The organism is Micromonospora sp. NPDC048909 (assembly GCF_040649635.1).
Classification (GTDB): Bacteria; Actinomycetota; Actinomycetes; order Mycobacteriales; family Micromonosporaceae; genus Micromonospora.
This window is the reverse complement of record NZ_JBEZFU010000007.1, coordinates 1-115,343: the sequence shown is the minus strand read 5'-3', so window position 1 is coordinate 115,343 and position 115,343 is coordinate 1. Positions and strand designations below refer to the sequence as shown.

Sequence of the window (115,343 nt, the reverse complement as noted above, 5' to 3'; positions counted from 1 at the left end):
CTCGGCGGCGATGGCGTCTCGTGCGTCCCGCCAGCGTCGACGTTGGCGGTCTGGCAGGCGGTGAGTGTCGGCGATGCGCAGGGCCCGGTCCAGAGCGAGCCAGCCCATGAGCTTCGAATGTACGTGTTGGGCAGGTTGGCGGACCTCCCAGATGCCGGCGTCGGGCTCCTGCCAGCAACGGGCGACCACGTCGGCGAAACCGCGCACCGCCCGCCACGTCTCGCTGTAGAGGCCCTGCCCAGCCTGCACGAACGCCCAGGCGGCGTCGATCACCCAGCCGTAACCGTCGAGTTGGTGTTGCCCGGCGGCCGCATTGCCGATCCGTACCGGGACGCTGCCGAGATAGCCGGGCCAGCCGGGCAGTTCCCGTTCCGCTGGTACGTGGCGGCCGTGCAGGGTGAGCAGTGCCGGCAGGCGTGGCCGCTGCAGCCGGCTGGCGTGCAGCAGCCAGGCGAGGAAGCCGCGGGCCTCGTCGGGTTTGCCGACACTGAGGAACGCGCTGACGCCGATGCTGGCGTCGCGAGGCCAGACATAGCGGTAGTCCCAGTTCCGTACCCCGCCGGGATCTTCGGGCAGAGACGTCGTGGGTGCGGCCACCGGGGCCCGCGACGGCGAGTAGGTCAGCAGCCGCAGCGTCAGCAGGCTTCGTACGACGTGTTCCCGGAACGGCAGTGACTCGTCGATCTCGGCGGTCCAGGCCCGCCAGCGGTCCTCGTCCTCGGTGAGCAGGTCCCAGGCCCACGCCGGATCGACGTGGATCAGCGGTTCGCGGTAGGCCACGGCCAGCACGAGGGTGACCGGCCGGCCCGGCCTGACCCTGACCAGGGCGGGCCGACCTGGCTCGATGGCGAGATCGGGTGCGCTGCCCAGAGAGACCGCGAGCGACCCCCACTGACACACCAAGGCCCGGCGCCGTTGGTGGACCCGGGGCCGGCGGTGCCGTACGCCGAGGCGGGGATCGAACTCGACGACGGCGTCCGCCTCCGCATCCTCGGTCGACAGCCGCCGCACGATCAGGGTCGTGGGCAGCAGGCGGCCGCTGACCTCGGCCACCATGGCCTCGGTGAGGGTGAGCCGGCCGCTGCCCACCGCCCATGTCGTCTCCAGAGTGGCGGTGTACTGCCGGTAGCGCCGTTCGACGACCGCGGCCGGTCGGGCCGGGCCGACCCGGAACGTTCCCGCGTCAGGGCCCCCGATCAGCCGGCCGAACAGGGGCTCGCCGTCGAAGCGGGGCACGCAGAGCCAGTCGATCCCGCCGTCACTTGCCACGAGGGCAGCGGTGCGGGTGTCACCCAGCAGCCCGTAGTCGCTGATCGGCGCTGGAGGCCGGGGACACGTCGTGTCGGACCCACCGGTCATGGAGATCGCTTTCTGACGGGTCGTGGGACGCGGGTCAACGGGCTTGAAGGAGCATTCCGAGGACCACCCCGTAGATGACGTGGACGACAGCCACGACTGCGGGGGTCTGGATGCCGTAGTTGACGGCGAACAGGCCGGGCGGCTCCAGCACGGCGGTGCTGGCCAGGCCCGCCCGCTGGGAGGCCATGCGCGGGTGGACACCCGGAAGCAGCGGCAGAAGCACCGTCAGCGCGATCCCGACGTGGACGGTCCCGAGCAGTGCCCCGGTCCACCAGGTGGCGCGGTTCAGCAGAGCAAACGTGGCCGCGTAGCCGAGGGCGAAACCCTGACCGGCGCAGAGGTGAATGAAGAACCCGACGACCCGGGCCCGATCGGGATCCTCGGTGACGAGGGTCCCGAGCACCAGGGCAAAGTCGAGGCGAGTGAGGCCGGCCAGTTGAGCAGTGATCAGCGCCGCGGTGAGCGCCGCGGTGGCGACCAACCCGAACAATGCCCATCCGGCCCAGTCCATCTCAACAGTGGTGGACGCCGCGCGCGTTGTCAGTCGGTGATGTTCGCTCGGTCATCGGTCCGTCCTTCGCCTGAAAAACATGAAGGCTGGCGGCCCTGATCGGGACGCCCTCGTCGTACCTCGACGACAGTGGCCGCGCCGGTTTTTCACCCTAAGCCCTGGGGCTGTGAGATGCGGCCTGCTCGCCGACATACAACCGGCGCTGGGACGACGCCCACCAAGCGGATGATCGCCGACCGGGTGGGGGAGTCGGCTGCCTTCTGCAGGCATCAGCTGGAGCGGCGGCCCCGGCGGTTGGTGGCATCGGTGCCGGTCATGGCGGCGATGAGGTCGTTGCGGGCGCGGGTGACCCGGGAGCGGACGGTGCCGATGGGGCCGTTGAGGTCGTCGGCCTCGTCCGGTCCCGCGAGGTGGGTGACGCGAATGAGTGCCGCTGCGGCGGCATGGTCACCGTGGCCAGCAGCTAGGGCCAGCCGGGTCGCCGGTTGATCTGACGTCGAGAGAGAAGTTTCATGTCCGTCGTTCAAATGTTGATGTGCTCGGCTGAGGATCGGGCGTGATGCCCGGTCGGTCCGGCCAGGTGACGCGGCCGTGGGCGTCGCAGACGCGGTGGGGGCCAGGCGGATCGCCCGACCCCCACCGGTCGGATCTGGCTGTCAGCCCAGGTACTTCTCCCACGGGCCGGTGATGGCCAGGGTGAGGCCGGGGTCCTGCATGTTGACGAAGAGCACCTTGCCGTCGGCGCTGAAGGTCGGCCCGCAGAACTCTGAGTCGTTGAGCTGGTTGCGGGCGATCGCGTAGGTGGGGCCGCCCGGGAACGCGCTCAGCACGTGGGAGGCGCCCGAGCCGTCCTCGGCGAGCACGAGGCTTCCCCACGGGGTGACGGTCACGTTGTCCGGGCCGTCGAAGGTGAGGTCGTTGTACTTCACCGGCGTACCCTCCTCCGACGCGGTCTGGTGCGGGAAGTACGTCACCAGCTGGATGGTCTGGGCCCGGTAGTCGTAGAACCAGACCATGCCGTCGTGCGGAGCCGCGTCCGCCGGGAGGTCACCGTCGTCCCACGCGTAGGAGTTGACCACGTAGACGCCCTCGTCGGTGCCCCACACGCCCTCGAACTTGCGTCCTCGAGTGACCTGGCCATCGGCGAACTGCTCGCGCACAGCCGTGGTCCGCGCGTCGCGCTCAGGCACCTCGATCCACCGGACGGGGAAGGGGCGGCCCAGCTGAGCGGAGGTCAGGTAGGCGACGTCCGGCAGCACCGAGCCGTCGTCCATGATGATCTGCATCGCGGCGAGGACGCCGGCGTCCGGAGCGAGGCGGGTCAGCACGCCGGGACCGAGCTTGACGCCGCGGGGTGCGGTCCAGCGGTAGAAGAGGCCGTTGGGTCCGTCGGCGTCCTCGGAGAGGTAGACCTTGGTGCGGTCCTTGTCGATCGCCAGGGCCTCGTGGGCGTAGCGGCCCAGGCACTTGATCGGCCTCGGGTCCGCGCTGCCGTCGGCCCAGACCTCGAAGACGTACCCGTGGTCCTTCTGGAAGACGCCGGACCGGCCGTCCTCCGCCCAGTCGTCCCCGGCCCGGTCCTCGGTCTCCTCGCAGGTCAGCCACGTGCCCCAGGGGGTGGGACCGCCCGCACAGTTGCCGACGGTGCCGGAGAGGGCGACGAACTCACCGAGGTTGCGACCAGCGCGGTCGGTCCGGATCACGGTGCAGCCGCCGGCGTCGACGGCACCCGGGTCGTAGACGGTGCCCTTGACGTGCGGTACGCCGAATTCGGCGCCGGGGTCGATCTCGTGGTTCTGGATCAGGGTGTAGCGGCCGTGGCCGGCGTCGTAGACGGCCATGCCGTCGTGGTCGGCCGGGGTCACGCCCTGGCCGCGGTCGAGACGGGTGACGCCGGCCCGGGTCACCACCGTGTAGCTGAAGCCCTCGGGCAGGGCCAGGACGCCCTTGGGGTCGTCCACGAGCGGCGGGAAGGGCACGTGGCCGGCCCCGGCCGGCGGGCGGGGCCGGCTCGGGTGGGCCTGGGCCAGGGACGGGAAGCCGCCGGCGACGGCAAGCCCCACGCCGGCGGCGGCACCGCCGGCGAGGAAGGTACGACGAGAGGAAGGCACGTGGATCAGCTCCTGGTCAGGACAAGTGTGACGGTGTCTGACAGCCAACTCCTGCGGTCAGAAACCGACGCGTCACTCATGGGATCGATCGGTGACATCCAAGTGAAGAGTCAATGGCGGGCATGTGGTCGAGGGTGAGGGGAGCCGTGCGTGGACTGGCAGGAGCTGACGGACCTGACGGGCGGGCAGCCGTTCGTGGTCGAGCGGGTCCGCCTCGCCGGCAGCGGCGTCGTGGTCGAGGGTCAGTTCGAGCCGCCGCAACTGGCTCAGCTCAGCGTCGACGACCGCGAGTGACACGGCGCCACTGCCGGACGCTCGCTCGAGCCACGGGGTCGGGCGGCCGTCCGGCCGCGGCGTCCCTTCGAGCGGGGTGCCGTTGCGGATTGCCTATCCGTGGTCTGCGCTCGGTTGGGTGGTGTCGTTTGAGGCCGCTGCGGGTCTGGTGTGGAGGACGTCGCGGGCCTGTTCGGCGGCGCGGGTGATGCTTTCGCTGATGAAGTCGAGGAAGCGAGCGATGTTCTCCAGGCGGGTCGCGGCGGGGGTGTGCGGGCCGAGGACGGCGACGCCTCGGCGCGCGGTTTCGACGAGCTGGTCGTTGGATCGGGCGCTGGCGATCGTCGCCTGGTAGAAGAGTTCGTCGTCGACGACGTAGCGGTCGCGGCGGCGTTCGTCGCGTTCACGGCGGACGAGGCTCTGGCCCTCCAGGAAGGCGATCGCTTTGGAGATGGACGCCGGGCTGACCTGGAGGCGCTGGGCGAGTTGAGACGCGGTGAGGCTGCCCGCGTCGGTGGTGAACAGGCAGGTCAGCACCCGGGCTGTCATCTTGGTCAGGCCCGAAGCCATCAGGACGGTCGTGAGCGTCTCCTCGTACTCGGCCACGGCCTCGGCGTTGCGTCCGTGCGGCTGGGGGAGGGACTCCGGACCTCGGGACGAGGCGGGCCGGCGCCGGTGAGCGCGACGCTCGGTGGCGCGGTGGGCCAGGTCGGCGCGGTAGGCGGTGGGGCCACCGTTGCGCATGACCTCACGGGTGATCGTCGAGGTCGGACGGTCGAGGCGTCGGGCGATCTCGGCGTAGGGGAGGCTGTCGGCCAGCCCCAGCGCGATCTGCTGGCGTTCCTGCTGGGTGAGTCTGCCTCCCGGCATCGCGATCTCCTTGGTGATCCTTCTGGTGGTCCCTGACCCTCCGACTATAGCGTTCACCTCTCGGCTATTGCAACGCTCAGACGGTCGGCGTTGCGTTGCGTCTAGACCGGTTGCAACAGTTTCTGCACCGTGACCTGCTGGAATGCCGAACCAGCGCAACGAAGTTGTTGCCAGCTTTTGGAAAGCAACGTAGCTTTTCCGGTATCAGAAACAACGAACGAGCACGGGAGAGCACGATGCAGAACTTCGCCACCCCCGCCCCGATCTCCGCCGTCCTGGACATCCCCGCCGGACGCATCCAGTTCATCGCCGCCGACCGGGCCGACACCACCGTCGAGGTCCTGCCCGCCAACCCCGGCAAGAGCCGCGACGTCAAGACCGCCGAGCAGACCACCGTTGCCTACGCCGACGGCGTGCTGCGGATCCGTACCCCCCAGAACCAGCTCTTCGGCCCCTCCGGATCCCTGGAGGTCACCGTCCAGCTGCCCGCCGGCTCCCGCGTCGAGGCCAAGACCGCCGCCTCCGAGCTCCGCGGCGTCGGCCGCCTTGGCGACGTCACGTTCGAGGGCGCGTACCGCCAGATCAAGATCGACGAGGCGGCGAGCGTCCACCTCACGGCGATCGACGGCGACGTCGAGGTCGGCCGGCTCAACGGCCCGGCGGAGATCAGCACCACGAGGGGCGACATCCGGATCACCGAGGCAGTGCGCGGCACGGTCGTGCTCAGCACCCAGTCCGGCGACATCTCGATCGTCGCCGCCGCCGGTGTCTCGGCCGCCCTGGACGCCGGCACCGGCTACGGCCGCGTCAGCAACGCCCTCAAGAACGATGGCACCGCTGAACTCGACATCCGCGCCACCACCTCCCACGGCGACATCAGCGCCCGCAGCCTCTGACGAGGCAGGACCAGGACCATCGGGCCGGGCCCACCGCGATCGAGATCCAGTCGGTCGTCACCGACGACGCGGCCGTCCGTCCCGATGGCCCTGCGATCCACGTGCAGGGCCCGGAGAAGTCGTACCAGACCGCCCAACCCGACCAGGTGGAGAAAATGACGAAGAACAGCACTTCCTCGACCAGTTCGAAGTGGACCGGCATGGTGCCGGTCGACGACACGGCCCTGGCCGTCACCGACACCGGCGGTCCCGGTATCCCGGTGGTCTACCTCAACGGCCAGTTCGCCACCCAGGGGTACTGGCGGCGGGTCATCGCCGAGCTGGGGACGGGGTGGCGGCACATCACTTACGACGAGCGGGCTCGCGGCAAGTCGAAGCGTTCGGCGGACTACTCCTTCGAGGCCGCCGTCCGGGATGTCGATGCCGTTCTCGCGGCCCGGGGCGTGGACCGGGCGCTGCTGGTGGGCTGGTCCTACGGAGCGTTCGTCGCGTCACACTGGGCGAGCCGCAATCCGGACCGTACCGTGGGCGCGGTCCTGGTCGACGGCGCGTTCCCGCACGACTGGCTCGACGAGGCGATGGAGCAGCGGATCCGGAAGCTGTTCCGGCGGTTGGGCTGGTTCCTGCCGCTGCTGCGTCCGACGGGCCTGACCCCGCGGATGACCGCCGAACAGCAGGCGAACAGCAACATCGAGATCGGCGTGATCTCCCGCGAGCGCGAGCTGGGACCCGTGCTGGACAACATCACCGTCCCGGTGCGGTATGTGGTCGCTTCGGGGACGTCGTTCGGAAGCCGCGGTGATGAGCAGGAACGGATACGCGCCAGCCTCGACACGGTGACCGCCCGCAACCCCAACATCAAGATCAGCGCGAAGCTCGCCAGCAACCACGGTGCGATCCTGCGCAAGGGCTTCGCGGCCATCGCCGAGGCCGTACGAGAGGTCGCCGCCCTCGACCGCGAGGCGGCGCGGAAGACACGACCAGCGGACTGACGACAACCAGACATCCTCGCCACCATCGTCCAGCTCAACCGCGTCCGGGTCGCGTCAGGGCAGCAGCCCTTGGCGCGAGCCGGACGCGGTGAAGCTGTAGCGGTCGAGCCCGTCGAGATCGGGTTTCATCGGTGGATCAGGGTTTTGATGTCGTCGAAAAGTCGGTCGTGAGCGGCGGCCGCCGCTGGGGAGGTCAAATCCATGTCCTGGATGAAGCCGTGCGCCAGTCCGGGCTCCTCCCGGTGGATCACACGTACCCCGGCGTGCGCCAGTCGCTGCCCATAGGCGTTGCCCTCATCGCGCAACGCGTCGTGTTCGGCGGTCACGATGAGGGCGTCCGGCATGCCGCGCAGGTCCGCCACCAGCAGCGGGCTGCCGAGCGTCCGGTCGGCGGGATCGGGTGTCCACTGCGAGATCGCCCAGGTCAGGAAGTCGGCGTCCAGCGTGTAGCCGGACCCCTTCTCCGCGATGCTGGGCTGCGAGAGCGTCAGGTCGGTGTTGGGGCAGATCAGGACCTGGACGGCGGGCAGGACATCACCCGCGTCTCGTAGCCGCAGGCAGGCCATGGTGGCCAGGTAGCCGCCCGCGCTGTCTCCGGCCACCGCGAAGGGCCGGGCCCAGCGCAGCACCGCCGCCACATCCTCGATGGCGATGGGGTGGCGATACTCGGGCGAGCGCCGGTAGTCCACGGCCAGCACCTCGACATCGCAGGCATCGGCGATACGGCGGCAGGTCCGGTCATGGGTGTCCAGGTCACCGAGGACGAAGGCGCCGCCGTGTGCGAACACCATCAGCGGCCGCGCCTGCTCGCAGGGCCGGTAGTGGCGTAACAGGAGCCCGTTCGGACCGGCGAGATCTTCCACGTGGGTCATCACGGGCCCTCGGGGTCGGTCTGCGGCTCGCCGACGTGAGCCTTCGCGCAGTTCCGACACCTCGGGCAGGCTCACGGTGCGGCATCTCGTTTCCGGGGCTCCAGGACCACCACCGCGGTCTCGGACGACCGCAGCGCCGCGAAGGCGTCGAGGTTCGTGTCGATCTCGCGCCAGCGGGCCCACAGCCGCGACCGCTCGTCGCCTGTTGCGGCGCGTCCACGTACCAGCCGCTGCCCGCCGACCATGTCGACGGTCGCATCCGGATGCGTCTGCAGGTTGAGCCACCAGGCCGGCTCACCCTCGCCCCAGCCATTCATGGCCAGGGTGAACAGATTCGGCCCGTCGTCCAGGTACGCGATGATGACGCTGCGCTGCTGGCCGCTGCGGCGCCCGGTGGTGGTCAGCCGCAGGGTGCCCCAGCGGTCGGCGCGGGGCCGCCAGAGTCCGACCCGGCCGCCGGAGACCCGGTACAGGCGCCGGTGCACCCACCAGGCCGACCGGATGAACCAGCGCGGCGGAAGCTTCGGCTTTTCCGCCCGATTTTCGTCCGACATGACGACCTCCCACACCTACCAGGCGATGGTACGAACAGGGTGCCAGCCGCTGGAACCCCCTGGTGCGCTTCGCGTCCCCCGCGCCGTACCGGAAGTCTGGCCGATGAGCGCGCAGTCTGTACGCACCCGTCAGCTGTAGTACTTCACGAGGCAGAACTCGTGGTCCTCCGGATCGGCCATGATGACGACCACGCCCTCGGCATAGTCGTGCCGTTCACCGGTGAACCTGCCACCGAGATCGATGACCAGCGTCATGGCCTCGTCGATGTCGTCGACGGAGACGTCGAGGTGGATGCGCACCTTACCTGTTTGAGGCTCCGGCACTGGCTGGAACACCAGCCGCGGCTGAGCGTCACCCCGCTCGCCCAGGTAGACCCAACCCTCCTGCGACGGCCCGGGCTCGCGGCCGAGCAGGCCGCTCCAGAATCGGGCTACCCGCTCGGGCTCAAGGCAATCGATCGTCACACCGGACCAGACGTTCGCCATGTACTGATCCTGACAGTGCTCCGGTGGTTGGGTCGGATCGCGGAGCCAGCGGGTTAGCATCGGTAGATGGCCTCGTCCCTGGACGCGCTTCCGAAGATCGGTGCGCCGGCGACTCGAGCCCTGCACGCCGCCGGATACACCACCCTGCGGCAGCTCGCGGGCATTCCCCGATCGGACCTCGCTGGACTGCACGGCATGGGACCGAAAGCGCTCGGGATCCTCCAGGCCGCCCTTGAGCAGCACGGCCTCAGCCTCGGCTGAGATTCGCACGCCCAAGCACAGTGGCGGCTCGCCCGCCGCTCATCGGGTTTCGGCGTACCCAGGAGGTCAGGAGTCGGCCTGCCGGCCTGCCCCGCTGAGCAGTCGGTCGCCGAGTTCGGTCCGCGAGTAGAGCACCTGCCGGCCGGCCCGGCGCGAGGCGAGCAGCCCGGCGGCGCGCAGCGCCTGGAGATGCACGCTGAGCGTCGGCGCGGAGAGCGCCATCTGGGTGGCGGCCTGGCTGGTCGACATCGGCAGGTCCAGCTGGGCCAGCAGGGCGGCCCGGGTCTGCCCGAGGACGCCGGCGAGCGCCGAGCCGGTCTGCGCGGGGTGCTCCTGCTCCTCCCAGAGCCGGCCGAGGCCCCGCGGGGAGTAGGAGACGCTGGGGGAGTCCGGCTGCGCGGTCCGCACCAGGACGTCCGGCCAGGCGAAGGCGCACGGCACGAGGAGCAGGCCGCGCCCGCCGCAGTCGGCGTGCCCCTCGTAGTACTTGACGATCGTCAGCGTCTGGCCGGCGAACAGGACCGACGGGTGCAGGTTGCTCATCATCCGGTCGACGCCGCCGTCGGCGAGGGCATCGAGCCGGTAGGCGATGTCGTCGTTGAGCAACGCGTCGATCCGCGGCCAGTCCGGGGCGATCGCGACCCGGTGGTACGCCTCGAGTGCCTCGGTGACGGGCCCGATGCCCGCGTCGGGCCGCTGCAGCAGCGCCTGGAGCAGGGCTTGCCGCCCTTCGCGGCCGGACCCCTGCTGGGCGACCCGGTGGCCCGCCAGGTGCGCCAACTCCTGCGCCACGACCTCCGGATCGGCGTCGGCGATCCGCGTGAGCGCGTCCGCGAAGGTCGAGGACCGGCGATCCGGCGGCGGCACCAGGAAATCGGGGATGTAGCCCTCCGGACGCACCAGCGCCCGCAGTAGCTCGAGGTCGCGCTTGCGCAGCCGGCCCGATCGCTCGGCGAACCTGTCGATCCAGGGCCGGTGCAGGTGCCGGCCCTGCCCGCCGGCGGCGAGCGCACGAAGGCTGGCGACGGTCTCCGTGAGCGGCGAGGCGGCGAAGCGTACGCGGGTCAGGTCGGCCGCCGTGAAGTGCAGGTGGATCACGCAGCCGCTCCTTCCGATTAGGTCTGAGCCTAATCGTGGCCGTCCGGACGACACCACCGAAGACTGAGGACATCCACTTGGACCACACGGATGGGACATCAAAGATGCGTACGTTGATCTACACCGCCTTCGTCTCGCTGGACGGCGTCGTCGACTCTCCCGGCGGCGGTAGCCGATCCGAGGACCACCGCAGCGGCGGCTGGACCTTCAAGGACATCGAGTTCCGGCCCGAGGCGTACGAGATCAAGGGTCGGGAGACCGAGGAGGCCACCGCGCTGATGTTCGGCCGGACCAGCTACGAGGCGTTCTCGCCGTTGTGGCCGGACATGGAGGAATTCGCCGCCCTCAAGGAGCTGCCGAAGTACGTCGTCTCGACCACCCTCGGCGAGGACGCCCTCGTCGACAACTGGGGTGACATCACGATCCTGCGTTCCCTCGAGGACGTCGCGAAGCTCAAGGAGACCGACGGCGGCCCGATCTTCATTCACGGCAGCGCAACCCTCGCCCGCAACCTCGCCGACGCCGGCCTGATCGACCGCTACCACCTGCTGCTCTACCCGGTGCTGCTCGGTGCCGGCAAGCGGATGTTCAGCGACACCGACAAGGAGAAGCAGATGCTGAAGCTGGTCGAGTCCGAGACGTACGCCAACGGCATCACCAAGCTCGTCTACGACGTCGCCCACTGAGGTGGTCGCCATGCCCCGCGGACCGATGACGGAGGCCCTACCCGCAGCGTACGAACGGCTGCATGCGTACGGGCCAGAGTTCGGCGGCGACGAGGAGGGTAACCACGGGATGACCAACCACGGCCCGATGGCCGTGGAGGTCATGGTCCGGCGGGGACTCGACATCGACGTCGAGGGCTGGCTCGACCGCTACGTACGCCGTTTGGCGGGGCTGCCGGGCACGAGCGCGGCCATCCGACCCGGCGAATGGGGCGCGGCGCTGGGCCAGGCGCGACGGCTGCCCGACTGGGCCGCATACTTCCGGCACGAGCTGACCGAGCGGCCGTGGTCGGAGGTGCTCGTCGAGTGGTGGCCGCGGCTGCTCCCGGGAATCGTGGCCGGCTCGACCCACGGTGTGATCCGGGTCAGTCACGCGGTGCGTACGCTGCGCGGCAGCGTTCAGGCCCCGGCCCAGCAGACCCTCGACGAACTGGCCCACGGGCTGGCGTTCTGGGCGGCGCGCTACCGCGAACTGGCCGGGGTGGTTCCGCCGGCGGGCACCCTAACACCGCGACAGGCCCTGCCAGCCGTCACCCGGCTCAAGGACCAGAGCGGCTTCATCGCCCACCGGCTCGAACGACTCGAACGCAGCCCGGGCTGGACCGCGAGCCTGCGCGCGCTGGAACCCGCCGCCTCCGCCGAGGAGGTCCCAGCGCGGCTTGACTCGCTCGTCGACAGCGCCGTCAAGACGTACCTCGGGCTCGGCCACGGCTCGCCGGTCCTGCTGGTGCACGCCGCCACCGCGCCCAACGCCGTGCGGCACGTGCTCCCGGTCCTGCCACCCGAGCAGTGGCTACCGAGCCTGACCGCGGTCTGGGCGGCAGTGGCGGCGGTCATCGCGGCGTACGCCCCGGCCCGGCCGGCCCCGCGCGCGGAGATCGTCCGGCGCTATCCCGAGCTGACCCGCGAGGATGCGCTCCAGCGGGCGGCGGAGCACGGCGACGAGCACGTCCTGAAGTTCGCCGACACGGCTGTCGAGTCGTACGACCGCGTTGGCGACCCCGAACTGCTGGCCGCGACCCTGCGCGTCGGCGACCTGATCGACCGTCCCTGATACCTCAGAAGGGTCAAATGCTCACGACCTTGGCGCGGGCGGCCGGGCAGCGAATCCCCTACCTGGCGGAGATCCCCATCTGACTCAGCCTGGATGGGCCCGATACGATTCGAGGTGATGCCCGGCTTCACTGACCCTCCCTTGGTCTTCCTCGATGTGGATGGAACGTTGATTCCGTTCAAAGTCCGGCACCCCGGCCGGGAGCCTGCCTTGGGCGGCGTCGCTCAGCCAGTGAACGAAACTGGTAATCCTCTGCTTGACAGGCTCGACCCGGACGACGGTCGCCGGCTGTTGGCGTTGGGATGCCAGCTGGCCTGGGCAACGACATGGATGATCGAGGCGAACGAGGTCATCTCGCCGCGACTCGGGCTTCCGGATCTGCCCGTCGTCGAATGGCCGGACGGCGACGGCGATCCACCGCACGGTCTGCACTGGAAGACCATCGTCCTGACGCGGTGGGCGGCCGGACGACCCTTCGTGTGGCTTGATGACGAGATAACTGTTACTGACCGGCGGTGGATCGCAACGCATCATCCGGGGCGGGCGCTGCTGCAGCGTGTCGACCCATACGTCGGCCTGACCGACGCGGATTTCTCAGCAGTACGCGAATGGCTCGAGTCGGGCGACGGCGACTGATCACACAAGCTCACGTGCCGCAGACTGCTCTGATGAAGCCTTGTCGGATGAGGAGGATGCATGAGACTGGGACGAGTGCTGGTGATCGGTCTCGATCCCGTCAGGATCCCGGGCTGGGATCCTGAGCCAGTCCTGGCGGCGATCGCACGCGGTCAGGCTCGGTTCGACGATCATGGCATCGAGGCCGACATGTGCTTGGTGGCACTCGACGAGAACGCCGAGGGCACGATCGTCGAGGCGTTGACCCGGAACGACTACGCCTGTGTGGTGGTCGGGGGTGGCATCCGCAAGCATGAGCCGTTGCTCGAGTTCTTCGAGAAGGTGGTCAACCTCGTCCGGCGCCATGCTCCCGGCGCGGCGATCGCCTTCAACAGCAGCCCCGAGGACACTGCCGACGCCGCTCTGCGCTGGCTGCGGTAGGTCAGCCTGGGCGCGGCGTCCGGCCCACCACCGACGCCCGAGAAGTCAGCTCAGCGTGGCCGCCTTGCGCAGCAGCACCGAGCGTTCGCGCTGGTTGGCGCACAGCCGGGCCGCCAGCTCCAGCTCGGCGCGCGCTTCCGGTCGCCGTCCGAGCCGGGCCAGCAGCTCACCGCGTACGGTCGGAACCAAATGCGAACCGGGGAGCCGATCCAAGGCGATCAGCTCGTCCACCATGGCCAGGGCTTGCGCCGGACCCGAGGCCATGGCCACGGCGACGGCCCGGTTGAGCTCGACCACCGGCGAGGGCGCGACCCGGCCGAGCGCCTCGTAGAGCACCACGATCCGGTCCCAGTCGGTCGCCTCGACCGAGGGCGCCGACGCGTGGATGGCGGCGATCGCGGCCTGCAGGCCGTAGGGGCCGAGGCCGCGAGTCGACGCCTTGGCCAGCGCGGCCAGCCCACGGCGGATCGCCGAGAAGTCCCACCGCCGCCGGTCCTGATCCTCGAGCAGGATCGGGGAGCCGTCCGGGCCGGTCCGCGCCGGGAAGCGCGCGGCCGTCAGCTCGCACAACGCGAGCAGGCCGTGCACCTCCGGCTCGTCCGGCTGCAGCGCGGCCAGCGTGCGGGCCAGCCGGATCGCTTCGTACGCGACGTCGGGGCGCAGCAGCCGGTCGCCCGACGTGGCCGTCGACCCCTCGGTGAAGATCACGTAGAGGACGCTGAGCACGCCGCCCAGCCGCTCCCGGCGCTCGGCGGCCGGCGGCAGCTCGAACGGCACCCCGGCCGCCGCGATCGTCTTCTTGGCCCGGGTGATGCGGGCCTGCACGGTCGGCACGGGTACGAGGAACGCGCGGGCGATCTCCTCGCTGGACAGGCCGCCGACCACGCGCAGGGTCAGCGCCACCCGGGCCTCGGGGGAGAGCACCGGGTGGCAGCTGACGAACATCAGCGCCAGCACGTCGTCATCGATCTTGTCGGGGTCGATTTCTTCGTCGACCACCGGGTCGGCCGCCAGCAGGGCGTATCGGTCCTGGAGGGCGGTCCGGCGGCGGATCGCGTCGATCGCCCGCCGTCGGGCCGTGGCCATCAGCCAGCCGGCCGGATTGGCCGGAGAGGCGAGCGGCCACGACACCAGCGCCTCGGCCACCGCCTCCTGGGCCGCGTCCTCGGCCAGCCCGAAATCGCCGGTGAACCGGGTCAGCGCGGCGACGATCCGCGCCGACTCGATCCGCCAGACGGCCTCGACCTCGGCCGTACCCATCAGATCTGGCCGCTGGTCTCGCGCCCGGCCCGTTCCTTGACGATCCGCTCGTTGCCCTGCGGGACCTCGTCGCTCCCGGCCACCCGGCGGACCTCGATCTTGGACCCGGGGACCGCCGGCACCCGCTTGGCCCACTCGACCGCCTCCTGTTTCGAGGCGACATCGAGCAGGAAGTAGCCCCCGAACAGTTCCTTGGTCTCTCCGTACGGCCCGTCAGTGACCACCGGGGCCTCGCCGCTGAAGTCGACCACGACGCCCCGGCCCGGATCGTCCAGCCCTTCGGCCGCGAGGAGAACACCGGCCTTGATCATCTCCTCGATGAACCGACCGGTCGCGGCCATCGCCTCGTCGATCGAAGCCATCATGGCCGCGTTCGTCTCGTCGGTGCCCCGCATGATCAGCATGTACTTCGGCATCGCGTTCTCCTCATCCGGCGGGGCCGCCGCTCGACCCTCGCAGCCACACGTCGAACGGGCGGCCCGCGGATCGACAGGGTCCGGGAGAAATCTCTCGCCGCGACGCAGCCGATCCCTCCGACCCGCGTTTCGTCCGTCAGACCGGCCCGTGAGCGATGGCTGGCGCGGTCGCCATGCTGATCAAAAAGCTTAACGTCGCAGCTTTGGAAGGCAACGCTCACGGAACTGGGAAAGCATTCGCTGACGGATGACCATCGGGTGATCCAGGTTCGGGCCGGTGTGCTGTCTGCCATGCTCGGCACGCCAGGCGGGACGTCGGGACCACTGTTCAACGCTTCACCTGGCTGCCCGGCAGGAGGCCGAATGGTGGATGCGGCGGAGCGGTTCGACCTCTTGGTGGTCGGCGTGGAACGGCCGTATTACAACGTTGTAGAACGGGCGCAAGAGACCGCGGAAGCGGGCTGGCCGCCCAGATGGATCCGGTACACATCCGAGGTGCAGGTCGCTTCCGCGCACGGGGCCGCCGTTCGGGTCGTCGCCCCGGCCTCGCCGCGGTGTCCTCAGGCCAGGAGACGTTCCCGCATCGTCGCGCCCAGGTTGATCACCCCTACGGCCCGAGGGCCGGCCGGATCGTGCACGGCGAGGGTGTTGTTGCGGCGCATCAGCTCGCGGACCGCGGGTGGCAGCCGGGGCGGGTCGTCCATGGCCGCGAGGACCTGCGCGGCGCTCGAGATCAGCCGATCGGCCAGGCCGGCGGCGTCGGTGTCGACCCGCACCCGGCCGTACTCCCAGCCGGCGGTGGTGAGGTCGAGCACCTCGAACATACGGGTCACGAGCGGGTTCGGATCGGTCACCCGGTCGAGCCGGGACGCCTGGCCGCCGATCACCGCGACCGCTGCCGGCACCTGGGCGTACGGGTGGAAGCCGCTCGGCAACGCGAACAATGGCCACCGCAGGGCCGGGCCGGCCTCCTTCCACAGCGGCCGGTAGTTCCGGCGGTGCACCAGGAGTCGCCGGCCCGTCCGTCGGTGTATCTCGTGGGCCTGGGCCTGCAGGTCCGCGTGGGCCTCGTCGGCGACCTGGCTGACGATTTGGGCCGCCACCATCAGGCCGTCATCGCTGTTCAGCAGCCCGGTGACGGCCTCGACCTGCTCGGAGAACCGGATCTGCGCACGTGCGCCGTACCGGTGCTGGACGTCCCGTAGCAGCGCCTGCTGCCGCCCCGCATCGAGCTGGACCCGCCCGCCGCCGCCCAGCAACCGCCGGAGCCAACGCATTTCGCCTCGTTTCAGCAGAGCCGTCCCGGACCGCGGCAATGCTAGTGCGTCGGGCCTACCTCGACGGTGATGGGGTGGCTGAGCGATCTCCGACCTGGGAGCGGAACACCTCGGCTGCCGGCATGGCGCGTCCCGTTGACAGCACGAAGCCCTGGTCGGATCGAGGTCCGACCAGGGCTTCGCGGCTGTTCTGCTGATTCGATCGTGTCAGGCGACGAAGCGGGTACGGCGACGGCGCGCCACCACGAACAGGGCGGCGCCTGCGGCCAGCAGTGCGGCGGCGCCGCCGCCCAGCAGGATGCCGGACTGGCCGGTGATCGGCAGCGACGGGCCGTCCCCGTCCCCGCCGCCCGCACCGCCGGCCGGGTTCACGACCAGCTTCGCCACGTCGTTGTCCGACGTCACGTCAGAGGTCGAGGACTTCGCCGTGACGGTACCGGTGAGTTTCCCGGCGGCGTCGACCCGCAGCCCGAAGCCCCACGTGACGGCCTGGTCCACCGCGAGCGGGTGGATGGCCGTGCGGCAGACGTAGCCGGTGTCCGCCTTCGTGCAGCCGGCGGGCACCGTCGTCACGGTGGTGCCCGCCGGCGGCGTGAAGGCGACGGTCGCGGCCGGCTCGGTGATACCGGAGGCGTACGCGGGACCGAGATTCTTGACGCCGACCTTCGCGGTGGCCGTGGCGCCCACGGCGGCGCGGACCTCCCCGCCGACGGCGCTCACGTCGGAGCGGTTGGTGCCGTCGACGGTGACGATCACGTGCTGCGTGTCCAGGAAGAACGAGTCCTCGGTCTGGGCGCCCTCGGCACGCAGCCCCGCGGGCTTCCGGACGAGGCGGAGGGTGCCCTGCGTGCCGCGGGTCGGCTTGGTGGCCCGGACCATGTCGAGGTTGTCGCGCCCGTCGATCGGGGTCGACCAGGTGAAGCTCGCACCGGCAACGCCCGGCGCCGGCACCTGTGGCCGCAACTGGAGCGGCAACTCCTCGGAGAGCACGTACTCCTGCCCCGCAGCCAGCGTCGCGTCGAAGTGGCAGTACGCGGCGAAGCTGCCGTATTCGCAGTTGTCGTAGCGCTTCGGCACGGTGAACATGGCCTCGTAGAAGAAGAACAGATCCACGCCGGTGATCGCGTTGTCCCCGGTGTTTCGCACCGTGAGCGGGTTCGTGATGGTGTCGCCCGGCTTGGCCTTCTTGGTGATGATCGGCCCAACCTCCAGGGCGACCTTCTCGCTGATGGTCACCTTCGAGGTCCTGGTGAATGTCTGGTCCCGGCTGGTGACCTTCACGCTCACCTCGCCCTCGTCGCCGATCTGCGCTGCTTCCTCGGGCCGGAAGGTGAGCGTGGTGATACCCGCGAAGAGGCTCTCCGCCGCGATGCGTTCAGGTAGGGGCGCAGGCGGCCCTGGTACGACACAGAGCTGCCGGATGGTCCAGCGGGTGAGGTGCTTGCGGCCATGCCGATGAGCGCCGCCGCGCGCTCGATTTCACGCTGCGGACGAGCCCGGGGAGCCCGTGCCGTCGACGCACGGTTCCCCTGCGGGTCGCCGAGGTGCTCTACGGTGCGGCGACGCAGAAGTGGCCTAACGTCTACCCGGGGGCGCGCCCGCTCAGACCACGATAAGGAGTCCCGCCCATGATCGGACTGGCTGACATCCGTGGCTATGCGATGGCGCTGCCTGACGTCGTGGAAAAGCCGCACTTTCGCCTGCCCGGCTTCCGGGTCGCGGACAAGCTCCTCGTTCATCTGGAGAAGGGCGACGCGCACGCGATCGTGTGTGTCGGGCAGACGGAGGCCAAGGTGGCGGCCGCGGACCGCCCGGACGTCTATGAGGAGGTGTGGCGGAACGGCCGGATCTTCGTCGGCCTCCGCGTCGACCTGGCCAAGGTCACCGAAAAGCGTGTGCAGGAACTGATCGAGCAGGCCTGGCGCAACCGGGCGCCGAAGCGCCTCGTCGCCGAGTACGACAGCCGCTGACGCTCCGACCGCGGCGTGGGATTGGCACGGATCACGGCCGACCGGCAGGCGCAGGGCAGCGTTGAGGACTGTTCTGATTGCGCGGGTGTCACACCTAGAACTACTATGCATTGCAGATCTAGGTATAGGCGGTCACATGCACATCACCAAGGACCTCGTCGCGGCCTCGGCGACGCCACTCGTGCTGGGGATCCTCGCCGAGGGTGAGAGCTACGGCTACGCGATCCTCAAGCAGGTCAACGACCTGTCAGGCGGGCAACTGGAGTGGACCGACGGCCTGCTCTACCCACTGCTGCACCGCTTGGAGCGGCTCGGCCACGTCGAGTCGGCCTGGGAGACCCCACCCGGGGGACGGCGCCGGAAGTACTACCGCATCACCGACCAGGGCCGAGCCGAGCTCGCCGAGCAGCGCCGCCAGTGGGCGGCTGTCGTCGACGCCCTGAGGGGTGTCTGGAGCACGACGCAGTCCATCAAGCCGATCACGGCACCGGCATGGGGGGCGGGACTATGACCGTCGACAACGAGCTGGAGGGCCAGATCGCCGAGTGGCGGGCCTACATGCACCGCCGCCGGGAGCTGCGACACACCGATGCCGAGGAGCTGGAGGACCACCTTCGCAGCCGGATCAGCGAGCTGACCGAAGCGGGCCTGCGAGCCGACGAGTCTTTCCTCATCGCTGTGAAACGCATGGGCAGCCTCGACGAACTGTCGCGAGAGTTCGCGCGCGAGCACTCCGAGCGGCTGTGGAAACAACTCGTGCTCCCCGGGGAGCCGGACGCGCCGACCGCCGCCCGTTCCCGTCGCGAGTTGCCCGTCATGGTGCTCTGCGCCGCTGTCGCGGCGCTCGCGATCAAGGTGCCGTCGTTGTTCGGGCTCGACCTGGCAGAAGGCGACGGTAGCTTCTACGCGCGAAATGCCAGCCTCTTCGCGCTACCGGCGCTGGCGGCCTACTTCGCCTGGCAACGCCGCGTCGGTCTTCGCGTCGTCGGGGTGCTCGCGTTGCTGTTCGTTGTCGGCGCGGTCGCCGTGAACGCGTATCCGCTGGCCGACGACTCGCAGACCCTGGTGCTGACCGCGATCCACCTGCCGATAGCGCTGTGGCTGGTCGTCGGCGTCGCCTACGCGGGCGGCGACTGGCGTTCGGACCGGCGGCGAATGGACTTCATCCGGTTCACCGGGGAGTGGCTGATCTACTTCGTCCTCATCGGACTCGGCGGCGGCGTGCTCACGGCCTTCACGGCGGGCACCTTCAACGCCATCGGCCTGAACGCCGAGGGGTTCATCCAATCGTGGTTGGTGCCCTGCGGGGCCACGGCCGCGGTCATCGTGGCGGCCTGGCTGGTCGAGGCCAAGCAGAGCGTCATCGAGAACATGGCACCGGTGCTGACCCGGGTCTTCACGCCGCTCTTCGCGGCCACCCTGCTGGCCTTCCTGATCGCCGTCATCTGGACCGCCAACGGCATCGACGTCGAGCGCGATGCGCTCATCCTCTTCGACCTGCTGCTCGTCATCGTGCTGGGCATGCTGCTGTACGCCATCTCCGCCCGTGACCTCACGGCCCTGCCCGGTCTCTTCGACCGCTTACAGCTCGCGCTCATCATCAGCGCTTTGATCATTGACGTCCTGGTGCTGGCGGCGATCACCGGCCGGATCACCGAATGGGGCTTCAGTCCCAACAAGACCGCCGCATTGGGTGAAAACCTCATCCTGCTCACCAACCTGGCGTGGTCGGCATGGCTGTACCTCGGCTTCGTGCGTGGCCGGATGCCCTTCGCCCGTCTGGAACGCTGGCAGACCCGTTACGTGGTCGGATATGCCGCCTGGGCCTGGACGGTCGTGCTCGCCTTCCCGCCCCTGTTCGGCTTCGCGTGAGCCGCGCGTGCGGTTGCGGCCCTCTGCGGCGGCAGCCGAACGGGTCCCCTGATCGTGTTGCTCCGGTGGATCAGGCGACAGGCACGATCGGAGCGCGTCCTCAGGGGGCGAGACGGACGCCCGACTGGGTTCTCGTTGCCTCGACCTCCCACCGCTTGCCGAAGGCGGACACGTTGCTGAACTGGATCCGCCCGATCTCGGGCGGGATCTCGGGGTCGAGGGTGAGTTGGCCGTCCCTGGGCTCCAGACCGAGCATGGTGCGCATGAAGAGGATGGGCGCCGCGCTGGCCCAGGCTTGTGGGTTGCAGGCGGTCGGGTAGGGGACGGGGGCGCGGCCGAAGGACCGGTCGTAGCCGGAGAAGGCCTCGGGAAGGCGGTGTTCGGAGAACTCCGCGGCGTCGAGCATCGCCATGATGATCCGGTTGGCCTCCTGGCGGAATCCGTAGCGGGCGAGGCCGTGCGCGATGATCGAGTTGTCGTGGGGCCAGACGGTGCCTCGGTGGTAGCCGATGGGGTTGTAGGCCCGATCGGCCGTGGAGGTCGTCCGGACGCCCCAGCCGGAAAAGAGGTGTTCGGACATCAGGTGGCCGGCGATGATGGCGGCCCGCTCGGTGGGGACGATGCCGCTCCAGAGCAGGTGGCCCATGTTGGAGGTCATCACGTCGATCTGCCGGTTGTCGCCGTCGAGACCGAGCGCGTAGTAGCCGCCGCGGTCGTCGATCCAGAAGTCCCGGTTGAAACGGTCGCGGAGGTCGGCGGCCTCCGCGCGGAGCCGGGTGGCGAGTGGGGCGTCGGCGAGCGGGCCGTCGGCGAACTCGGCGAAGCGGAGTTTGGCGTCGTAGGTGTAGCCCTGGATCTCGCAGGTGGCGATGGGGAGGAAGGGCATGGCGCCGGTGGAGAACAGGACGCCGTCCCAGGAGTCGCGCCAGCACTGGTTGCCGAGCCCCTGGGGTGAGCGGGTGGCGTACTCGACGTAGCCGTCGTTGTTGCGGTCGCCGTGTTCCTCGACCCAGCCCAGCGCGGCGTAGGCGTTGTCGCGCAGGTCGCGCACGAACTGGTCGTCGCCGGTCCAGCGCCAGTACTCGGAGAGAAGGATCAGCCACAGTTGGGTGGCATCGGCGCTGCCGTAGTAGGGGTTGTGCGGTTTGAGGCCGAGCCTGGTCAGCTCACCGGATCGGTACTCGTGCAGGATCTTGCCGGGCTCCTGGTCGGTGAAGTCGTCGAACTCGGTGGCCTGGTAGAGGGCGAGCGCGAGCAGTGCGCCCTGCGCCAGGTCCGGGCCGCCGCCCATCGTCTGGTAGGCGGTGATCAGCATGTCCCGTCCGAATACGGTGAGGAACCACGGCAGCCCCGCCGACAGCAGAACGACGGGCTCGTCCTTCAGCCGTATCTCGTTTCGTAGGGCGGTCAGATCCACGGTGGACTTGTGGTACATGGCGCTCAGCACGGCCGAATCCGTGTGCAGGATCGGTTTGGCGTTCTGCCAGCGAGCCAGGGGATCGTCGTGCTCGACGTCGAAGGCCTCGCCGAAGCCGCGGTTGGTCGGTGCGGTCTCCGTCTCGCCGTAGTCCAGTGGGACGCGCAGGTCGCACCGCCACTCCTGGTTGGGTGCCAGGTGTAGGTCCCACACCATCTCGTCGCCCGCTGTCTCGCTCGCCGGGGGATCCGCCAGCACCTCGGTGCGGGCCTCGAAGGTGTGGTTGCGGTAGGTGAAGTCCAGCCGCGAGCCGTCGGTGGCATGTGCGCGGGTGATCTGGTGGGAACGATCCCGGACGGTCTCCTTGATCTCGAACAGGTCGGCGAAGTCCGTGCCCACCGCCAACCGGACCTGGATCGACACCGCCTTCTCGGCGTACGACTGCAGCTCGATGCGTTCGTGCATGCCGTCGCCGATGAACCGCTGCCGGCGTACCCCGATGGCGTTGGCGTGCAGGCCGGGGAGTTCGGGGTTGGCCAGGAAGAACGCCGCCGAGTAGTCCTCCACCGTGCCCGAGCGCAGGACGAGCAGCGGCGACCCGCAGATCGTGAGTTGCCACCGGTTCAGAAAGCGGGTGTCGTCGTGCACCAGCCCGCCGATCGAGCCCGGAGGCACGTCGCCGGCCGCGTCGGAGAACATGAACGTCCGCCGCTCGAGCACACCGACCGCGTCCGGTCCCAACTCGGGTGGGAGATTCCGGACCGTCTCGCTGGGGATGTCACTCGGACGCGTCACATCGGGCATCGGATCGGCCGGGGTGGGTCGGCGAGCGGTGTTCGTCACGGCGCACCTTCCGACGAGCAGAGAACGACCAGACGCGAGATGCCTTCATCGCTCAACGTAACCGCAGGCCGCGGCTGGTTCGTCGGAATCCGGCGGCCGGCGGCATCTCCGGAGGCGGCGCAGCCGGCAGCCACCGGCAGGTCGGCCCGCCAGAATCCGGGTCTCGGCGGTACGGTGTCTGATATCGCTGGGTTTCGCCGTTTCGGTGAGCTCCCATCGGGTTAAGACCGACGATAAACTTGAACTATTCCAGAAGAGTGGACTATGTTCGGCAGGTGACGTCCGACTTCGAGGCGCAGCTGCGGGCTGTCTCGTTGCGGGTGACCCGGCCTCGGTTGGCGGTGCTCGCCGCGCTACGAGAGCATCGCCACGTCGATACCGACACCGTGATCCGGCTGGTACGGGCCGATCTCCCCACGGTCTCCCACCAGGCGGTCTACGACGTCCTGCGGGCGCTCACCGATGCCGGTCTGGTGCGGCGCATCCAGCCCGCCGGCGCCACCGCCCGCTACGAAGCGCGGGTGGCGGACAACCACCACCACGTCGTGTGCCGTTCCTGCGGCGCGATCGCCGACGTCGACTGCGCCGTCGGCCACGCCCCCTGTCTCACCGCCTCGGACGACCACGGCTTCGTGGTCGACGAGGCGGAGGTCGTCTACTGGGGCACCTGCCCCGACTGCGCGACCGAACGCACCGCCCAGTGATCCGCCAGTTCGGAAGGAAGTAGATGAGCGACACCCAGGACCAGGCCCCCGCCAGCGCGCAGGGCGTGGACAAGAAGGAGGCGGCCGGCTGCCCGGTCGCGCACGACTCCGTGACTTCGCAGGGCAGCGAGAGCGAGAACCCGGGGATTCCCTCGCCGACCCCGAAGACCGGTGGGCGTCCGCGCACCAACCGGGACTGGTGGCCCAACCAGCTCGACCTGTCGGTGCTGCACGCCCACTCCTCGAAGGGCAACCCGCTGGGCGAGAGCTTCAGCTACGCCAAGGAGTTCGCCAAGCTCGACGTCGAGGCGCTCAAGCGGGACATCGTGCAGGTGCTCACCACCTCGCAGGACTGGTGGCCGGCCGACTTCGGCCACTACGGCGGTCTGATGATCCGGATGAGCTGGCACTCCGCGGGCACGTACCGGATCCACGACGGTCGCGGCGGCGCCGGTGACGGCGGGCAGCGTTTTGCTCCGCTCAACAGCTGGCCCGACAACGCCAACCTCGACAAGGCGCGCCGCCTGCTGTGGCCGGTGAAGCAGAAGTACGGCCAGAAGATCTCCTGGGCCGACCTGCTGGTGCTCGCCGGCAACGTGTCCCTGGAGTCGATGGGCTTCAAGACGTTCGGCTTCGCCTTCGGCCGGGAGGACGTCTGGGAGCCCGAGGAGATCTTCTGGGGTCCCGAGGACACCTGGCTGGGTGACGAGCGCTACGTCGGCGAGGCCGAGATGGCGCCCGAGGTCGGCGCGACCGAGATGGGCCTCATCTACGTCAACCCGGAGGGCCCGAACGGCAACGCGGACCCGCGGGCGGCGGCGTACTTCATCCGGGAGACCTTCGGCCGGATGGCGATGAACGACGAGGAGACGGTCGCGCTGATCGCCGGCGGCCACACCTTCGGCAAGGCCCACGGTGCGGCCCCCGCCGAGAACCACGTGGGCCCGGAGCCCGAGGGTGCCTCGCTGGAGGCGCAGGGCCTGGGCTGGCTGAGCAGCCACGGCAGCGGCAAGGGCCGGGACACGATCACCAGCGGCCTCGAGGTGACGTGGACCGACGTGCCGACGCAGTGGAGCAACCGCTTCTTCGAGATCCTCTTCGGCTTCGAGTGGGAGCTCACCACGAGCCCCGCCGGCGCGAAGCAGTGGGTCGCCAAGGACGCCCCGGAGATCATCCCGGACCCGTTCGACGCGTCGAAGAAGTACAAGCCGACGATGCTCACGACGGACCTGGCGCTGCGTTTCGACCCGGCGTACGAGAAGATCTCGCGCCGCTTCCTGGAGAACCCGGACGAGTTCGCGCTGGCCTTCGCCAAGGCCTGGTACAAGCTGCTGCACCGCGACATGGGTCCGGTCAGCCGCTTTCTCGGCCCGTGGGTCGCCGAGCCCCAGCTGTGGCAGGACCCGGTGCCGACCGTCGACCACGAGCTCGTGGGTGACGCCGACGTCGCCGCCCTCAAGGCGAAGGTCCTGGAGTCCGGCCTCACGACCGCCCAGCTGGTCTCCACCGCCTGGGCGTCCGCCGCGAGCTACCGCTCCACCGACAAGCGCGGTGGCGCCAACGGCGCCAGGATCCGTCTCGAGCCGCAGCGCAGCTGGGAGGTCAACCAGCCCGAGCAGCTCGCCACGGTCCTGGAGACCCTGGAGGGCATCCAGCGGGAGTTCAACCAGGCCGGCGGCGCGAAGATATCGCTCGCGGACCTGATCGTGCTGGCCGGCTCGGCAGCGGTCGAGAAGGCGGCGCGCGACGCCGGCGTCGAGGTGACCGTGCCGTTCCGTCCGGGCCGCACCGACGCCACGCTGGAGCAGACCGACGTCGAGTCCTTCCGGGTCCTCGAGCCGCGCGCCGACGGGTTCCGCAACTACCTGCGTCCCGGCGAGAAGACTCAGCCGGAGGTGCTGCTCATCGACCGTGCCTACATGCTCAACCTGACCGCGCCCGAGATGACCGTCCTCGTCGGCGGCCTGCGCGCCCTCGGGAACAACGTCGGCGGCGCGCAGCACGGCGTCCTCACCGACCGGCCGGGCGTGCTCACCAACGACTTCTTCGCCAACCTGCTCTCCCCGGGCACCCGGTGGAAGGCGTCGGAGTCCGACGAGCACGTGTACGAGATCCGGGACCTGGCCACCGACGAGGTGAAGTGGACCGCCACCGCGGTCGACCTCATCTTCGGCTCCAACTCCCAGCTGCGGGCCCTCGCCGAGGTCTACGCCAGCCAGGACGCCCGCGAGAAGTTCGTGGCCGACTTCGTCGGCGCCTGGACCAAGGTCATGGAACTCGACCGGTTCGACGCCGCCTGATCCTGCTCCAACCGACGAGCCCCGGTCGATTCGCCAACGATCGACCGGGGCTCGTCCACCATCGGATTCGGGCCGGTCGGGCCCGGCATCCTTGGCCTCGTACGTGAACCATCACCGCCGGTGCGCGCTGAGATCCGTCTCAGCGCGCACCGTTCGTGTGCGGGGGACGGTCGGCAGGGGCAGCCCATCGCCAACATCGCCGTCATCTACCGAGACGACCAGGGCAAGGTCCAGCACCTGGTCATGAATCACCGGCCCCTGCCGGCCGTACTGCTCTTCTCCCGTCTCATGGGCGAGCAGTTCCGGGGAACGGCCTACGCCGAATTCTTCGCCACTCCCGAGTGAACCCGAGGAGGACCGGACGTCCGACAACGCCACACTGCGCTACGACGTGCTCGTCTCCGGCCTCGCACCGGTACAGGACGATGTGCTGCCCAACGGGGAGCGACCGCACTGGTCGCCCCTGGCGCACACGCTGATCCACGGACCCCGCGAAGCCGTGGTCGTGGATCCGCCCATCACCGTGGCCCAGACGGACGCCCCTCGCCGACTGGATCGAATCCTTCGGCAAGCGGCTGACCCACATCTACATCACCCACTGGCACGCCGACCACTGGCTCGGTACCGGGCGGCTGGTCCGGCGATTCCCCGGCACGGTCGCGTACGCCGGCCCGCGGACGGTCGACCGCATCGTGCGCAGCACCCCGGACGGTGTGCCGGCGGTCCTGTGGAGCGATCTGTTCCCGGGGCAGCTCGGTGGCCCGCCGATCGAGATTCCGATCGAGCCGGCCCCGATCCGGCGGCTTCACCGTCAATGGGGAGCAACTGCTGGCCCCCTGACCGCATCCGGTCGGTGCGAGGCGCTCGACAGCACTGCGCACAGCCATGCCGGCCGAGGGGGTCATCGCACCACCGAGCCGAGGACCCTCCGCCGATCGGACGTCGGATCGAGGGTCGCGGCCGTATTGTGCGGCAACGCCGCAATCTGCTGCTCCGACGTGATACGAAGTCTGGGCAGGATTGTCCGGAGGAACGGGGGCGGTGGCGCAGGCGCGGTCGGGGTGGATTCTGCGCGGTCAGGACACTCCCCGCCGGATCTCCTACCTGGAACTCCTCTTCGACCTTGGCCTCATCGTCGCACTCATGCGGCTGTCCGACCGGCTGACCGGCGACCTCGGCTGGAATCACGCGCTGGAAACAGTGGTCCTGCTCGCCGCGATCTGGTGGGTCTGGACGGTCACCGCGTACACCACCGACTGGTACGACCCCAGTCTGCCGATCGTCCAGTTGATCGTCCTCGGCGTGCTGTTCGGCGGACTGCTGATGTCGCTGGCCATCAGCAGTGCGTTCGAGGGGGTCAACGGCATCGTCTTCGCCGGGGCGTACGTGGGCCTGCACCTCTGTCGCGGGTTCATCCTCATCACCGCCCTGCGCGGTCACGCGCTGCAGAAGCGGCCCATGCGGGTGCTCATCTGGTTCTGCCTCACCGGCGTGCTGTGGGTGGTCGGCGCGTTCCTGCCCAGCCCGATCCGGCTGGTGCTCTGGGCGGTGGCTGTCGCGACGGACTACGCGGTCGGCCTCTTCGGTTATCCGCTGCCCCGGCTCGGCCGTTCCGGCCCGGAGGAACTCCGGGTGGGAGGCGAGCACCTGGCCGAGCGCTACCGGCAGATGTTCATCGTCACCCTCGGCGAGATCATCCTCATCGGCGTGCGGCTGTACGGCGACCCCCCGTTCGTGTCGCTGCAGACGGCGGGCGTGATCCTGCTCTTCGCCCTGACGGTGACGATGTGGCGGATCTACATCGTCTACGTCGCCGACCATCTCGCCACCGGGATCGACCACGCCAACAATCCCGGTCGGATCGCGCTGGTCGCGGCGTACGCGCATCTGGTCATGGTGGCCGGTGTGGTGTTGGTCGCCGCCGGTGGTGACATCGTCGCCAGAGACCCTGTCGGCGAGACCAGCCCCACGAAGCTGGCCATCGTGGTCGCCGGCCCCGTGGTGTTCCTCGCCGGCCGCACCGTGTACGCGCTGGTGGTGTTCCGCGCGATGCTGTGGCGGCTGCCTATCGGCGTGGTCGTCCTGTCGCTGGTGTCGCCGATGACGCAGGCGCTGCCACCGATCGCGATCGCCGCCCTCATGACCATTGGAATGATGGCGATCGCCTTCCTCCCGCACTGGGGGCAACCGGTGTACCGCACCCGCTGGCACATCCGTACCCGCTGGTGACCCGGCCGCGACGCCCGCGCTCTCGGTCTTTGTGACCCAGGTCACTTTCGATGAACTTTCACCTGCCGGTCACGTCCGGAGCAGCCGGATACCTCTCGCGTTCATCTAGGGAGAATGATGCGGTCAGTTCGTACGTTATCGGCGCTGGCGCTGCTGGTGCTGGGCGTCTCGGCGGTGGCCCCGGGCGGTGCGCCGGCGTCGGCGCAGCCCCGGGCCGCGAAGCCGGCGACCACACCCGCGGTCGCGTCCAAGCCCCGGACGGTCACTCTGCTCACCGGCGACACCGTCCACGTCGGCACCGTGAACGGCCAGACGGCTGTCGACGTCGTGCCGGGCAAGGGACGGGAACGGATCCCGTTCATCACCCACAGCGCCGGCGAGGACGTGCGGGTCATCCCCGCCGACGCCGTCGGCCTGCTCAACCGGGGCAAGCTCGACTCCCGGCTCTTCGACGTCTCGATGCTGGTCGACTTCGGCTACGACGACACCCGGGCCACCCTGCCGCTCATCGTCCAGCACGGCAGCACCGCACCCGCCGGCCTCGCCGGCGCCCGGACCACCCGGGCGCTCTCCGGGGCGAGCGCCGTCGCGGAGAGCCGCGCGGACGCGGTGTCCTTCTGGAACAGCGTCACGTCCGCCGCGAACGGCACCGAGCGGCAACTGCGGGCCGGGTTCGACAAGATCTGGCTCGACGGGCTGCGCCACCCCACCCTCGACGTCAGCGTCCCGCTGACCGGCGCGCCGGAGGCCTGGAAGGCCGGCTGGACGGGTACGGGGGTGAAGGTCGGCGTGATCGACACCGGCGTCGACCAGACCCACCCCGACCTGGTCGGCCGCGTCGCCGCCGCGGAGAACTTCACCGCCGACCCGGACACCCTCGACCGGGTCGGCCACGGCACCCACGTCGCCTCCACCATCGCCGGCACCGCGGCCGCGTCGCAGGGCCGCTACAAGGGCATGGCGCCCGGCGCGACCCTCTACAGCGCCAAGGTCTGTGTCGAGGAGGGCTGCCCGGAGTCGGCGATCCTGGCCGGCATGACCTGGGCGGCACAGCAGGGCGTCAAGGTCGCCAACATGAGCCTCGGCGGCCCGGACAGCCCGGAGACCGACCCGATCGAGGCGGCGGTGGCCGACCTCACCCACCGCTACGGCGTGCTCTTCGTCGTCGCCGCGGGCAACAGCGGCGAGGCCGGTGAGTCCACGGTGGATTCGCCCGGCAGCGTGACCGAGGCCCTGACCGTGGGCGCCGTGACCAAGACGGGCGAGCTGGCCGAGTTCTCCGGACGGGGTCCGCGTGCGGGCGACGCCGGCATCAAGCCGGACGTCACCGCGCCCGGCGTCGGTATCCTCGCCGCCCGCAGCTCGACCTCCGACCTGTGGCCGGACGACGCGAACCCGCAGTACACCAGCATGAACGGCACCTCGATGGCGACTCCGCACGTGGCCGGCGCGGCAGCGATCCTGAGCCAGCAGCACCCGGACTGGACGCCCGAGCGGATCAAGTCCACGCTGATGGCGGCCGCGAAGCCGAGCGCCACGATCGGGGTCTACGAGCAGGGCGCCGGCTTCCTCGACGTCGCCCGGGCCATCCAGCAGACGGTCACGGCGAGCCCGGTCAGCGTCGCCTTCGAGCGGGGCACCGCGGCGCAGACGCGCACGGTCACGTACGCGAACAGCGGCTCGTCCCCCCGCACCCTGGCTGTCTCCCTCGACGCCAAGGACGCCGACGGCGTCCCGGCGCCGGCCGGCCTGTTCAGTCTCAGCGCCTCCTCGGTGACCGTCCCGGCCGGCGGCACGGCCACCGTGACCGTCAACGTGCGGGCCAGCGCCGACCTGCCCGACCGCTACTTCGGCGGTGAGGTGACCGCCACCGGCGGCGGCTCGCAGGTGCAGACCCCGGTCGCGCTCGACATCGCCCGCCACCAGCTGAACCTCAAGCTCGTCGGGCCGGACGGCGGCGCGCCCACGCCCGATCAGGGCTGGGTGACCGTCCTGACCGACCTGGACCGGCAGACCCTCCTGGTGCTCGGCGACCCGTCGGCCACCACGTACCGGATCCGCGCCGGCCGTTACCTGGTCCAGACCTACCTGCAGAGCGGCGACCCGTACTTTCCCCAGATCACCTCCCTGGTGCGCCCGAGCCTCGATCTGACCCGGGACCAGGCCCTCACCATGGACACCCGACTGGCGAAGCCGATCGCGGTGTCGGTGCCGAACCCGAAGGCCACCGCGATCTTCCAGGAGTCCGGCTGGACGATCCGCACCGAACAGCCGCAGATCTGGGGCAGCAACGACCCGTACGGCACGCTGATGAACGTTCCCTTCGACCACGTCCGGACCGCGCAGATCGGGGCCGGCAAGACCCCGGGCTTCGTCTCGTACGTCCACGGAATGTGGGGCCAGGTGGCCCAGGACGGCAGCCTGCACAACAGCCCGTACGTCTACCGGGTCTACCTCTACGAGCCGGAGAAGATGATGACCGGGCTGACCCGCAAGCTGCGCGCGGGTGACTTCGCCACGGTCCGCTCCCAGATCAGCGCTGACGTGGCCGACGTGCCGGTGTCGCGTACCGCGGTCGCGCACGCGCCCGGCAACTCACCGGTCTACCGCGACGAGCGCACGATCCCGCCGAGCTTCACCTACGACGTGCCGAGCACCATCACCGAGTACTACAACCAGGACAAGAAGGCGGTGTGGCAGTCGACCTCGGCCCAGCAGGGGTACACCTACTACCAGTCGCCGTGGACCAGCTTCAAGCCCGGGCGCACGTACACGGTGAAGTGGGCCAACGCGGTGGCCGGGCCGGTCTTCCCGGAGCCGAACTTCGGCCAGCAGTACGCCACCCGCTACTGGGGCGACACGATCGGCGGGCCGGGCCCGCTGCACGGCGACGGCGCCGGGCACATGGGCTTCCGGCACGTCGTCGGTGGCAGCGTGCAGGTGGACCTCTACCGCAACGGCGTCAAGATCGGCGACGCCAACCAGGCACCCTGGACGTGGGACGTGCCCGCGGCGAAGGGTGACTACCGGCTGGCCGCGACCTTCCGCAGCGACCCGGCGTTCACCCTGTCGACGCTGGTCGACGCGGAGTGGACTTTCAAGTCCGCGCACGTGGGCGACGGCGACCTGGTGAAGCTGCCGATGACGGCGATCCGGTACACCCCGGAGCTCGACATCGACAACCGGGCGCCGGCCGGCCGGCTCTTCGCGATCCCGATCTCGCTCGACCGCCAGGTCGGTGCGGCGCCGGGCCGGACCAGGTCCCTGACCGTCGAGGCGTCCTTCGACGACGGGAAGACCTGGCGGAAGTTGTCCGTGCAGCGTTCCGGCGAGGAGGCGGTCGCCTGGGTGCGCAACCCGGTCGGCACCGGCTTCGTCTCGCTGCGGGCCGCCGCGGCGGACACCAGCGGTAACACGGTCAAGCAGACCGTCATCCGCGCCTACCGGTACTGAGCGTGGCACCCGGACGCGGCGCCCACCGACGCCGCGTCCGGGTCACCGGTGCCGCAGCAACCGGTCGCGGATCCCGCGCGCCATCGGCGAGTCCGTCCCGTCGAGCTCGGCGAGGGCCTCGTTCCACGCCTGCCGGGCCAGGGCCGGGTCGCCGTTGGCGGAATGGAAGTCGCCGACGGAGACCAGCACCTCCGCGGTGTGATGGGTGGCCCGAACGCCGCGGAAGGTGTCGATCGCCTGCTGCCAGCTCGCCATCGCGTGCGGCAGGTTGTCGATCATCGAGTACGTGTGCGCCAGCCAGGCCTGGGTGGTGCCCACCCCGTGCAGGTCGCCGAGGGCCTCGAACTGCCGCCGCGCCTCGACGAACCTGCCCAGCGCCTCGGCGTGCCGGCCGAGCCCGCCCTGTGCCCGCCCGATGGCCAGCAGGGCAGTGGTGGCGCCCCGCACATTTCCGTCGGCCTGAAAGAGCGCCCGCGCGGCCTCGGAGTGCCGTATCGCCTCCTGGTAGCGCCGCTGGTCCAGCCGGATCTCGGCGATGTTGTTCTCCACGTGACCCTGCTCGGTACGCCGCCCGAGCCGCTCGAAGAGCGTCCGGGCGTGCTGCAGGTGCGACAGCCCGCCGTCCAGATCCGCCAGGAAGTAGCAGGCGCCGGCGAGGCTGCGGTGCAGCAGGGCCTGCGCGGCGGGGTCGTCCCCGGTCGCGGCGAGGGCGCTGCCCACCACTGCCGCCCACTGCTTGAACTGCGCGGTGTCCTGGAAGAAGTTCTGCAGGGCCAACGCGACCTGCCAGGCGGTACGAGGCCGCCCGCGCTCCTTGGCCCGCGCGATGATGTCGGTCAGTACCCGCTGCTCGGCGGCGAACCAGGCCATGGCGTCGGCCCGGCCGGTGAAGCCCCGGCCGGTGACCCCGCGCTCGGACGGCTCCGGCTCCGGCAGCGGCACCTGGGGCAGCAGGGGCAGCTGCGCCGCGTACGCACTGAGCTGGTAGTAGTCGTAGACCCGCTCGACGGCGGCGGCCCGCTCGGCCGGGTCGTCGTGCTCCTCCCCGAGTTCCATGGCGTAGGCGCGCAGCAGATCGTGCATCCGCCACCGGCCGTCGCCGGGCTGGACCAGCAGCTGCCCCCCGAGCTCGGTGAGCAGGCCGCGGACGGAGCGCAGGGACAGCCCGCCCAGGGCGGCCGCCGCTTCCATGCTCAGGTCCCCGGTCGGGTGCAGGGGAAGCAGCCGGAAGAGTCGGGCTGCCTCGGGAGTCAGGGCCCGGTAGGACCAGGAGAAGACGGCTTCCAGGTCGGCGTGCGAGTCTCCGAAGCCGGCCAGCCGGCCGTCGGCCTCGGCCAGCTCACCGGCGACCGCGGGCAGGCTGAGCCCGGGCCGGCCGACGCTGCGGGTGGCGACCAGCGCCAGGGCCAGTGGCAGCCGGCCGCACCGCGCGATGATCTCGCCGACGGCGGCCGGGTCGGCGGCCGCCGCGTCGCCGAGCCGGCGGGTGAGCATCTCGCGGGCCTCGGCGTCGCTCAGCAGGTCGAGGTGCAGTGGGTGAGCGCCCGCCGGGCCGGCGACGCCGGTGATCCGTCGGCGGCTCGTGGCGATGACGAGACTGTCGCCGCTGCCGGGCAGCAGGTGCCGGATCTGGTCCCAGTCGCGGCAGTTGTCGAGCAGGATCAGCATCCGACGCTCGGCCAGGATGCTGCGGTAGAGGCCGGCCTGGGCGTGCAGCTCGGCCGGGATGGCGGCCGGCGCGACCCCGAGGGACCACAGGAAGCCGCGCAACGCCTCCGCCGGTGTCATCACCGAGTCGCCGGAGTCGAAACCGCGCAGGTCCGCGTGCAACTGCCCATCGGGGTAGCGGGCGGCCAGCCGGTGGGCCAGATGCACCGCGAGGGCGGTCTTCCCGACGCCGGGCATTCCGTCGATGACCAACGCGGTGGTCCGCTGGTCTGCCCTCAGCAGCCTTTCCGCGGCGGCCAGGACGCCGCGGCGGCCGGTGAAGTAGGGGTGGTCGGCCGGCAACTGCGCCGGCGGCCCCGCCCTGCCCGGCGCCGGGGCGTCGTGGTCGAGCAGACTGTCCCGGGCCGCGCGCAGGTCGACGCCGGGCTGGATGCCGAGCTCGTCGGCGAGCCGGTGCTCGATGTCGGCGTACGCCGCGAGAGCTTCGGCCCGCCGGCCGTCGGCGGCGAGGGCGCGCAGCAGCCGCGCCTGCAGAGCCTCGTCCAGCGGCTCGTGTTCGGCGGCCAGCCGGATCGTGGGCAGCACCGCGTGGACGCGTCCGGCCCGCAGGGCGGCATCGGTCGCAGCCCGGACGGCCGCGAACCACTCGCCGTCGACCGCGACGAACTCCGGGTGGGCCCGTCCGCCGGCCTGCAGGCCCGCGGCGCACCGGTCGCGCCACAGCGCCAGCGCCTCCCGGTAAAGCTCGACGGCCGGCTCGCCGGAGCTGTCAGCGGCCTCGGCGACCAGGCGCCGGAAACGCAGCAGGTCGAGCGACTCTCCGTCGATCCGCAGCTGGTATTCGGCGCCGTCGCGGATCAGCACCGTGCCGGTTGCCCGCGTCGGCAGGCCCGGCTCGAAGCGCCGCCGGAGCATCCCGACGTGCCGGTGCACCACGTTGACCGCGCTGCGTGGGGGATCGGACTCCCAGAGCAGGTCGACGAGCTCGGCGACGCTGACCGCGCAGCCGGCCCGGACGAGGAGCAACGCCAGGATAAGCCGCTGCTGCCGGGTGCCCAGGTCGATGTCGGACTGGCCGCGCCAGGCCCGTACCGGGCCGAGAACGGCGAAAGAGAGCGGGTCGGTCATCGTGATGCGATCCGGTGGGGGCGGGTTGCCACGTCGTCCGAAGCCTGGCAGGGCCCCAGCCGTGAGCCGGGCGCACGTTGCGGCACTGTGAGCTGCGACTCAGCGCAGGATCTCCGGCCGGGTGGGAATCGTCCCTGATCAGGCCGCTTCGAGGCCGGTGCGTAGGGCCCGCAGCGCGTAGTGGGTCCGGGACTTCACCGTGCCGATCGGGACTCCCAGCCGGCCCGCGACCTCTTCCGGTGACCGCCCGACCAGGTAGACCTCGGAGAGCAGACTGCGCTGCGCCGGGGTCAGCCGGCCGAGCGCTCGCCGGATGGCGTGCGACGCCAGGGCGGTTCCGGTCGTGTCGTCCCCGGCGGGAATCCAGCTCATGTCGACGAGATGGACCTCGGCCGGGCGGCCCCGCCGCAGCCGGACGCCGTCGATGACGAGCCGCCGGGCGACGGTGAAGAGCCACCGGCGGGCGGCGTCGGGCTCGGCCGGCACCGAGTCGAGGTGCCGCCAGGCCCGCAGCATCGTCTCCTGGAGCAGATCCTCGGCGCTCTGCCGCTGGCCGTGGGTCAGCACGAGCAGGAGTCGCAGCACGGCGCGCGCGTGCTCCGCATGCAGCGCGGTCAGGCGCTCGGCCGGGCCGGCCGGTGATTCGTCGGATGCCTGCAGCACGGCATGTCCCCCACACGCAGGAGCAACGGTGACTGAGGCAGGAGCCTAGGGACGATCCATGCGAATGGACTGACGCGGAAGTGCGGATCGAGTGCCGTCGCCGTCCGCGTTCGGTCACGAACCGGACGTGACCGCCGCGAGCAGGCCGGCCAGCCGCCGGCCGGTCGGGGTCTGTGCGTACGGGATCAGGGCCAGCGCCTCCTGCCACGCCCGCACCGCGGCGTCCTGCTTGCCGGTGGCGGCGAGGGCGTCGCCGAGCATCGCCAGCACCTCCGCGGCCGGCGCCGGCGCCGAGGCCTCCTGGTAGGCGACGGCCGCCTCGCGCCAGCAGTCGACGGCCGCACCGAGCTCCCGGCGAGCGGAATGCGCCTGGCCGAGCACCTCCCACGCCTCGGCGATGCCCAGCCTGTACCGCGCTGCGCGCGACAGCGCCATCGCCTGCTCGGCGCAGCGCACGGCCTCTTCCGCCCGGCCCAGCTCGGCGTTGCTCGCGGCCATGATCACCAGGGTGTCTGCGAGCAGTTTGTCGTCTCCGACCGCCCGGGCCGGCCCCAGCGCCGCGGCAAGCGTCCGGAGGACCTCCTCGTGTCGCCCCTGGGCGCCCAGGATCATCGCCCGGTTGATCCTGGCCCGGGGCTCGTCGGGCAGGCCGAGCCGGGCGAGCAGCTCGACCGCCCGATCGAGATGCCCGACCGCGGTCTCGTGCTCCTGCCGGAAGTACGCCGCCCCGGCCAGGCTGCGGTGCATCCGGGCCTGCCCGACCAGGTCGCCGCCCGCCTGGGCGGCCTCGAGGGCCACCTGGCCGGTCGTCGTCCATTCGGCCCACCGGCCGCTGCGGTCGAAGAAGTGCTGCATGCCCAGGGCGAGCTGCCAGGCCTCGGTGTGCCGGCCCTGGCGGGCGGCCCGACCGACCAGCGCGATCAGGACCTGCCGCTCGGCGGCGAACCAGCGCATGGCGTCGCTGTGGCCGGCGAAACGCAAATGGGTCTCGCCCGGCCCCGGCTCGATCATCGGATGGTCCTCGGAGGTCAGCAGCCGTCGGTCCGCCTGATAGCAGGTGGCCCGGTAGAACTGCAGGCAACGCAGCTCCGCGGCGGCGCGCTCGGCCGGGCTGTCAATTTCCTCGCCGAGCTCCCTGGCGTAGGCCAGCAGCAGGTCGTGGGTGCGGTAGCGGGCCGGCAGTTCCTCGCTGATCAGGTGCGCTCGGCTCAGCTCGCCGATCAGCGCCCGCCCACTGCGCACCGGGACGCCGGCCAGGCCCGCCGCCCCGGCGATCGAGATGTCGGGGCCGGGATGGATCGGCAGCAGCCGGAAGAGCCGGGCGGCCGGGGCGGAGAGTGCCTGGTAGGACCAGGAGAAGACGGCACGCAGGCCGTTCTGCGGGTCGTCGCCGTCGAATCCGTCCAGGCTCGAGGGCGCGTGGGCCAGCTCGGCGGCGATCTGCGCCGGTGGCGTCCGCGGCAGGCTCGCTGCGCGGGCGGCCACCACGGCCAGCGCGAGCGGCAGCCGCCCGCAGCTGGCGATGATGGCGTCGATCGCGGCCGGGTCCGCCGCGGCGGGGCCGGCGCCGAGGGGCCCGAGGAGCGCCGCGCGGGCCTCGTCGAGGCTCGGCAGGCCGACCGGCAGCGGGTGGGCGCCGGTCGTGGTCAACAGCGTACTGAGCCGGCTGCGGCTGGTGACGATCACCAGACAGTCGGGGCTGCCGGGCAGCAGGTGCCGGATCTGCTCGGCGTCGCGGCAGTTGTCGAGCACGATCAGCAGGCGCCGGCCGGCAAGGCTGCTGCGGTACATGCCCGCCAGGGCGTGCAACTCGGCGGGAATGCCCTGCTGGGGCACCCCGAGCGAGCCGAGGAAGCCGCGCAGGGCCTCGGCCGGGCTCATCGCCGGGTCCCGCCCGTCGTATCCGCGCAGGTCGACATAGAGCTGCCCGTCCGGGTAGTCGACGGCGAACTCGTGAGCGAGGTGGACGGCGAGGGCGGTCTTACCGACCCCGGGCATGCCGTCGATCGCGAGCACCGCCGGCCCGCCCGGGCGCGCGACCGCCGCGCGGGCCTGGGCGATGAGGTCGTCCCGGCCGCTGAAGAAGGGTAGGTCCGGCGGCAGCTGCGCGGGCCGGGGCAGAGGCGACGGTGACTCGGTGCGCGCCGGCCCGGTGCGTTGGTGCAGCAGCCGGTCGTACGCCTCCCGCAGCTCCTCGCCCGGATCGATGCCCAGGTCGTCGGCGAGTCGGCGGCGCACCACCCGGTACATCTCGACCGCTTCCGCCTGGCGGCCGTCGGCGGCGAGCGCGAGCAGCAACCGGCTCTGCAGCGACTCGTCGAGCGGGTGCTGTTCGGCCGCCTGCCGCAACGGCGCCAGCACCGCGCTCAGCCGGCCGCAGCGCTCGGCGGCGTCGGCGGCTTCGCGTACCGCCTGGGCGCGTTCGGCCTCCACGGCGAGGAACGCGGGATGCAGGCGCGACGCCGGTTCCAGGCCCGCTGCGCACCGGCCGCGCCACAGCCGCAGTCCGTCGAGGGAGTGCCGCAGCGCCGACTCCGGGTCGCCGTCCTGCAGGCTCCGGCCGGCCAGTCGGCTCAGCGACCGGAACTTCAGCAGGTCGAGGGACTCCTCGTCGGCGCGCAGCCGATAGCCCGAGAGCTCCCGGAGGATGTGCCGGCCCGTCGAGCGGGTGGGCAGGCCCGGCTCGATCAGCCGCCGGAGCACCCCGACGTGCCGGTGCACGACGTTCGCGGCGCTGGCGGGGGCCTCCTCGTCCCAGAGCAGGTCGACCAGCTCGGTCAGGGTGACCGGTGAAGCGGCCCGGGCCAGCAGCAACGCGAGGACCAGGCGCTGCTGGCGGGCGCCGAGATGCAGCTCGGCGCCGGCGCGGACGACCCTGATCGAGCCGAGCACCGAGAACCTGATCGTCTCGTCCGACTCCGCCCGCACGCCGGCAACCGTAACCGGCCTATCCGCCGCCTTGACGACCGCAGGCCCGGGGGCGGGATGACCACCAAGCGCCAACTTTTATTCTCACATGCAAAAGTTTCGTTGTATCGATCTAAAGTGATAGTGTCTGCGATCAATCTTTCGTTCGCGAGATCCGTACCGACCGGTCCTCGGGAGGACGTGGCACGGCTCCCTCCAGGCCGGGACCGCACCCACAGGAGGAACCATGACCGCACCGAACCGGTGGCGCTGGCGCCGCCGATCCGTGCTCGTGGCCGCAGGGGCCGCTCTGGCGACCGTGCTCGCCGCGGCCCCCTTCGCCCCGGCGACGGCCGCACCCGTCGCCGCCGACGTCCCGCCCCAGGAACCCGGCGTCACCCTGCGCTCGTACGACATGGGAACCGCGCTGTCGGCGCTGTGCACCCTGAAGCCGGCGCAGACGCCGAACGTCGACAAGCTCATGCCGCAGATCAACTGGACCAGCACGGACGAGTTCGGGCTCTCCGACCGGTTCATCAGCCACGTCATCGCCAACCTCGCCGCACCCGTCGACGGCGACTACACCTTCCGGCTCACCAGCGACGACGGATCACGGCTGACGATCGGCGATCAGTTGATCGTCGACCACGACGGGCTGCACGGCGAAACGGCCAAGGAAGGGTCGGCCACCCTCAGCGCCGGCCTGCACCCATTGCGCCTCGAGTTCTTCGACAACGGCGGCGGCCAGGTGTTGCGCCTCGAATGGCGCCGCCCTGGGGCGGCCGACTTCGAGCTCGTGCCGAACTCCGCGTTGAGCACCGACGCCGGCGTCGTACGCGTCACGGCCCCGGGATGGAAGTACTGCGAGGGGGCGACCGACTCGGCCGGCGACGGCCTGCCGCTCGACCGGGTGCACCCGGGCTACACCCTCACCGACCTGCGCCCCGAAGGGCTCCAGCCGCAGGTCACCGGCATGGCGTTCCGGCCCGACGGCGACCTGGTGATGTCCACCTGGGGCGGCACCGACAACGCGACCGGCGAGATCTACGTGGTCGAGGGCGTCACCGGCCAGACCAGCCCCGAGCAGGTGACCTACCGCAAGTTCGCGGACGGGCTGCGCGAGCCCCAGGGCGTCGCGGTGGTCGACGGTGTCGTCTACGTCAGCCAGAAGCACGAGCTGACGGCCCTGCGCGACACCGACGGCGACGGCCTCGCCGACGACCGTCGCACGGTCGCCACCTGGCCCTGGGGCGGCAACTTCCACGAGTTCGCGTTCGGCCTGTTGCACCGGGACGGGTACTTCTACCTCAATCTCTCCGTCGCCATCAACCAGGGTGGCGCCACCACCGTGCCCCAGCCCGCGCCGAACCGCGGAACCTCGATCAAGGTGAACGCCAGGACCGGCGAGATCACCTACGTCGCCGGGGGGCTGCGCACCCCGAACGGGATCGGGTGGGGCCCCCGCGGCGAGGTCCTGGTCACCGACAACCAGGGCGGCTGGCTGCCCGCCTCGAAGCTGGTCCAGATCCAGCAGGGAGCGTTCTACAACCACTACACGACGCCCGAAGGTCCGTTCGACGACAAGCCCGTGACGCGTCCCATCGTCTGGATTCCGCAGAACGAGATCGGCAACTCACCGTCCACCCCGGTGCTGTTGAAGCAGGGGCCGTACGCGGGGCAACTGGTCGTCGGCGACGTGACCTACGGCGGCCTGCAGCGGGTCTTCCTCGAGAAGATCGAGGGGCAGTACCAGGGAGCGGTGTTCCGGCACACGCAGGGCCTGGAGGCCGGCGTCAACGAGGTCACCCTCGGCCCCGACGGCGCGCTCTACACCGGTGGCCTGGGCGCCGGTGGCAACTGGGGTCAGGAGGGCAAGCTCACCTACGGCCTGCAGAAGCTCACGCCCAACGGCACCTCGGTCTTCGAGGTCAAGCAGATGCGCGCGTCGCATGTCGGGTTCGAGCTGGAGTACACCAAGCCGCTGTCGGCCGAGACCGCGCGGGACCTTGCCGACGCGTACCAGGTGACGCAGTGGCGCTACGGTGCGACGAGCCAGTACGGCGGTCCCAAGCTCGAGCTGGAGACGCTCAAGGTGGCCAGGGCCGAGCTGTCGGCCGACGGCCGCACCGTCAAGCTCAAGATCCCGGGCCTGAAGGAGAACCGCGTCGTGCACGTGCGCTCTCCGCGTCCGTTCTCGTCCGCCGGCGGCGAGGAGCTGTGGAACACTGAGGCCTGGTACACGCTCAACGAGATCCCGGGCCGGGTGGTGCAGCCGCAGACCTTCTTCGAGGCCGAGGAGGGCCGTACGGTCGGCGTCGGCATGGCGACCGACCACGCCGCCTACTCCGGCGCCGGCTTCGCGGCCGGGTTCGCGGGCGACGGCGCGTCGACCCGCATGTCCGTCGATGTTCGTGAGGCCGGGACGTACGACCTGGCGATGCGCTACAGCAACGGCCCGAACCCCTACTCCGGCGAGAAGCAGCTGAGCCTGTACGTCAACGGGAAACGGGTCGAGCAGACGGTCTTCCCCTCCACGGTGACCTGGGAGGAGTGGGGCACCGTCAACACCACGGTGCGCCTGAACAAGGGCCGCAACCTGGTCGAGTACCGCAAGGAGGCCGCGGATTCCGGACACGTGAACCTCGACGTGCTCGCCGTCCGGCCGCACGGCAAGCGCATCACGCTGTTCAACGGCGGCGAGCTGACCGAGTGGCAGCACACCGACGGGCGCGAGCCCGAGTGGGCGGTCGCGGACGGTGCCATGACGGTGCGCAACGGGGACCTGCGCACGGTGCAGGCCTTCGGCGACTTCCGCCTGCACGTGGAGTTCAACCTGCCCCTCTACCCGCCGGACGTGACCGGCCAGGCGCGTGCCAACAGCGGCGTCTACCTGCAGGACCGCTACGAGATCCAGGTGCTGGACTCGTTCGGTGTCGACCCGCCGCAGACGAACGACGCCGCTGCCATCTACACCCAGAAGGCCCCCGACGTGAACGCGGCGCTGCCGCCCGAGACCTGGCAGACGTACGACATCGACTACCGCCAGGCCCGCTACGACGCGGCCGGCAACAAGGTGGCGAACCCGCGCGTCACCGTCGTGTGGAACGGCGTCACGGTGCACGACGACGTCGAGATCCTCGGCCCGACCGGTGGCAGCCGGCCCGAGGGTCCGGCCACGGGTGCCGTCCGGCTGCAGGATCACGGCAACCCGGTCCAGTACCGCAACATCTGGATCGAGCCGCTCGACGGCTAGTTTCGCCGGCGGCCAGCACGCGGGCGGCCGGGACCGGTTAGCCGGCCCGGCCGTCCGCAGGGCAGCGTCCTCGCCACGTCGTCCCGTCACCAGCCGCCGTTTCGGTCGGTTCTCGGTAGGGAATCACCTACCGAGAACCGGCAGAGACGAGAGGTGACGATGAGCGACCATGCGGCTCGCACGAAGACCCTCGTCCGGCGAGCGCGCGTGCTGCCGCTGGTCATCGCCCTGATGCTTCCCGCCGGGTGCGGCGCCGGCGAGGATGCGGCCGATCCGGCTCCGTCGCTCACCGCGGCGCCGACCGCAACGGCACCATCGAGCCCGGCCGACCGCCCGTCACCCACCGCGGACGCGCAGGTCGTCATCCCCACATCCGCCTTCATCGAGCTGCCAGTGGACATGCGGAAGGTGCCCCGAAGGTCGACGCCCACCGAGCAGGCCCTGCCGAAGCTGTGCGGCAACGAATTCGGTACGGGCGGCCGACAGGTGAGTGCGAGCGCCTCGATGACCGTCACCTACAAGCGGCCCGGCGATCCCGCCAGTAACGTCCCGCAGGGCATGCTCCACCAGACGATCTTCACGTTCGACGGGACGGGCGCCGCGGACTACCTGCGACGGGTTCGCGACGCCGTGGAGGCGTGTCCGTCCTACGCCGAGGCGGGATACACCGTCACCGTCGAGAGCCGGCCACTGCCCGGCGTCGGTGACGAGGCGATCCTGCTGACCCGGACCTGGCCGCAGACGAGCCTGAACGGGGAGCGCACCGGCGGCGACGCGAGCGGCCAGATCGCGGTGATCCGCGTCGACGCGGTGGCGACCGTCCTCGACGACCGGGGTTGGGAGGGCACCAGCGGCAGTCCCGATGTCATGGACCGGGCGGTGCGCGAGGCCGTCCGCGCGGTCGAGGCCTGGCGGGGCTAGGCCGCATCGACTTACGGCCTGAACGGCGCCGGCGAACGGGGGCGCGAGTTCGGTACGTGCGGGCACCCCCTGTCCCTTCCACTTCTTCTGGCAAATACCCCTGAGGGGGTTCAACCTCTCGATCCGGACGAAGAGGCCTGTCCTTGAGGTACCTCCTCCGAGGCGGCCCAGCGCCGGCTGGGGACGAGCGAGCTCGCCGCGGTCTGCGAGATGGCGCTCAGCGGGATGAGCCGCGTGGTGGGCCGGTTGGAGAGCGAAGGACTCGTCCGCAGAAGAAACTCCGGCCGATGGGCGCGGAGTCGTCCGTCCTGCTCAACGTTCACGTCGCTTCGAGGCGGGTAACGGCAGCAGATGGCGCAGTACACGAATCCGGAGCTCAGACAGCAGATCAAAGAGGAGATAAAGGCCTCCGACAAAGGCGGGCGGCAGGGGCAGTGGTCGGCGCGCAAGTCGCAGCTGCTCACCAAGGAGTACGAGAAGCGCGGTGGGGGCTACCGGGGGCCAAGGGACGAGCGGCAGAAGTCACTGCAGCGGTGGGGCGCCGAAAAGTGGCAGACGAAGGAGGGGTCCACCCGTGCCCGCCGCAACGGTGAGACGAGTCGGTACCTGCCCAAGCAGGCGTGGCAGGAACTCTCCGAGGAGCAACGGCGCGCCGACGACGCCAAGAAGCGGCGGGCGTCCCGGACCGGCAAGCAGTACGTCTCCAACACGGGGGCGGCCAAACAGGCACGTAAGGACGCCTCGTCGGCCGAGCAGTTGTCAGGCCTGCCGGTCACCGAGGCGGTCAAGCTCGTCCGTGGCCTCGACACCCGCCAGCTCAAGGCGGCGCTGCGACGCGAGCGCGACGGCAAGGCCCGCAAGACGCTGATGAGTCGGATGGAGTCGGAACTCGACCGGCGCTGACCGCGGAAACGGCACAGGGGACGCCTGCCATCGATCACTTCTTCGGTAACCCGTGCCAGGAGTGCCACAGGGCGGCGTAGGCGCCACCGGCGTGAGCGAGGTCGTCGTGGCTGCCGAGTTCGGTGATCCGACCGTCCTCGAGCACAGCCACCCGATCGGCGTCGTGCGCGGTGTTGAGACGGTGCGCGATGGCGATGACGGTACGCCCGGCGATGACGGCGGCGAGTGCGCGCTCGGTGCGCCGGGCGGTTGTCGGATCGAGCGCGGCCGTCGCCTCGTCGAGGATCAGCATGTGCGGGTCGGCGAGTACGAGCCGTGCCAGCGCGAGTTGCTGGGCGTCGGCGGCGGCGAGTTCGCGGGCGCCGTCGCCGAGTTGCGTGTCGAGGCCGTCGGCCAGGTCGGCATACCAGTCGGCGCCGACGGCGAGCAGTGCGGAGTGCATCTGTGCGTCGGACGCGTCGGGCGCGGCGAAGGCGAGGTTGTCGCGCAGCGAGCCGATGAAGACGTGGTGCTCCTGGGTGACGAGGGCGATCCGGCGGCGCCGCTCGGCCGGGCTCAGGTCGGTGACCGGGTGGCCGCCGAGGCTCACCACGCCCTCGCGCGGCGCGTCGATTCCGGCGAGCAGCCGGGCGAGGGTGGACTTCCCGGCGCCCGAAGGGCCCACGATGGCGAGACGTTCGCCAGGGCGCACCTCGAGGTCGATCCCGTGCAGCACGTCGTGGCCGTCGGCGTACGAAAATCGCACGCCGCGCACGACGAGTCGCTGCGCGGACGGGGCGGATGCCGTGTTGCGCGGTTCCGGTATTCCGGCGCGGGTCGCGGCGGCCGTGTCGGAGCGCGGCCCGTTCTCCGGTTCGGTCCTCCCGCCGACGCCCAGCACGCGGGCGAACGAGGCGAGGCCGCGTTGCGCCTGCTCCATCCACTGCAGCAGCCGGTCCAGGGGATCGACCGCCTGTTGGAGATAGAGCGCGGCGGCGACCACCTCACCGAGCGACACCATCCCGTTGGTCAGGAAGTATCCGCCGATGAGCAGCACCGCGGCGATCGGAAGCGCATAGCTCGCCTCCACGACCGGGAAGAACACGGACCGCAGGGCCAGGGTTGCCCGGCGGGTGGCCCACACCTGGCCGATGCGCTGCGTGCCGTACGCGATGCGGTCGGCGCCGAGGCCGAGCGCCTCGACGGTGCGGGCACCCTCCGCGGTCGTGGTCAGCGCCTCGGTCAGCTCGGCGGTCGCGGCCCCCTCAGCCAGGTACGCCGGCCTGGCCCGACGCAGATACCAGCGGGTGACCGCGAAGATCGACGGTAGTCCGGTCAGGGCGACCAGACCGAGCAGCGGGTGCAGCAGGAAGATCGCGCCGAAGAGGAGCGACAGTTGTGCCGAGGCGATGACGATGACAGGCACCACGTCGCGAACGGTGGTGCCGACGGTCGTCACGTCAACGGAGCTGCGGGTGGCAAGGTCGCCGGTGCCGGCGCGCTCGACGACGGAGATGGGCAGGTCGAGCGTCCGCGAGACGAAGTCCTCGCGCAGCCGGGCGACGGCGCGCTCGCCGAACCGGTGGCCGGCGTACTGGGCGTACCTGGTGAGCAGCCCCTGGGCGAGCACGCATCCACCGATCGCGAGCGCCAGGCGGTCCACCGCGCTTGCGCCGGCACCGGCGGCGACCTCGTCCACGATCCGGCCCAGCAGCCACGGTGCGGCCAGCCCGGTGACAGCGGCGGCGCCGTGTAGAAGCAGCACGATCGCGACCGCGCGGCGGTCCCGGGCGATGAGGTCCCGCGCGGCGCGGCGGACCGTGGTCCGGTCCGCGACGGGGAGCCCGTTCACCGCAGCGCCCCGTCGATGTCGGAGGAGTCGCTGTCCCGGGACACCAGCGCCCGGTAGCCCGGGTCCTGCTCCAGCAGCTCCGAGTGGGTACCGACGGCAGCAATCCGGCCTTCGCGCAGGTGCGCGATGCTGTCGGCGCAGCCGAGCAGCAACGGCGAGGTGGTCAGCACGATCGTGGTTCGCCCGGCCCGCGCGGCGCGGAGCCGCTGCGCGATGCGCGCCTCGGTGTGCGCGTCCACGGCCGACGTCGGGTCGATGAGGATCAGCACGTCCGGTTCGGCGAGCAGGGCACGGGCGAGGCGTACCCGTTGTCGCTGACCGCCGGAGAGGGTACGGGCGCGCGAGCCGATCGGCGTGGCGAGCCCGTTCGGCAGAGCGTCGACGACGTCCTGAGCGGACGCCGCACGCAGGGCCGCACCGACGTCGGCGTCGCCGATGCCCGCCCGGGTGCACAACATCTCGCGCAGCGTTCCGGCGAAGAGGTAGGAGTCATGGTCGGCGACGAGGATCCGGGCCCGTACCTCGTCGAGCGCGATCCCGGCCAGCGGTACCCCGCCCCAGGTCACGTCGCTGGCAACGAACCTTCCGAGGCGATCGGCCAGCCCGACAGCCTCGGCCGGGTCGGCGGCGGCGATGGCGAGCAGCCGGCCGGGGGGCACCGTCAGCCCGGTGGCGGGGTCGTGCAGTTCGGCGGGTCGGTCCGGTGCGGCCAGGACATCCGTTCCGCCGGCCTGCGACGGAGGCGCGGCGTCATCCGGAGTCAGGTTGAGCAGGGCGACGATGCGCCGGGCCGCGACCCGGCCCCGGATCAGCTGGTAGCCGCCCTCCAGCAGGAACCAGACCGGCACGATGAGGACCGCCACGTACCCGTACACGGCCACCATCTGCCCGATGGTGATGTCGCCGGCCGCGGCCATCCGCGCCGCCAACCACACCACGGCGGCCAGGAAGAGACCCGGGATGACGATCGTCAGCGCTTCGATCCAGCTGTTCACGGCGCCGACCCGGTATCCCTCGGTCAGCAGATTCTGGGAGCGGGCCGCGTACCGGCGGGCGAAGAGACCACGGCCACCGACCCCGGCGAGTACGCGCAGCCCGGCCACGATGTCCCCGGCGCGGGTGGTGAGGATGCCCTGCTGGTGCCGGTAGACCGACTCGACCCGTTCGAGGCGGCGCAGCAGGGGCCCGACGACCATCACCACCGCGGGTACGCCGAGCAGCACGAACAGCGCGAGGATCGGGGAAACCGACCACAGCACGACGGCGACGAACGCGTACGCGAGGACCGCGCCGACGCCCGGCCCGGTCATGGTCAGCACCGCCGACGTGTGCGTGACATCGGTGCCGCCGACGGTGGCGACCTCCCCGACGGCGAGCTTGCGCGGCAGCACGGCGCCGATCCGGGACAGGTGACGCAGCAGGACGGCCGCGGAGCGGGCCGACGCGTCCTCCCGGACGAACGTCATCGTGCGGTGCCGCATGATGCCCAGGTAGGCCAGGCCCATGCCCGCGACGACGATCGCGGCCACCCACCACAACAGCGCCCGATGATCGTGTGCGCGCAGCCCGTCGTCGATGGCCCGGGCGACGAGGTAGGGCCGGACCGACAACCCGAGCATCCAGGCGGTACCGATCAGGCTGCCGCGCAGCACCCGCCAGGGCTGGCAGCGGACCAGCCACCAGATGTACCACGTCGGCCCCCTCGTGTCCGGTGAGCCGGGCTCGGGATGAGGGAGCTGCGGGGGCACCCGCTCAGGCTACCGATCAGCTCGCCGGCTCGCGGTTGAGGCTGGGTCAACGGGCGGGGGCGGGGGGCGTCCCCCCGCCACCGCCACGTCGCGCCTCTTGTGCTTCGCTTACGGCACATGGAACCGGGCCCTCGCGGACGTACGAGCAGGTGTCACACCCGCCGGGCACCCGGCTTGCCGTTGTCGGTGACGAGCGTGGTGAGGGTGTACATCGGTGCGTCGGGGTTCAGGACGGTGTCGGAGACCCGGAAGTCGACCCGCCACTGGTCCGGCGTGACGTCGACCTGCATGTAGCCGCGCTGGTTGTTCGAGAACACCATGTGCGGGTTGTCCGCGGTGGGGCCGTAGATGGTCGAAATCGGACCGTCCCCTCCGCTGCTGATCGAGGTGCCAAGGTATTCGGTGGCCAGCGTCTCGGAGTTCGGGTCGCTGAAGTCGGCCTTGAGGTTGAACACCCAGTTGCGGTGCGCGTCGCCGGTGATGACGATCGGGTTGGACGGCCGATGGCTGGAGATGAACTGAAGCAGTTGGTCGCGGTCGGCGACGTATCCCTCACCCCAGCTGTCCACCGAGTCGAAGGTCACGCCCGAACCGGCCTTGTGGTCGAACGGCGCAAATTTGGTCTGGTTTCCGATGACATTCCATCGGCTGGTCGAAGCCGCCAGACCTTCCTGGAGCCATTGCTCCTGCGCGTCGCCCAGAATCGTCCGATTCGGGTCGAGGGCGCCGGGGGAATAACCCTTGACGGCTTGGGCGGCGCTCCACTTGGCCTGACGGGACCGGTACTGCCTGGTGTCGAGCAGGTGGAACTGGGCAAGGTCACCGAAGCGCACACGCCGGTAGAGCTGCATGTCCGGGCCGTTCGGCAGGGACGACCGCCGCAGCGGCATGTTCTCGTAGTACGCCTGATAGGCAGCCGCGCGGCGAGCGAGGAACACCTCGCCTTCAGCGCCGCCGCCCGCGTCGTCGGCGTAATTGTTGGTCACCTCGTGGTCATCGGGAATGACTATGAAGGGCGCCGAGCTGTGGGCGGCCTGCAGGTGCGGGTCGGTCTTGTACTGTGCGTGCCGGATCCGGTACTCGGCCAAGGTCATGATTTCGACGTCGGGCACGTGGGGGCGGTTGATCGCGGGGTTGCCAGCGGAAGGCCCTTGGTAGATGTAGTCGCCCAGGTGTACGACCAGGTCCAGGTCCTGGGTGGCGATGTCGCGGTAGCCGACGAAGTAGCCGGCCGGATAGTTCTGGCAGCTTGTCACGGCAAGCCGCAGCCGCGAGACGGACGCGTGGAAGGCCGGAGCGGTCTTCGTCCGGCCTACCGGGCTGATCACCGGGCCGAAGCGGAACCGATAGAAGTACTCCCGTGCTGGTTCCATCCCGGAAAGCTCGACGTGTACCGAGTGACCGAGCTCCGGTGTTGCCTCGACCGCCCCGCGGCGGACGATCCGAGCGAACCTCTCGTCCTCGGCTACCTCGTAGCGAACCCCGAACGTTTCCCGAGGCATACCGCCGTTGCCGTCCAAGGCGAGTGGGTCGGGGGCGAGCCGGGTCCAGAGGACGACGCCGTCGGGCAGGGGATCGCCGGACGCCACGCCCAGGCTGAACGGGTGGTCGAAGAAGGGCGGCCCGGCTACTGCCCGCCCAGGGGTGGTGACCGCGCCGCCGACAACTGCGGCAGCTGTTCCGAGTCCTCCCAGGGCCAGCAGCTTTCGCCGGCTCAGACCAGACGTCGTGGGGTGTGCGGCGTCGGGGTGGTCCATATTGATCGGTTGTCCTTCCGTCCTGGTCCAGCGGCCCAGCTCATCCTGAGAAGTTGGCCGCGATCAGCCAGGGCGGCGTCGTCGGTCAGCCTTGTTCGGCGGCACGGGTTTGGCCTGGATCCCACCGGGCCTGGGCCGCAGCGGCGGTATGCCACCCACGACCGGCCCGAATTCCGCGTTCGACCGTCGCAGCTGGCGGTACAGAGCCGATCAACGGGACACCACCGGCAGGGAAACACTGGCTTGCTAGATGATCTTTCCAGCTGCAGCCACCGAGAGATCTGACGCCGGATCATCGGTGCCCAGGCTCCGGGCACGCCGGCGGCAGAGTGCCTGAGCGACCAACGTCCCGACCCCTCGGGGTTCCCTGTCTGCCCAAGGCGACAGCGACGAGGGTTCGCAATCGTCTCGCGTTTGAGGGAGCGTGAGTGGGGCGGCCCGCCGGGCCGCCCCACTCACCGCGTCAGCCCTGCGCGACCAGGTAGACCTCCTGAGTGCGGTCCCGTTGGGTACGCATCGCACGCCGGTCGCTGGTGAAGACCACCGCTCCCTTGTCGACAGCCGGCCAGGTGCCGTTGCCGAGGGTGCTCACCTGGACCGGAGGGGTCCAGCCCGAGGCCGTCCGGCGGGAGGTGAAGACCTTCCAGCGCCAATCGGCGGAGCGGGAGTCGTACCAGACGGCCCGGAGGGTTCCGTCGCGGTCGGCGGCGATCCGGGGCCGTTGGCTCATCGCGTTCGGGTCGAGCGCGACCGCCTCCGACGGCGACCACGTCACGCCGTCGACGGACCGGCTCGCGCGCAGCATGAGGTTCACCCCGGCGGCCGAGAGGGCCTTGGTCTCCCAGATGACGACGTAGCCGCCGTCCCGGTCCACCGCCACGCTCGGGTGCCGGTCGGCCGCGTCGTCGTTGGCACTGACCCGGACCGGGGCACCCCAGACGCTGCTCGTGCCCGGCCGCACAGCGGCCAGGATCTCCCAGTTGTCGGGGTTGGTGCCGCCGCTGGCCGGCTGGCCGGCCGGCGGGGTGTGGCCGGTCCAACCCGCGTCCGGGTCGAACCGGTTGTCCTGCCAGGTCACGACGATTCGCCGGTCCTCGGTCACCGCGACCGAGGGGAAGAGCGAGGCCGGGTGGATCGGCGAACGGGCGTCGGCGGGCGTACCGGGGGCGATGACCTTGCCAGTGGCGGAGACGTTCACCGGCGCCCGATCGACACCGACGACCTGGACCTGGACGTCGAACGCCCCGCCGCTGTTCTCCGCCCACGCCACGACCGGGTGTTCGCCGTTGAGGAGGGCGAGCGCCGGGTGCTCGGCCCGGCCCTGCCCGGTGCTCAGCTTCACCGCGGACGCGAAGCTTCGGCCGCCGTTGCGGCTGTGACGCAACCAGATGCCCGGACGGTGCGGTTGCTCCTGGCCCTGGGCGTCCTGCCAGACCACCCATACGTCGTCGCCGGCGGCCACCACCCGGGGCGCGCGGGCGGTGCCGGAGTGCCCGGACAGGACGACCGCCTTGTCGGCGTGCGTCTCCCGCTGCCCGTCGAGCCGGCGGTAGACCACCGACGTCCGGTGGTCCTCGTGGACCTCGGCGACGACGTGGGTGACGCGACCGTCCACGGCGACGTCGGCGAACCCAGCGAAGCCGTCGCGTTCGCCCACCACCAGGTCGGCCCGGTCGTCCGTGCCGGCTGGCGCCGGTAGCGCGATCTCGGGGGCCGGCACAGCGGGCCGCCGCACCGACAGGAAGAGCGGCGACGTGGCACCGCGCAACTGGTCGGGCAGGTTCTGGTCCGCCTCGCGTCCGGACAGCTCGCCCGGGGCGCGGACCTCCACCCGGTACCAGGTGTGGTCACCGGCCACCCTGAGCGGAAGCAGGTAGGTTTGGTCGTCCCTCTCCGGGACGTACGTGGCGACCGGTCCCGCCGAGCGGCCCGGGGCGGCGTAGACGAGCACGTTCATACCGGCGGCCCGCTTGACCCGTACCCGCAGCGCCGCACGCTTCGGCAGGCGCTGGTCGTCCAGGGTCACCTCGTCGCCGCCCATCGCCTCGAACCGACCGTCACCGTCGACGTCGGCCTCGATGGTGGCGAACGGCCCGTCCGTACCGAACGACAAAGTAGTGCGGCCGGCCTTCAGCGCGTCGAGGATCGCGCGGACCGAGCGCTCGGCGGCGAAGACCCAAGTGGTGGGTCGGCCGGGGGCGCTGGCCGGGCGCAGCTCCTTGAAGTGACTGTCGCTCGCCGCGACCGCGCCGAAGCGGAAACCGTGGTTCCAGCGGTTCTCGGCGTACTCGATCTCGACGTCGGGGTTGCTGCTGGCATTCCACAGCTCGACGGCGTCGATGCCCTGCGCGCTCGCGTTGGCGTTCGGCCCGGCGGCCGGGGTGTACTCGCCGTCGTCCGGGTGCGCGACCGACCAGAACGCGTCCTGGGCGTGCGCGTCCCAGATCGACTGCTGGACGTGCCGGAAGGTGGCCGAGCCGGGCGGGTTGGCGCCGTCCACCACGGTGTCGACTGCGCCGAGCACCACGGCGTGCGGCGAGCCGTTCACCTCCTCGCCGGTGAGCAGCAGCAGCTTGCCCGACCGCCACAGCGGGTCCCAGTGCTGGTCGAACGTGCGGTGGTCGGTCAGCGGCAGGAACGCCAGGCCGACCGATTCCGCGTAGCTGATCTGGTCGCTGACCGGGAGGTTCCCCGGATCCCGCTGGTTCGACAGCTGCCGCGGCGCGCTGCCGTCGGACGAGTGATCGTCATGGACGTGGGTGTCACCCGGCAGCCACATGCCGTCCGGCTCGCCTCGCCCACCGGGCTTACGCTCCTTGTCGGGGTCCGCCTGGGCGGCGGTGGCGGGCAGCAGGCCCGCCGCGGCGACGGCGGCGCCACCCATGGCGATGAACTGTCTGCGGTCTAGCTCCATGCGGCCCTCATCTCGTGCGAACCCCCCGGCGTACATGTCCTGGTGGGGCGGCCGTCGGCGGGCTCGATTGATCATGCGGAGGCAACGCTAGCCGGCCGGATGCGCAGGTCCCGTGAATCGTCGGTGAAGACCGAATGACGACGGACGGAGCTACGGCACAGGGCCCGGCCGCCCGCAACGACCAACACGAAATGGACATACAGCGCAGCAGGTGCCTGTTTCGCCGTTCCCCCCGGTCCCGGCCGCCGATTGCGCCATGATGGCCGCGGAGCCGCCCCCGCCAGACCTTCGTGTCGACAACGGGAGAGCGCAAACGTGAACGTACGGAATGTGTCGGTCGAGCCGGCGGTCGCCGAAGCGCGACTGGCCGGTCTGGCCGACATGGTGTGGGACAACGCGCGGACGGATCCCGACGAGGTGCAGTTCCTGCGCCCGGACCCGATCCCTCGATCGTGGCCGGCCTTCCGGACGCTGCGCGACGGACCGTCGCCGGTGACCTGTGGGCAGTTCCGCGACGACGTGCTGACCCTCGCCCGCGGGTTCGTCGCGGCCGGGGTGAATCGGGGTGATCGCGTCGGGTTGATGAGCAGCACCCGCTACGAGTGGACCCTCATCGACTACGCCCTGTGGTCGATCGGCGCGGTCACCGTCCCGGTGTACGACAACTCCAGCGTCGAGCAGACGCAGTGGATTCTGGCCGACTCGGGCGCGGTCGGCTGTGTGGTCGAGACCGCCGAGCACGAGGCGCTGGTGCACGACGTACGCCGGGACCTGCCCGGGCTGCGCCAGGTGTGGCGAATCGACGGGGGCGACCTGATCGCGCTGGCCGGGCAGGGCCGCACCGTCGACGACGCGGAGGTCGAGCGTCGTCGACGGGCGGTCAGCGGCGGGGACGTCGCGTCGATCGTCTACACCAGCGGCACCACCGGGCGGCCGAAGGGCTGTGTGCTGACGCACCGCGGCATCCACTGCGACGTCCTCGCTGCCACGGAGGCGCTGAAGGAACTGCTGCACCCGGGTGCGTCGACGCTGTTGTTCCTGCCGCTGGCCCACGCCTTCGCGCGGCTGATCCAGGTCGGCATGGTGTACCGGCGAGCGACGATGGTGCACTGCGCCGACCTGGCCGCGGTGCCGGCGCAGCTGCGGAGGTACCGCCCGACGTTCCTGCTCACCGTGCCCCGGATGTTGGAGAAGGCGCACGACAAGGCTCGGCGGCGGGCCGACGACGGGCACCGGGGGCGGCTGTTCGGGCTTGCCGAGCGCGTGGCGGTCCGCTACAGCCGGGCCCTGGACCGGCGCCGGGGGCCGGGACTGCTGCTGCTGCGACCGGCGCACGCGGTGTTCGAGGTTCTGGTGTATCGCAAGGTGCGTGCCGCCTTCGGTGGCCGCTGCCGGATGGCCATCGTCGGCGGGGCGCCGCTGGGGGAGCGGCTGGGGCATTTCTTCCGCGGCGCGGGTCTGACCGTGCTGGAAGGGTACGGGCTGACCGAGACGTCCCCGGCACTGACGACCAACACGCCGTCCGCGATGCGGGTCGGCACCGCCGGCCGTCCCCTGGCCGGCGTCCAGATCCGGGTCGCCGACGACGGCGAGGTCCTCGCCCGCGGGCCGGTCGTGTTCCGGGGCTACTGGAACAACCCCGAGGCCACCCGGGAGACGTTCACCGGCGACGGCTGGCTGCGCACCGGTGACCTGGGCAGCGTTGACGCCGACGGGTACCTGCGTATCACCGGCCGCAAGAAGGAGATCATGGTGACGGCGGCGGGTCAGACCCTCGCGCCGGCTCAGATCGAGGAGCGGATCCGCGAGCACCCGCTGATCAGTCAGGTCATGCTGGTCGGCGATCGCCGCCCGTACGTCGCCGCGCTGGTCACCATCGACGAGCAGGCGTGGCCGCGGTGGCGGGCCGCGCACGGGCTGCCTGCCGTGTCGGTCGGGCAGCTGCGGCGCAGCCCGGAGCTACGCGGCGAGATCCAGGCCGCCGTCGAGCGGGCCAACGCGACGGTGTCGCACGCGGAACAGGTCAAGACCTTCGACATCCTGCCCCGGGACTTCACCGAGGACACCGGCGAACTCACCCCCACGCTGAAGATCAAGCGGGAGTCCGTACAGGCGCACTACGGGGCGGACATCGACGCCCTCTACCGCGGCCACTGACGACTAGCCCAGCTGCGCGGCGAGATCCCGCAACGCGTCCCGGAACGCCTTCTGGTTGTGGTACGGCTGATGTCCCTCGATCGGCGGCGGCACGGTGTCGTCCGGCTCGGGAACGAGGTTCTGCGGGTCGCGGATCCGGATGTCGACGGCGACGGCGGCGTCGGGGCGGTGGGATGATCCGAAGACGGGACCACCGACGCTGTCGGTGTCCCGCCAGAGGTTGCGCCACCGCCAGTCGAGGCGATCGCCCAGGTCGCGCAGGACGTGCTCGCCGAGGTACGCCGGACACACTCGGGCGTAGAGGCGCTGCAACGGGCAGCCGTGGGTGAGCAGCGCGACGTGCCCCAGGGCCTCCGGTGGGAGCCGGAGCACGGCGGCGGCGGCGAGTACCGAGCCATGGCTGTGGCCGGAGATGACGACCCCGGTCCGGCGGGTCAACGCGGTCACCCGCCGGGCCAGTTCAGGCACGGCCCGCTTGCCGTACGAGGGCGGCGCGAACGGATGGATCGTCCTGGGCCAGAACGTGCCGAGGTCCCACAGGGCCGCCAACGTCCCCCGCTTGTCCGGCGAGCGGTAGACCGTGACGCTGAAAACCACCAGACCGACGACGACCGCGCCGATCAGGTAGATCCCGGCGTCGGTCAGATAGGCCGCGACGCGCGCCGCCTGACTCTTGTCGTTGCTGAGCTCAGCCGCGAGCTGGGTCGGCCCGGTGCCGATCAGGTCGAGGACGATCGTGCCCAGCCCCACCGAGGAGATCAGGAGCAGGGCGATGAGCGTGGGACCGAACACCTCGGTGGCCTGGGACCGGGCGATCGCCAGCTCGACGGTCACCAGCCGGGAACGGGCCTCGGGCGGCACCTGGGGAAAGTCCCGCCGCACGATGCGCTCCGCGTCGCGCCGCCGGCGCCTCCTGGTCAGCAGAAGCGATGAGGCCATCGCCGCGGCGGCGATCAGCAGGCCGACGACGGCCGCCGTGGCAGCCCACCAGTCGGCCGCGGGCGGCGCCAGCGGCGGGGCGCCCGGCAGCGGCGCCCGCACCGGGTTGGGGATCGCGCCCCGGTCGAGCAGGTCGGCCGCGCGGTACACGAACGTGGCGGAGTACGCCGCGGCGACGATCACCGCCGCCGCGGCGAGCGCCGGCGTGCCCATGCCGAGCAGGATCGGGGGCGTCTCGGTCCTGGTCCGGCGCCGGTATCGCACGGTCAGGGCGGCCAGTCCCAGCAGCAGCAGGCCCTGGCTGGTCGCCAGCGCGGCCGTGGCGCCGTCGATGCCGGGCATGTTCCCGCGCGGCGGCGGAGCGACTCTCGGCACGAGCGCGTAGCTGAGCGTCAGGACGGTCAGCGCGATGCTCGCCAGCCGCAGCGCCCGCACCAGCCGGCGGGTGGCCGCGTGGTGCAGACGGCCCCAGATCAACAGTGCCGTGCAGGACAGCAGCAGCAGGCCACAAGCGGCCAGCAGCAGCAGTGCGGCATTGTCCGGGGACGGCGACATGGTGCCGGCGACCAGTCCGGCATCGATGATCGCCGTGGCGATGGCGAAGTGGATCCACCGCAGCCGGCCGGCGAGGTGATCGTCGTCCCAGAACAACGGGTCGGCGAGCCCCTCGGCGGCCCTGGCGTCCGCGGTGGGCTGGTGGATGTCGCCCACGTTGCGCGCCCGCCGGGAGCCGATCCACCAGATCAGTCGGATCGCGAGGAAAGGCAGCGCCGCCAGCAGGACGAGACGCACGCCGTGCGGCAGCGACCCGAGCCAGGACAGCAGCGGTCGGTCGGACGTGCAGTAGGTCCGGGCCGCGCACTGGTACCCGACGAGGTCCATGGCGACACTGACCATGGACAGCGCGTACGCCGCGGTCAACGTGCCGGCGAGCAGCCGACACATGGCCGTCAGCACGCCGTGGCGGCTTGGTCCAGCCGGGCGCATCCACACCGCCACGTTGGACAACATGAACGGAAGCAGGAGCAGGGTCAGCAGCTTCAGCAGCGGGGCGCCGCCGGTGAGGTCACCCCAGCGGTACGCCTCGACGGTGATTCCGGGGACGTCCTTGCGGCCTTCCAACCCGGGCCGGATCCGGTAGAAGCCGGCCCGGCGGTCGCCCGCGACCCGCACCACGACCGGATGGTCGAGGATGGTCTCCGCACGGGCGCCAGCCACGCCGTGTACCCGTACCTCGACCTTCTCCGTCACCAGTAGAGATTCCCAAACCGCCGCCCCGGCTTTCTGGATTCCCCGGAATCCCCGACAATGGCAGACGTGCCGGGCGGCGGTCGTCGGCCGGCCGCGCCGGACGTGCGGTCAGGGCGGCCGGGCCAGCCGCGCCGCTCCCCGTCAGGGGTGCTATCACCTGCAGCCTCTTCCGGGCCGTGCCCGTCGATCGCCCTTCAGTCAGGCGCGGGCGGCCGGAGACCGGCCGCCCGCGCGACGCGCGGCGTCAGAGCCGGCCGAGCACCGCGAACGGGTCGACGTCGGCGCCGATGTCGACGGCCACTACCCGCCGCCGCAGCACGTACGTCTCGCCCGGCGCGATGACCACCTCGCGGCGGCTCATCATCCAGCTCCCCATGCCGTACGCCTCGAAGGCCGAGTCCTCGTAGATCAGCCCGTAGGTCTGTCGATCCGAGCCGGTCTGCCCGATCCACGGCCCGGTGGGCGCGTAGGCCTTTGCCGTACCGCTGGTGATGATGCCGTGACCTGGGACACCACTGCGTTGGCCGGCGCCGTCGTGATCGAGCGCGTCGCCAACCCAGACGGTCCGAGAAGCCGTCCCGTGGTTGGTGAAGGCGCTGTCTGCGGTCACCCATGGCTCGCCGGGCTGCAGCGTGTAGGTGGTGACGACCTCGAGATCAGGTACGGCGGTGCTCACGCCGACGGCGCGGACAACGGCCGCCGGGCCGGTGGCGCACACCACCTCGACCGCGGTGGACCTGACCGTGAGCTGCGCCCATGCCATGGGCTCGACGGGCTTCGTCGCGGAGGCATAGGGCAGGTTCATCCAGTCGAGCTGGTCAAGGTGGCCCACCGCGGCCAGGTCCAGAGGCTTGCCGACGGTGAACCCGGCCAGTTGCGGATTGTCCGTGCCGGCCGAGACGGCCAGCGCCACCAGCTCGTTGCCGAGGACGACATCGGACGTGCCGGCCCGCGACTGCGGCCCGGGCACGATGCGGCCGGTCCCGGCCCGGGTTGCCGCAGGGTTCAGCCCCAGGTCGAGGTTGACGGATTTGCCTGCCACGATTGCCACCAATTGGCTGACGGGCTCGTAGCCGACCGCATCCACGGTGAGGGTGTAGCTGCCGGGCGGCGCGAACGCGAGAACCTCACCGGCCGAGTCGGTGGTGGCCACCAGCCGGTCGCCGTCCGGCGTGGTCACTGTCAGTTGGGCGTTCGGCAGCCGCGCGCCGGTCGCCGCGTCGGTGATCTGACCGACGATGCCGTCGCCGCCGTCGATACGACGGGCGCCCGGTACGCCGTCACGGACCTCGAACGCCGCGATGGTGTACGCCGGCGAGGCGGGGTCACGGGCGTCCAGCACAATGCGCAGGTCGGCCAGCCAGCGCTTCTCCGTGACGTCGCAGATCACGTACCCGCGGTAGGTGCCGTTGTAGAACTTGACGTGTGGGTTGGCGACCAGGCCGGCCCGAACGTCGGCGTCCCAGCCCGCGCCGGAGGAGATCGACGTGCCGACAAACTCAGTGGCGACGGTCTTCGACCGCGGGTCGTTGAAATCGGTCTTGAGGTCGTTGACCCAGTGGGTGTGCCAGTCTCCACTGAGGACGACCGGGTTGTCGATCCGGTGCTGCGCGATGAAGTCGAGGATGCGGGAACGAGCTGGAGGGTAGCCGTCCCACTGGTCGAGGTTGACGACGGTCGCCGGCCCGAGGTCATAGTCGAACTGAGCCATGATGGTCTGCTGCGCGATGACATTCCAACGCGCCTTTGAACGGCGCAGCCCGTCGAGCAGCCAGCGTTCCTGCTCCGGGCCCGTGAGCGTACGGGCCGGGTCGAAGACCTCGCCGGTCTGTTCCTTACGCCCGTCGCCGAGCGCCTGGTCACTGCGGTACTGACGCGTGTCAAGCACACTGAACTGCGCCAACCGCCCAAAGTCGACCCGACGGTACATAAGCATGTCGGGGCCGTTCGGGCGCTGCTCGGGACGCAGCGGCAGGTGCTCATAGTAGGCCTGGTAACCGTTGGCCCGGCGCTCCAGGAAGGGCCGGCCATCGGCCGGGCCGGGTGGGATGGCGCCGGCGTAGTTGTTCTGTACCTCGTGGTCGTCCCAGGTGAAAATGAACGGAAACCGGGCGTGCACGGCGCGCAGGTCGGGCGAGGTCTTGTAGAGCGCGTGCAGCCGCCGGAACTCGCTCAGGCTGCCGTTGGTGGTCTCGTAGATGTAGTCGCCGAGGTGCACGACGAAGTCGAGTTCCTGGCCGGCCATGTCCCGGTAGGCGGGGTAGGCGCCGCCCACCCAGTTCTGGCAGGAGGCGAAGGCGAACCGCATGTGGTCGGCCTTAGCGCCGGGTGGCGGCATGGTCCGGGTACGCCCCGTGCGGCTGACGACGCCGTTAGCCCTGAAGCGGTACCAGTACCAGCGGCCCGGCGCCAGGCCGCAGACCATCACGTGGACGCTGTGCGCCGACTCTGGCCCGGCCGTCACCGTGCCCGACTGGACCACGTCCCGGAAGCTCTGGTCGCGGGCCACCTCCCAGCTCACCCCGACCGGCTCCGGCGGCATGCCGCCGTCGGCCTCGTTCAGCGGGTCCGCCACCAGCCTCGTCCAGAGCACGACGCTGTCGTGGTCGGGCTCGCCCGAGGCGACCCCGAGAGTAAACGGTGCCGGGTCCAGTTCGTCCGCGTACGCCGCGGGGAGCTCCGCAATCAGCTGACTCACGGCGACCGCGCCCGCGGTCCCACCGGCGAGAGCCAGGAATCGCCGCCTGCTGATGGGGGAGACTTCCGCCATTGCCACACCTACCTCTGTCGAAACGAATTCGTCCCGACAGCCTGGACAATCCGGCAGCCCTCCTCCTGAAGATGATGTTAAGTCCCGTCGTACGGCACGTGGCGAAGCCGCTGGCCAGCTCAGGTCGCTCAGCACCCGAGCCGAACGGGGGCCGAGGCATGCCGCAGTCCGTGGTCAGCCTGGTCCGCGCAGGCATGGCAGTGACGCTTGTGTTGCGGCGCCGGCTGCCGGCGTTGGTGCCGGCCGTCGTGGCGGTTCTGTTCCTCGGCTACCACATGCTCCGGTACCCCGGTGATGCTCCCGCCGTCCCGGTGTGCGGACCGCTCTCTATTCGGTCGCGGTCGCGCCGCGCCGCCGTGTCGGTCTGGCGTTGGCCGCCCTGCACATCGTTGCGGACGTGCAGAGCCGGATGGCCGTCGCTGGGGTGGGGCCGCTGGGCGCGGCGCTGTACTGCTCGACGGTGGTCTTCGTGGTGGCGCGGGTGGCGTGGACCGCCTTGGAGAGCGCGAACCTTCGTGATCAAGCGCCGCGTGGAAGCCGGACACACCTCCTCGGTTTCAGCTACGCGGCCGGGAGGTGTTTGTTGATCAGGCCGTCGAGGATCTTTCCGTCAGGGCCGACCGGCCCCGGACGGCTGGCTGTTCGACCGACGCCGGACGGTCTCCGAGCTCGGTCGCGGGTTTCCGTCGTCTCACCGGGGCCTGCCGCGCTCGCGACGCTGATCGTTGCTCGGTGGCCTCCTCCACCGCGTCGGTGGCCGCGACGGGTGGTGTGGTGCGGCTCGCCGCGGTGTTCACCAGATCCGGCAGGTCCCGCCCGGCCACCAGGGGTAGCTCTCGCGTGACTTCCGCGGTCGGGCCCGGCTCGCCCGCCAGGTCGGCGGCTCGGGCGACACCTGCCCGTCCTGTCGCGGTTCGCGGCATCGGTGCCGCGCGGCGGGTCGTTGCCGGCGGCGCGGTGTCGGCCGGCTCCGCGACGGAGCCTGGCGCGTCCGTGGTCGACGGCGATTCCGCCCGGCTGGTGGCCGACCGGCCTGCTGTGTTGCGCGGCGTTCGGCGCGGTGGGGCCGCCGGCAGGAGCGGGGCGAGTTCCGCGTGCAGCGCCGCCCAGTCGGAGGCGGGGGGCGGGTCGGGCTGATCCGTGGTCGAGGTGAGCTGGCCCGTGCTGTCGGACCGTTCCAACCGCCGGTCGGTACGGTCCGACGTCACTGCCCGGGACTGCTCCGATCCCGGTCGCTCGTCACCGTCTCCCGCCTGCTGAACGGCGTCCCCGGCCGACTCTGGCCGCGCGGAGCCGACGGAGGCCCCGTCCGCCGCAGGTGCTATGGGGGCCGCGTCCATGAGCGGCTCGGGGGCGTGGGCGAACAGCCGCTCCGGGGCGTCGGCGAGCAACCGCGCGGCCGAGGCTAGTGCGACGGGGTCGGGGTGGCCGGCGCGACGCCACCGCCGGCCGCGGCCGCTGGCCGGCAGGTTACCGGCCAGCACACGCGCAGGTGCCAGATCGGCGGCGATCAGCTCGGTGAGCCCGTCGTAGTCCGCCTGCTCGGCCAGCCGCCGGGCGATCTCGTCGAGGTCGTACACCGCCACGGCGATGTCCGCGGTGGTGGCGTCCAATGCTCGGCTGATCTTGCGGCGCAACACCCTGCTGAGCGCCGCCTGCCGCCGCTCGGCGCGAATCTGCGCGCGGGCCGCGTCGAGCGAACCGTACAGCCCGAGGCCGGGATCGGTTTTGGCCAACGAGCGGGCGCGGCGGGTCAGCCACGGGTGTCGCAACCAGTGCCCGACCGGTTCGTACCCCGGCGTCGTGGGTGGCAGCTGCTGCCTGGCGCGCAGCCGGTCCCGCCGCTGATTCTCGCTGCTCATCAGCCACACCAGATAACCGAGCAGCGACATGCCCGCGTAGAAACCGCCTTCGAGGTGGTTACTGTGAGCCAGCCAGTTGAAGGCGACCGCGGCGGTGGCGATGCCGGCCGACAGCACCCGGGACAGCATCGCCCCTTCGCCTAGTCGACGGCGTACGTCAGCGTTCGCCAGCACCACGACGCCGCCCAGCTCCAACGCCCCCACTGCGGGAAGGGCGACGTACCACGGCATGCCGAGCCCTTCCATCGCCCCGGACACCTGGCCACCGAGCGCGATCAGCAGCACGACAACGTAGAACCCGGTGCGCAGCACGGCAACGTGCCGCATCGCCTTGGCCAGCTCCGCGTCCCACGCCTGCGGCGGCCGGGCGCCTGACGCCCCGCCCCTGGCGCCTGACGCCCCGCCAATTGAGTTTCCGCCGGTCATCCGAATCTGGTCCGGTTCCTGGAACACGCCGAGCAGGTTCCTCTCTCACCCCGGCCCCGGCCTGACCGGTGCCGCGGCCGCCCGACCCGGCGGTGCCGCCCGTCGAGTCGTACCAGAGCCGCGCTCCGGCTGCCGGCCGTCGTCCGCCGCATGCTACAAGGTTGCGGGCCGAATTGGAGATGTCAGATACCACGCCGGGTGCGTCGGGTCGCCCCTCCCGCACCGCACCTATGGCGACCGGAGCGGGCACCAGGTGACGCTGCACCCAGGCTGCCGCCCCGACATCGGGGTGACCATGGGCGGCCGTCTGCACCACATTCTCGGACGGCATCACGCGAAGCTCGCCGTCGGCGCTGTTCGGTCGCACCCGCCGCGACCCGCAACGCACCGGAAGCGCGGAAGCGGAATCTTCTCCCATTTCGGCACGCAGCGGGTGCTCGCCACATAACGTCGTCGACATGAGCATCGCGCTGGGCGCCGCGTGCGGCGACGCCGGGTCATGAAGGCGGTCGTCTACCACGGGCCGCGCAACGTCAGCGTCGACACGGTGGAGGATCCCCGCATAGAGGACGCGACCGACGTGATCGTAAAGATCACCTCCACCGCGATCTGCGGTTCGGACCTCCACATGTACGAGGGCCGCACGAAGGCGGAGCCCGGGCTGGTCTTCGGCCACGAGAACATGGGCACGGTCGTGGAGGTCGGGCCCGGCGTCGTGTCGGTGAAGGAGGGTGACCGTGTGTCGATGCCCTTCAACGTCGCCTGCGGGTTCTGCAAGAACTGCCTCGCCGGCTACACCGCGTATTGCCTCACGGTCAACCCGGGCTTCGGCGGCGGGGCGTACGGCTACGTGGCGATGGGGCCATACCGCGGCGGACAGGCCGAGTACCTGCGCGTACCGTTCGCCGACTTCAACTGCCTCCAGTTACCGAAGGACGGTGAGCACGAGAACGACTTCGCGATGCTTGCCGACATCTTCCCGACCGGCTACCACGGCGTAGCGATGACGAATCTGCGTCCCGGCGAGACGATCACGGTCATGGGCGCCGGGCCCGTGGGACTGATGGCCGCATACTCCGCGATGATCATGGGTGCGGCGAAGGTGTTCGTGGTCGACCGGGTGCCGTCGCGCCTGCAGATCGCCGAGTCCATCGGCGCACTCCCGATCGACTACTCGAAGGCCGACCCGGTTGAGCAGATCCGCGACCAAACCGGCGGCGACGGAACCGACAAGGGCGTGGACGCCGTCGGCTACCAGGCCAGCGCGCCCAGCGGCGAGGAACAGCCGGCGAGCGTGCTCAACAGCCTGGTCGAGATCGTCCGGGCCACCGGCGTGATCGGTGCCGTCGGGCTGTACGTCACGCACGACCCGGGCGCGCCCGACCCGCACTCGGCGAACGGTGAACTGCTGTTTCGGGTCGGCAAGCTCTTCGAGAAGGGCCAGCGGATCGGGACCGGGCAGGCCAACGTCAAGGCCTACAACCGGTACCTGCGCGACCTGATCATCGCCGGCCGCGCACGGCCCAGCTTCGTGGTTAGTAAGCAGATCCCCCTCGACGACGCGCCCGACGCGTACGCGCGATTCGACCGGCGCGAAGAGGGCTACTCCAAGGTCGTCCTCAAGCCTGCCGCCTGAGCCCACAAGCTACACACTCACCCACATGGAGCACACATGGCGACCGTCAACCTCGCCGACGCCCGCCGGATCATCGAGGCCGCGGAGGCGCGAGCCGTCGAGATCGGTCAGCCGATGAACATCGCCGTGGTCGACGAGGGCGGCAACCTCGTCGCCCACGTACGCATGGACGGCGCCTGGATGGGCAGCATCGACATCAGCGTCAACAAGGCGTGGACGTCGCGGGCGTTCGACATCGCGACCAAGGAACTCGGCGCGAACTCCCAACCGGGGCAGCAGTTCTACGGCATCCATGCCAGCAACCACGGCCGCGTGATGATCTTTGCGGGCGGCATCCCGCTGCGCCGCGGCGGCGAGGTGGTCGGCGCGGTCGGCGTCAGCGGCGGTACCGGCGAGCAGGACCAGACCGTCGCCGAGGCGGGCGCGGGCGTCCTCTGAGGCCAGCTAACGCCATTTCCACCAAGGCCACCGGGTCGGCCGGCCTCCGGGCGAGCGGGCGGCCGGCAACGGCGAACCTCAAGTAAGGCTCAAGATGTTGTAGCGGTGTCTGGCGGGCTGTCGGCGTGATCATGACAGGCGGAATCCCGCAGTCACGGCCCTCTCTGTCGTCGCGTGCCAGCTGGCTGCGCGCCCGAACCTCACGCAGAGCGGGTGCGCATCGGCAGAGCGTTCATCGGATCACCACAGGGGTCGTCGGTGCTACATCGGTCAGGCCGACCAGAGCACCGGGTTGAGGGGTCCGGCGGCGACGCTGCCGACTGGACGGTCGCCGAGGAAGGCGGCGAGGTCTGCCTTCTGGTAGCGGTTGGTCGGCCGCGTCACCTCGATCGCGGCGTCCATGTAGATGACTGTCATCACCCGGCGGGGCGTGGCGCCCGAGTTCGCGGGCGCCCGGTGCATGGTCCAGCCGGCGTGGAAGCTGAGGTCGCCAATCGCGTACGGCGAGTCGTCGACGCGGTAGCCGGACTCGGTCACGAACCCGTCGAGGAGCGCCTGCGACTCGTCGCCAATCGCGAGTTCGCGACCGTATTCCGAGCGGTGGCTACCGGCGGCGAAGGTCAGCGGGCCGAGCTCTTTCGGGGTGTCCTGCAACGGCACCCAGACGGTAACGGTGCGGTCGCTCGACAGCGGCCAGTAGTGCTGGTCGACGTGCCACGGTGTGATGCCGCCGCCGGCCTCCTTGTAGAGCGCCTGGTCGTGGTAGAGCCGGACGGCCGGCACCCCGAGCAGCTGGGCGGCGATCCCCGCCAACCGGCGGGAGAAGGCGAACTCGCGGACCGTGTCGTTATGCCGCCACAAATTCATGACCTGAAGAAACGCGCGGCTGTAGGTGTCACGTTCGGACAGTGACAGGTGCTGAGTGTTGAGCCGGATGACCTGCTCGGTGATCTCCGGCTCGTAGCGAGCGACAACGTCGGGGCTGAGCGCGGCGCGCAGCTTCACGAAGCCGTCGTCGGCGTAGCGGGCGACGTCTTCCGCGCTGACCGGATAGTGCTGGTCGAGTTCGGTGGCGGTGGTTGTCATCAAAGCCTCCTTGGGTCGCCACCCGAGTGTGTGAGGGACCGGGACTGGGCCACCACGCCGTGGGCGGCCAGCACCAGTACTGTGCCGGCCGATTCGCACCGGTCACTGTCATCGGGTGGTCGGCAGGGTACCGTTCGGGGCATGCGTCCGTCGTTGGAGCGCGTGCCATCCTCGCCCTACCTCTCGTGGCACCACGGGGTGCGCGCCGAGCCGCGGTTCGCGTTCGATTGGCATTACCACCCCGAATACGAGCTGACACTCATCGTCGCCGGCTCGGGCCGGCGTTACGTGGGTGACCGGGTCGACGACTACGAGCCCGGCGACCTCGTTCTGGTGGGCGCGCTGACGCCGCACACCTGGGAGTCGGGCCCGGCGGGCTGGCATGAGGCCGTCACGTTGCAGTTCCAGCACGATGCGTTCGGCGCCGGGTTCTTCGGCCGGCCCGAGTTCCAGGGCGTCGAACGGCTGCTTGCGCGCGCCGGGCACGGGCTGCGCTTCAGTGGCCCGGGTGCCGACGCCGCAGCGGCCGGGGTGGTCGGGATCGGCGGCCTCGACCCGGCCCGGCGGTCGCTACGGCTACTCGACGTCCTGGTGACGCTTGCCGAGCTTCCCGCCGAGACGCTCTCCACGCGCTCTCTGGTGACCGATGTCGACGCCTCCGCCCGACGCCGGATCGACCTGGTGATCGGGCTGGTTCGTCGCGACTATCCCGAGGAGGTCACGGTGGCGCGGGCGGCCTCGCTGGTGGCCATGACGCCCGACGCATTCAGCCGCTTCTTCCGGCGCCACACCGGGCGCACCTTTACCGACTACGTCAATGACGTGCGGCTGGCCGAGGCGTGCCGGCGGATCGTCGAGACCGACGCGCCGATCAGCGAGATAGCGGCCGCGTGCGGCTATCAGAACCTGTCCCATTTCAACCGCCGGTTCCGGGCGCAGACGGGGATGAGTCCCCGCGAGTTCCGCCGCCACTTCCGGGCGGAGGGCCGGGCGGCACAGTGAGCGCTCCGCGCATGGGGGCGACGTCCATTCACCGTCCATAGTGACTCTGCCCATTGGGGCGGCACTCGACATCGATCGTGCGTCCCGAAACCGCAGGGCGCGCAGCGCGATTGTGCCCGTGGCGGTGCGCGATGACGGGGCGCCCGTCCCGGCCTGATGGCGCTTCGGCCGGCATCGGCCGGGCCGGAGACTGGACAAGCTGAGCGAGGGCCGGGTCCGTGAAGACCCGGCCCCCGGTGTGTCAGGGGATCGGCTGTACGCCGACCGTCATTCCTCCCACGTGGCCTTGCCGCCGCGGTTGAGGCGGCTCGCCGGGACCGGCATCGCGGAGCGGGGGTTGACCCGGCCGGCGCCGACGACGGCCGCGGTGAGGTCGACGATGATGTGCGCGGTCACGCTGGAGTAGACGTTGATCAGGTCGGTGGCGTAGTGGCTGCTGTCATTGTCACTACCTACTCCGCAGACGAATGCGTTGGAGAGGATCTGGTTCGGCGCGAAGTTGATCGACGAAAAGTCGGTCGGCCGGGTGATGCCGAACGGGTAGACCTGAGCGAAGCCGGCGAGCGTCGGCTGCACCACGGTCACTGTCCCGAAGACCGCGTCGGCGTACAGCAGGTGATCCGTCAGCCGGAGGCTGATCGTCCGGCCGGCGAGCAGCCGGCCGCTGGAGTCGAGGTAGCCAGTTTCGCGGACCAGCCCTCGAGAGCTGGCGTACCGGGTGTCGAGTACCCGCTGCGGCACCAGCGGCACGATCCGGTTGCTGTTGGCGGTGGTGTGCACGACGTGCATATGTTCGCTGCCACCGGGATACCCGGTCATGACCCAGATGTTGCCGTCGACGGCCATGCTGATCGAGCCGGCCTCGGCGAGGTGGGAGATGGTCGTCCCGCTCGGCTTGATCTGCAATGCCGGCTCGGCGTAAACCCTTCCATCTGGAACGGGTCCGTAGGTCTTGTCGTTCGCCAGCCGTAGGGCCGCCCGAACACCGGTGTTCCGTAGGGTGGTGGCGGTTTCGACGACGTTGTCCACACCCTGGATCACCGGATCGCCTGCGGCGGCCTGTGCCGGAGTGGCGCTGGCAGCGCCCGCCACGCCCGCGCCGGCCATCCCGGCCGCGACCGCGCCCGCGCGGCGAAGCAACCGTCGCCGGCCGATGCTCTTCTCCTCGTCCTGCTTCCTCAACATCCTCTTAGCCCCCGTAGCTCTGGTGACGAACAAGCCAGGCGATCATGCCGCATCGGGAATCGCCGGACAACACCTGTTGATGTCATCCCGAGCCTCGTGAGCGCAGTCCGGCGAGTGCCAGTTGGGACACCGTCAAGACAAGGAGCTGCCCGCGGCCGGTCCAGCCGCGGGCAGCTCATCGATGGGACGGGCGACCACGGCAGCGGTCGTCCCATCGGTCGGCCTACTTGACCATGACGACGTCGGTCGGGCGCTTCACCTTCACCTCAACCCCGTAGTCGAACAGTTCGAGCGTGGACGCGAACGTGCCCTTGTCGAGCCGGCCCTTCGCGGTCGTCTGCCAGGTGCCGGTGATCGCCACCTTCGCGATCCGACCGTCGCCGTCGAGCGTGACGTCACCGCGGGTGGTGGTCGAACCCTTCTCCGCCGAGGTCGCGTACTCGAAGTGCAGAGTGCCGTCCGGGTTCTCGGTGATGGTCGCGTTCGCGCTCTTCAGTGCCGCGAACAGCGCTGCCGGGTCGGGCGCCGCGGCACCGAGGACGTTGCTCCCGTCGGCGTAGAGGGACAGCCGGTCGTACGTGCCGGGGTACTCGCCGTACCGGCCGTACGTCTCGCCCGGGCCCTTGTCGGTGGGCAGTGGGCCGCGCGGTCGTTCCCCGCCCTCGTACCGGGTGCCGCCGATCAGCAGCTCGGTCATGATCGAGTCGTCCAGGGCCACCCGGACGTACCCGGTGGCGGTCCTCGGGTCGAACGCCCCGTCGTACCGTAGCCCGTCCGGCCCGGAGTTGGTCAGCCGCATCCGGTAGCTGATGTTCTCGCTGGCGCTGACGGCCGAGACCAGTTCCATCGACGGCGAGGCCGGCCGGGCCGGTGGCGACCCCTCGGCGGTGACGCCGACCCGGCCGGACGTCGGCATCGTCACGACGGTCGCCGCCGTGGCGGCACCCAGCGCCAGCAGCGCGCACGTCGCGCTGACCATCGTGGTCGTCCGGCGCCGCCGGGCACGCCGGCCGCGTTCGAGCAGTGCGCCCGTCGGGGGTACGGAGTCCGGCTCGCCGTCGACGATGTCGTGCAGCCGGTGAGCGAGTTGCTCATCAAGGGTGTTCATGACGTGTCACCTGCTTAGCGTGTAGGAGGGTTCATCGAGAAGGTGGCGGAGCTTGTCCAGCGCGCGTGCGTTCTGGCTCTTGACCGTGCCCACCGAGCAGCCGAGCACCCGAGCGACCTCGCGCTCGGTCAGGTCCTCGTAGTGGCGGAGTACCACGACCGCGCGCTGCTTCGCCGGCAGCGACATCAGCGCGCGGCGCACGACGACGGCGTCGGGGCCGAGGTCGCCCGCCGGAGCGACCCGGTCGGGGACGTCCGCGACGAGACTCTCCCGCCGCCGACGCCGCCAACTGGACGTGTGGTTGTTGACCAGCGCTCGGCGCAGGTAGGCGTGCAGGTCGTCGAGCCGCGACAGTCGTCGCCACCGCTCGTACACCTTGACGAGGCTGTCCTGGAGCAGCTCCTCGGCCCGCCACCGGTCGCCGGTCAGCAGCATGGCCAGCCGGATGTGGCGCTGCCAGGCCACTTCAACGAATGCCACGTACGACTCGTCCGCCGTCGAGAGTGGCTTGGTTTGGTCCGTCACGCCCCTACCACGCGGCTGCACCCCAGAAGGTTGCCTCGGGGCGGCTGGCCGGTGCCGACGACACCACGGCGGCCCAGCTCGCCCTGATCAGACGCGGACTCAGCCTGCCAACGGGTGGTGCGTGTCGAGTGCCTGGCCCATGCGGGTGACGGCTTCGGTGAGGATCGCGGGTGAGGTGGCGAAGTTGAGTCGCACGAAGCCGGCTCCGCCGGTGCCGAAGACGTGCCCGGAGCTGAGGGCGACCCGTGCGCGGTCGAGGAACATCTGCGCGGGCCCGGCGAGATCGCTGGCCGCGCCGGGTTCGCCGGCCGGCTGCGCGGTCGCGACGCCGAGCGCCGTGCAGTCCAACCAGGCGAGGTAGGTGCCCTCAGGACGGTGGTACGTCACGGACGGAAGGTGCTTCGCGAGCAGCGCCGCCAGGAGCGAGCGGTTGGCGTCGAGGCCGTCGAGGAGGAGATCGAGCCACGGCCCGCCGGCGCGGAAGGCGGCGGTGTGCGCGATGACGCCGAGGTGACTGGGTCCGTGGCTGACCTCTTCGGGCATCTGGTCGAGGTCCGCGGCGGCCTGCGGCCCGGCGACCACGAGCGCCGCCTTGAGACCGGCGAGGTTCCATGCCTTCGAGGCCGAAGTCAGGGCGAACGCATTCTCCGCGCCGGCCACGGTGAGGTACGGGGTGAAGTGCGCCCCGGGGAGCACCAGGGGCGCGTGGATCTCGTCGGAGATCACCCGTACGCCGTGCCGGGCGGCCAGTTCCGCAACATCCTCCAGCTCGTCCCGGCGATGGACGACGCCGGTCGGGTTGTGCGGATTGCACATCAGGAACGCCGGCCGACGGCCGCAGGCTCGGGCCCGGCGGAAGGCCTCGTCGAGAGCGGCGGGGGCCATGCGCAGGTCGGCTCCGAGCGGGGCCTCGATCACCTGCCGGCCGGCGTGGCTGACGAAGGCGTAGAAGGGCTGGTAAACGGGGGAGCAGACCACCACCGCGTCCGCGGGGTCGGTCACGAGCCGCAGTACCTCGACGATGCCCATCATCACGTCGGGTACGACCGCGGTGTGGCCCACGCGGAAGTCGTGCCAGCCCCAGCGCCGGGCGGCGAAGTCGCCGAGCGCCTCGGCGTACGCCGTCCCGTGCGGGTAGCCGGTGTCACCGAGGTCGATCGCGCGGTGTAGCGCGTCGGCCACCGGGGGAGCGAGGGGTACGTCCAGCTCCGCGACCCAGAGGGGGAGCACATCGGGCGGGTGCATGCGCCACTTCACGCTGCTGCGCTGCCGAAGTTCGTCGAGCGTGAGCAGGGTCAGCGGATTTTCAGCCGTCGAACCGTCGGAGGCGGGGGCGGGGCTTCCCATGCCGCCCACCCTAGGCGCGCTACGGCGGATTCCGAAGGCGTCAGCGATCGACGAGGACGCCGGGGTTGAGGATCCAGGACGGGTCGAGCGTGCTCTTGGCGGCGCTCAGTGCGAGCGCGATCGGGTCCGGACGCTGCCGGTCGTACCACGGTCGGTGGTCGCGGCCGACGGCGTGGTGGTGGGTGATGGTGCCGCCGGCGGCGAGCAGCGCGTCGGAGACGGCATGCTTGATCTGGTCCCACTGGGCGAGGGTCGCGCCCCAGCGGCCGGTGGCGTAGACGCCGAAGTAGGGGGCGGGGCCGTCCGGGTAGACGTGTGTGAAGCGGCAGGTGACCACACCGGTCGCGGCGACGGCGCGGAGTGCGTCGCCGGCCGCGCCGAGCACGGCCGCTCGCAAGGCGGGGAATCGGTCCCAGGTGCAGGCGGTCTCGAACGTTTCCACGATCATCGACCGGGCGGCGAGCGCGTCGCGCTGGTACGGCATCCGCAGGAACGCCGACCGCCAGGTGTCGGCGACGGTCCGCTGCCCTGGGCCGGACGAGTCGTCGCTGCGGGCCGACTCCGGCAGGGTCCCTCCGTGGTCGCGGCACAGCTCGATGGCGCGGTCCAGCCACGGTGCGACCGGATGGTCCGCAGACTCGAATCCCAGGACCAGCACGCCGCCGGTGGTGGCGGCGCCGGCGTTGAGCATCGCCTCCGCCGGGTCGAGCAGCCGGCAGTTGCTCGGGTGCAGCCCGGACTGGGCGATGGCCCGGGTGGCGGTGACCGCCTCGTCGTAGTCGGAGAAGTGCACCGAGGCGCCCGCCCGCCAGCGTGGCCGGACCTGCAGGCGCATCCACGCCTCGGTGATGACGCCGAGCACGCCCTCCGAGCCGAGGAACAGCCGGTCCGGGGACGGCCCGGCGCCGGAGCCGGGCAGCCGGCGCGACTGGCTGATGCCCGCCGGGGTGACGACCCGCATCGACTCCACCAGGTCGTCGATGTGCGTCAGGACGGTGGCGTAGTGACCGCCGGCGCGGGTGGCCAACCAGCCGCCCAGGGTGGAGAACTCGAACGACTGCGGGAAGTGCCGCAGGGTGAGGTCGTGCCGACGGAGCTGGTCCTCCAGCGCCGGGCCGAACACGCCGGCCTGGACGCGGGCCGCCCGGCTGGTCGGGTCGACCTCCAGCACCCGGTCGAGGCGTCCGAGGTCGAGACTGACCGCCGCGGGGTACGCGTCGCCGAGCCGTGGCTCCACGCCGCCGACCACCGACGATCCGCCGCCGTAGGGGATCACGGCGATGTCCCGGCCCGCGCACCAGTCCAGCACGTCGACGACGTCCTGCTCGGTCACCGGCCGGACCACCAGGTCCGGCGGGTCGTGGACCTCCCCGTGCAGATTGCGGACGACGTCCCGGAACGCCTTGCCGTGGGTGTGCGCCGCCCGGTCGGCCGGGTCGGTCGAGCACAGCCGGGCGAGCGACGTCGGCGGATCGACCCGCGGCGGGCGCAGGCCCAGCGCGGCCACCGGCGGCGCGACGTGCTCGGTCAGGTCGACGTCGGGCAGCAGGGTACGCACCCGGTCCGCCAACGCCGCGGCCTCCGCGCCGGTCACCGCGTCCTCGACGTGCCCCCAGCCCCACCACGAACGGTGTTTCCCGGCCATGCGGCCTCCCCGCCGTCCACCATCGGCAGGTGAACTCGCCGGTAACGTACTCGACGGCCGGCACCGCGTCGATGCCGTCGTCCGAGCAGGTGACGTCCGGTCGAAGCCGTCGAGCCTGCCTGTCTCGACTTTCCGGGGATCGGGCCGAAACAGACGATCAAGCAACGATCCTGCCCCTTAAGTGCGGTTTATCACCAACCCCACCGGGTAGGCCCACCCGTCCGTCCTGGGCGGCGATGGCCGGTCCGCGGCGGCCGAGCGCTGTGCGTCGGCGCATGGTGGCAAACCTTGGACGAGGAGGACCTGAGGTGCAGGAGATTGTTGGCGAGAGCCTGGCCCTGCGGCTGGTGGAGTGGGGGGTCGACACCATCTTCGGACTGCCGGGCGACGGCATCAACGGCCTGATGGAGGGCTTTCGCCGGCACCGGGACAAGCTGCGGTTCGTGCTGGTGCACCACGAGGAGGCGGCGGCCTTCATGGCCACCGGTTACGCCAAGGCGACCGGCCGGCTCGGAGTCTGCTGCGCCACCTCCGGGCCGGGCGCCATCCACCTGCTCAACGGGCTGTACGACGCCAAGCTCGACCACGTGCCGGTGCTCGCGATCACCGGCATGCAGGAGACGTCGGTGCTCGGCTCCTACTACCAGCAGGAGGTGCACACCCAGCTGCTCTACCAGGACGTGGCCGCTTACAACCTGATGGTGACCAACCCCGAGCAGATGCCCGGCGTGGTCGACATCGCCGTCCGCCATGCCCTCAGCAAGCGCACCGTCGCGCACCTGACCTTCCCCAACGACCTGCAGGTCGCGCCCGCGAGCGCCGCTCCATACCGGCACGTCAGCCCCGGACAGCCGCCGTCGAGCAACCCGGTGCTGTCGTGGCCACCGGTCCCGGCCGCGCAGGCCGATCTGACCCGTGCGGCGGACGTGCTCAACGGCGGGACCAAAATCGCCATGCTGGTGGGCGTCGGCGCCCGCGCGGCACGCCAGGAGGTCCTCGCTGTGGCGGACGCTCTGGCCAGCCCCATCGTCAAGACCCTGCCCGGCAAGATGGTGGTACCTGACGACCACCCGCTCACCACCGGCGGCCTCGGCCTGCTCGGCACCAAGCCGAGCGAGCAGCTGATGGAGGAGTGCGACACCCTGCTGATGGTCGGCACCTCCTACCCGTACGGGAAATACCTGCCCTCCCCCGGGCAGGCGCGGGTGGTGCAGATCGACGTCGACCCGAGCCTCATCGGCATGCGGTTGCCGGTCAGCGCTGCCGTCACCGCCGACGCCCAGCTCGCGCTGCAACAGCTGCTGCCGATGCTGCAGCCCCGCACCGACCGGTCCTTCCTGACCAAATATCAGCGGGAGCGGGACACCTGGCTCTCGGACATGGCGGCGTTGCAGGATCCGAAGCGCACCCCGATCGCACCGCAGTACCTGATGGGCTGCGTCGACGAGGCCGCAGCGGACGACGCCATCCTGACCTGCGACTCCGGCACCATCGCCACCTGGTCGGCGCGGCACTGGACGATCCGCGGCGGGCGGGAGTACTACCTCTCCGGCAACCTCGCCACGATGGCCCCCGGCCTGCCGTACGCGATCGCGATGCAGCACGCGTACCCCGGCCGGCAGGTCATCGCGTTCGTCGGGGACGGCGGCTTCGCGATGCTGATGGCCGAGTTCCTCACCGCCGTGCGGCACGAGCTGCCGATCAAGGTGGTCATCAACAACAACAACGCCTACGGCGAGATCCTCTGGGAGCAGATCATCCTCGGCTACCCCGAGTACGCCGTGCGGCACCGGCAGCCGGAGGGGGACTTCGCCGCCTGGGCCCGGGCCTGCGGCGCGTACGGCGTCAAGGTCACCGACCCGAAGGCGCTGCCCGCCGCGATCCGGGACGCCCTCGCGCACCCCGGGCCGGCGCTGGTGGACTGCGACGTCAACCCGAACGAGCCGCCGATGCCCGGCAAGATCAGCTACGAGCAGGCGAAGTACTTCACCGAGGCCTTCCTGCGCGGGCAACCGCACAAGCTCAGCACTTTGGCCACGGTCGCCCGCGACAAGATCAACGAGCTGCGGAAATGACTGGGATCCTGCTGCCCGCGCCGGCCGTGCGACCCCCTGCCGGCGCCATGGGGTCCCGCTGGTGTCCCGGGGTGGCGGTACCAGCCTCGCTGGCGAATGCACCAATACCGCCGTCGTCCTCGACTGGTCCAAGTACTGCCACCGGCTGGGACGGCCCGTCGGCCTGGTGAATTCTGCTCACCGTCTGGCCGGCGCCACGACCCGCACCTCCGACAGCGCCGGTGAGCAACACCTGCGCGAACCGTCCAGCCACCAAGCCCGCCGACCGACGTCACGGAGGCAACCACGAGCGTGACGAGACGCTCAGCGGCCTCGATCAGCCCGCTTCTGCGACCGGTGCCATGAGGACCGCGCTTTGCGGGGACGGTCATCATCCTGCGCACGTGGTGGCCGAGCGCAGAAGTGCGCTCGGCCACCACGACCGACCTCAGGTCAGCGCTGACCCCCCAGGTACATCGCGTTGAACAGCAGCCGGTAGGTGCCGTGCGACTGAGCCCGGTGCTGCGGCTTGAAGCCGATCATCACCACCTGCCCGTCGCCCACCTTCGCGGTCACCACGGCCGCCTTGCCGCCGATGACGTCCTCACCGAGGAGGAAGCCGCTCTTCAGCAGGTTGCTCTTCGGCCAGGTGGCCGCCACCGTGACACCCTCGGCGCCCTCGTTGACCTCGAACGCCGGCCCGTCCGCGACGAACGCCGACGCGTTCGGGTCGAACCCGGCGGCGACCGGGTCACTGGCGTCGACGTTGAGGTTCAGCACCGATCCCGGGATGTTGTAGGAGGTCTCCGCTACCCCTTCGGTGACGTCCTTGACCGGCACGCCGAACGCCTTGATCGGCAGTTGGGCGGCCTTGTTCAGGGTCACCACCGTGCCGCCCGCCTCGACGAACGCCTTCAGGTTGGCCACGCCAACGTCGGTCATTCCGCCGGTGTACTCCGGCGGCAGCGAGCCGGCCGCCCGGCCGTTGCGCATCGAGGTGTAGGTGGCGTCGGGCAGCACGATGGTGTCGAACCTCGCCCGCAGGTCACCGGCCCGGACCGACGCGTTCGTCAGCTTCTCGTACCGGAAGCCGAACTGGTCCAGGATCAGCCGGGTCCAGCCCTCGTCGTAGTTGTTGAAGCCGTCGTACAGCCCGATCCGAGGCGCGACGAGTTCGGTCACCTTCGCCGGCTTCGCGTCCACCGCGGCGATGCTGAGCCCGAACTGGGTGGCGAGCCCCGTCACCCGCGCGTCGGTGCCCGGACGCGGCGTGACCAGGAACGTGCCAGCCGGCAGCTTGCCACTGCGGGTGGTCACCTCGGCACTGCTCTGGAGGACCTTGTCCCCCGCCGCGAGCAGGGCGTTCACGGCGGCCGAGCTGTCGTTGACGCGGGGGTCGAGGGCGTAAGCGTACTTCGGCGCACCGGCCACCGCACCGGTCGGCACCGTCGGCCGGTCGACCGCGACGGTCTCGGCCCGCACGGCCTGGTCGAGCTTGTTGACGGTGACGCCCATCTGGAACGAGAGCGTGTAGCCGGTGATGTCGTACGGAGGCTCGAGCGGGCCGCCGGGGTAGAGCCGCCGATCCGGGTAGACCTGCGGGTTGAGCAGGTCCAGCACCGCTGCCCGGTAGGGCTGCGCCTCCCGGACGAGATAGCTGCCGGCCGGGTACCTGCGGTCGCCGACCGTGAACGGCTTCACCGCGCGCTCGACCCGGATGTTGTTCCAGCGCAGCTTGTCCACGAGCTTCGTGGCGGTCGGGAAGTCCGCCTGGTCGGCCGGGATCACGTAGGTGGTCGAGGCGCCGTTGATCGCCCCGTCCCGGGCCATCTGCGCCGCCCCGTAGAGCAGGGCCTCGCGGTCGTCGCTGGCCACGCGCAGCATCGCCCACGAGGCCGTCTTGATGTAGTCACAGCTCTGCGACAGGTGCCACTCGCCGCCCTTCCAGGGGCTGGGGTAGAAGACCGAGGGCTGGCTGGTGGAGGTGCCGTCCGCGAAGGTCTTCGGGAAGGTCGCGGGGTCGTACACCCGGGGCGTCGCCGAGGCGTGCGCGGTCTCGGTGAGGATGCCGATCTGGTTGTGGTAGTACGGTGCGGTCCGGGCGCCGCCGTTCCACCAGATGTCGTACGACTGGCGGGCCAGCGCACCGCCCTTACCCTCGCGTTCCAGCCGCTGTCCCATCGCGTCGCCGACGATGTTGACGCCCCGGACCACCTGGGGGTGGATGTTGGGGTTCAGCGGGTCCTCGTAGGGCGGGATGCTGATCCGGGCGGGGAAGACCGCGGTCTGGTGGACGTTGTGCATGACCTGCGGGATCCACTCGTGGAACAGTTGGCGCCCGACGTTCTGCGTCTCCTGCAGGTTGAACATGTACCAGTCACGGTTGTTGTCGTGTCCGGCGTACTTCTGGTACAGCTCGGGATAGCCGGCGTCCTGGTAGGGCCCACCCAGGTTCTGCCGGTACCACTCGGCGACCTTCGTCCCGCCGTCCGGGTTCACGTTCGGCACCAGCAGGGTGATGAGGTTGTCCCGGATCGCTCGCGCCTCGGACGTCTCGCTGGTCACCAGGTCGTACGCGAACTGTGGGGCGGTCTGGTGCCCGGCCACCTCGGTGGAGTGGATGCCGAAGTCGACCCAGGCGATGGCCTTGCCGTTCTTGGCGAGGTCGCGGGCCTGGGACTCGGAGAGCGAGTCGCCCTGGGAAAGTCGTACCGAGGTTTCCCGGTAGCGCCGCAGGTTCGCGTCCTTGAGGTTCTTCTCGGAGGAGACGATGGCCATCAGCTGCGGCCGTCCCTCGCTGGTCTTGCCGATCTCGACCAGTTTCATCCGGTCGCTGGCCTTGTCGAGCTTCCGGTAGTAGTCCGCGATCTGCTCGTAGGTGGCCAGCTTGTAGTCGGTACACGGCGCCCAGCCGATCACCGACTCCGGCTTCGGCACGCGGTTCGAGGCGGTGGCGGTGGTCGCCGACGTCAACACTGGCGAACCGACCAGAGCCAGCGCACATGCGACCGATACCGCGCTCCGAGACAGTCTTCGTTCACCTGACACCCCTTCGCAGTACGTATACGACGGAAAAGGTTCCGGCAGGGGCGGCCGCGCCAACTCGGATGGCACGATTCAACAGGCTTCGATCGATGTCTTGGCACGCTCAGGGTGGCAATTGAGGAAATCTTGAGGCTCGGCACTCTCTGAATGAAGGTGCCGGGCCGGGCCGTGACGAACGGGCGGGCATCGGCTGCCCGCCCGTCGCACGTCACTGGCTGAGTTCGGCGACCTCCTCAGCCGTCAGGCGCAGCGCTTCGGCAGGAGCCGCGCCCCGCGCGCCCGCGCCGGTGGGCGGATCGGCCGGCCGCCGCAGATGCCAGTCCGTCACCGCCTGGTAGGCGGCCACCACCGACAACAGCCGGTCCTCGGCGTACGGGAGACCGCCCAGGATGGTGCCGATCGGCAGCCCGGCGGCGGTGGAGCCGATCGGGAAGGCGATCTCCGGCAGGCCCAGGATGTCGAAGGGCACCGGGTCGGTCTGCACCACCACGTCGCAGTCGTCGAAGAGGTCGTTGAGCACCTGGTCCATCAGCAGCAGCTTGGCCCGCTGACCGGTGATGAACTCGTTGCCACCCATCAGCGCGCCCTGCAGCCAGCTGGTCACCGACACCCCGAAACCGCGCAGGTCGGTGCGCAGGTACGGCATGAACGGCTCGGCCCGCTCGGGCAGCCGGATGTTGTTGAAGGTGCTACCGGTCAGCTGGCTCCAGTCGTCCGGCAGCGGCACGTCCACCAGGGTGACGCCAGGGATCGCGGCGAGCTGTGCCAGATAGGCCGCACGGGCCAGCGCGGTGGGCGAGGTGCCGTTGACGAAGCCCGGCAGCACCCCGATCCGGGTCTTCCAGCGCAGCTTGACCCGGCGCCCCTGGTAGACCGGGCTGGCCGCATCGATCAGGTTGGGTACGTCGGGCAGGCCCTGGCTGCGCGGGTCCATGGGGTCCTCGCCCGCCATCGCGGTCAGCATGATCGCGGCGTCCTTGGCATCCCGGGCCAACGGGCCCGGGTGGTCGCGCGTGTAGGTGAGCGGGATGATGCCGGCCGCCGAGACCCGGCCCATGGTCGGCTTGAGGCCGGTGAGGTTCTGCGCGTTGGACGGGGCCGTGATCGAGCCACCGGTCTGCGTGCCGATGCCGGAGGTGGCCATCCGGCCGGCAACCGCGGTGGCGGTGCCGGTGGAGGACCCGCCCGGGTCGGTGCCGCGGTCGGTCGGTGTCCAGGCGTTCACCGTGGTGATCACACCGGCCGGTGTGGTGGCACGGGTGGTCGCCAGCGGGCCCATCTGAGTCTTGCCGAGCACGATCGCGCCGCTCGCCTTCAACCGGGCCACCGCGGTCGCGTCGTACGGCGGTACGAAGTCCTTGAACAGGAAGGAGTTCGCCGTGGTGGGGACCCCTTCGGTGTAGTAGTTGTCCTTGATGGCCAGCGGGATGCCGTGCAGCACGCCGTGTCGGGGCCGGCGCCCGACATCTCGCGCGCCCGCAATGGCCGCGTCGGCGAGCACCCGGTTGAACGCCTGGTAGATGCCGTCGTACCGGGAGATGCGGGCCAGGTACGCCTCGACCAGGTGCTCGGGGGTGAGTTTGCCGGCCCGGATGAGCCAGGCTGCCTCGGCGATGGTGAGCTCGGACGGATCGGCGAGCGCCTCCGGCCGAGGCTCGGTGTAGGCGTTCGGCTGGTCCAGCGGCCGTCTCGCCCCTCCCGGCTTGGTGCTGGTGGCCAGACCGCTGCTCGCCAGCGCAACCGAGGGCAGTCCGACGTTGACGCCGACGGCTGAGACGGTGGCCAGCGCCGCGGCGCGAGCCAGGAACGCCCGGCGGTCGACCGTACGATCGATTGGTTCGGACGTCATGCCTTCCGCCATTCCGTGCTGTTGGAGGGGTAGAGGACCGGCGCGTGCTGCTGCGACAGCGCCTTGGCGGTGTCGGGATCGGTGCCGTCGGGAGCGGGCAGCTGGTACGCGGCGAGCGTCGCCACGGTGCCCCGCACGAAGGAGCGCAGCGAGGCGAGCACGGAGTCCCGGCCGGGCGAGCCGGTTTCCGGGTCGGGGCTGGTCCCCGGCGGAAGTTGGTCGAGGTCGATGCCGAGTGCGGCGAGCCGGGCGCGGATCAGAACGTTCAGCTCGGCATCCGTCGGCGGAGTAGGTGCCATGATGCTCCCAAGTCGTGCGACAGGGGGTGTCGCGGGTCCCGGTCGAAGTGGACTGACCGTAGGCCGGTCGCGATTCGTGGCAGCGCGATGCGGGTAGAAGTTGAGGAATATTTGAGTTTGCCCATGAGGCGGCGCTTACGGAACACATTCCCGACCATCGATGAGCTGGGTTAGACTTCGTCATGCGTCGAGGTCTCGCGATCCTGGTTGCCGCACTCGTCATCGGCCCGTTCGTCATCGGCGCGGAACACGCCTCCGCCGTGACCACGCCTCCGGCGGCGGTCATCGCCAGCGACTTCCCCGACCCCGACGTCATCAAGGTGGGCGGCACCTACTACGCCTACTCCACCAACAACGGCTTCGGGAACGTGCCGGTCGCCACCGCGGCCTCGCTGACCGGGCCGTGGACCCGGCGAGCGGACGCGCTGCCCGGCCTCGGCGCCTGGGCCAGCGGCGGCCTGACCTGGGCCCCGGACGTGTCCGCACGCGCCGACGGCCGATACCTGCTCTACTACACCGCCCGGAGCCGGGCGGTCGGCCGGCAGTGCATCGGCGCGGCGGTGGCCAGCTCGCCGTTGGGCCCCTTCGTCGCGGTGGGCGCCGGGCCGTTGATCTGCAACGGCGCCGAGGGCGGTGACATCGACGCGTCCAGTTTCACCGACGGCGACGGGCTGCGCTACCTGCTCTACAAGGACGACGGCAACGCCATCGGCCAGCCGACCAGCCTGTGGCTGCAACGGGTGGCCGCCGACGGCGTGACGCTCCAGGGCGCCCGGGTGGAGCTGCTGCGCAACGACCGGCCGGAGGAGGCCGGCGTCATCGAGGCACCGGTGCTCACCCGGGTCGGGTCTCGCTACGTGCTCTTCTACTCCGTCGGCGGATACGGCGGAGACAACTACCAGACCAGCTACGCGACCTCGACCGCGCTCGCCGGGCCGTACACGAAGGCCTACCGCTCGCTGCTGACCACCGCCACCCTGGACGGCGCGGTACGCGGCCCCGGCGGCGCCGACGTGGTCCGCGAGGCCGGCGGCGACCACCTCGTCTTCCACGGCTGGATCAACAACTACACGGCGCGTGGCATGTACGTGGCCGCGCTCGGTTGGGCCGGCGAGTACCCCGTCGTGCGGGGCAGCCGGGTCCGCTACGAGGCCGAACGCGGGGCGCTGCACAACTGTGCCGCCCGGAACACCCCGAGCGCCTCACAGGGGCAGGTGGTGGCCTACCTCGACCACGCCGACAGCTGGGTCGACGTCACGGTCTTCGCGCCACGGGCCGGCGCCTACACGGCCCACATCGCGTACGCCGCGGGTTACGGCGAGGCCCAGCACACCCTGACCGTGAACGGTGGGGCGTCCCAGGTGGTCACCTACCCGGACGCCGGTTGGGAGAACTGGCGACAGGTCCGCGCCGACGTCACGCTGAACGCCGGCTTCAACACCCTGCGGCTCACCCACCTCAACCGCTGGGCCGAGATCGACTTCATCGAGATCGCGTGACCACCTCGGGCCTCCCCTCCGGGGGTGAGCATCAGATCGGACGTGCCCACCAGGAAGGCGACGGCCGTCCGGCGTAGCGAAGGGCCAGAGACTCGGGCCCGGCAGCCCGGTCCGGGCGGAGTGGGAACCCGATGAGCGGGCCCCTCCGACCGAAGGGGCCCGCTCCTGCGAATCAGCTGGCGAGTGAGCCGCCCCAGTTGTCGACGCCGAGTTGGCCGTTGGTGTCGTTGATGAAGCGGTGTTCGAGGGTGCCGTTGGTGGTGCGGTAGAAGACGTGGTGTTGGCCGGGGGTGGAGAGTCCGACGGGGTCTGCGGTGACGACGCCGAGGGCGCCCCAGGTGTCGTTGCCGGGGTTGGTGCCGGGCCACCAGTACCAGTGGATGAGGTCGCCGTTGGTACGTCGGGCGAGGATGTGTTGTTGGTTGCCGTGGACGAAGGCGTGGGGGTTGCCGGTGAAGGCTCCGCCGGCCCAGACGCCGCCGTTGAGGGTGCCGGTGGGGTCGTCGAAGAAGCGGTGTTGCAGGTTGCCGTCGGTGTTGCGGTAGAAGATGTGGTGTTGGTTGCCGGCTTAGGAGAAGCCGGTGGGGTCGGAGGCGACGCCTGAGGTGATGCCCCAGTTGTCGACGGAGGGGTTGATGCCGGGCCACCAGTACCAGTGGATGAGCGCGCCTGAGGCGGTGCGGGCGAAGATGTGCTGTTGGTCCTTGTGGACGAAGGCGTAGGGGTTGCCGACGAACGTGCCGCCGGGCCAGACGCCGCCGGCGACCTGGCGGCTCACGGTGTCGTAGAAGCGGTGCTCCAGGTTCCCGGCCGGGTTGCGGAAGAACACGTGCTGCTGGTTTCCGTAGGCGAAGCCGGTCGGGTTGGACAGCACGAGGCCGGCGGTGTTCCAACTGTCCAACCCCGGTGCCGCCGTTCCGCTCTGGAACCAGTGCCGCAGGGTGTTGTCGGTGCCCCGGGCGAAGACGTGTTGCAGCCCGTCGTGCACGTAGCCGACGGTCTTGCCGACCAGCGGACCGCCACCCCAGTCGGGCCGGAGGATGCCGGTCGACGGTGACCACGACAGGTTGATCAACGTGCCGCCGGTGTTGATGGCGGCGAAGTGCTGCTGGTCACCGTAGACGTACGCCGGACCGGCGACGCCGGTTCCGAGACCGCCGCCGGCGAGCAGCCGCGCGACATCGGCCCGCATCGCGTCCAGGTCGACGAAGGAAGGGTCGATCTTGCCGGTGGTGCTGGTCTCGCGATGCCCCCGCGCGTAGCTGGCGTCGCGGCCGAGCCGGCGCAGCACCGCCGCGGTCGCCCGTACGGAGTTGCTGTACTGCGCGGCGGTCATCCGCTGGTCGGTCGCCTGGTCGCCGCCGTAGTCGATCTCCCAGCCGACCAGCATCGTGTTGCCGTCGCCGGCGGGGATCGGCCCGCTGCCCCGGCTGGCGCCGGCGTGGTTGCACCGGCCGGCGGAGATGATGTGGAAGACGCCGTTGTAGTCGACCAGCGCCTGGCAGAGCGGCCCCTGGAGGTCGGGCCGGCCGTAGATGCAGGTGTTCAGCGCGGGATGTGGGTTGCTCGGGCTGGAGAACGCCGCCGTGTGGTGCCACAGCACACCGATCGGGTTGAACGAGCCCGAGACCATGCGGTTGCGCCAGTCGCCCTCCTCGACGACCGGGATGCCCTCGGCGCGCAGGACGTCGGCGAGCCACGGGATGGTGGCCATCAGGATGCCTCCATCAGATCGGCGACGCACTCGGCGGGGCGGGGCTTGGCCTGGGCCGGGCGGGCGGCCAGGGTGACGGCGGCGACCACGACGGCCGGAAGGCCGAGCAGCGTCCGGCGGGCAAGCCGGAGACGTGTGCGGGTCATGACACTCCTTCAGATGCGGTGCAGCGGAGGTGGATCAGGTGGGGAGTGAGCCGCCCCAGTTGTCGACGCCGAGTTGGCCGTTGGTGTCGTTGATGAAGCGGTGTTCGAGGGTGCCGTTGGTGGTGCGGTAGAAGACGTGGTGTTGGCCGGGGGTGGAGAGTCCGACGGGGTCTGCGGTGACGACGCCGAGGGCGCCCCAGGTGTCGTTGCCGGGGTTGGTGCCGGGCCACCAGTACCAGTGGATGAGGTCGCCGTTGGTACGTCGGGCGAGGATGTGTTGTTGGTTGCCGTGGACGAAGGCGTGGGGGTTGCCGGTGAAGGCTCCGCCGGCCCAGACGCCGCCGTTGAGGGTGCCGGTGGGGTCGTCGAAGAAGCGGTGTTGCAGGTTGCCGTCGGTGTTGCGGTAGAAGATGTGGTGTTGGTTGCCGGCGTAGGAGAAGCCGGTGGGGTCGGAGGCGACGCCTGAGGTGATGCCCCAGTTGTCGACGGAGGGGTTGATGCCGGGCCACCAGTACCAGTGGATGAGCGCGCCTGAGGCGGTGCGGGCGAAGATGTGCTGTTGGTCCTTGTGGACGAAGGCGTAGGGGTTGCCGACGAACGTGCCGCCGGGCCAGACGCCGCCGGCGACCTGGCGGCTCACGGTGTCGTAGAAGCGGTGCTCCAGGTTCCCGGCCGGGTTGCGGAAGAACACGTGCTGCTGGTTTCCGTAGGCGAAGCCGGTCGGGTTGGACAGCACGAGGCCGGCGGTGTTCCAACTGTCCAACCCCGGTGCCGCCGTTCCGCTCTGGAACCAGTGCCGCAGGGTGTTGTCGGTGCCCCGGGCGAAGACGTGTTGCAGCCCGTCGTGCACGTAGCCGACGGTCTTGCCGACCAGCGGACCGCCACCCCAGTCGGGGCGGACCACACCGGTCGACGGTGACCAGGAGAAGTTCGTCAGGCTGCCACCGGTGTTCACCATCGCCACGTGCTGCGCACCACCGAACAGGTAGGCCCGACCGGCGACCGCACCGCTGGTGCCGGCCCGTGCCTCGGCGAGCAACGTGCGGGCCTTGGCCTCGCTCTGGTCGTACCGGTCAGGAAACGCGGACCGCTGCACTCGCTGCGCGATCTGACCGGCGGTGCACGTCGGGCAGCGGCCGTCCTCGACCTGGGCGCGGCTGAAGAACTGGGTGGCGGCGTACTCGACGTTGAGGATCTGCTCGGGAGTGCCCCAGCCGTAGCTCGGCCGCTGCTGGAAGACCCCGAGTGAGTCCTTGTCACCGCACGGCAGGTTGTTCATGTGCGACTCGACCCAGCCGGCCTCGAAGCCGGCCAGCATCACCCGGTCGGAGACGCCGCGGGACAGCCCGACCTGGTAGACGATCCGGATCACGTTCGGGTCGTGGTTGGGTGGGATGTACTGGCACGCGGCGGCGGCGGGCGCGCCGGCCGCGACGACCGCCGCGGTCGACGTGAGCGCCGCGGCTGCGATCGCCGCGCCCAGTCGGTGACGGATGCTTCGGGTACGCACGACAGGCTCCTCGGGGTCGGTGGGGGCGGTGCGCGGGCGGCGCGGCATCTCGGCGGCAGCCCCGGGGATGTGCAGAGAAATCGATTGCCCTGAGTTTCCGAATGACGGTGACGCCTGTCAATGGGTGGGCGAAGGATTTCTACGAGATTTGGGGGAGGGGTGGCGGATACTTCCTCCATCCCTCGAAACCGGACGGGCAGGTATTGACAAGTATCGAAGGCCGCAGTTTACTGCGCCGAGCAATCGATTTCTGTCGCGCCCGGACGGCACTCCCGAAGGGACACCCATGAGGCTCCGTACCCCCCGCTGGCTCGGTGTCGCCACCGCGGCGTTGCTCGCCACCACCGCACCCGCGACAGCCACCGCCGCCCCGCCGGCCGCCGCCGGACCCGGCACGGCCGGCGTGACGGTCCTCGCCACCGCCGACGACAAGGGCCCAATCGGTTGGGACGCATACCGCAGGCTGGACCGCCTCCCCGAACTGGCCGCCGGCACCCGCACCCGCCAGTTCTCCAGCTTCGGCCGCGACGGATCCAACGACGACGGCTTCGTCGGCACCTACTCGTGTCTTCGCCAGAGCGGTGGCTGCGTCATCGCCGAGGACCGTGGCCCCGGCGAGGTGCAGTCCATCTGGTTCACCCGCGACGGCGGCAACGTCAGCGCCACCGGTTGGATCCGCATCGAGCTCGACGGGGTCACCGTCGTCGACACCGCGCTGCAGAACCTCGTCAACGGCGGTCTCGGCAGCCCGTTCGTCGCTCCCCTCGTCACCAACGCCGACCAGACCTCAGGCGGCGTCACCGTCAAGGTGCCGATGCCCTACCGCGACTCCATGCGGATCACCACCCAGAACAACCCGCTTTTCCACCACGTCACGTACCGCGAGTTCGCCGACCCGGCCGGCATTTCCCGGTTCAACCCCGCCGACCCGGCCACCGACGTGCTGGACAAGCTGCGCGCCGCCGGCACCCGTGACCCGAAGCCGGCCCAGCCCGGCGCGACCACCGCCGGCGCCACGGTCAGCGTCCCCGCCGGCGGGCAGGCCACCCTCGCCACCCTCACCGGGCCACGGGCGATCACCGCGCTGCGGCTGCGGGTGCCCGACGGCGCGGCGACCGAGCCGAACCTGTCCGGCCTGCGGATACGGATCACCTTCGACGGTCGGACGACCGTGGACAGCCCGGTCGGTGAGTTCTTCGGCGGCGGGCTCGGTGAGCGCGGCGTCCGCTCCCTGATGTTCGCCATGGACGCCGCCCCCGGCGGCTGGTACAGCGCGTGGTGGCCGATGCCGTTCCGGTCCACCGCCATCGTCGCGCTGGCGAACACCACCGGCGCCGCCGTCAGCGGCGTCCAGGCCGAGGTGACCTCGGCGCCGGGCACCCAGTGGACGGCGGCGCTCGCCGCCGACGGGGTTGCCGGCTACTTCACCACCCAGTCCCGTCGGGCGGAGACCGTCGGCGGCAGCGACTGGATCGTCGCCGACCAGACCGGCCGCGGCAGGTTCGTCGGCATCTCCCACACCATGCGCGGCCACATCACCGGCGGCAACACCCGCAACTATCTCGAGGGCGACGAGCGGGTGCACGTCGACGGCTCACCGACACCGCAGCTCTACGGCACCGGCACCGAGGACTTCTACGAGTCCGGGTGGTACTTCAACCGCGGCGAGTACAGCGGCGTCTTCACCGGCAACACCGCCCACCTCTTCCGCGCCGGCGGTTGCGTCGACGAATGCGACGCCACCTACCGCCTGATGATCGGCGACGCCGTGTCGTACGCCAGCGCCCTGCGCTTCGGCATCGAGCACGGGCCGGCCAACGACATGCCGGCGAACTACGCCTCGACGGCGTTCCTCTACGCCCCCGCCCAGCCCACCGTCACCGTGCGCCGGACCGACACGCTGGTCACCGGCGACGCCGTCAGCCGGGCCGCGCACGGCTACACCGACGCGGCGGCGACCCAGTACGCGCTCACCGCGCCGTTCGAGGGCGACGACGACAACCTCACGGTGAGCGGCCAGGTCCGCGCCAGCACGGCCGCGATCAGCTTCCGGGTCGCCGTCGACCCGGCCAACCAGGGCGTACGGCTGCGCCGGCAGGGCGACCAGCTGAGCGGCTACCAGCAGGCAGCCGTGGCGGTGGACGGCTTAGCGGCCGGCGTGTGGCTGCAGCCGCTGGGCAACGGCCGGCAGCGTTGGCTGGCCGACGAGTTCGTGCTGCCGGCATCGCTCACCGCGGGTCGGTCGACGGTCACCGTCACGCTGACCCCGGCCGCAGGCGCGCCCGCCTGGACCGCGGCCCGGTACCTCGCCGAGAGCATGGTCCCGCCGTTCGCCGACACCGTGGCACCCGGCGCCGTGTCCGGCGTGGCCCTGGCCGGCGGGCGGGTCCACGCCCTGGGCCTGTCCTGGTCCGAGCCGTCCGACAACGTCGGGATCGCCGGCTACCGCATCTACTCCTCAAGCGCGCCCGGAGTCGCGATCACAGCGGCCAACCTGGTCGGCACGACGCGGACGACCGGGTTCCGGCACGGCCCGCTGCCGGCCAACCAGACCCGCTACTACCGGGTCGTCGCCGTCGACGGCGCGGGCAACACCGGCGCCCCGTCGGCCGAGGTGTCGGCGACCACCCGACCGCGCGCCGCCAGCGACGTCGACGGCGACCGCCGCGACGACGCCGTGGTCTTCACGCGCGGCACCGCCGCCGACGTGTTCGCCTCGCTCTCCGACGGCGGCCGGTTCGTGCAGGACGGCTGGCTGTGGAACGACTTCTTCGCCCCGGGCGCAGAGCTGCCGTTCACCGGGGACGTCAACGGCGACGGCCGGGCGGACGCCATCACGTTCACCCGGGGCGAGCTCGCCGACGTCTACGTCGGCCTCTCCACCGGGTCCGGATTCGCCGGCGGGGCCAAATGGCACGACTTCTTCGCCACCGGCACGGAGATGCCGGCGGTCGGCGACGTCAACGGCGACGGTCTGACCGACATCATCACCTTCACCCGGGGCGAGAACGCCGACGTCTACGTGGCCCTGTCGACCGGCTCCGGCTTCGGGCCCGGCCTCAAGTGGCACGACCGCTTCGCCGTCGGCACCGAGGTACCGGCGGTGGGCGACGTCAACGGTGACGGCCGCGACGACATCGTGACGTTCACCCGCGGCACCCACGACCAGGCGGACGTCTACGTCTCGCTCTCCGACGGCACCAGGTTCGCCGAGGAGGGCTGGAAGTGGCACGACCACTTCGCGGTCGGCAGCGAGCTGCCCGCGGTCGGCGACGTCAACGGCGACGGCCGCGACGACATCGTGGCATTCACCCGGGGCATGGCCGGCGACGTGTTCGTGGCCCTCTCCGACGGCGGCCGGTTCGTGCAGGACAACTGGAAGTGGCACGACCTGTTCGCGCTCGGGACGGAGCTGCCGGGCGTCGGCGACTTCGACGGCGACGGACGCGCCGACGTCGTGACGTTCACCCGCGGCACCACGGCGGACGCGTTCGTCTCACTCTCCGACGGTGGGCGGTTCGTGCAGGCCACCTGGAAGTGGCATGACCACTTCGCGACCGGCAGCGAGCTGCCCCGGCCGAGCGTGTGACCATGCGCGCCCGATCCCGTGAGCCCACCCGGGGCGGGCGGAGGCGGTCAGACGTCGACGGCCGGGCGGACCGTGACGGCGTTCCTGCGGACGCCTCCGGCCCCCCGGCCCGGGCCGACCACTGCCCGGCGCGGACGGGACGTCAGAGGTTCAGCGGCGCCGGGTCGGTGGCCAGCTCGCGGAACCGCGACCGCGGGTCGGGCACCAGTCGCCGGGCCGCCAGGTCGAGCAGCCCGCCCACCCCGGTCAGCGTCGCGACCGGGGTCCCGTCGAGGAGGGTGTAGTCCTGCTCGAGCTGGAAGGTCCGGCCCTCGCCCCAGCGGAACCCGCAGGACACGTCCAGCTCGTCACCGCCGCGCAGCTCGCGCAGGTATTTCAGCGTCACCTCGAGGGCGACCGGCCCGACCCCGGTGGCGAGCAGTCGGTCCTGCGAGATGCCGGCGGCGCGCAGACACTCCCACCGGGCGTGCTCGGCGTACTGGAGGTAGACGGCCTGATTCAGGTGGCCCTGGGTGTCGAGCTCGTAGCCGCGCACGGTTATGCGCGCGCGGAAGGGATCTCCCATGCGCCCGAGCGTAACCGGCGGGTACGACGCGGGCCGCCACCTGGTCGAGCCGGGACGTCTCCCGTCGGATCGTGACAGTGGCCAGTAGCCCGGGGTGGTCGGTCGCTGCGCGCATGCCGATCGACCTGCGGCAACAGACCGTGATGTCGCTCGTCGCCATGAGGTGTTGCAACGCGCCGTCGTCGATCCGCAGGTAGCCGGGCAGCACGCAGGACCGTACGTCGGGGACACCGCCGTGCCGGAGATTGAGGTCACCGCTCAGCACGGTGGGCGCGTAGCCGGCGCTCCTGCGGATCGTCGGTACGACCGTGTCGAGCAGGTGGCCGCACTGGGCGAGCGCGACGGTGGCGCTGGTGGCCGCCAGGTGGGTGGTGCAGGCGTGCAGCGTGCCGGGGATGTGGACGCAGAGCCAGGCCCGTTCCTCCGGGTCCGCGAGATCCTGCGTCGGGTGGATCCCGCTGTGCACGGTGTGCCCCGGGTACGGCGCCCGAAGGTGGGTCAGCAGCCCGATGCCGTACGGCTGGCCGTTGCGGCACCGGGTGACGTCGCCGGTGGGGCGGTCACCGGCAGCCTTGAAGGCGGACACGACCGTGTCGCCGCCGTGGACGTCCGCCAAGGCGCGCGCCAGCGCGGCCACGTCGTCCTGACAGATCTCATTGAGGGTGACCAGGTCGGGCACTTCGGCGCGGATCACCTCGGCGGCCCCGGTCACCGATCGGCCGGTGTAGCAGCCGGCGCGGCCGCTGTTGCAGAGGTTCATCTGGAGCACCCGCAGGACCGCGGATCCGGCGGTGTCGGCGGCCACCGACGATCCGGCCGGCAACCCGGCGGTGGCGATCAGGCACACGACGGCCAAGGCTCGGCGCAGATTCCGGGATGAACGATCAGCCATGCACCGAGCACGGAATTCCACCAGGGCGGGGCCACGCGGAAGACGGTGCCGCCGTGGGCGGGGGACGTCGGCGGCGCTCGGACATCGGACTCCGGGTGGGGGAGGCGACCGTCGTCGCCGGGGCCAGCGATCCTCCCGCCGACCGTAGCAGGATCGCCCGCCACCACCCCGCCCGCTCGCGCCTCGTCGACCGCGTTCCGAGAGCGACGCCGTATCGACGGTGGTTCGGCCGGACGTCGGCGGCGAGAGAGAAAAACGTATGCCAATCGACCTTGATTCGGAAATCGATTGCTGGAACAGTGGCGCCATGAAGGTCGCGGCTGTCCTGGGCGTGGACATCGGCACATCGAGCAGCAAGGGCGTGCTCGTCGACGTCGATGGACGCGTCCTGCGCTCGGCCACCCGGACGCACGAGGTGAGCCGGCCCCGACCCGGCTGGGTCGAGATGGACGCCGACGTCTGGTGGCAGGAGTTCGTCTCGCTCAGCCGCGATCTGCTGGCACCGGGCGACGCGGAGGTCGTCGCGGTCGGGGTCAGCGGCATGGGTCCCTGCGTGCTGCTCACCGACGCCGCGAACGTGCCGCTCCGCCCGGCCATCCTCTACGGCGTCGACACCCGCTCGACCGACCAGATCGCCCGGCTCACCGAGCGGTTCGGCGCCGACGAGATCCTGCGTCGGTGCGGCTCGGCCCTGTCCAGTCAGGCTGCGGGCGCGAAGGTGGCCTGGGTGGCCGAGAACGAACCGCACCTCTACCGCCGCGCCCGTCGGCTCTTCATGCCCAGCTCGTGGCTCGCGCTCAAGCTCACCGACGAGTACGTGCTGGACCACCACTCGGCGAGCCAGTGCACGCCGCTGTACGACACCGACCGCCACGACTGGTACCAACCGTGGGTCGCCGAGATCGCCCCCGGGCTGGTCCTGCCTGAGCTGCGTTGGCCCGGCGACGTGGCCGGCCGGGTGACGGCGGAGGCGGCGGCGGAGACCGGGCTGCCACCGGGCGTCCCCGTCATCACCGGAACCATCGACGCCTGGTCGGAGGCGATCAGCGTCGGCGCCCAGGGCGTCGGCGACCTCATGCTGATGTACGGCACGACGATGTTCCTGGTCCACACGGTCGCGGCCCGGGTCACCGACCCGTCGCTGTGGGGGACCGTCGGCGCCCTGCCCGGGACCCGTAATCTCGCCGGTGGCCTGGCGACCTCCGGAGCCATCACGGCGTGGTTGCGCGAGCTGTTCGGCGCGCCGGACTATCCCGAGCTGCTCCGCCTCGCCGAGGCCTCCGGTCCGGGCGCCCGAGGGCTGCTCATGCTGCCGTACTTCGCCGGCGAACGCACGCCGATCCTGGATCCGCGGGCCCGCGGCATCCTCGCCGGCCTCACCGTCTCGCACGACCGCGGTGACCTCTACCGCGCCGCGCTCGAGGCGACCGGCCTCGGCGTACGCCACAACATCGAGACCATCGAGGCCAGCGGCGGTGACATCCGGCGCGTCGTCGCGGTCGGCGGGGGTACCCAGGGCGGGCTCTGGACACAGATCGTCTCCGACGTCACCGGACGCGCCCAGGTGATCCCCGCGCAGACCATCGGCGCCAGCTACGGCGCGGCCTTCCTGGCCGCGCAGACCGGGTGGTCCGTCTCGATCGAGGCGTGGAACCCCGCCAAGGAGATCCGCGAGCCCCGCGCCGAGTTCACCGCCGACTACGACGAGCTGTACGGGCTGTATCGCGAGCTGTACACGAGTTCCAAGCGGGTCGCCCACGCGCTCGCCGCACGTCAGGTCCGGTTCCTGGCCGCCGCTCGGACGGATGCCAGCGAAGAGCAACGCACCGAAGGAGTCGCCCTATGACCAGCTACACGCTGCCCGTGCTCGCCGACCCGCCGTCGGCGGCACCCGGCACCGTCTACACGGTTGCCAGCGGCGATCTCCGGCTCAGCGCGAACGTCACCTGCTGGCCCACCCAGCAGCAACTGGAGGCCGACCTCACGGCGGCGGTCAACGCGCTCGGCTGGAAGGTCGAGCGCGGGCACGGCATCGACCCGGGCAAGGGACACGGGTTCATCGACAGCCAGCGCGCGGGCATCGAGGTCTTCAAGCGGATCCCCGCCGACGCGCCACTGATCGTGGTCGAGGCCGTCTGGCAGTACAGCCACCACGTCCTGGCCGGGTTGCGCAGCCACCGGGGGCCGATCCTCATCGTGGCGAACTGGAGCGGCGAGTTCCCCGGCCTGGTCGGCCTGCTCAACCTCACCGCGAGCCTCACCAAGGCCGGTGTTGCGCACTCCGCGCTGTGGAGCCGGGACTTCACCGACGAGTGGGCGATCGGCGGGCTGCGGACCTGGCTGGAGACCGGGCAGCTGCGCCACGACACCAGCCACGTGCGTGACCTGCCCGCGCTGCCCGACGACCCGGAGGTCGCACTGGGCCGGTCGCTGGCCGGCCAACTCGCGACGGAGAAGGCCATCATCGGCGTCTTCGACGAGGGCTGCATGGGGATGTACAACGCGATCTTCGACGACGAGCTGATCAATCCGCTCGGCATCTACAAGGAGCGGCTGTCGCAGAGCGCGCTGGTCGCCGAGATGGCCCGCGTCTCCGACGAGGAGGCCCAGGCGGTCCGCCGGTGGTTGGACGACGCCGGGATGACCTTCCACGTGGGCACCGACGAGGCCACCGAGCTGACCGAGGCGCAGTTGCTCAGCCAGTTCAAGATGTACGTCGCCGCACTGCGCATCTCCGACGACTACGGCCTGGACGCGGTGGGCATCCAGTACCAGCAGGGCCTGAAGGACACCGTTCCGGCCAGCGACCTCGCCGAGGGCCTGCTGAACAACGTTCAGCGGCCACCGGTGCTCAGCCGTGACGGGAGCCGCGAGCTGTACCCGGGGGCGCCGCTGCCGCACTTCAACGAGGTCGACGAGGGGGTGGCTGTCGACTCGCTGGTCACCAATCGGATCTGGACGGCGATGGGCCTCGACCCGGCCACGACGTTGCACGACATCCGGTGGGGCGAGCGGTACGGCGACGACTTCGTCTGGGTGTTCGAGATCTCCGGCTCGGTGCCGGCGTCGCACAACGGCGGCTACGACCGGTCGTACAGCATGCGCCAGCCACCGATGTTCTTTCCGCTCGGCGGGGGCACCCTGAGCGGGGTGTCCAAGCCGGGGGAGATCGTCTGGTCGCGGGTGTTCATCATGGACGGCGCGCTGCACGTGGACCTGGGCCGCGGCACCGTCGTCGAGCTGCCGGCCGAGGAGACCCAGCGCCGGCTGGACGCCACCACGGCGCAGTGGCCGATCATGCACGCCGTCCTGCACGGCGTCGACCGGGACCAGTTGATGGCGCGGCACAAGGCCAACCACGTCAACGTCGCCTACGCGCCGGATGCGGCGACCGCCGACAAGGCGCTACGGGTGAAGGCGGCCATGTTCGCCGAACTCGGCGTCCGGGTGCACGTGTGCGGTGAGGTCAACCTCTGACGGCTCGCGTGGGTCGATCCCGCACAGCCGCGGGCGGGTCATCTGAGTGACGGCACCGGCCGCTGACCCGGCGGCCGGTGCCGGGCCCGGGGAGCCGACGGGATGAGGGACGGGGAGCCTGACGATGCGCTGGGGTAGGCAGGCTTCCCGTCCCTCAGCGCGTGCGGCCCGGTCACCTCGGGCGGGTGGAGCTCTCGCGTACCTGCAGGCCGGTGCTGAGGGTGACGGTCGACGGCGGCCGTGTCGGGTTGGCGATCCGTTCGGTGAGCAGTACCGCGGCGGCGCGCCCCAGGTCGTAGGTCGGCTGGGAGACGGTGCTCAGCGACGGTCTGACCAGATGAGCCCAGGGAATGTCGTCGAACCCGACCACCCCGAACTCGGCCGGCACCTTCACACCGCGGTCGACGAGGCACTCGACGGCGCCGACCGTCATCAGGTTGTTCGTCGCGAAGACGCTGTCCGGCGGGTTGTCGCTGTCGAGCAGCGAGGCCATGGCCCGGTAGCCGCCCTCCTCGCGGAAGTCCGCGTACCGCACCAGATTGTCGGTCGCCTCCCGGTCGTGCGACCGCAGCGCGCGCTGGTAGCCGCGCAGCCGTTGGGCGGCGGTGGAGATCCGGCGTGGACCGGTGATGCAGGCGACCCGCTGGTAACCGTTGTCGAGGAGGTGGGTGGTCGCCATCTCGGCGCCCTGCACGTTGTCGACGAGCACGGTGTCGATGTTGACGCCGCGTAGCTGGCGGTCGATCGCCACGACCGGGATGCGCGCCTCGACGAGCCGGTTGATGACGGTCGGTCGGCCGGAGGTGGAGATGATGACACCCGCCATCCGCTCGGCCAGGGCCGCAGCGATGTACCGGGACTCCTTCTCCGGATCCTCGTCGCTGTTGCACAGGACCACCGAGTAGCCGGCGCTCTGCCCGACGTCCTCCACCCCGCGCACCATCGAGGTGAAGAAGGGGTTTCCGATGTCGGAGATGATGACGGCCCAGAGGCTGGTCTGACTCAGGCGCAGGTTGCGGGCGACGGCGTTCGGACGGTAATCCAGCTCCCGCATCGCCTGCTGCACGCGTGCGGCCATGACCGGGTCGACCGTGGTCCGTCCGTTCAGCACCCGAGACACCGTCGCGGGCGAGACCTGAGCCTGCCGTGCCACGTCGTAGATCGTCGCCATTCGCCTCCCTCCGCTCGCCCTTCCTGACGCTGTGCCTCGGCGCGGTCGCCCAGCCCGCCGCGGCGCCGGAACCCGGCATCCTACGGGTGGTTAGTGGCCGAACCGTCACGGGTGTTACCCGCCGGTTTCCGGCGCGGACAGGTCGCCGACCGGGCCTGCCGCGCTCAACCGTCGACGGTGAGCCGCAGGCCGGCGTCACCCCGACCGGCCCCTGCCTCAGCCTTCAACGTCACGAGGATACGCCCGTTCCGGCACGACCAGTAACGGGCTGGCAGCGCAGGGTGCCCGCACATGCCGCCATCGTCGTGGGTCGCTGTGCACCGCCGGCGACATGCTGGTCACCAATGTGACCCGGGGGAGAAATCCCGTGAGGACTGACGAATCGGAGCACGGAGGGCCTCCCAGCCGCCGCAGCGCTGCGGCGTGCTCTCGCGAGCGAGAAATCGTTTGCTCGCCCCTGGTCCAGGACCATAAGAGGGCGCTGGGTCGCTGTCAACAGCATCGCCCGTCGGTGGCGACAGAGGATTGACCACCGTGCGGCGGCGTGCCTACCCTGATCGCAATTGCAGCGAGAAATCGATTCCCTGATCCTGCATCGCGATCCGCCCCACCCACCGACGTGGAAGGCGACTCATGACACCCACCACCCCCGCACCACGTACCTCCGCTCGCCGGCTGCTGCGCGCCGCGTTCACCGCGGCGCTGCTCGCCGGAACCGCCCTCATCGGCCCGGCCGGGCCGGCCTCGGCCGCGCCCACCCCCTCCGACAACGGCCCCACCGGATGGGACGTCTACCGCAGACTCGACCGGCTCGCCGAACTCCCCGACGCCCCGCGGGCCTACCAGTTCTCCAGCTTCGACCGCAGCGGCGGCAACGACGACGGCTTCTCCGGCCAGTACTCCTGCCTACGCACCGGCGCCGAGGGCTGCGTCCTCGCCGAGGCCACCGGCGCCGGGGAGATCGACTCGATCTGGTTCACCCGCGACGAGGGCAACGTCTCCGCCACCGGCACCATCAAGGTGGTCCTCGACGGGGTGACGGTGCTCGACGCCAAGCTCCAGGACGTCGTGGACGGCAAGCTCGGCGCGCCCTTCGTCTACCCGGTGGTCGCCAACGCGGCGCAGAGCTCCGGAGGCGTCTACATCAAGGCGCCGATGACCTACCGCAACTCGATGCGGGTGACCACCGAGAAGAACCCGGTCTTCTACCACGTCACCTACCGCAAGTTCACCACCGCCGACGGGGTGCGCACCTTCGACCCGTCGGACCGTGCGTTGGACGTCATCGACCAGCTCAAGGCCGCCGGCACCCGCGACCCCAAGCGCCCGGAGCCGGGCGCGACGACCGCCGACCGGGAGTTCAGCGTCCCGGCCAAGGGCGCGGTGACCCTCGCCAAGGGCGTCGGCCCCGGTGCTGTCAACGGGCTGCAACTGCGGATCCCGCAACTCGTCGGGCCGCCGACGCCGGTCGCCGACGACGGCCGCGCCTACGGGCCCGGCGGCGGCAGCGAGTTCCGGGTGGCCGTCGACCCGGCGAACACCGGAGTGCGGCTGACCCGCCGGCTCGACCCGCACATCGGGCACCAGCGGGCGCAGGTCCTGGTGGACGGCGCGCCAGCCGCCGAGTGGCCGGCCAACGACCCGGTGCCCTTCGGCACCTGGCTCGACCAGAGCGTCGAGCTGCCAGCGAGTGTCACGGCCGGCAAGTCCACGATCACCATCCGCAACCAGTTCGTCTCGTCGGACCTGGACGTCAACGAGTTCACCTACTGGGTCGACAGCCTCGTCGCCGGCACCGCCAAGCGGACCGACACCCTCGACCTCGGCCCGTCCCACACCGACGCCGAGGCCGCCCACGGCTACCGGATCACCGCGCAGAGCTGGCAGGGCAGCAACACCATGAGCTACCCGGCGGACGCCGACCGCAAGGCGGCCGTCGCGGCCTCCGACGCGGTGCTGCGCGACAGCCGGCTGCGCATCACGTTCGACGGCAGGACCACCGTGGACGCGCCCCTCGGCGAGTTCTTCGGCACCGGCCTCGGGCTGCACCCGGTGCGGTCGCTGATGTTCGGCGTCGACCCCGCGACCGCGACACTCTCGGCCTGGTGGCCGATGCCCTACCGGTCAGGGTTCAGCATCGAGTTGCGCAACGGCTCCACCGTGCCGATCACGTCGTCGGTGGCCTCCGTGACCACCGCACGCTCCGCCCGCTGGGCGCCGGCGCTGCGCCCGACCGGCACGGCCGGCTACTTCCGGGCCACCGCGGCGAGCGCCGACACCACCCCCGGCGCCGACCACCTCTTCCTCGACGTGGCCGGCCGCGGAAAGTTCGTCGGCGTCACGCACACCATGGAAGGGCACATCCCCGCGGGCAACCAGCGCAACTACCTCGAGGGCGACGAGCGGGTCTACGTGGACGGCGCGCAGAGCCCGAGCATCCACGGCACCGGAACCGAGGACTTCTACGAGAGCGGCTGGTACTTCAACCACGGCACGTTCTCGGCGCCCACCAACGGCAACCCGGCCCACGAGGTCAGCGACTACGGCTGCCAGTACGACTGCACCGGCGCCTACCGGCTGATGCTCGCCGAGGCGGTGTCGTTCTCCACCGACCTGCGGTTCGGCATCGAACACGGCCCGGGTGACCAGGACCCGGCCCGGTACGGCTCGACCGCCTACTGGTACGGGCAGGACACCGTCGGGCAGCGCTGGACCGACACCGTCGACGTCGGCGACGCCGCCAGCGAGTCGGCGCACGGCTACACCTCCGGCGGCGAGCGGGAGGTGCTCACCGCGACCTATGAAGGCGACGACGGCGCGCCCCGACCGGTCACCGACGACACCCGCGCCTCGAGCACACCGGTCCGGTTCCGGGTCGCCCTGGACCGGGACAACACCGGCGCGGTGCTGCGCCGGGTGGGCGACCAGGCCGCCGGATACCAGTCGGTGAGCGTCCAGGTGAACGGGCACAACGCCGGCACCTGGTCACAGCCGCTGGCCAACGCCGCACATCGCTGGCTGGAGGACGAGTTCCGGATCCCGGCCGCGTACACCAAGGGCAGGTCGACGGTGACGGTCACGCTGACCCCGACCGACGGCGCGCCGGCCTGGTCCGCGGCCCGCTACGCGGTGCTCAGCGAGGTCACCCCCTTCGTCGACCGGACCCGGCCCACTCAGGTCGCCGGGCTCACCGCGACCAGCGGCACGACGAACGCGGTGGCGCTGACCTGGCGCCCGGCCACCGACGACGTGTACGCGCCGAGCTACCAGGTGTTCGCCTCGCGGCAGGCCGGATTCACGCCCGGGCCGGACAACCGGGTGGGCGTCACGACCCGGCCGAGCTTCGAGCACAGCGGGTTGGGCCTGCGCGAGACCTGGTACTACCGGGTACGCGCGGTGGACGCCGAGGGCAACCTCGGTGCCTACTCGGCGCCGGCGTCGGCCACCACCGGCGACACCCTGCGCGTCGAAGCCGAGTCGCTGCTGCCCGCGGTCTCCGCCGACGCTCCGGCGGACGTGCAGGGCGACTGCTGCGGCATACGCTGGTCGCGCGGCGCGCAGCTGTGGTTCCGACCGGACGCGCCGAACCGGAGTGTGACCGTGGCGTTCGAGGTGCCCACGACCGGCACCTACCAGCTGCACCTGGTGCAGACGCTGGCCCGGGACTACGGCACCAACACGGTGGCGATCGACGGCACCCGCATCGGCGAGGCGTTCGACGCGTACCACTCGCCGGACGTGATCGTCAGCGACCCGCTGGACTACGGCCAGCGTCAGCTGTCCGCGGGCCGGCACACGCTCACCCTCACGGTGACCGGCAAGGCCACCGCGTCGAGCGGGTACCTGGCCGGCCTCGACTACATCGAAGCCCGCCTGACCTCGTGACCGGTCCGGAGTCGGAGGCCCGCCCGGCGGGTCTCCGACTCCGCCCAACCCGCAGATCCCGCAGACGAGCCACGAGGTGCCGTATGACAGATCGGCCGCTGGTCCGGATGACCGGCATCGGCAAGCGGTTCGGCGGCGTGCACGCCTGCCGCGACATCGACCTCACCGTCACCGCCGGTGAGGTGCACGCGCTGCTCGGCGAGAACGGGGCCGGCAAATCCACGTTGATCAACATTCTCTCCGGGGTGATCACCGAGCACGACGGCACGATCGAGGTGGACGGGGAGCCGGTGAGCTTCGCCGGCCCGGCCGACGCCCAACGCGCCGGTATCGCCACCATCCACCAGGAGCTGGATCTGGTGGCGGGGCTGTCCATCGCGGAGAACATGTTCCTCGGGCGGGAGCCCCGCACCCGCCTCGGCACCGTCGACATCCGGGAGATGCGCCGACAGGCCACGGCACACCTGCGGACGCTCGGCGCCGACCTGGACCCGCGCCGGCTCGTGGGATCGCTGCGCGTCGGCGAGCAGCAGCTGGTCGAGATCGGTCGGGCCCTGTCGCTGCGCGCGCGAGTCCTGATCATGGATGAACCGACCGCGGCTCTGGCCGACGCGGAGGTCGAGCGGCTCTTCACGACGATCACCGAGCTGCGCCGGGCCGGAGTCGGCATCGTCTACATCTCGCACCGGATGGCGGAGATCGAAGTCATCGCCGACCGGGTGACCGTGCTGCGCAACGGCGGCGTCGCCGGCACCGTCGACCCCCGGGTCGCCTCCCGGGACGACATCATCCAGCTCATGGTCGGCCGCCCGGTCGACGCGCTCTTCGGCGAGGGCCGCAACGAACCCGGTGACGTGTTGCTCGACGTACGCGGGCTCGCCGTGACACCCCGCCGCCCGGTGCCCGGGCGGACGGCACCGGCCGGCGTCGACCTCACGGTGCGCTCCGGAGAGATCGTCGGCCTCGCCGGTCTGATGGGCGCCGGGCGTACGGAACTGCTGGAGACGTTGTTCGGCGCGGGCGGCTCCGGCCGGCACAGCGGCCAGGTGACGATCGACGAGCGGCCCTACCGCCCCGGCAGCCCTCGGGCGGCACTGGCGCGCGGGGTGGCGTTCGTCCCCGAGGACCGGCGCGGCGCGGGACTGATGCTGGAGCACTCCGTGGCGGACAACATCGCTCTCGCGGCGCTGTCCACGCTGACCACCCTCGGGCTGGTGCGCCGCCCGCTGCTACGCCGGACGGTGGCCGAACAGCTCAGCGCCCTGGCGGTGAAGGCGGCGTCACCGTCGATCGCCGTGGCCACGCTCTCCGGCGGCAACCAGCAGAAGATCGTGTTCGCCAAGCAACTGCTGAGGCGACCGCGACTGCTCCTGCTCGACGAGCCGACCCGGGGGGTGGACATCGGCGCCAAGGCCGAGATCTACCGCCTGCTGCACCGGCTCGCCGACTCGGGAATGGCGATCCTGCTCGCCTCGTCGGAGCTGCCGGAGCTGCTGAGCCTCTGTGACCGGGTGGTCGTGCTGCACCGCGGTCGCACGGTGGCCGTGCTGCCCCGCGCCCGCGCCACCCAACAAGCCATCCTCGCCGCCGCCAACGGGGACGACGTCAAGGAGTCTCGATGAATTCGCCCAACCCCACCCTCGCCGAATCGCCGCCGGAGACACCGCCCCGCCGCCGGACGATCCGACTGCCGAAGGACCGGCAGGCGATCGTCGACAACTTCTTCCGGTTCCAGAGCCTGTTCGGGCTGGTCGCCGTCTTCCTGATCGCGATCGCCGTGTCGCCGTCGCGCAACGGCGAGAACGTCTTCCTCAGCTCCGGAAACCTCGCCAACATCGTCCGGGCGGTCTCGGAGATCGGCATCATCGCGGTCGGGATGACGTTCGTGATCCTGATCGGCGGCATCGACCTCTCCGTCGGGGCGGTGCTCGGGCTCGCCGCGGTCGGGTCGGCCACGCTGATGGTCGACAGCGGCCTGGGCATCGTGCCGACGGTCCTCATCGTGCTGTTCATCGGCACCGCGTTCGGGGCCACCCAGGGCGCGATCGTCGCCCGGCTCGGGATCCAGTCCTTCATCGTCACCCTGGCCGGCCTGCAAGCGGCTCGGGGCATCGCCCGGATGTGGTCCGGCGGGCTGGGTGTCCCGATCGCCTACGGCGACGGGCCGCAGGAGGCCCCCGAGGCGTTCTCGCTGCTGAGCGGTTCGATCAACGGGGTGCTGCCGGTACCGGCCCTGCTCTTCCTCGCCATCGGGGTCGGCGCGCTCCTGGTGCTGCGCAGCACCGCCTTCGCGCGGCACGTGTACGCGATCGGCGGCAACGAGAAGGCGGCTCGGCTCTCCGGCGTGCCCGTACGGCGCGTCCGGGTCACCGTCTTCGCGATCTCCGGCCTGCTCGCCGCCCTGGCCGGGATCATCCACGCCGGCCAGCTCAACCAGGGCAGCCCGAACGACGGTGCCGGCTACGAACTGGACGCGATCGCGGCCGTGGTCATCGGCGGGACGAGTCTCGCCGGTGGCAGTGGATCCATGGGCGGCACGATCGCCGGCGCCCTGCTGCTCGGGATCCTGAACAACATCCTCGCCCTCAACAACATCGACGCGAACGTGCAGCTGGTCGTCAAGGGACTGGTCATCGTGGCTGCCGCCGCGTTGCAACGCCTGCGCCCCCGCATCGCCTGAACCCCACCACCACCCTGGAGGAAACATGCGCTACACCCGAAGAGCCATCACGATCCTCGCGCTGACCGTGCTCGCCGCCACCGCGGGGTGCAGCGTCGAGAAGGACGGCGGCGACAGCGGCACCGACGCCTCGGCCAGCTGTGGCAGCGGCAAGGAGTTCCTGATCGGCATGTCGCAGGCCAACAACGCCGAGCCGTACCGACAGGTGATGAACGATGACGTGACCACCGCGGCGAAGGCCGTGTCCGGGTTCGAGGTCGTCGTCTCGGACGCGGCCCAGGACAACAGCAAACAGGTCGCCGATGTGGAGAACTTCCTCTCCCAGCAGATCAACCTGCTGATCATCTCGCCGAACGAGGCGAAGCCGCTCACTGCCGTGGTGAAGAAGGCGTACGACCAGGGCATCCCGGTCATCGTGCTCGACCGCAAGGTCGAGGGTGACGCGTACACCGCCTTCATCGGCGGCGACAACGTGGCCATCGGCAAGGCGGCGGGCGAGTACTACGCCAAGACGCTGCTGCCGCAGGGCGGCAAGGTCGTCGAGATCGCCGGACTGCCCGGCTCCACCCCGGCCGCCGAGCGCGCCCAGGGCTTCCGGGAGGGCATCGCGAGCAACCCGAAGATCGAAATCGTGGCCACCCAGACCGCCGAGTGGCTGCGGGAGAAGGGGCAGAGCGTCATGGACGCGATGCTCAAGGCCCACCCCGACATCGACGCCGTGTACGCGCACAACGACCCGATGGCGGAGGGCGCCTACCTCGCGGCGAAGGCCGCCGGTAAGGAGACGGCGATCAAGTTCACCGGCATCGACGCGTTGCCGGTCGCGTCCGGCGGCATCAAGGCGGTCGAGCAGGGTCGTCTGCAGGCGACGTTCCAGTACGCGACCGGCGGACGCGAGGCGATCGACCTGGCCAAGAAGATCCTGGTCGACTGCGCGAAGGACGTGCCGAAGTCGACCACCCTCGGCACGCTGCAGATCACCAAGGACAACGCTGCCCAGGCCTACACCGAGCTCGGCGGCAAGCAGTAGCAGTCCCCAGGTGCGGGCCCGTCGCAGAGGCGGGCGGGCCCGCACCGCCCGACGAGCGGCGAATCAGCCACCGGGAAACCGCCACCGCAAACCCGCACCGAGCCCTGGAGGAAAGCGATGTCCCGACTACCGTCGCGCGTTGGCCGGCTGTCCGCGCTGTCCGCGCTGTTCGCCCTCGCCCTGAGCCTGGTCGCGACACCGGTCGCGGCCCGGGCTGCCGAACCGGCCGCGATCGACAACCAGCCGTACGAGAACCGCTCGACCGTGGTCGGCGCCGGTGACTTCGTGCACGTCTACGACCCGAGCGTGGGGGAGGACGAGCGCTGGTACTACAACGACCACACCATGGTGCGTGACCGCAAGACGGGTCAGTGGCACATCTTCGCGATCACCCACGCCGAGCCCGCCAACCCGCTGGACGAGCGGTTCTTCGGCCACGCCACGGCACCGTCCCCGCGCGGACCCTGGACGAAGCAGCCCTTCGCGCTGGAGGCCGACCCGGCCGCCGGCGAGAGCCACATCTGGGCGCCGTACGTCCTGTTCCACGGCGGCACCTACTACATGTACTACGCGGGCGGCACCGCCGACCACACGGCCTACCGCATGCAGCTGGCCACGTCGAAGGATCTGAAGACCTGGACCCGGCACCCGGCGAACCCCCTGTTCACCGACGGCTTCGACGGCCGGGACCCGATGGTCACCCGGGTCGGCAACCAGTGGGTGATGTACTACACCGCCAACAGCACACCGGCCGGCGGCCACCACATCGTCGCCTACCGGACCAGCAGGGACCTGGTGCACTGGGGCGCCCGGCAGACGGCCTTCGAACACCCGGCCACCGGCACCTTCGGCGGGCCGACCGAGTCGCCGTTCGTGGTGCGTCACGGCGGATCCTGGTATCTCTTCGTCTGCTGCGAGAGCGGATACCAGGACACCCGCGTGTACCGCAGCGCCGACCCCTTCCACTTCACCGTCGACCAGCTGGCGGGGCAGATCAACGCGCACGCCGCCGAGGTGGTCAAGGACGACTCCGGCACCGGCGACTGGTACGTCACCGGCGCCGGCTGGGGTCAGGGTGGCCTGTGGCTGGCACCGCTGCACTGGCGCACGCCGGTGGTGACGAAGGGCCGCATCGTCACGACCCCCTACTACCGGGCGGTCGTGCAGACAGCACCCCGGGCGCGGCTGGTCTCCTATGGCGCGGATCCCGCCGGACTGGGCGAGTACCGACCCGTCACGGACTCGTCGTTCCGCTCCACGGCGCCCTACCTCGCGGTCGGAGCCTTCGGGCCGACAGACGTGGCGGGTGCCGCCAGGGACGTGACCGTCTCCGCCGACGGCGCCGACATGAGTCTCAACGGCATTCCCCTCGGCGACGAGCCGGTGACCGTCGACTGGCGGTTCCGGTTCGACCTGGCCACCACGGACCTCACCTTCGTCTGGCACGTTGCCGGCCCGACCAGCGCGCCGGTCTGGGAAGCCGCCTGGAGTCTGGACTCGGCCCTGCCGCGGCTCGGCGACCCCGGCCAGCAGGACAGGGACGGTGACGCCGCTGGATTCACCCGTTGGACACTCGCCACCGACGACACGACCACGCTGGCGGCCGCCTACCGCGCCGGCTCGGCCTGGAGCGAGGACAACCGATGGTTCCACCGCCCCGGCGGAACCATCGCATGGCAGCCGCTGTGGCAGCCCGGCGGACGATCGTTGCCGCTCGGCGACCTTCCCGGAGGGACCTGGCGGCTAGGGGTGAGCGGGACCGCTGCCGACACGTCGTTCGCCGATGCGCTGGCGGCAACCCTCAACGGATCGCGGTAGCGCTCCGATCGCCCGCCGATGTTCGCGGTGACGCACGCGGACCAGGTTGGGCCTGCTGAGGACCGGCTTCAGCAGGCCCAACCGAACCAGCCGGACTCCGCCACCTGCGGCGGGAGCTTCCAGCGGCGCTCAGCCCCGGCCGGCCACGACCACGACCACGTCGGCGATGCGGTCGCGCGATCAGCCTTCATCCGCCCGCGACGCCGAGCGGTCCGGCTGCGGCGCGTGTTCGGCCTGCGCCCACACCAGGGCCTGAGCAGCGATGACACGTTCACCGTTGTAGGTGATGGCGGGATCGCCGTGCAGGCGGTACCCAAGGTCGAGCATCTCACTGACCCTGCGGCAGAAGCTCTCATCGTCGGGCCCGGTCAGTAACCGGTAACGCGGCAAGCCATTCGGCGGCGCACTTGTCATGCGTCAGGTCCCCGATCCCGCTCGTCCTTCAGATCTCATTGAACCTAGAGCACAGTCGGTTCCCGAAGACCGCGGCGAAGACGAGGGTGAGCTCGGCCCAACCCCTCAGGTGAACGCCTGGCCGAACTGGTCGCTGATGCCGGCTTCCGAAAGCGGGGTACCGAACGGCGGCGCCCCGGAGATCCGAGGCGCCGCCAGTTACCCCCGGATCAGAGGGCGAGGTCGAACCGGTGCTCGTCGGTGAGCGAGTTGCACAGCGCGTCGCAGGAGTCGCCGGTCACCGTGCCGAAGGCAACCCCCGGCGCGAACGGCCGCTCGGTCGGGGTCACCGCGATGCGGATCCGCTGGGTCGTCCCGTCGCAGGCGACCTTCCGGGTGGTCGTTCCGGTGCGCACCGTGTCGCCGATCGCCTGGGCGACCTTCACGGTGAGGTCGACCTGGGTGGGCTGCGAGCACGTCAGCGTGATCGGCACCTGGATCGCCGCCCCGTTGGCGTCGATCTTCGCCGCGCCGCCGAGGGAGACGGCGGTCAGCGGGGCGCCGTCGGCGAGGGCCACGGCCCGCTGCTGCGACGAGGTCGTGGCGCTGGCCGAGGGAGCGTAGGCCAGGGTCGCGCCGGCGGCGACCAGGCCGATGACGATCAGGGGCAGGCGGAACGGGCGTACCTTCATGGGTCGGTCCCTTTCGGTGTGGCTTCGGCCGGCGGCGGGTGCCACCGGAGCGCGCCGCCGGGTGTTGCGGCGACGGCGGTTACACCCCGGCGGCGGCGCGCGGGTTTCGCGACCCGGAATGGCGAACGGATGAACGGTTCCTGTCCGGCAGGCGCCCCCGGCGGGCGCCCCCGTGGGCGCACCCGACCGCCGTCCCCGGTCGCGAGAATCGCCCGGCGCGGGGCGGCCTGACGGCGGCTGGGTACCGTCGGCGCATGGACGCTCTCCCGCACGGCCGCGCCGACACCGACGGCCTGGCCGAGCTGGCCGCGCTGCTCACCGGCCCGGTGGTGCCGGCCGCCCGAGGGCTGCTCGGCTGCCGGCTCTCCGCCGGCGGGGTCACCATGCGGATCACCGAGGTCGAGGCGTACGCCGGTACCGCCGGTGATCCGGCCTCGCACGCCCACCGGGGCCGGACGGCGCGGAACACGGTGATGTTCGGCCCGGCCGGGCACGCCTACGTCTACTTCACCTATGGCATGCACTGGTGCATGAACGTCGTCACCGGGCCGGACGGTGAGGCCTCGGCGGTGCTGCTGCGCGCCGGCGAGGTGGTCGACGGTCTCGACGTGGCGCGGGCCCGGCGCACCGCCGTACGCCGGGACGTGGACCTCGCCCGTGGACCGGCCCGGCTCTGCGCGGCCCTGGGCATCGACCGGACGGTGTACGGGCGGTACCTGCTCGGCGACGGCCCGGTCCAGCTGCGGCCGGGCACCGCGCCGGTGCCACCGGCGGCGGTGGTCGCGGGGCCTCGGGTCGGGGTGACCGGGGCGCACGACGTCCCGTGGCGGTTCTGGATCGAGGGCGACCCGACGGTGAGCGCCTACCGCCGCCACACGCCACGCACGCGGCGCTGACGCTCGATCGTCGGGGGATTCCCGTCCCGCCCGGGGGCGGGCGCTGTCGTTCTGTCGGTGGGTGTGGCCATAATCACGCCGACACGACGCCCGAGGATCGGAGGACGGCACATGCCCACCCTGCTCGCCATCGGCACCGGTAAAGGGCTCTTCCTTGCCACCAGCACGGACGGCCGGCGCAACTGGCGGGTCAGCGGCCCACACTTTCCGATGACCGGCGTCTACGCGGTCGCGATCGACAAGCGGCGGCCCACGCCCCGCCTGCTCGCCGGGATGACCAGCTCGCACTTCGGCCCGAGCGTGGCCACCAGCGACGATCTCGGTGCCTCCTGGCAGGAGCCGGAGCACTCGCCGGTCGCGTTTCCGGCCGACACCGGGGCGAGCCTGGACCGGGTCTGGCAGCTCACCCCGGCCGGACCGGACCAACCCGACGTCGTCTGGGCCGGCACCCAGCCGTCGGCCCTGTTCCGTTCCGACGACGGCGGGGTCAGCTACCAGCTGGTCCGAGGGCTCTGGGACCATCCGCACCGCGAGCAGTGGGGCGCCGGCTTCGGCGGGCAGGCGGTGCACACCGTGCTGCCGCACCCGAGCGATGCCGACCAGGTCGTGGTCGCCATGTCCACGGGCGGGGTCTACCGCACCGACGACGGCGGCCAGACCTGGGCGCCCGGCAACACCGGCATCCGCGCCTACTTCCTGCCCGACGAGTGGCCCGAGTTCGGCCAGTGCGTGCACAAGGTCGTCCGCGACGCCGGTGATCCGGAGCGGCTCTACGCGCAGAACCACCACGGGGTCTACCGCTCCGACGACGGTGGGCACACCTGGGCGTCGATCGCCGAGGGCCTGCCCAGCGACTTCGGGTTCCCGATCGTGTCGCTGCCCGGCCGGCCCGACACGGTCTTCACCTTTCCGCTGGCCGCCGACGGCGAGCGTTGGCCGGTCGGGCACCACTGTCGGGTCTACCGCTCCGCCGACGCCGGGCAGAGCTGGCAGCCGCTGAGCGCGGGCCTGCCCGAGGCACCCTTCTACCCGTCCGTGCTGCGCGACGCGATGTGCGCCGACGACGCCGAGCCCGGCGGGGTCTATCTCGGCACCCGCTCCGGCGAGGTCTACGCGAGCCGCGACGAGGGCGACTCGTGGGCGCTGGTCGCCGCGCACCTGCCGGACGTGCTCTGCGTCCGGGCCGCGGAGGTCTGAGTGGTCACCGTGCTGCTGCCGGGCCCGCTACGCGGCGAGGCGGGTGGGGCCGGCCGGCTGACGGTCGCGGCCGCCGGTTCGCTGCGGGTGGTGCTCGACGAGCTGGCCGTATCCTGGCCACGGCTGGCCCGCCGGATCCGTGACGAGCGCGGCGAGCTGCGCCGCTACGTCAACGTCTACGTCGACGGGGAGGACTGCCGGCACGTCGGCGGGCTCGAGGCCCCGGTGCCCGACGGCGCCGAGGTCCAGGTGCTGCCCTCGGTCGCGGGCGGCTGACCCGGCGCGCCACCGGCCGGCGCGGGTTGTGACCGCCGCCACGCCCGAGGTGCTTGCCGATGAAATTTTTGACGCGTCAAATATGTTTTCGGATGCGTCCGGGTCCACCACGGCCCCGGCATGACATCCCCGAGGAGCGGTCATGCAGTTCGGAGTCTTCACCGTCGGCGACGTCACGGTCGACCCGACCACCGGTCGGGAGCCGACCGAGCATGAGCGGATCAAGGCGATGGTGACCATCGCGCTGAAGGCCGAAGAGGTCGGCCTCGACGTCTTCGCCACCGGCGAGCACCACAACCCGCCGTTCGTACCCTCGTCGCCCACCACCATGTTGGGCTACATCGCCGCGCGTACGTCACGGCTGCTGCTCTCGACCGCGACCACCCTGATCACCACCAACGACCCGGTGAAGATCGCCGAGGACTACGCGATGCTGCAGCACCTGGCCGACGGCCGGGTCGACCTGATGATGGGTCGCGGCAACACCGGGCCGGTCTACCCCTGGTTCGGCCAGGACATCCGCAACGGGATCCCGCTGGCCATCGAGAACTACGACCTGCTGCACCGGCTGTGGCGGGAGGACGTGGTCGACTGGAAGGGCCGGTTCCGTACCCCGTTGCAGTCGTTCACCTCGACCCCGCGGCCGCTCGACGGCGTCCCGCCGTTCGTCTGGCACGGCTCGATCCGCAGCCCCGAGATCGCCGAGCAGGCCGCGTACTACGGTGACGGCTTCTTCGCCAACCACATCTTCTGGCCCAAGGAGCACACCCAGCGGATGATTCAGCTCTACCGGCAGCGCTTCGCGCACTACGGCCACGGCTCCGCCGACCAGGCCATCGTCGGCCTCGGCGGCCAGGTGTTCATGCGCAGGAACTCGCAGGACGCGGTCCGGGAGTTCCGGCCGTACTTCGACAACGCCCCGGTGTACGGGCACGGGCCGTCGATGGAGGAGTTCACCTCGCAGACCCCGCTGACCGTGGGCAGTCCGCAGCAGGTCATCGACCGCACCCTCGGCTTCCGCGAGTACGTCGGCGACTACCAGCGCCAGCTCTTCCTGATGGACCACGCCGGGTTGCCGCTCAAGACCGTGCTGGAGCAGCTCGACCTGCTCGGCGAGGAGGTCGTGCCGGTGCTGCGCAAGGAGTTCGACGCGCTGCGTCCCGCGCACGTGCCGGCGGCGCCGACCCACGCCTCGCTGGTCGCCGCGGCGGGCGGCGCCAAGGACAGCACCGTCCACGCCGTCGACGACGTGACCGGTAAGGCGCCCGAGGTGAACCGATGACACAACGCATCCTCGCCGTGGTGTCGGCCGGGCTCAGCCTGCCGTCGTCCACCCGGCTGCTCGCCGACCAGCTCGCCGCGGCCACCCGCGACGAGCTGGCCCGGCAGGGCGACGCCGTCGAGCTCCGCCCGGTCGACCTGCGCGAGCACGCCCACGACGTGGTCAACCACCTGCTCACCGGCTTCCCGTCGGCTCCGCTCAAGGAGGTGCTCGACACGGTCACCGGCGCGGACGGGCTGATCGCGGTCACCCCGATCTTCAACGCCTCCTACAACGGGTTGTTCAAGTCCTTCTTCGACCTGGTCGAGGCCGACGCGCTGATCGGCCGGCCGGTGCTGGCCGGCGCCACCGGCGGCACCGCCCGGCACTCGCTGGCGCTGGAGCACGCGGTCCGGCCGATGTTCAGCCACCTGCGCGCGGTGATGGTGCCCACCGCCGTCTTCGCCGCGCCGGAGGACTGGTCCGGCGGCGCGGCTGACGGCGCGCTGCGGGCCCGGATCAGCCGGGCCGCCGCCGAACTGGCCGACGAGATGCATCGCCGGCCGCCGTCGGCCGGCCCGGTCGACCCGTTCGCCCTCACCACCTCGTTCGAGGAGCTGCTCGGCCGCTCCGACCGCTGACCGCCCAACCGCCGGCCGGGCCCGCGGGCCCGGCCGGCGGGGCGTGGCCGGGCCTGCGGGCGGCCCAACGAGCGTGGCTGGGTCAGCGGGCGTTGCCGGGTCGGCGAGCGTTGCCTGGTCGGCAGGCGGGTCAGCGGGCGTTGCCGGGTCGGCGGGCGTTGCCGGGTCAGCGGGCGTGGCCGTGCGGGTGGGCGATCAACACGGGGCAGTGCGCGTGCTGCACCAGAGCCTGGCTCACCGAGCCGAGCAGCAGCCCGGCGAACCCGCCCCGGCCCCGCGATCCGACCACCAGCAGGGCCGCCTCGCCGCTCGCCTCGATCAGCGCCGCCGCCGGGTCGGCGGTGTCCAACACCCGTTGCGTCACCGCCAGGCCCGGATGGCTGCCCTGCACGTCAGCCGCTGCGGCGACGAGCGGTTGGTCGGCCGCCGCCGGCACCTCGTCCGGGCCCGCGCGGCCGTGGTCGGTCCGGATGTGCACCAGCACCAGCTCCGCCCGCCGGCGCGCCGCCTCGTCGGCGGCCTGCCGGACGGCCAGCTCGGCGAGCTCGGACCCGTCCACACCGACCAGCACCGGTCCGTCGACCGGGACCGGCGCCTCGGTGGGCCGTACCACCAGCACCGGGCAGCGCGCGTGGGCGGAGACCTGAGTGCCGACCGAGCCGAGCAGCAGGCCGGCGAAGCCGCCGTGGCCCCGGCTGCCCACCACCACCAGCTCCGCCCGCCCGGACTCCTCGACCAGGCTCGCGCCCGGACCGCCGGCCACCTGCCGGAACTCCACGGTGATCCCCGGCCAACGTCCGGCGAGCTCGGCGGCGGCCCGCTCCAGCATCCGCTGACCCTCGTCGCTCGGCTCCGGCAACCCCAGGTCGTACGGGTTCAGCGGCACGCCGGAACCGAGGGGGTGCAGGTAGCCGTGCACCAGGTGCAGGGGCAGCGAGCGCAGCGTGGCGGCCCAGGCCGCATGCTCGGCCGCCGCCAGACTCGACGGTGATCCGTCCACTCCCACCACGACGGGTCGACTCATCTGCCCTCCCACACCTAGACCTGGCAATTCTCAACCCACCACCCCCCACCCACCCCCATTTCCCCACCCCCGCCCGTGTCGATCATGCAGTTCTGGTGCCCGTTGCCTCCGGCTGTGCCGGTTCTGTGAGGCACCACAACTGCATGATCGCGGGAGACGGGGTGGTTATCCGCGGGTGGCTGGTGGTTGGGCGGGTTGGTGGTGCACGAGCAGTTCGTCGACCTCCAGGCGGCCGATGCGCAGCTCCCGGATGACCGCCCGGCGGATCGTGAGTCGTCCGACCGCCAGTACCGCCACCGCGGCGGCCCCGCCCGCCAGCGCCGAAACCGCCAGCGATCCGAGGGCGGCCGCCCCCACGGCCCGGGCACCGACGGCGAGCGCGCCGACCGAGGTCGCGCCAACCGCCCGGCGTCCGGATGCCGGCGCCGGCATCCGGGATGATCCGCTACGTATCCGTCTCATCCGCCCATTCTCCGCCCGTTCAACGCGCGGCGCGCCGCATCAACCGGCCGCCGCCCGCGCCGCGCGGGCCTCCGCGTCGTGCGGGGCCTCCGCGTCGTGCGGGGCCTCCGCGTCGTGCGGGGCCGCCGCGTCGTGCGGGGGCTCCGCGTCGTGCCGGGTTCAGCGCTCCCGCCGCCCCCGTGTTGCGGTGGCCCGGTCCCGCACCGCGTTCGTCCCCTGCTGTGCTGGCCCGGCCTCGGTTGCGCTTCGACGCCCTGAATGTCGGCGGTCGGGCCTATCCTCGGTGGCCGTGACCGCTGACCTGCGCCTGCGTCCCGTGCACGACGACGATCTGCCGGATTTCTACCGCAATCAGCTGGACCCGGAGGCGATCTGGATGGCCGCGTTCACCCCCGACGATCCGGCCGACCGGCAGGCGTTCGCCGACCACTGGCAGCGGGTCCGCACCGACCCGCGGATCGTGTCCCGGACGGTCACCGTCGACGGCCAGGTGGTCGGCTACGTGCTCGCCTTCCCGGTCGGCGAGCGGACCGAGGTGAGCTACTGGATCGACCGGCGGCAGTGGGGCCGGGGCTACGCCACCCGCGCGCTGGGCGCGCTGCTGGCCGAGCTGCCGCAGCGCCCACTGCACGCCCGGGCCGCCAAGGACAACCTCGGCTCGCTCGCCGTGCTGCGCAAGTGCGGCTTCGTCATCCGCGGGGAGGATCACGGCTACGCCGCCGGCCGCGGCCACGACGCGCAGGAGTACGTGCTGGAGCTGCCCGCCTGAGCCGGGCCGGCGGCGCGCGCCGGCCGTGCTGGCCAGGGCGGGGACTACCCTTGCGGGGTGAACTGGCTGGAACTCGTCGGCTGGGTCGGCTCCGTGGTGCTGGTCTGGTCCCTGCTGCAGACCCGCATCCTCCGGCTGCGTGCCCTGAACCTGATCGGTTGTCTGATCCTGATCGGCTACAACGGCGCCGTTCAGGTCTGGCCGATGGTCGGGTTGAACATCGTGCTCGCCGTGATCAACGTCTGGTACCTGCGGAAGATGCTCGCCACCCGGCACGACGAGGCGACCTACCAGGTGGTCGAGGTCGGCGTCCACGACCAGTTCCTGGCCCACACGCTGCAGGTGCACGCCGCCGACATCGCCCGGTTCAACCCCGGCTTCGAGTGGCCGGCGCAGCAGCGGCCCACCGCCGAGGATGACCGCTCCGCGTTCCTGGTGGTCCGCGCCGACGAGGTGGTCGGTGTGGTGATCGCGCACGCCGAGGCGCGCGGCGTCGCGCAAATCGACCTGGACTACGTCACCAAGCGGTTCCGCGACTTCACCCCGGGGGAGTTCGTCTACCGGCGCAGCAGCCTCTTCACCGACCGGGGCTTCCGGCGGGTGGTCAGCCCGCCCGGCATGGTCGCCCCCTACTACCACCGGCTCGGCTTCCACCGCGAGGGCGACGCGTACGTGCTCGACCTGCCGGAGCCGTCGGTCACCTCACCGGCCTGATAGTCGGCTCACCCGGACGGTGGACGGAGGGTTCACCCCCCGGCGAGTTGGGCACTGATGCGCGTACGCCGGCCGGGGCCTCCGGGCGGCGGCGCCGGCGCCGTCCGGTGTGCCTCGGGTGAGGGAGAGAGCCGGCGTGCAGAGCTACTGGGGCCAACTGGCCTTGGTCGGAGTCCTGGTCGTCCTCAACGCCGCTTTCGCCGGCAGCGAGATGGCGCTGGTCTCGCTGCGGGACAGCCAGGTGCAGCGGCTGGAACGCGCCAGCCGTGCCGGCCGGGTGCTGGCCCGCCTGGCGACGGACCCGAACCGGTTCCTGGCCACCATCCAGATCGGTATCACCCTGGCCGGTTTCCTCGCCTCGGCCGCCGCCGCGGTGTCCCTGGCCAAGCCGCTGGTCCCGCTGCTGGGCGGGCTTGGCGACGCGGCCGAGCCGGTCGCCATCGTGGTGGTGACCCTGGCGCTGACCTTCGTCACCCTGGTCTTCGGCGAGCTGGCCCCGAAGCGGATCGCGATGCAGTCGGCCGAGCGCTGGGCGCTGCTGGTGGCCCGCCCGCTGGACCTGCTCGCCAGTCTCACCCGCCCGGCGGTCTGGGCCCTCGGCGCCACCAGTGACATGGTCGTCCGCCTGGTCGGGCTGGACCCGAACCCGCAGCGCGACGAGATCAGCCCGGACGAGCTGCGCGACATCGTCTCGGGCAACCACGGGTTCACCAAGGAGCAGCAGACGATCATCGCCGGTGCGGTGGAGATCGCCGACCGGCGGCTGCGCGCGGTGCTGGTGCCCCGGTTGCAGGTCTTCTGCCTGGACAGCGGGACGACCGCGGAGGCCGCCCGGCTGGTGCTGGCGGCCACCGGGCACTCCCGGGCGCCGGTGGTCCGGCACGGCGGGCTGGACGACGCGGTCGGCGTGATCCACCTGCGGGATCTGGTCGGGGTGCCGGACGACCGGTCGGTCGACGAGTGCGCCCGGCCGCCGATGTTGCTGCCCGACTCGCTGCCGGTGGTGGACGCGCTGCGCCAGTTCAAGGCCGAACGCCAGCACATCGCGCTGGTGGTCGACGAGCGTGGCGCGGTCGACGGCATCGTCACCCTCGAGGACATCCTGGAGGAGATCGTCGGCGAGATCTACGACGAGACCGACCGGGACGTGCGTTCGGTGCGTACCGAACCGGACGGGGCGCTGCGGCTGCCCGGCACCTTCCCGGTGCACGACCTGCCGGACGTCGGCGTCACGCTGCCGGGCCGGCCGGACGGCGACTACACCACGATCGCCGGCCTGGTGCTCGCCTGCCTCGGGCACATCCCGACCGTGCCGGGGGAGGACGTCGCCGTCGACGGTTGGCAGCTGGAGGTCGCCCGGATCGACCACCGGGCCATCACCGAGGTCCGGCTGCGCCGCCGCCCCGAACCGGCCGCCGACGCCGACGCCGAGCCCGACGCTGAGCCCGAGGCCGAGCCGGCCCTCGACCAGGCGCGCGGCTGATCGGCGCCCCGGCACCCGGCCTGATCAGCTCACCGGCGGAGGGCCGGTCGGGAAGTCGGGCAGCGGCGGGTCGAGCCGGACCTGGTCGAGCGGGACCAGCCAGGTGCTGCGGGCCAGCCGCCGCGCCACCAGCCGGATCACCCACGGGCCGGACGGATGCCGCTCGGGCCCGATGAGCCGGCCACTGACCCGGCCGTACCAGTGGCCGCCGACGACCACGTCGGTGAGCCGGAGCCGGCCGTCGGGAAATCCGCCCCGCACCACCAGGTCCACCACCTGGCCGAGCCGCCGGCCGTGCCGGTCGTACGCCGTCCGGCCGAGCAGCTCACCCGCTCGCATGGCCCGACCCCGGGATGCGGTCGATGAGGTGCCGGCGCAGCCACTCCTCCACCGGCGACTCGGGCAGTTCGTCCGCCCGGGCGCGCAGCCACACCGCGCTGTCCACCCGGGTGACCAGGTGGAACGGGATCCGCAGCGCGGTCACCGGCCGGTCGGTGACGAACCGCTCGGCCGCCAGGATCAGCAGCCGGCCCAGCCGTCCGCCCACCCTTTCCCCGAGCGCGCCCGGCCCGACCAGCAGCGTCCGCACGTACGGGACCTGGTCGTCGTCCAGGTCGAACTCGATGTCGTCGACCTTGCCGACCAGCCGCCCGTCGACGTCGACGAGCTGGCGGTCCAGCAGCTGCCGCCCGACCTGGAACCTCACTGCCCCATCCTCGTGGTGATCGCCAGCGGGATCGCGGCGATCGAGGCGGCCACGATGAGCAGCAGGAACACCGCCCCCAGCAGGTTCATGAAGCGCCCGTTGACCCGGTCGCCGAGGTACGTCCGGTCGTTCGCGACGATCAGGATGGGCAGGTACGTCAGCGGCAGTGCGACGGCGCTGACGATCAGCATGTACTCGGTGAGCGTGATCGGGTCGACCGTGGTGAGCAGCACCAGCACCCCGAGCAGGATGCTCACCAGCAGCACCGCGTGGAACCGGGCGGCCTCGCGGGGGCTGACCCGCTTACCCCACTGCCAGCCGAAGTACTGCGCGGCCGCGTACGCGGCGGAGAGCCCGGTCTCCAGGGCGGCGCCGAAGGTCACCGCGAAGAACGCCAGCGCCGCGACGGCCAGGCCCACCGCCCCGAACGCCAGCACCGCCGGCTCCGCCACCTGGTCGAGCCGATCCACCGACACCCCGTTCGGGTGGAAGACCACCGTCGCCGTGGCGATCAGCGACAACGCGAGGAACCCGCCCACCGGGAACCCGATCAGCACGCTGGAGCGGGCGTCGGCCAGGTCGGCCGAGCTCCACCGCTCCTCGACGCCTCCGGAGGAGAAGAAGACCACCTCGTACGGGCTCACCGTGGAGGCGAAGAGCGCCACCGCGACGAACCAGTAGGCGGCCCAGCCGTAACCGGCCTCGGTCGGGTCCACCACTCCGCGGGCCAGGCCGGCCCAGTCGGTGGGCAGCGCGAACAGCGCGACCGCGAACACCACCAGGGCCAACCCGGCGAGTCCCCACACGCGCTCCATCAACGGGAAGCGCATCCGCCAGAGCACCAGCCAGACCACGAAGCCGGCGATCGGCACCCAGATGAGGTACGGCAGCCCGGAGGCCAATCGCAGCGCGAGCGCCACGCCGCCCAGCTCCGCCGCCAGGGTGAGCACCGTGACCAGGTATGACGCGACCAGGTTGAGCAGCGCGATCCGCGCGCCGAGGCGCTCGCGGACCAGGTCGAAGACCGCCCGTCCGGTCACCGCCGCGATCCGTCCGGCCATGTCGGCGTACGCGCAGATGCCGATCACGCCGACCAGCAGCACCCAGGAGTGGCTCATCCCGAACCGTGCGCCGGCCTGGCTCGCCGCCACCAGGTCACCGATGTCCACGAAGCCGCCGACGGCGGAGAGGACGCCGAGGGTCGCGGCGAGGAGCTTCCTCACGTCGGACCGGCGGTGGGCGGTGTCATCGACGCGACGATAACCGCGCCAACCTCCGCAGTTGTCACAAACCGGTCAGCCGCCGGGTGTCTCCCGGGCTTGGCCGCTACGCCGGGTGGGTGCGTGCTGTGGCGCGGGTCAGGCGGCGGGGGAGAGGTTCTGCAGTCGGACCTGGCCGCGGGCGACGAGCCGGTCCTCGCCGTCGGTGATCACCACCTGCCAGAGCTGCTGGCTGCGCCCGCGGTGCACCGGCGTACCGACCGCGGTGAGCTCGCCCTCCCGGACGGCGCGCAGGAAGTCGGTCTGGTTCGCCACGCCGACGACCGTGCCACGATCGGCCAACCAGAGCGAGGCGCCGACGCTGGCCGCGGTCTCCACCACCGAGCAGTAGACCCCGCCGTGCTGGATGCCGAACGGCTGGTGCAGCTCCGGGCGGACCTGCCACCGGATGACCACCCGGTCGGCGGACGCCTCGTCGAACTTCAGGCCCAGCAGGGCGACAAAGCCCCCGGTCAGGTCCGGCTTCTCCACGGCGTACGCCTCCTCGATCATGGGAGGGCCAGCGTATCCGGCGGTGTTCGGCGAAACCCGGTACGGTCCGGCGCCGGCGATGGGGGAGAATCGGTGACCGTGAGCGACAGCAGCCTCCCGCCGTCCCGGCGGGACTCCCTGACCGATGACCTGCTCTGGCGGGGCCTGATCCAGGACTCGACCGGCCTCGACGAGCTGCGCGAGCTGCTCGACGGCGGGAGCGCCACCTTCTATGTGGGCTTCGACCCGACCGCGCCGAGTCTGCACGTCGGCAACCTCATGCAGGTCGTGATGGGTCGGCGACTTCAGTTGGCCGGGCACCGCCCGCTGCTGCTGGTCGGCGGGGCGACCGGCCAGATCGGCGACCCGAAGGAGAGCGCCGAGCGCACCCTCAACCCGCCCGAGGTGATCGCCGGCTGGGTCCAGCGCATCCGGGACCAGCTCGCCCCCTTCGTCTCGTACACCGGGGAGAACGCGGCCCAGCTGGTCAACAACCTCGACTGGACCGCCGAGATGTCGGTGGTGGAGTTTCTCCGCGACGTGGGCAAGCATTTCCCGGTCAACAAGATGCTCGCCCGCGAGGTGGTCAAGGCCCGACTGGAGACGGGCATCAGCTACACCGAGTTCAGCTACCAGCTACTGCAGGCCAACGACTTCTTCGAGCTGCACCGACGGCACGGCTGTCAGCTTCAGTACGGCGGCTCCGACCAGTGGGGCAACATCACCGCCGGCGTGGACTACATCCGCCGCCGCGGGGCCGGGCCGGTGCAGGCGTTCACCACCCCGCTGGTGACCAAGTCCGACGGCACCAAGTTCGGCAAGAGCGAGACCGGCGCGGTCTGGCTCGACCCGGAGATGACCAGCCCGTACGCGTTCTACCAGTTCTGGGTCAACGCCGACGACCGGGACGTGGTCCGCTACCTGCGCTACTTCAGCTTCCGCTCCCGCGAGGAGCTGGAGGAGCTGGAGAAGGCGACCGCGGAGCGCCCGGCGGCGCGGCTGGCCCAGCGGGCACTCGCCGAGGAGCTGACCAGTCTCGTGCACGGTGAGCGGGAGATGGCCCAGGCGGTGGCCGCGAGCCAGGCGCTCTTCGGTCGGGGGTCGCTCGACGAGCTGAGCCTGGCCACGTTGCGGGCCGCGCTCACCGAGGCGGGGCTCGTGCAGCTCACCGAGCTGCCCGACGTGGCCGGTCTGCTCCGGGATTCCGGGCTGGTGCCGAGCATGAAGGAGGCGCGGCGGGTGATCGCCGAGGGCGGCGCGTACGTGAACAACAACCGGGTGACCGAGGCCGACGCGACCGTCTCGCCGAGCGACCTGCTGCACGACCGGTACCTGGTGCTGCGCCGTGGCAAGCGATCGTTCGCCGGGGTTGAGCTGCGGCAATAGTCGTACGTCGACGGTGTGACGCGGGACGCGCCCGGTGGATTTGACGATCAATCCGCCGGGCGCGTAACTTTCTCTCTGCCAGCGCGGAACGGACGAAACGGGGCGAAAGCCCGGAGCGGCCGGAGCGCGGCAGGAACTTTCCGGACCGGCGGTCGAACTGCCGGACCGGGTTCCGGGCGGTGCCCCGGATTCGCCGCGAGGCGGATTTGGCGAGGCGGAACCGACCGGGTAAGGTTCACAGCCGGCAGGGCGCCGGGCGAGTTCGCGGGAAACCGCGGCGGCCGGTCTGCCGGACCCCGTTACGAGAGCGGCGAAAGCCGGTCGAGTCGCGGCGCCCGCAAAATGGTTTGAAGCGCGATAAGCCGCAACACAGCGGTTTGACACGGCAAAAACCAGCGGGTAACGTAGTAAAAGTGCCCGGCGCGGGAGCGGCGGGTGTGGTGAGCGGAATTGCCCCGGATGGGGGCCTCCTGGTGGGGGTTCTTCTGATGGTGTGTGGTTGTTCTTTGAGAACTCAACAGGGTGCTTGATAAGCCAGTG

At 71.0% G+C, this 115,343-nt stretch carries 89 protein-coding genes and 2 pseudogenes (1 of these 91 running past the window's edge); 44 read left to right on the top strand and 47 right to left on the bottom strand.

What is annotated here, in order from left to right; genetic code table 11:
• From AB0C04_RS20460 to AB0C04_RS20450, 3 genes are all read right to left on the bottom strand, one after another.
• Positions 1–1,359 carry the 5' portion of a glycoside hydrolase family 15 protein gene (locus AB0C04_RS20460; RefSeq protein WP_357056841.1) on the bottom strand. The gene continues 459 nt to the left of window position 1, outside the view, so 1,359 of the gene's 1,818 nt are visible here — the first part of the coding sequence; it begins with the start codon at positions 1,357–1,359; its stop codon lies beyond the left edge, outside the window.
• A 34-nt stretch (positions 1,360–1,393) separates the two neighbouring features.
• A complete protein-coding gene (locus AB0C04_RS20455) occupies positions 1,394–1,870 on the bottom strand; it encodes a hypothetical protein (protein ID WP_357056838.1) in 477 nt (158 codons plus the stop codon).
• Between the two features lie 656 nt (positions 1,871–2,526).
• Positions 2,527–3,981 (bottom strand): alkaline phosphatase PhoX, encoded by a 1,455-nt coding sequence (locus tag AB0C04_RS20450; RefSeq protein WP_357056835.1) that lies wholly within the window; start codon positions 3,979–3,981, stop codon positions 2,527–2,529.
• 150 nt (positions 3,982–4,131) lie between these two features.
• Between AB0C04_RS20450 and AB0C04_RS20445 the strand changes: the two genes are divergently transcribed.
• Entirely contained in the window at positions 4,132–4,275 is a 144-nt protein-coding gene (locus AB0C04_RS20445; protein ID WP_357056832.1) for a hypothetical protein, read from the top strand.
• Positions 4,276–4,368: 93 nt separating this feature from the next.
• On the opposite strand, the pseudogene AB0C04_RS20440 reads toward AB0C04_RS20445, so the two are convergent.
• A pseudogene (locus AB0C04_RS20440) lies at positions 4,369–4,803 on the bottom strand (MarR family transcriptional regulator); the annotation flags it as partial.
• A 114-nt stretch (positions 4,804–4,917) separates the two neighbouring features.
• Positions 4,918–5,124, bottom strand: a pseudogene (locus AB0C04_RS20435) (helix-turn-helix domain-containing protein); the annotation flags it as partial.
• Positions 5,125–5,360: 236 nt separating this feature from the next.
• Here AB0C04_RS20435 and AB0C04_RS20430 point away from each other — a divergent pair.
• The gene (locus tag AB0C04_RS20430) at positions 5,361–6,020 is read left to right on the top strand and encodes a DUF4097 family beta strand repeat-containing protein (protein WP_357056829.1); all 660 of its coding nucleotides are present in this window, start codon (positions 5,361–5,363) and stop codon (positions 6,018–6,020) included.
• A gap of 155 nt (positions 6,021–6,175) precedes the next feature.
• Complete coding sequence (locus AB0C04_RS20425) at positions 6,176–7,012, top strand: alpha/beta hydrolase (protein ID WP_357056826.1); 837 nt, start codon at positions 6,176–6,178, stop codon at positions 7,010–7,012.
• A gap of 125 nt (positions 7,013–7,137) precedes the next feature.
• Here AB0C04_RS20425 and AB0C04_RS20420 read toward each other — a convergent pair whose 3' ends face one another.
• From AB0C04_RS20420 to AB0C04_RS20410, 3 genes are all read right to left on the bottom strand, one after another.
• Positions 7,138–7,884, bottom strand: coding sequence for an alpha/beta hydrolase (locus tag AB0C04_RS20420; RefSeq protein WP_357056823.1), 747 nt, complete (start codon positions 7,882–7,884; stop codon positions 7,138–7,140).
• Positions 7,885–7,955: 71 nt separating this feature from the next.
• On the bottom strand, positions 7,956–8,438 hold the full coding sequence (locus AB0C04_RS20415; protein WP_357056820.1) for a nitroreductase/quinone reductase family protein: 483 nt from the start codon (positions 8,436–8,438) through the stop codon (positions 7,956–7,958).
• Positions 8,439–8,567: 129 nt separating this feature from the next.
• Entirely contained in the window at positions 8,568–8,924 is a 357-nt protein-coding gene (locus tag AB0C04_RS20410) for a VOC family protein (protein WP_357056817.1), read from the bottom strand.
• 66 nt (positions 8,925–8,990) lie between these two features.
• On the opposite strand from AB0C04_RS20410, the gene AB0C04_RS20405 reads away from it, so the two are divergent.
• A complete protein-coding gene (locus AB0C04_RS20405) occupies positions 8,991–9,185 on the top strand; it encodes a DNA-binding protein (RefSeq protein WP_357056814.1) in 195 nt (64 codons plus the stop codon).
• A gap of 66 nt (positions 9,186–9,251) precedes the next feature.
• Here the strand turns inward: AB0C04_RS20405 and AB0C04_RS20400 are convergent, their stop codons facing one another.
• Positions 9,252–10,283: a DUF5937 family protein gene (locus AB0C04_RS20400; RefSeq protein ID WP_357056811.1), complete on the bottom strand. Its 1,032-nt coding sequence runs from the start codon at positions 10,281–10,283 to the stop codon at positions 9,252–9,254.
• 104 nt (positions 10,284–10,387) lie between these two features.
• Between AB0C04_RS20400 and AB0C04_RS20395 the strand changes: the two genes are divergently transcribed.
• From AB0C04_RS20395 to AB0C04_RS20380, 4 genes are all read left to right on the top strand, one after another.
• Complete coding sequence (locus AB0C04_RS20395) at positions 10,388–10,969, top strand: dihydrofolate reductase family protein (RefSeq protein WP_357056808.1); 582 nt, start codon at positions 10,388–10,390, stop codon at positions 10,967–10,969.
• 10 nt (positions 10,970–10,979) lie between these two features.
• Complete coding sequence (locus tag AB0C04_RS20390; RefSeq protein ID WP_357056805.1) at positions 10,980–12,062, top strand: questin oxidase family protein; 1,083 nt, start codon at positions 10,980–10,982, stop codon at positions 12,060–12,062.
• A gap of 117 nt (positions 12,063–12,179) precedes the next feature.
• Complete coding sequence (locus tag AB0C04_RS20385; protein ID WP_357056802.1) at positions 12,180–12,698, top strand: HAD domain-containing protein; 519 nt, start codon at positions 12,180–12,182, stop codon at positions 12,696–12,698.
• A gap of 75 nt (positions 12,699–12,773) precedes the next feature.
• Positions 12,774–13,118, top strand: a complete 345-nt coding sequence (locus AB0C04_RS20380) for a hypothetical protein (protein ID WP_357056799.1) — start codon at positions 12,774–12,776, stop codon at positions 13,116–13,118.
• A 45-nt stretch (positions 13,119–13,163) separates the two neighbouring features.
• Here the strand turns inward: AB0C04_RS20380 and AB0C04_RS20375 are convergent, their stop codons facing one another.
• From AB0C04_RS20375 to AB0C04_RS20360, 4 genes are all read right to left on the bottom strand, one after another.
• Entirely contained in the window at positions 13,164–14,378 is a 1,215-nt protein-coding gene (locus AB0C04_RS20375) for a sigma-70 family RNA polymerase sigma factor (protein ID WP_357056795.1), read from the bottom strand.
• Positions 14,378–14,794 (bottom strand): YciI family protein, encoded by a 417-nt coding sequence (locus tag AB0C04_RS20370; protein WP_357056792.1) that lies wholly within the window; start codon positions 14,792–14,794, stop codon positions 14,378–14,380. The genes AB0C04_RS20375 and AB0C04_RS20370 overlap by 1 nt, the downstream gene beginning before the upstream one ends.
• A gap of 560 nt (positions 14,795–15,354) precedes the next feature.
• Positions 15,355–16,071, bottom strand: a complete 717-nt coding sequence (locus AB0C04_RS20365) for a hypothetical protein (RefSeq protein ID WP_357056790.1) — start codon at positions 16,069–16,071, stop codon at positions 15,355–15,357.
• Positions 16,072–16,278: 207 nt separating this feature from the next.
• Positions 16,279–17,358 carry a hypothetical protein gene (locus AB0C04_RS20360; RefSeq protein WP_357056788.1) on the bottom strand — a complete coding sequence of 360 codons (1,080 nt, stop codon included), beginning with the start codon at positions 17,356–17,358 and terminating at the stop codon, positions 16,279–16,281.
• Positions 17,359–17,699: 341 nt separating this feature from the next.
• On the opposite strand from AB0C04_RS20360, the gene AB0C04_RS20355 reads away from it, so the two are divergent.
• The 3 genes from AB0C04_RS20355 to AB0C04_RS20345 all read left to right on the top strand — a co-directional run bounded on the left by AB0C04_RS20355 (position 17,700) and on the right by AB0C04_RS20345 (position 19,913).
• Positions 17,700–18,041 (top strand): MmcQ/YjbR family DNA-binding protein, encoded by a 342-nt coding sequence (locus AB0C04_RS20355; RefSeq protein WP_357056785.1) that lies wholly within the window; start codon positions 17,700–17,702, stop codon positions 18,039–18,041.
• A 136-nt stretch (positions 18,042–18,177) separates the two neighbouring features.
• Positions 18,178–18,552, top strand: coding sequence for a PadR family transcriptional regulator (locus AB0C04_RS20350; protein WP_357056782.1), 375 nt, complete (start codon positions 18,178–18,180; stop codon positions 18,550–18,552).
• The gene (locus tag AB0C04_RS20345) at positions 18,549–19,913 is read left to right on the top strand and encodes a permease prefix domain 1-containing protein (protein ID WP_357056779.1); all 1,365 of its coding nucleotides are present in this window, start codon (positions 18,549–18,551) and stop codon (positions 19,911–19,913) included. Before AB0C04_RS20350 ends, AB0C04_RS20345 begins: the two co-directional genes overlap by 4 nt.
• A 100-nt stretch (positions 19,914–20,013) precedes the next feature.
• Here the strand turns inward: AB0C04_RS20345 and AB0C04_RS20340 are convergent, their stop codons facing one another.
• Positions 20,014–22,173: a glycogen debranching N-terminal domain-containing protein gene (locus tag AB0C04_RS20340; RefSeq protein ID WP_357056776.1), complete on the bottom strand. Its 2,160-nt coding sequence runs from the start codon at positions 22,171–22,173 to the stop codon at positions 20,014–20,016.
• Positions 22,174–22,448: 275 nt separating this feature from the next.
• Between AB0C04_RS20340 and AB0C04_RS20335 the strand changes: the two genes are divergently transcribed.
• The 5 genes from AB0C04_RS20335 to AB0C04_RS20315 all read left to right on the top strand — a co-directional run bounded on the left by AB0C04_RS20335 (position 22,449) and on the right by AB0C04_RS20315 (position 30,859).
• A complete protein-coding gene (locus tag AB0C04_RS20335) occupies positions 22,449–22,877 on the top strand; it encodes a Fur family transcriptional regulator (protein WP_357056773.1) in 429 nt (142 codons plus the stop codon).
• A 23-nt stretch (positions 22,878–22,900) separates the two neighbouring features.
• Positions 22,901–25,177 carry a catalase/peroxidase HPI gene (gene katG, locus AB0C04_RS20330; RefSeq protein ID WP_357056770.1) on the top strand — a complete coding sequence of 759 codons (2,277 nt, stop codon included), beginning with the start codon at positions 22,901–22,903 and terminating at the stop codon, positions 25,175–25,177.
• A 120-nt stretch (positions 25,178–25,297) separates the two neighbouring features.
• A complete protein-coding gene (locus tag AB0C04_RS20325; protein ID WP_357056767.1) occupies positions 25,298–25,522 on the top strand; it encodes a hypothetical protein in 225 nt (74 codons plus the stop codon).
• Positions 25,523–26,218: 696 nt separating this feature from the next.
• On the top strand, positions 26,219–27,406 hold the full coding sequence (locus AB0C04_RS20320) for a low temperature requirement protein A (protein WP_357056764.1): 1,188 nt from the start codon (positions 26,219–26,221) through the stop codon (positions 27,404–27,406).
• Positions 27,407–27,523: 117 nt separating this feature from the next.
• Positions 27,524–30,859, top strand: a complete 3,336-nt coding sequence (locus tag AB0C04_RS20315; protein ID WP_357056761.1) for a S8 family serine peptidase — start codon at positions 27,524–27,526, stop codon at positions 30,857–30,859.
• A 42-nt stretch (positions 30,860–30,901) separates the two neighbouring features.
• Here the strand turns inward: AB0C04_RS20315 and AB0C04_RS20310 are convergent, their stop codons facing one another.
• The 3 genes from AB0C04_RS20310 to AB0C04_RS20300 all read right to left on the bottom strand — a co-directional run bounded on the left by AB0C04_RS20310 (position 30,902) and on the right by AB0C04_RS20300 (position 37,246).
• Positions 30,902–33,655 carry a BTAD domain-containing putative transcriptional regulator gene (locus tag AB0C04_RS20310; RefSeq protein WP_357056758.1) on the bottom strand — a complete coding sequence of 918 codons (2,754 nt, stop codon included), beginning with the start codon at positions 33,653–33,655 and terminating at the stop codon, positions 30,902–30,904.
• A 138-nt stretch (positions 33,656–33,793) separates the two neighbouring features.
• Positions 33,794–34,318: a sigma-70 family RNA polymerase sigma factor gene (locus AB0C04_RS20305; protein WP_357056755.1), complete on the bottom strand. Its 525-nt coding sequence runs from the start codon at positions 34,316–34,318 to the stop codon at positions 33,794–33,796.
• 114 nt (positions 34,319–34,432) lie between these two features.
• The gene (locus AB0C04_RS20300; RefSeq protein WP_357056751.1) at positions 34,433–37,246 is read right to left on the bottom strand and encodes a BTAD domain-containing putative transcriptional regulator; all 2,814 of its coding nucleotides are present in this window, start codon (positions 37,244–37,246) and stop codon (positions 34,433–34,435) included.
• Positions 37,247–37,472: 226 nt separating this feature from the next.
• On the opposite strand from AB0C04_RS20300, the gene AB0C04_RS20295 reads away from it, so the two are divergent.
• The 4 genes from AB0C04_RS20295 to AB0C04_RS20280 all read left to right on the top strand — a co-directional run bounded on the left by AB0C04_RS20295 (position 37,473) and on the right by AB0C04_RS20280 (position 42,302).
• Positions 37,473–40,478: a family 16 glycoside hydrolase gene (locus tag AB0C04_RS20295; RefSeq protein WP_357056748.1), complete on the top strand. Its 3,006-nt coding sequence runs from the start codon at positions 37,473–37,475 to the stop codon at positions 40,476–40,478.
• Positions 40,479–40,637: 159 nt separating this feature from the next.
• On the top strand, positions 40,638–41,399 hold the full coding sequence (locus AB0C04_RS20290) for a hypothetical protein (protein WP_357056746.1): 762 nt from the start codon (positions 40,638–40,640) through the stop codon (positions 41,397–41,399).
• Positions 41,400–41,576: 177 nt separating this feature from the next.
• Positions 41,577–41,741, top strand: coding sequence for a helix-turn-helix domain-containing protein (locus tag AB0C04_RS20285; protein ID WP_357057273.1), 165 nt, complete (start codon positions 41,577–41,579; stop codon positions 41,739–41,741).
• A gap of 9 nt (positions 41,742–41,750) precedes the next feature.
• Complete coding sequence (locus tag AB0C04_RS20280) at positions 41,751–42,302, top strand: DUF5872 domain-containing protein (RefSeq protein ID WP_357056743.1); 552 nt, start codon at positions 41,751–41,753, stop codon at positions 42,300–42,302.
• A 34-nt stretch (positions 42,303–42,336) separates the two neighbouring features.
• On the opposite strand, the gene AB0C04_RS20275 is transcribed toward AB0C04_RS20280, so the two are convergent.
• From AB0C04_RS20275 to AB0C04_RS20260, 4 genes are all read right to left on the bottom strand, one after another.
• Complete coding sequence (locus AB0C04_RS20275; protein WP_357056740.1) at positions 42,337–44,133, bottom strand: ABC transporter ATP-binding protein; 1,797 nt, start codon at positions 44,131–44,133, stop codon at positions 42,337–42,339.
• Complete coding sequence (locus AB0C04_RS20270) at positions 44,130–45,785, bottom strand: ABC transporter ATP-binding protein (protein ID WP_357057271.1); 1,656 nt, start codon at positions 45,783–45,785, stop codon at positions 44,130–44,132. Before AB0C04_RS20270 ends, AB0C04_RS20275 begins: the two co-directional genes overlap by 4 nt.
• A 248-nt stretch (positions 45,786–46,033) precedes the next feature.
• Positions 46,034–47,638: an alkaline phosphatase D family protein gene (locus tag AB0C04_RS20265; protein ID WP_357056737.1), complete on the bottom strand. Its 1,605-nt coding sequence runs from the start codon at positions 47,636–47,638 to the stop codon at positions 46,034–46,036.
• 463 nt (positions 47,639–48,101) lie between these two features.
• On the bottom strand, positions 48,102–50,552 hold the full coding sequence (locus tag AB0C04_RS20260; RefSeq protein ID WP_357056734.1) for a CehA/McbA family metallohydrolase: 2,451 nt from the start codon (positions 50,550–50,552) through the stop codon (positions 48,102–48,104).
• Between the two features lie 381 nt (positions 50,553–50,933).
• Here AB0C04_RS20260 and AB0C04_RS20255 point away from each other — a divergent pair, with 381 nt between their 5' ends.
• Positions 50,934–52,709, top strand: coding sequence for a long-chain fatty acid--CoA ligase (locus AB0C04_RS20255; RefSeq protein ID WP_357057269.1), 1,776 nt, complete (start codon positions 50,934–50,936; stop codon positions 52,707–52,709).
• Positions 52,710–52,712: 3 nt separating this feature from the next.
• On the opposite strand, the gene AB0C04_RS20250 is transcribed toward AB0C04_RS20255, so the two are convergent.
• The 3 genes from AB0C04_RS20250 to AB0C04_RS20240 all read right to left on the bottom strand — a co-directional run bounded on the left by AB0C04_RS20250 (position 52,713) and on the right by AB0C04_RS20240 (position 59,858).
• On the bottom strand, positions 52,713–54,899 hold the full coding sequence (locus AB0C04_RS20250) for a hypothetical protein (RefSeq protein WP_357056731.1): 2,187 nt from the start codon (positions 54,897–54,899) through the stop codon (positions 52,713–52,715).
• Between the two features lie 244 nt (positions 54,900–55,143).
• A complete protein-coding gene (locus tag AB0C04_RS20245) occupies positions 55,144–57,597 on the bottom strand; it encodes an alkaline phosphatase D family protein (RefSeq protein ID WP_357056728.1) in 2,454 nt (817 codons plus the stop codon).
• A 659-nt stretch (positions 57,598–58,256) separates the two neighbouring features.
• On the bottom strand, positions 58,257–59,858 hold the full coding sequence (locus AB0C04_RS20240; protein ID WP_357056726.1) for a hypothetical protein: 1,602 nt from the start codon (positions 59,856–59,858) through the stop codon (positions 58,257–58,259).
• Between the two features lie 598 nt (positions 59,859–60,456).
• On the opposite strand from AB0C04_RS20240, the gene AB0C04_RS20235 reads away from it, so the two are divergent.
• Positions 60,457–61,593: a glutathione-independent formaldehyde dehydrogenase gene (locus AB0C04_RS20235; protein WP_357056723.1), complete on the top strand. Its 1,137-nt coding sequence runs from the start codon at positions 60,457–60,459 to the stop codon at positions 61,591–61,593.
• Positions 61,594–61,629: 36 nt separating this feature from the next.
• The gene (locus AB0C04_RS20230; protein WP_357056721.1) at positions 61,630–62,031 is read left to right on the top strand and encodes a heme-binding protein; all 402 of its coding nucleotides are present in this window, start codon (positions 61,630–61,632) and stop codon (positions 62,029–62,031) included.
• Positions 62,032–62,301: 270 nt separating this feature from the next.
• Here AB0C04_RS20230 and AB0C04_RS20225 read toward each other — a convergent pair whose 3' ends face one another.
• On the bottom strand, positions 62,302–63,117 hold the full coding sequence (locus AB0C04_RS20225) for a phytanoyl-CoA dioxygenase family protein (RefSeq protein ID WP_357056718.1): 816 nt from the start codon (positions 63,115–63,117) through the stop codon (positions 62,302–62,304).
• Between the two features lie 141 nt (positions 63,118–63,258).
• On the opposite strand from AB0C04_RS20225, the gene AB0C04_RS20220 reads away from it, so the two are divergent.
• Complete coding sequence (locus tag AB0C04_RS20220) at positions 63,259–64,119, top strand: AraC family transcriptional regulator (protein ID WP_357056715.1); 861 nt, start codon at positions 63,259–63,261, stop codon at positions 64,117–64,119.
• Between the two features lie 267 nt (positions 64,120–64,386).
• On the opposite strand, the gene AB0C04_RS20215 is transcribed toward AB0C04_RS20220, so the two are convergent.
• From AB0C04_RS20215 to AB0C04_RS20195, 5 genes are all read right to left on the bottom strand, one after another.
• A complete protein-coding gene (locus AB0C04_RS20215; protein ID WP_357056712.1) occupies positions 64,387–65,304 on the bottom strand; it encodes a hypothetical protein in 918 nt (305 codons plus the stop codon).
• Positions 65,305–65,527: 223 nt separating this feature from the next.
• On the bottom strand, positions 65,528–66,412 hold the full coding sequence (locus tag AB0C04_RS20210) for a hypothetical protein (RefSeq protein ID WP_357056709.1): 885 nt from the start codon (positions 66,410–66,412) through the stop codon (positions 65,528–65,530).
• Between the two features lie 6 nt (positions 66,413–66,418).
• Positions 66,419–66,937, bottom strand: a complete 519-nt coding sequence (locus AB0C04_RS20205) for a SigE family RNA polymerase sigma factor (RefSeq protein WP_357056706.1) — start codon at positions 66,935–66,937, stop codon at positions 66,419–66,421.
• Positions 66,938–67,036: 99 nt separating this feature from the next.
• Entirely contained in the window at positions 67,037–68,284 is a 1,248-nt protein-coding gene (locus AB0C04_RS20200; RefSeq protein WP_357056703.1) for a MalY/PatB family protein, read from the bottom strand.
• Positions 68,285–68,324: 40 nt separating this feature from the next.
• Entirely contained in the window at positions 68,325–69,929 is a 1,605-nt protein-coding gene (locus AB0C04_RS20195; RefSeq protein WP_357056700.1) for an FAD-binding oxidoreductase, read from the bottom strand.
• A gap of 308 nt (positions 69,930–70,237) precedes the next feature.
• Here AB0C04_RS20195 and AB0C04_RS20190 point away from each other — a divergent pair, with 308 nt between their 5' ends.
• Positions 70,238–72,004: a thiamine pyrophosphate-dependent enzyme gene (locus tag AB0C04_RS20190; RefSeq protein ID WP_357056697.1), complete on the top strand. Its 1,767-nt coding sequence runs from the start codon at positions 70,238–70,240 to the stop codon at positions 72,002–72,004.
• Between the two features lie 432 nt (positions 72,005–72,436).
• On the opposite strand, the gene AB0C04_RS20185 is transcribed toward AB0C04_RS20190, so the two are convergent.
• The 3 genes from AB0C04_RS20185 to AB0C04_RS20175 all read right to left on the bottom strand — a co-directional run bounded on the left by AB0C04_RS20185 (position 72,437) and on the right by AB0C04_RS20175 (position 77,176).
• The gene (locus AB0C04_RS20185) at positions 72,437–74,959 is read right to left on the bottom strand and encodes a M14 metallopeptidase family protein (RefSeq protein WP_357056694.1); all 2,523 of its coding nucleotides are present in this window, start codon (positions 74,957–74,959) and stop codon (positions 72,437–72,439) included.
• Positions 74,960–75,236: 277 nt separating this feature from the next.
• The gene (locus AB0C04_RS20180) at positions 75,237–76,877 is read right to left on the bottom strand and encodes an amidase (RefSeq protein WP_357056691.1); all 1,641 of its coding nucleotides are present in this window, start codon (positions 76,875–76,877) and stop codon (positions 75,237–75,239) included.
• Complete coding sequence (locus AB0C04_RS20175) at positions 76,874–77,176, bottom strand: hypothetical protein (RefSeq protein ID WP_357056688.1); 303 nt, start codon at positions 77,174–77,176, stop codon at positions 76,874–76,876. Before AB0C04_RS20175 ends, AB0C04_RS20180 begins: the two co-directional genes overlap by 4 nt.
• Before the next feature lie 182 nt (positions 77,177–77,358).
• Between AB0C04_RS20175 and AB0C04_RS20170 the strand changes: the two genes are divergently transcribed.
• A complete protein-coding gene (locus AB0C04_RS20170) occupies positions 77,359–78,675 on the top strand; it encodes a family 43 glycosylhydrolase (RefSeq protein ID WP_357056685.1) in 1,317 nt (438 codons plus the stop codon).
• A 172-nt stretch (positions 78,676–78,847) separates the two neighbouring features.
• Here the strand turns inward: AB0C04_RS20170 and AB0C04_RS20165 are convergent, their stop codons facing one another.
• From AB0C04_RS20165 to AB0C04_RS20150, 4 genes are read right to left on the bottom strand one after another with little or no spacing between them, the layout of a single operon-like run.
• Positions 78,848–79,198, bottom strand: a complete 351-nt coding sequence (locus tag AB0C04_RS20165) for a hypothetical protein (RefSeq protein ID WP_357057267.1) — start codon at positions 79,196–79,198, stop codon at positions 78,848–78,850.
• A gap of 45 nt (positions 79,199–79,243) precedes the next feature.
• Positions 79,244–80,389, bottom strand: a complete 1,146-nt coding sequence (locus AB0C04_RS20160; RefSeq protein ID WP_357056682.1) for an N-acetylmuramoyl-L-alanine amidase — start codon at positions 80,387–80,389, stop codon at positions 79,244–79,246.
• Positions 80,389–80,535 carry a hypothetical protein gene (locus AB0C04_RS20155; protein ID WP_357056679.1) on the bottom strand — a complete coding sequence of 49 codons (147 nt, stop codon included), beginning with the start codon at positions 80,533–80,535 and terminating at the stop codon, positions 80,389–80,391. Before AB0C04_RS20155 ends, AB0C04_RS20160 begins: the two co-directional genes overlap by 1 nt.
• A gap of 34 nt (positions 80,536–80,569) precedes the next feature.
• Positions 80,570–82,045: a M23 family peptidase gene (locus tag AB0C04_RS20150; RefSeq protein ID WP_357056676.1), complete on the bottom strand. Its 1,476-nt coding sequence runs from the start codon at positions 82,043–82,045 to the stop codon at positions 80,570–80,572.
• Between the two features lie 286 nt (positions 82,046–82,331).
• On the opposite strand from AB0C04_RS20150, the gene AB0C04_RS20145 reads away from it, so the two are divergent.
• Entirely contained in the window at positions 82,332–85,634 is a 3,303-nt protein-coding gene (locus tag AB0C04_RS20145; RefSeq protein ID WP_357056673.1) for a DUF2961 domain-containing protein, read from the top strand.
• A gap of 142 nt (positions 85,635–85,776) precedes the next feature.
• Here the strand turns inward: AB0C04_RS20145 and AB0C04_RS20140 are convergent, their stop codons facing one another.
• On the bottom strand, positions 85,777–86,199 hold the full coding sequence (locus tag AB0C04_RS20140; RefSeq protein WP_357056670.1) for an acyl-CoA thioesterase: 423 nt from the start codon (positions 86,197–86,199) through the stop codon (positions 85,777–85,779).
• A gap of 235 nt (positions 86,200–86,434) precedes the next feature.
• Between AB0C04_RS20140 and AB0C04_RS20135 the strand changes: the two genes are divergently transcribed.
• The 3 genes from AB0C04_RS20135 to AB0C04_RS20125 all read left to right on the top strand — a co-directional run bounded on the left by AB0C04_RS20135 (position 86,435) and on the right by AB0C04_RS20125 (position 90,568).
• Positions 86,435–87,079 (top strand): hypothetical protein, encoded by a 645-nt coding sequence (locus tag AB0C04_RS20135; RefSeq protein ID WP_357056667.1) that lies wholly within the window; start codon positions 86,435–86,437, stop codon positions 87,077–87,079.
• A gap of 319 nt (positions 87,080–87,398) precedes the next feature.
• Positions 87,399–88,937: an FGGY-family carbohydrate kinase gene (locus tag AB0C04_RS20130; protein WP_357056664.1), complete on the top strand. Its 1,539-nt coding sequence runs from the start codon at positions 87,399–87,401 to the stop codon at positions 88,935–88,937.
• On the top strand, positions 88,934–90,568 hold the full coding sequence (locus AB0C04_RS20125) for a fucose isomerase (RefSeq protein WP_357056661.1): 1,635 nt from the start codon (positions 88,934–88,936) through the stop codon (positions 90,566–90,568). The genes AB0C04_RS20130 and AB0C04_RS20125 overlap by 4 nt, the downstream gene beginning before the upstream one ends.
• A gap of 172 nt (positions 90,569–90,740) precedes the next feature.
• Here AB0C04_RS20125 and AB0C04_RS20120 read toward each other — a convergent pair whose 3' ends face one another.
• Positions 90,741–91,739, bottom strand: coding sequence for a LacI family DNA-binding transcriptional regulator (locus AB0C04_RS20120; protein ID WP_357056658.1), 999 nt, complete (start codon positions 91,737–91,739; stop codon positions 90,741–90,743).
• Between the two features lie 633 nt (positions 91,740–92,372).
• On the opposite strand from AB0C04_RS20120, the gene AB0C04_RS20115 reads away from it, so the two are divergent.
• The 5 genes from AB0C04_RS20115 (at position 92,373) to AB0C04_RS20095 (ending at position 101,152) form a co-directional block, all read left to right on the top strand.
• Positions 92,373–95,624: a DUF2961 domain-containing protein gene (locus tag AB0C04_RS20115; RefSeq protein WP_357056655.1), complete on the top strand. Its 3,252-nt coding sequence runs from the start codon at positions 92,373–92,375 to the stop codon at positions 95,622–95,624.
• Positions 95,625–95,707: 83 nt separating this feature from the next.
• A complete protein-coding gene (locus tag AB0C04_RS20110; RefSeq protein WP_357056652.1) occupies positions 95,708–97,246 on the top strand; it encodes a sugar ABC transporter ATP-binding protein in 1,539 nt (512 codons plus the stop codon).
• Positions 97,243–98,304 (top strand): ABC transporter permease, encoded by a 1,062-nt coding sequence (locus tag AB0C04_RS20105; RefSeq protein WP_357056649.1) that lies wholly within the window; start codon positions 97,243–97,245, stop codon positions 98,302–98,304. The genes AB0C04_RS20110 and AB0C04_RS20105 overlap by 4 nt, the downstream gene beginning before the upstream one ends.
• A 25-nt stretch (positions 98,305–98,329) precedes the next feature.
• Positions 98,330–99,334: a substrate-binding domain-containing protein gene (locus AB0C04_RS20100; protein WP_357056646.1), complete on the top strand. Its 1,005-nt coding sequence runs from the start codon at positions 98,330–98,332 to the stop codon at positions 99,332–99,334.
• Between the two features lie 117 nt (positions 99,335–99,451).
• Positions 99,452–101,152, top strand: coding sequence for a glycoside hydrolase (locus AB0C04_RS20095; protein WP_357056643.1), 1,701 nt, complete (start codon positions 99,452–99,454; stop codon positions 101,150–101,152).
• 180 nt (positions 101,153–101,332) lie between these two features.
• Here AB0C04_RS20095 and AB0C04_RS20090 read toward each other — a convergent pair whose 3' ends face one another.
• Both AB0C04_RS20090 and AB0C04_RS20085 read right to left on the bottom strand, forming a co-directional pair.
• A complete protein-coding gene (locus AB0C04_RS20090; RefSeq protein WP_357056640.1) occupies positions 101,333–101,566 on the bottom strand; it encodes a DUF1737 domain-containing protein in 234 nt (77 codons plus the stop codon).
• A gap of 209 nt (positions 101,567–101,775) precedes the next feature.
• A complete protein-coding gene (locus tag AB0C04_RS20085) occupies positions 101,776–102,237 on the bottom strand; it encodes a hypothetical protein (RefSeq protein WP_357056637.1) in 462 nt (153 codons plus the stop codon).
• A 254-nt stretch (positions 102,238–102,491) separates the two neighbouring features.
• Here AB0C04_RS20085 and AB0C04_RS20080 point away from each other — a divergent pair, with 254 nt between their 5' ends.
• The 5 genes from AB0C04_RS20080 to AB0C04_RS20060 all read left to right on the top strand — a co-directional run bounded on the left by AB0C04_RS20080 (position 102,492) and on the right by AB0C04_RS20060 (position 106,508).
• On the top strand, positions 102,492–103,133 hold the full coding sequence (locus tag AB0C04_RS20080) for a DNA-3-methyladenine glycosylase (protein WP_357056634.1): 642 nt from the start codon (positions 102,492–102,494) through the stop codon (positions 103,131–103,133).
• A gap of 111 nt (positions 103,134–103,244) precedes the next feature.
• Entirely contained in the window at positions 103,245–104,330 is a 1,086-nt protein-coding gene (locus tag AB0C04_RS20075; protein ID WP_357056631.1) for an exo-alpha-sialidase, read from the top strand.
• Entirely contained in the window at positions 104,331–104,606 is a 276-nt protein-coding gene (locus AB0C04_RS20070; RefSeq protein ID WP_357056628.1) for a MoaD/ThiS family protein, read from the top strand. It abuts the gene before it with no gap.
• 142 nt (positions 104,607–104,748) lie between these two features.
• Positions 104,749–105,888: an LLM class flavin-dependent oxidoreductase gene (locus tag AB0C04_RS20065; protein WP_350875858.1), complete on the top strand. Its 1,140-nt coding sequence runs from the start codon at positions 104,749–104,751 to the stop codon at positions 105,886–105,888.
• Positions 105,885–106,508, top strand: coding sequence for an FMN reductase (locus AB0C04_RS20060; RefSeq protein ID WP_357056624.1), 624 nt, complete (start codon positions 105,885–105,887; stop codon positions 106,506–106,508). The genes AB0C04_RS20065 and AB0C04_RS20060 overlap by 4 nt, the downstream gene beginning before the upstream one ends.
• A 166-nt stretch (positions 106,509–106,674) precedes the next feature.
• Here AB0C04_RS20060 and AB0C04_RS20055 read toward each other — a convergent pair whose 3' ends face one another.
• Entirely contained in the window at positions 106,675–107,532 is an 858-nt protein-coding gene (locus AB0C04_RS20055; protein ID WP_357056621.1) for a universal stress protein, read from the bottom strand.
• Between the two features lie 165 nt (positions 107,533–107,697).
• The gene (locus AB0C04_RS20050) at positions 107,698–107,994 is read right to left on the bottom strand and encodes a hypothetical protein (protein WP_357056618.1); all 297 of its coding nucleotides are present in this window, start codon (positions 107,992–107,994) and stop codon (positions 107,698–107,700) included.
• A gap of 289 nt (positions 107,995–108,283) precedes the next feature.
• Here AB0C04_RS20050 and AB0C04_RS20045 point away from each other — a divergent pair, with 289 nt between their 5' ends.
• From AB0C04_RS20045 to AB0C04_RS20035, 3 genes are all read left to right on the top strand, one after another.
• Positions 108,284–108,763 carry a GNAT family N-acetyltransferase gene (locus tag AB0C04_RS20045; RefSeq protein ID WP_357056615.1) on the top strand — a complete coding sequence of 160 codons (480 nt, stop codon included), beginning with the start codon at positions 108,284–108,286 and terminating at the stop codon, positions 108,761–108,763.
• 57 nt (positions 108,764–108,820) lie between these two features.
• Entirely contained in the window at positions 108,821–109,477 is a 657-nt protein-coding gene (locus tag AB0C04_RS20040; RefSeq protein ID WP_357056612.1) for a hypothetical protein, read from the top strand.
• A 136-nt stretch (positions 109,478–109,613) separates the two neighbouring features.
• A complete protein-coding gene (locus AB0C04_RS20035; RefSeq protein ID WP_357056609.1) occupies positions 109,614–110,960 on the top strand; it encodes a hemolysin family protein in 1,347 nt (448 codons plus the stop codon).
• Positions 110,961–110,984: 24 nt separating this feature from the next.
• On the opposite strand, the gene AB0C04_RS20030 is transcribed toward AB0C04_RS20035, so the two are convergent.
• From AB0C04_RS20030 to AB0C04_RS20015, 4 genes are all read right to left on the bottom strand, one after another.
• Positions 110,985–111,299, bottom strand: a complete 315-nt coding sequence (locus AB0C04_RS20030; RefSeq protein WP_357056606.1) for a PRC-barrel domain-containing protein — start codon at positions 111,297–111,299, stop codon at positions 110,985–110,987.
• On the bottom strand, positions 111,286–111,666 hold the full coding sequence (locus AB0C04_RS20025) for a hypothetical protein (protein WP_357056603.1): 381 nt from the start codon (positions 111,664–111,666) through the stop codon (positions 111,286–111,288). Before AB0C04_RS20025 ends, AB0C04_RS20030 begins: the two co-directional genes overlap by 14 nt.
• Positions 111,663–112,889, bottom strand: a complete 1,227-nt coding sequence (locus AB0C04_RS20020) for a divalent metal cation transporter (protein ID WP_357056600.1) — start codon at positions 112,887–112,889, stop codon at positions 111,663–111,665. Before AB0C04_RS20020 ends, AB0C04_RS20025 begins: the two co-directional genes overlap by 4 nt.
• A 135-nt stretch (positions 112,890–113,024) precedes the next feature.
• Positions 113,025–113,438: a PaaI family thioesterase gene (locus AB0C04_RS20015; protein WP_357056597.1), complete on the bottom strand. Its 414-nt coding sequence runs from the start codon at positions 113,436–113,438 to the stop codon at positions 113,025–113,027.
• 78 nt (positions 113,439–113,516) lie between these two features.
• Here AB0C04_RS20015 and tyrS point away from each other — a divergent pair, with 78 nt between their 5' ends.
• Positions 113,517–114,803, top strand: coding sequence for a tyrosine--tRNA ligase (gene tyrS, locus AB0C04_RS20010; protein WP_357056594.1), 1,287 nt, complete (start codon positions 113,517–113,519; stop codon positions 114,801–114,803).
• Positions 114,804–115,343: the final 540 nt, after the last annotated feature.

Bases quoted from the DNA above. Each gene is read 5' to 3' on its own strand.
- AB0C04_RS20455 (WP_357056838.1), bottom strand. From the start codon at position 1,870: ATGGACTGGGCCGGATGGGCATTGTTCGGGTTGGTCGCCACCGCGGCG.
- AB0C04_RS20075 (WP_357056631.1), top strand. From the start codon at position 103,245: ATGCCCACCCTGCTCGCCATCGGCACCGGTAAAGGGCTCTTCCTTGCC.
- AB0C04_RS20375 (WP_357056795.1), bottom strand. From the start codon at position 14,378: ATGGGTACGGCCGAGGTCGAGGCCGTCTGGCGGATCGAGTCGGCGCGG.
- AB0C04_RS20260 (WP_357056734.1), bottom strand. From the start codon at position 50,552: ATGGAGCTAGACCGCAGACAGTTCATCGCCATGGGTGGCGCCGCCGTC.
- AB0C04_RS20295 (WP_357056748.1), top strand. From the start codon at position 37,473: ATGACCGCACCGAACCGGTGGCGCTGGCGCCGCCGATCCGTGCTCGTG.
- AB0C04_RS20125 (WP_357056661.1), top strand. From the start codon at position 88,934: ATGACCAGCTACACGCTGCCCGTGCTCGCCGACCCGCCGTCGGCGGCA.
- AB0C04_RS20345 (WP_357056779.1), top strand. From the start codon at position 18,549: ATGACCGTCGACAACGAGCTGGAGGGCCAGATCGCCGAGTGGCGGGCC.
- AB0C04_RS20255 (WP_357057269.1), top strand. From the start codon at position 50,934: ATGGTGTGGGACAACGCGCGGACGGATCCCGACGAGGTGCAGTTCCTG.
- AB0C04_RS20170 (WP_357056685.1), top strand. From the start codon at position 77,359: ATGCGTCGAGGTCTCGCGATCCTGGTTGCCGCACTCGTCATCGGCCCG.
- AB0C04_RS20175 (WP_357056688.1), bottom strand. From the start codon at position 77,176: ATGGCACCTACTCCGCCGACGGATGCCGAGCTGAACGTTCTGATCCGC.
- AB0C04_RS20240 (WP_357056726.1), bottom strand. From the start codon at position 59,858: ATGCGGCACGTTGCCGTGCTGCGCACCGGGTTCTACGTTGTCGTGCTG.
- AB0C04_RS20095 (WP_357056643.1), top strand. From the start codon at position 99,452: ATGTCCCGACTACCGTCGCGCGTTGGCCGGCTGTCCGCGCTGTCCGCG.
- katG (WP_357056770.1), top strand. From the start codon at position 22,901: ATGAGCGACACCCAGGACCAGGCCCCCGCCAGCGCGCAGGGCGTGGAC.
- AB0C04_RS20065 (WP_350875858.1), top strand. From the start codon at position 104,749: ATGCAGTTCGGAGTCTTCACCGTCGGCGACGTCACGGTCGACCCGACC.
- AB0C04_RS20160 (WP_357056682.1), bottom strand. From the start codon at position 80,389: ATGGCCACCATCCCGTGGCTCGCCGACGTCCTGCGCGCCGAGGGCATC.
- AB0C04_RS20370 (WP_357056792.1), bottom strand. From the start codon at position 14,794: ATGCCGAAGTACATGCTGATCATGCGGGGCACCGACGAGACGAACGCG.
- AB0C04_RS20395 (WP_357056808.1), top strand. From the start codon at position 10,388: ATGCGTACGTTGATCTACACCGCCTTCGTCTCGCTGGACGGCGTCGTC.
- AB0C04_RS20385 (WP_357056802.1), top strand. From the start codon at position 12,180: ATGCCCGGCTTCACTGACCCTCCCTTGGTCTTCCTCGATGTGGATGGA.
- AB0C04_RS20140 (WP_357056670.1), bottom strand. From the start codon at position 86,199: ATGGGAGATCCCTTCCGCGCGCGCATAACCGTGCGCGGCTACGAGCTC.
- AB0C04_RS20155 (WP_357056679.1), bottom strand. From the start codon at position 80,535: ATGACCCGCACACGTCTCCGGCTTGCCCGCCGGACGCTGCTCGGCCTT.
- AB0C04_RS20120 (WP_357056658.1), bottom strand. From the start codon at position 91,739: ATGGCGACGATCTACGACGTGGCACGGCAGGCTCAGGTCTCGCCCGCG.
- AB0C04_RS20430 (WP_357056829.1), top strand. From the start codon at position 5,361: ATGCAGAACTTCGCCACCCCCGCCCCGATCTCCGCCGTCCTGGACATC.
- AB0C04_RS20030 (WP_357056606.1), bottom strand. From the start codon at position 111,299: ATGCGAGCGGGTGAGCTGCTCGGCCGGACGGCGTACGACCGGCACGGC.
- AB0C04_RS20390 (WP_357056805.1), top strand. From the start codon at position 10,980: ATGCCCCGCGGACCGATGACGGAGGCCCTACCCGCAGCGTACGAACGG.
- AB0C04_RS20055 (WP_357056621.1), bottom strand. From the start codon at position 107,532: ATGAGTCGACCCGTCGTGGTGGGAGTGGACGGATCACCGTCGAGTCTG.
- AB0C04_RS20180 (WP_357056691.1), bottom strand. From the start codon at position 76,877: ATGACGTCCGAACCAATCGATCGTACGGTCGACCGCCGGGCGTTCCTG.
- AB0C04_RS20230 (WP_357056721.1), top strand. From the start codon at position 61,630: ATGGCGACCGTCAACCTCGCCGACGCCCGCCGGATCATCGAGGCCGCG.
- AB0C04_RS20080 (WP_357056634.1), top strand. From the start codon at position 102,492: ATGGACGCTCTCCCGCACGGCCGCGCCGACACCGACGGCCTGGCCGAG.
- AB0C04_RS20415 (WP_357056820.1), bottom strand. From the start codon at position 8,438: ATGTCGGACGAAAATCGGGCGGAAAAGCCGAAGCTTCCGCCGCGCTGG.
- AB0C04_RS20060 (WP_357056624.1), top strand. From the start codon at position 105,885: ATGACACAACGCATCCTCGCCGTGGTGTCGGCCGGGCTCAGCCTGCCG.
- AB0C04_RS20405 (WP_357056814.1), top strand. From the start codon at position 8,991: ATGGCCTCGTCCCTGGACGCGCTTCCGAAGATCGGTGCGCCGGCGACT.
- AB0C04_RS20090 (WP_357056640.1), bottom strand. From the start codon at position 101,566: ATGACAAGTGCGCCGCCGAATGGCTTGCCGCGTTACCGGTTACTGACC.
- AB0C04_RS20200 (WP_357056703.1), bottom strand. From the start codon at position 68,284: ATGGGAAGCCCCGCCCCCGCCTCCGACGGTTCGACGGCTGAAAATCCG.
- AB0C04_RS20110 (WP_357056652.1), top strand. From the start codon at position 95,708: ATGACAGATCGGCCGCTGGTCCGGATGACCGGCATCGGCAAGCGGTTC.
- AB0C04_RS20420 (WP_357056823.1), bottom strand. From the start codon at position 7,884: ATGACCCACGTGGAAGATCTCGCCGGTCCGAACGGGCTCCTGTTACGC.
- AB0C04_RS20290 (WP_357056746.1), top strand. From the start codon at position 40,638: ATGAGCGACCATGCGGCTCGCACGAAGACCCTCGTCCGGCGAGCGCGC.
- AB0C04_RS20350 (WP_357056782.1), top strand. From the start codon at position 18,178: ATGCACATCACCAAGGACCTCGTCGCGGCCTCGGCGACGCCACTCGTG.
- AB0C04_RS20310 (WP_357056758.1), bottom strand. From the start codon at position 33,655: ATGACCGACCCGCTCTCTTTCGCCGTTCTCGGCCCGGTACGGGCCTGG.
- AB0C04_RS20195 (WP_357056700.1), bottom strand. From the start codon at position 69,929: ATGGCCGGGAAACACCGTTCGTGGTGGGGCTGGGGGCACGTCGAGGAC.
- AB0C04_RS20425 (WP_357056826.1), top strand. From the start codon at position 6,176: ATGACGAAGAACAGCACTTCCTCGACCAGTTCGAAGTGGACCGGCATG.
- AB0C04_RS20225 (WP_357056718.1), bottom strand. From the start codon at position 63,117: ATGACAACCACCGCCACCGAACTCGACCAGCACTATCCGGTCAGCGCG.
- AB0C04_RS20265 (WP_357056737.1), bottom strand. From the start codon at position 47,638: ATGGACCACCCCGACGCCGCACACCCCACGACGTCTGGTCTGAGCCGG.
- AB0C04_RS20085 (WP_357056637.1), bottom strand. From the start codon at position 102,237: ATGAAGGTACGCCCGTTCCGCCTGCCCCTGATCGTCATCGGCCTGGTC.
- AB0C04_RS20315 (WP_357056761.1), top strand. From the start codon at position 27,524: ATGCGGTCAGTTCGTACGTTATCGGCGCTGGCGCTGCTGGTGCTGGGC.
- AB0C04_RS20015 (WP_357056597.1), bottom strand. From the start codon at position 113,438: ATGATCGAGGAGGCGTACGCCGTGGAGAAGCCGGACCTGACCGGGGGC.
- AB0C04_RS20145 (WP_357056673.1), top strand. From the start codon at position 82,332: ATGAGGCTCCGTACCCCCCGCTGGCTCGGTGTCGCCACCGCGGCGTTG.
- AB0C04_RS20410 (WP_357056817.1), bottom strand. From the start codon at position 8,924: ATGGCGAACGTCTGGTCCGGTGTGACGATCGATTGCCTTGAGCCCGAG.
- AB0C04_RS20050 (WP_357056618.1), bottom strand. From the start codon at position 107,994: ATGAGACGGATACGTAGCGGATCATCCCGGATGCCGGCGCCGGCATCC.
- AB0C04_RS20115 (WP_357056655.1), top strand. From the start codon at position 92,373: ATGACACCCACCACCCCCGCACCACGTACCTCCGCTCGCCGGCTGCTG.
- AB0C04_RS20130 (WP_357056664.1), top strand. From the start codon at position 87,399: ATGAAGGTCGCGGCTGTCCTGGGCGTGGACATCGGCACATCGAGCAGC.
- AB0C04_RS20220 (WP_357056715.1), top strand. From the start codon at position 63,259: ATGCGTCCGTCGTTGGAGCGCGTGCCATCCTCGCCCTACCTCTCGTGG.
- AB0C04_RS20355 (WP_357056785.1), top strand. From the start codon at position 17,700: ATGATCGGACTGGCTGACATCCGTGGCTATGCGATGGCGCTGCCTGAC.
- AB0C04_RS20100 (WP_357056646.1), top strand. From the start codon at position 98,330: ATGCGCTACACCCGAAGAGCCATCACGATCCTCGCGCTGACCGTGCTC.
- AB0C04_RS20105 (WP_357056649.1), top strand. From the start codon at position 97,243: ATGAATTCGCCCAACCCCACCCTCGCCGAATCGCCGCCGGAGACACCG.
- AB0C04_RS20280 (WP_357056743.1), top strand. From the start codon at position 41,751: ATGGCGCAGTACACGAATCCGGAGCTCAGACAGCAGATCAAAGAGGAG.
- AB0C04_RS20210 (WP_357056709.1), bottom strand. From the start codon at position 66,412: ATGAACACCCTTGATGAGCAACTCGCTCACCGGCTGCACGACATCGTC.
- AB0C04_RS20365 (WP_357056790.1), bottom strand. From the start codon at position 16,071: ATGCGTTGGCTCCGGCGGTTGCTGGGCGGCGGCGGGCGGGTCCAGCTC.
- AB0C04_RS20215 (WP_357056712.1), bottom strand. From the start codon at position 65,304: ATGTTGAGGAAGCAGGACGAGGAGAAGAGCATCGGCCGGCGACGGTTG.
- AB0C04_RS20235 (WP_357056723.1), top strand. From the start codon at position 60,457: ATGAAGGCGGTCGTCTACCACGGGCCGCGCAACGTCAGCGTCGACACG.